The sequence below is a fragment of the Microbacterium sp. NPDC087589 genome (genome assembly GCF_044743635.1).
Classification (GTDB): domain Bacteria; phylum Actinomycetota; class Actinomycetes; order Actinomycetales; family Microbacteriaceae; genus Microbacterium.
Genome location: NZ_JBIUWV010000001.1, coordinates 1,070,442 through 1,183,854 on the forward strand (window position 1 = coordinate 1,070,442; position 113,413 = coordinate 1,183,854).

A 113,413-nucleotide genomic window follows, 5' to 3' on the forward strand; every position below is an offset into this window, starting at 1 on the left:
CACGGCGGTGGTGATCTCCACCACATCCTGCTCGTAGACGCCGTGCGTCGACGGGTAGGTGATCATCAGCGCGGACAGCTCCTCGGCGTGCGCCGCGATCTTCGCCCGCAGGTCGTCGAGGTCGACGTTGCCCAGCTCATCGCAGGCGACGACGACGACCTTCATGCCCGCGAGCACCGCGGAGGCCGCGTTCGTGCCGTGCGCAGAAGACGGGATCAGGCACACGGTGCGCTGCGCGTCGCCGTTCGCGAGGTGATAGCCGCGGATCGCGAGCAGCCCGGCGAGCTCACCCTGCGAACCCGCATTCGGCTGCAGGGAGACGGCGTCGTATCCGGTGACCTCAGCGAGCCAGGCCTCGAGCTGCGTGATCATGTCGAGATACCCCTCGACATCGGAGGCCGGCGCGAACGGGTGGATGCCCGCGAACTCGGGCCACGTGATCGATGCCATCTCGGTTGCCGCGTTGAGCTTCATGGTGCACGACCCGAGCGGGATCATGCCACGGTCGAGCGCGTAGTCGCGGTCGGCCAGGCTCTTGAGATAGCGCATCATCGCCGTCTCGCTGCGGTGCGCGTGGAAGACGGGGTGCGTGAGGTAGTCGTCCTGACGCAGCAGGTCGCCGGGAAGGCCGCCCTGCGATCCGGAGCCGAAGAACCCGAACGCCCGTTCCCGGGCACCGCCGAACACCTGAGCCACCTGGTGGAGCTCGGCGACCGTCGTGGTCTCGTCGACCGAGATTCCGATCGTGTCGGCGTCGGCGGCGTGCAGCAGGATGCCGAAACCGTGGTGCGCCTGCTCCGCGTACTCCGCCGCACGCCCCGGAACCCGCGCCTGGATGGTGTCGAAGAACGAGTCGTGGACGATGCCAACGCCTGCGTCGGCGAGCCAGTCGCGCAGCATCGCTGTCTTCGCCGCGACCTCCCGAGCGATGACCTTCAGTCCGTCGGGTCCGTGATACACCGCATACATCGAGGCCATCACAGCGAGCAGCACCTGAGCGGTGCAGATGTTGCTGGTCGCCTTCTCGCGGCGGATGTGCTGCTCGCGGGTCTGCAGAGACAGTCGGTAGGCCGGCTTGCCGTCTGCATCCACGGAGACGCCGACGAGGCGCCCCGGCAGCTGTCGTTCGAGTCCTGCACGCACCGCCATGTAGCCCGCGTGCGGGCCACCGAAGCCGATCGGCACGCCGAAGCGCTGGGTCGTTCCGACCGCGACATCGGCGCCGAGCGAACCGGGCGACGCGATGAGCGTGAGGGCGAGCAGGTCGGCAGCGACGACGGCGAGCCCGCCGGCGAGGTGCGCAGCATCGATCACGGCACTCGGGTTCCAGACCCGCCCTGAGGCGCCGGGGTACTGGACGAACACACCGAACAGCTCGGAGGGAAGCTCCTCACCGGCGGCGAAATCGACCGACACCAGCTCGATGCCCACGGCCTCTGCACGGGTCTCGAGCAGCGCCTTCGTCTGCGGGAACGCATCTGCGTCGACGGCGAACACGTTCGACGCCTTCTTCGACGCACGGCGAGCCAGCAGCATCCCCTCGACGACAGCCGTCGATTCATCGAGCATCGACGCATTGGCCGTGGTGAGACCCGTCAGTTCGGCGACCATCGTCTGGAAGTTGATGAGCGCCTCGAGGCGACCCTGCGAGATCTCCGGCTGGTACGGCGTGTAGGCGGTGTACCACGACGGGTTCTCGAGCACGTTGCGCTGGATCACCTGAGGCGTGACCGTGCCGTAGTAGCCCAGGCCGATCATCGGACGGTTCACCGTGTTGCGGGACGCGAGCGACCGCAGCTCGGCGAGCGCCTCGGTCTCGCTCGCTGCGCGCGGGATGACCGAGTCGGTGGAGGCGGGCGTGAAGATGGAGGCGGGCACAGCCTGACGCATCAGCGCTTCGACAGGGCTCCAGTCCTCGAGCTCCGACTCGACGCCCAGGGCATCGAGCATCTGACGCTGGGCGGCGGCGGTGGTTCCGATGTGACGATCGGCGAAAGAGACCACAGGTCGATCAGCCCTCCGTGAGAGCGACGTACGCGTCGCGGTCCATCAGGCCGTCGAGCGCACCTGCGCCCACGGAGACCTTGATGAGCCAGCCTCCGGCGAACGGCTCGGCGTTCACGAGCGAGGGGTCGTCGACCACGGCGTCGTTGATCTCGACGACCGTGCCCGTGACGGGGGCGTAGAGCTCGCCGACCGACTTGGTCGACTCGATCTCACCCACGACCGAACCGGCCGAGATCTCGGTGCCGACGGCCGGGAGCTCGACGAAAACGACGTCGCCGAGCTTGTCAGCCGCGTAGTCGGTGATGCCGATGGTCACGACGGCCTCCTCAGAGGAGATCCATTCGTGCTCGTCGGTATAGCTGAGTGCGTTGAGATCGGTCATTTGGTCCTCCGGTAGAAAGGCAGGGCGGTCACGGTCGCGGGGATCCTGGTTCCCCGCACATCAAGGAATACTGCGGTTCCCGCCGCAGCGGAAGAAGGGGCGACGTAGGCCATCGCGATCGGATGGCCGAGTGTCGGGCTCAGGGCGCCACTCGTGATCTCTCCGAGGACGACACCGTCTGCGTCGACCACGGAGTAGCCCGCGCGTCCGGCGCGCTTCCCCTCGGCGACGAGACCGACGAGCACGGGAGCATCGGATGCGGCATCCGCCGCCCCCTTGCCGACGAAGTCGTCTTTGTCGGAGACGACGACCCGTCCGAGGCCCGCCTGCGACGGCTTCGTCTCGCGCGAGAGCTCGTGCCCGTAGAGGGGCATGCCCGCTTCGAGTCGCAGGGTGTCGCGCGCCGCGAGGCCCGCGGGGACGAGCCCGTGCTTCTGGCCGGCGTCGACGAGCGCGTCCCACAGGGCCGGAGCATCTGCGACTCGCACGAGCAGTTCGAAACCGTCTTCGCCGGTGTATCCGGTGCGGGCGAGGAGCAGCGGCGCACCCAGGAACATCGCGTCGGCCCATGCGTAGTACTTCTGTTCATCCCACGGGGTGCCGAGGTCGGTGATGCCCGTCGTAGACGAGACGATCGCCTCAGAAGCCGGGCCCTGCACAGCGAGCAGAGCGTATTCGTCGGAGACGTCCTCGACGTCGACTCCTCTGTCTCCGATGAATCCGGCGAAGCTGCGCTCCTCCCCCTCGGCACGTGCGGGCATCTCCCGCTCGATCCGCGACGGGAACGAACGCACTCGCGAGGCGAACGCCGAGTCGACGAATCCGCGGTTGCCTGCGTTCGCGATCACGAGGAATCGGTCCTCCGCGAGCCGATAGACGATGACGTCGTCGATGATCCCGCCGTCCTCGGCGAGCATCAGCGAGTACTTCGCCTTGCCCACCGCCATCGCCGAGAGCCGGCCTGCGAGCGAGTAGTCGAGGAAGTCCCCGGCGAAGTCGCCGGTGACGAGGAACTCCGCCATATGGGAGATGTCGAAGATGCCCGCGGCCTGCCGCACGGCATGGTGCTCGGCGAGGTCTGAGGTGTATCGCACCGGCATCTGCCATCCGCCGAAGTCGGTGAACGATGCGCCGAGTGCTTCGTGGCGATCACGCAGAGGGGTGTAGCGAGGGTCGGACATGGAGTTCTCCCGGGCTGGGTCGGGCGGAGCAGCGACGCTACTCCTGGGAACTCCCCCTCTGTCATGGGCCTGAGAGCTTCACCCAGAGACTGGGCTTTCACCGTCGGCGGATCACGTGCGAGCGGTGAGGGAGACTCGCGGAGTGCCGGTCGCCAGGGTTTCGGCTCGGGCGCCTGTGGCGTCCTCGCTCAACCCGATTTCTCGCTTCGCTGGAAATCGCTTTTCAGAGTGGCCGGAACCGCGCGGTACGCGTACCTGAGAGATTGGCGGGGAGGCTTGCTCCTTCGGTGCCCGGCTGCGTTCGCCGGGGCTCTCCCGCGTGGGTCATTCGGCCTGTCTTCAGTTGTGGCCTCAGTCTAGCGGGTCGACGTCATCGGCACAGGCTGCAGAAAGCCGGCGCTCCCCCGGCGGCCGTCGGGCGGACGACCACAGGGGAGCGCCTGAGGAGGATGCTGTCAGCGTGCCGCGAGTTCGGCTCTGACTTCGTCGCGCAGTCGTCCGAGGTTCTCGGGCTCGGGCGCGGCGCCCAGAAGCGTCTTCGTGTACTCATGCTGAGGGTTGAGGATGACGTCGTCGGCGGGGCCGCGCTCGACGACATCGCCCTTGTAGAGCACCATGATCTCGTCGCTGAAGTGGCGGGCCGTGGCGAGGTCGTGCGTGATGTAGAGCACCCCGAGGTTCTCCTCGCGCTGCAGATCGGCGAGCAGATTCAGCACCCCGAGGCGGATCGAGACGTCGAGCATCGAGACCGGCTCATCCGCGACGATGAACCGCGCGCCCGGCGCCAGCGCCCGCGCTATCGCCACGCGCTGCCGCTGACCACCCGACAGCTCATGCGGGCGGCGTTCGGCGAAGCTCTCGCCGGGTGACAGCCGCACGCGCTCGAGCAGCTCGATGGCGCGTGCACGCACCTGGGCGCCCAAGAGCTTCGGGTGGTGGAGCCTGATCGGGCGCTCGAGGTGATGGATGATCGTGTGGAACGGATTCAGCGAGGCGAACGGATCCTGGAAGACCATCTGCACCTGCGAGCGGTAGTCCTCGACTGCTCGGCCGCGCATCCCCGCATCCTTGCCGTCGAGCAGGATCTGGCCGCTCGTCGGAGTCTCGAGCTTCATCAGCATCCGAGCGATCGTCGACTTGCCCGATCCCGATTCGCCGACGAGGGCGACCGTCTTGCCCGCTTCGATGGTGAAGGACACGTCCTTGACCGCGTGCAGAACCGACGTCTTGAGCCCTGATCGCAGGGTGAAGTCCTTCACGAGGTGTCGGGCCTCGAGGGTGGGAGCGCTCATCGGATCTCCTCCTGGCTGGGCTGGTTGCCGGTGCGGACGAAGTCGCCACGCTCGCCGGTCAGGCTCGGGAAGCTCGACAGCAGCTTCTTGGTGTACTCGTGCTTCGGGGTGCGGTAGATCTCCTCCGCCGTGCCCTCTTCGACGATCTGCCCCTGCAGCATCACGGCGATGCGGTCGCTGATCTCGATCAGCATCGGGAGGTCGTGGGTGATGAAGATCACCGCGAAGCCGAGCCGCTCGCGCAGCCGCATGATCTCGCGGATGATGCCGCGCTGCACGACCACGTCGAGAGCCGTGGTCGGCTCGTCCATGATCATCACCTGCGGGTCCAGCGCGAGCGCCATGGCGATCATCATGCGCTGACGCATGCCGCCGGAGAGCTCATGCGGAAAGCTCGTGAGCCTCGACGGATCGACTCCGACGAGAGTCAGCAGCTCTTCGGCACGCGTCTGTTTGTCCTTCTTGGACATGCCTGGTCGATGGGTGTCGAAGATGTCGAAGATCTGCGCACGGACGCTAATCACCGGGTTGAGCGAGTTCATCGCCCCCTGGAACACCATCGAGATCTTGTCCCAGCGGAACGCGCGCAGCCCTTCTCCGTCGAGAGCCACCACGTCGATGTCGTGGCCGTCACGGTCGTGGAGCACGATCTCGCCGCTCGTCATGAGAGCCGGAGCCTTGAGCAGCCGGTTCATGCCGTACGCGAGCGTCGTCTTGCCACAGCCGGACTCACCCGCGAGACCAAGGATCTCGCCACGATTGAGGGTGAGGGAGACGTTTCGGACCGCCTTCACGGGCGGATCCACCTCGTACTCGATCGACACGTTGCGTGCGGTCAGCACGGCATCCGGAGCGCTCATACGGCGACCCCCTTCGTCTTGGCGGCCTTGCGCACGCGCCGAGCGGCGTCGGGCGCATTGCGGAGCTTCGGGTTGATGACCTCGTCGATCGCGAAGTTGATGAGCGAGAGCCCCGCGCCGAGCATGGCGATCATGATTCCCGGTGGGACGAACCACCACCACGCGCCTCGCCCGAGCGCCTGGCCCGACTGCGCATCGTTGAGGATCGTCCCCCAGGTGATGGAGGAGTTCGGGCCGAGGCCGAGGTACGACAGACCTGCCTCGCCGAGGATCGCGAAGATGATGGCGAACAGGAACTGCGCGGTGAGCAGCGGCAGCAGGTTCGGCATGATCTCGACCAGGATGACGCGGAAGGATCGCTCCCCCGCGACTTTGGACGCGTAGACGTAGTCGCGGGTGCGCAGCGATCGGGTCTGCAATCGGAGCACGTAGGCCGCACCGGCCCAGGAGGTGATGCCGAGCACGAACGCGACGAGCTGCCAGCTGCGCTGCGGGACGAAGGACGAGATCACCATGACCAGCGGCAGGCCGGGGATCACGATCATCACGTTCGTCAGCAGCGCGAGGGTGTCCTCGCGCCAGCCGCCGAGGTAGCCGGCGAGGACTCCGAAGACTAGCGACAGGATGATGGCGATGCCTCCCGCGACCACACCGACCAGCAGGGAGCCCTGGGCGCCGATGGCGAGCTGGGCGAACATGTCGTTGCCGAGCTTGGTCGTGCCCAGCCAGTGCTCCGGCGAGGGCGGGAGCAGCGCCGGGTTGTCGGTGCTCCGGGGATCCTGCGAGAACATCGGCGCGATGATGGCGAACAGCACGATCGCGATGACGATGCTCGCGCCGATGATGAACTTCGTCGACGAGGTGGGAAGGACGCGGCGGCGCTTGCGGGCCCGCTGAGTCGCCAGCGAGATGGTGCTCGCGGGCTGGGTCATGGGCTGATCCTTCGTGGTCAGCACTGTGTTCTCGGTGTCAGACATTCTGGCGAGCCCTCGGGTCGATGAAGCCATAGACGAGGTCCATGATGAAGTTGGCGGCGAGCACCGTGATCGTGATGACGAGGAAGAGTCCCTGCATCAGCGCGTAGTCGTTGTTCGTGACGGCCTGGAACATCAGTTTTCCGATGCCCGGATAGGTGAAGACCTGCTCCATCACGATGGAGCCGGCGACCACGAATCCCAGAGTGATCGAGAAGCCGGCGATCGACGGGATCGCGGCGTTGCGAGCGGCGTACGTCGTCATGATGCGACGCGGACGGAGCCCCTTGGCCTCAGCCGTGAGCACGTAGTCCTCGGCCATGGTCTGCACCATCATGTTGCGCATCCCGAACATCCAGCCTCCCACCGAGGAGATGACGATGGTCACCGCGGGAAGGAGCGCGTGCGAGAGTGCATCGATGAAGAACGCCCAGGTCGGCTCAGGACCGTCCGGGAAGTCGAACACGTCATAGCCGCCGAAGATCGGGAACCAGCCCAAGCCCACTGCGAAGACTGATACGAGAAGCAGCGCCATCCAGAAATAAGGAATGGACTGCAGCACGGTCGTCGCAGGGATGAGGTGGTCGACCCAGGTACCGCGCTTCCACCCCGCCCAGGCGCCGAGGGCTACGCCGAGGATGAACGAGATCACGGTCACCGTGCCGACGAGGATCAGCGTCCACGGCAGCGCCTGACCGATCAGCTCGCTCACCGGCGCCGGGAACTTGGTGACGGAGATGCCGAGGTCGCCCTGGAACATCCGCCCCCAATACGCGATGTACTGATCCCAGAGGGAGGAGTCATCACCACCGAGCAGCAGCTTGATGTTGCGGATCGTGGTCTCGGAGACCTCGCCACCCGCACGCTGCATCTTGGCGATCATGATGTCCGCCGGGTTCCCCGGCATGAGCCGGGGAAGCAGGAAGTTGAGTGAGATCGCGGCCCACAGCGTGAACGCGTAGAACCCGATTCTTCGTGCAAAGAACTTCATATCACTGACCGTGCTTCCTGCTCCCCCGAGCTCATTCGCTTAGTTCGCCGGCTCGAGCTGCGTCAGGATGTAGCCTGCCGCGATCGCGCCCCAGGACGGCGGGAAGGCGTAGAGGTCCTCCTCCGTCGGCCATCCCGTGAAGTCCTTCGTGTTGTAGAAGGTCTGCGTCGCGTTGATCACGAGCGGGATGTACGGCAGGTCACGGACGATCTCGGTCTGGATCGTGCCGTACAGCTCCTTCTTCTCTGCCTCGTCGTTCGTGCTGATCGCGGCCTGGACCGCCTCGTCGACGACGGGATTGCTGTAGCGGCTGAAGTTCCAGCGCCCGGCAGGAACCTCGGAGCCCACGGCTGCGGTGGACCCGACAGTCGTGCCGCCGAACCAGTCGCGGTAGATCTGGAACGGGTCGGCCACGGACGTGCCGATGACACCGCCGACGATCAACTGGAAGTCGCCGCCCTGGCGGGCGTCCGAGAACTCCTGCCACTGCACCGTGGATGCCGTCACCTTGATGCCGGCCGCTTCGGCCTGCTCGGCGATCAGCTTCGCGGCGTCGTTGTAGTCGGTCCACCCGTCGACCGAGATCAGGCTGAGCTCGAGCGGCACGCCGTCCTTCGCGTAATAGTCGCCGTCCTTCGCGTAACCTGCGGCCTCGAGGATCTCGCCCGCCTCCCCTGCGTCCGCCTCCTGGGGGCTGACCTCGTTGGCGGAATCCGCGACCCACTTCTCATCACGCGGGAGCAGAGCGAAGGTGGGTGAGATGTCGCCGGTCAGACCGACGAACGCCTTGTCCTTGATCGCCGCACGGTCGATGGCGGCGTTGAGCGCCTGGCGAACCGCGACATCGGTCTGCGGACCGGTGCAGCCGAGCTCGGCGTTCGAGCAGGTGTAGAGCACTGTCGGGTCCTGCGGGGTGTTGATCCAGTCGATCGCGCCGTTGCCCGTGACGTCGTCGGGGTTCGGGATGAACATGCCCGTCCAGTCGAGCTTGCCCGCCGCGAGCAGATCCTGAGCGGTCTGGTTGTTGTCGACCGCGATGTACTGGACCTTCTTGACTCCGAGATCGTCGGCGTCGCGGAAGTTCTCGTTGGCGACGAGCGTGTATGACTCGCTCGTCGTCTTGTCGACGACGTACGCGCCCGAACCCACCGGGTCCTCGTTGGCGAAGTTCGCGAAGTCCGTGACCTCCGACCACACGTGCTCCGGGAGGATGTAGGTCGAGCCGAGACGCTGGAACTCGGTCGTGTACTGCGCGGTCGCATAAGTGAGCACGACCGTGGTGTCGTCGGTCGCCTCAGCGGAGACCAGGCCGTTGCCCTCGGGGTTGTTGGCCTCGTACGTGAAGGAGAACGCGACGTCGGCCGCAGTGAGCGGCTCTCCGTCGCTCCACGTGAGGTCGGGCTTGATGGTGATCGTGATCGCCGTGCCGTCCTCGTTGTACTCGAACGAGTCTCCGATCAGGCCGACCGGTTCGGCATCCGCCGTCTTGTTGAAGAAGAACAGCGGCTCGTAGATCGGTCCGAGCGCGCCGTGAAGCACGGTCGGGGCGAACGGGTTGTAGTTCGCGGTGATGGGGGTCTGGCTGCCGGCCCACACGCGGAGAGCCCGGTCGCTGTCGCCACCGCTCCCCTCGTCGCCACCGCCTGCGCCACAGGCCGTCAAACCCAGGGCGAGGACGGATGCCCCCGCCACAGCGGTGAGCGCGATCTTGCGCCTTCCGTTACGGATCATTCTGTATTTCCTCTCGGTGCTGCACTGCAGGAGGGATCTCCGGATGGAGCCGAGCCCCGGGCGGGACTCGCGACAGATCCCCCGAAAGGGATTTGTTAGGACAGTAACCTAACAAATAGCCAACAGGGCAACAAGACTCCGGAACGCTGGTATATAACGTTTCGGCCTCCGTTGGATCACGGCGTCACATGCGCGCACTAATGGTCGAAATGACACTAAGATCGATCTCGGAGGTTAAGGTACTCATGACTCAAACCAGGGGCATCGATGTCGCCGTGTCGACCGTGATCCTCACGTTGCGTCGCACCGATGACGGCGCTGCGGTGCTCGCGTTGCCGCTGGTGCTGCGCACCCGAGAGCCCTTCGCCGATCAGTGGGCTCTGCCCGGCGGATGGTTGACTCCGGCCGAATCGCCGGTCGACGCCGCCGCCCGCACGCTCGCCGAGACCACGGGGCTCACGCCCAGCTACCTCGAGCAGCTCTATGCCTTCGGAGCCGTCGACCGCTCCCCGACTCGCGTGGTGTCGATCGTCTACTGGGCGCTGCTGCGTCAGGACGAGGTCGACGCGCAGAGCGCCGCGCATCGTGCGTCCGGTCGTGCTCCCGAGAACGTGCGCTGGTTCGATCTCGGCGACCTGCCGCAGCTCGCCTTCGACCACCGGAAGATCGTCGACTATGCGCTCTGGCGGCTGCGGAGCAAGGTCGGCTACAGCCGCGTCGCACACGGGTTCCTCCCTGCGGAGTTCACCCTCGCCGACCTCCGCGAGGCATACGAGGCGATCCTCGGCAAGCACCTGGATCCGGCCAACTTCCGCCGTCAGGTCGAGTCCGCCGGCAACCTCCTCCCCACCGACCGGTTCCGCACCGGCAGTCACCGCCCCGCCCGCCTGTACCGCTACAACACCGATGTCGAGCTGGCCGATCGCGGCCCTCTCGGCCCTGAGGAGACGAGCACCCGATGAGCATCACCTTCGTTCCGACGCCGGTCGTCCAGCCGATCGACGCCTCCGTCGACCACGCGATCCAGTCGATCGTGTCGGGCGCCTCGACCGACGCGACGTGCGCGACCGACCTCGCCGCCGGTCCCTGGGATTTCGATGCCCGCCCCGGCTACGGCCCTGGTTCGTCGATGGGTGACGTCATCCCGACCGGGGCACCGCGTCAGGGAGAGCTCCCTGCCGAGTACCGCGAGGCCAGCGAGGACGACCTCGACGAGCGCATCCGTGCCGCGAAGGCGACACTCGGCGACCGTGCCGTCGTCCTCGGGCACTTCTACCAGCGCGAAGAGGTGGTGCGACACGCCGACTACGTGGGCGACTCGTTCCAGCTCGCGACCGCAGCGAAGGAGCGCCCCGATGCCGAGGCCATCGTGTTCTGCGGCGTGCACTTCATGGCCGAGACGGCCGACCTGCTCTCCGGACCCGATCAGGCGGTGATCCTGCCGAACCTCGCAGCCGGGTGCTCGATGGCCGATATGGCAGACATCGATCAGGTCGAGGACTGCTGGGAGCAGCTCGCTGACGTGCTCGGCGATCTCGACGCGCAGGACGAGGACGGTCGAGTGCCGGTCATCCCCGTGACGTACATGAACTCCTCCGCCGCGATCAAGGGCTTCGTCGGCCGACACGGCGGGATCGTCTGCACCTCGTCGAACGCGCAGACCGTGCTCGAGTGGGCCTTCGAGCGCGGACGGCGAGTGCTGTTCTTCCCCGACCAGCACCTCGGACGCAACACTGCGAAGGCGATGGGCGTGCCTCTCGAGCAGATGCCGATGTGGAACCCCCGCAAGGCGCTCGGCGGCTCTTCCGCGTCCGCACTCGTCGACTCCCGGGTGATCCTGTGGCATGGGTTCTGCTCGGTGCACCGTCGGTTCACAGTCGACCAGATCGAGCAGGCGCGGGCCGAGCACCCCGGCGTGCGGGTGATCGTGCACCCGGAGTGCCCCATGGCCGTCGTCGACGCGGCTGACGAGGCGGGTTCGACCGACTACATCCGCCGAGCGATCGCTGCGGCGACCACACCGACGACCTTCGCGATCGGCACCGAGATCAACCTCGTCCGGCGCCTCGCCGCGCAGTTCCCACAGCACGAGATCTTCTGCCTCGACCCGGTGGTGTGCCCGTGCTCGACGATGTACCGCATCCACCCCGGATACCTCGCGTGGGTGCTGGAAGAGCTCGTCGCCGGCCGCACTCCGAACCGCATCACGGTGACGGCCGAGGTGGCCGACCCCGCCCGCATCGCTCTCGAGCGGATGCTGGCGGCGAAGCCGCCCGTGGTGGCGAGCGCACGATGAACGTCATCGTCGTCGGCTCGGGGATCGCCGGACTGACCGCAGCACTGCATGCGCGGGAGTCGGGGCACTCGGTCACCGTCGTGACGAAGGGCGCGATCGGCGACGGCTGCACGGGGTACGCGCAGGGTGGCGTCGCCGGGATCTACGGCGCAGGCGACTCGGCGGCGCAGCACGCGGCTGACACGATCGATGCGGGGGCAGGGCTCTCGGATGCGGCCGCCGTCGAGGTTCTCGTGCGAGACGGCGCGGCACGGATCGCCGAGCTGATCGCCCGAGGCGTCGCATTCGACCGGTCGCCGGACGGCGAGATCCTGCTCGGACGCGAGGCTGCTCACCGTCACGCCCGCATCGTGCATGCCGGCGGCGATGCCACCGGAGCGGCGATCGCCGAGGCGCTGGTGGCCGCTGTCCGCAGCGCCGAGATCACCGTCGTCGAAGGCGCCTTCCTCGCCGACGTGATCGTCGACGACGGCATCGCGCGTGGCATCCGCGTCGTAGTCGACGGCGTGACTTCCGACCTCTCAGCCGATGCGGTGATCCTCGCGACGGGCGGCGCCGGTCACCTCTACGCGCACACCACGAACCCCCTGGGCGCCACAGGAGACGGCATCGCCGCCGCACTGCGCATCGGCGCGGCGGTCGCGGACCTCGAGTTCGTGCAGTTCCATCCGACGATCCTGGCCGAGGGCCCCGCGTTCCTCGTCTCCGAAGCCGTGCGCGGCGAAGGTGCGACCCTGATCGACGCGGCCGGTCGGCGATTCGTCTTCGACACCCACCCCGACGGCGAACTCGCCCCGCGCGACGTCGTCGCCCGGGCGATCGCCCGACAGGCCGCCCGGCAAGGCTCCCCCGTGCATCTCGACGCGACGATGATCGGCGGACCCCGGCTCGCAGATCGGTTCCCGACCATCGATCGGGTCACGCGGGAACGGGGTTTCGACTGGGCGTCCGAGCCGATTCCCGTGACACCGGCCGCGCACTACCTCATGGGCGGCGTCGTCACCGACCTCGACGGCCGCACGTCCATCCATGGCCTGTTCGCGGTGGGCGAGGTCGCGCGCACGGGCGTGCACGGAGCGAATCGCCTCGCCTCGAACTCCCTGCTCGAAGGCGCCGTCTTCGGCGCTCGTGCAGCGGCTGCACTCGACACGCCCTGGCAGCATCCACCGGTGGTGGCGCATGGCGATCCTGCGAACGGCGCGACACACGATGAGCGCCCGGACTCGGACCATGCGGACGTCCGCGGCACAGCGTTCAGTCGCGCAGCACTTCAGCGCTTGATGTGGGACCACGTGGGCCTGCTGCGCTCGGAAGACGGTCTCCGGCATGCCGTTGCCACGGTGCGTCGCTGGCTCGTCGCCTCTCCCGATCCGACGACCGTGGCCGAGCGCGAGGACGCGAACCTGCTCCTGCTCGCCGAGGCGACGGCATCCGCAGCTCTCGCCCGCACCGAGTCGATCGGTGCGCACTTCCGCGACCCCGTCACCGCACCTCTCCTGGAGACCGTCTGATGCTCACCCCCGCCCACATCACTCGCGTCGTCGGCGCGGCCCTCGAGGAGGATGCCCCCTGGGGCGACCTCACCACCACGACCCTGCTTCCCTCGGATGCCACCGCCACCGCCGACCTGGTGGCTCGCGAAGCGGGGATCTTCAGCGGAGGCGAGGTGTTCTCGGCAGCGTTCCGCCTCACCGATCCCACCATCTCGATCGACGTGCATGTGGGTGACGGTGACGCCTTCGCGGCAGGCGACGTGCTCGCCTCGGTGTCGGGATCCGCCCGAGGGATCCTCACGGCCGAGCGCATCGCGCTGAATTTCACGCAGCGGATGAGCGGCATCGCGACCGTCACCGCCGCCTACGTGCGCGCGGTCGACGGAACGTCGGCGCGCATCGCGGACACGCGGAAGACGACCCCAGGACTCCGCGCCTTCGAGCGGCATGCCGTGCTCTCGGGGGGCGGGCACAACCACCGCCATTCGCTGTCCGACGTGGTGATGGCCAAGGACAACCATCTCGCGGTGCTGAAGCGCTCGGGCGTCGACCTCGCCACCGCCCTGCGCGACGCATTCTCGCGCCTGCCCCACACCACCCATGTGGTCGTCGAGGTCGACCGGCTCGAACAGATCCCGGCAGTGCTCGACGGCGGTGCGCACACCGTGCTGCTCGACAACTTCTCGCTCGACGAGCTGCGCGCGGGAGTGGCATCGATCGGCGCGCGCGCACAGGTCGAGGCCTCGGGCGGGGTGAGCCTCGACACGGTCGCTGATATCGCGGCGACCGGGGTCGATGTGATCTCGGTCGGTGCGTTGACGCACTCGGCGAGGGCGCTCGACCTCGGCCTGGACGTGCGGATCGACTGACGCGGATGCTGTATCTCGACCACGCCGCGACTGCCCCGGTCCGCCCGGAGGTGCTCGATGCGATGCGCCCCTTCCTCACCGGAGTCTTCGGCAACCCGTCGAGCCATCACACCTACGGTGAGGCTGCGGCGAGCGCGCTCGATGAGGCACGTTCACGGGTCGCTCGGATCCTCGGCATGCGCTCCGGCGATGTGATCTTCACCTCGGGCGGAACAGAGTCGAACAACCTCGCGGTGAAGGGGATCGTGCTCGCTGCCCTCGCCCGCGGCCGCCGGCACCTGGTCGTCTCGCCGATCGAGCACGAGTCGATCCTCGAGTCCGCCGACCACCTGCGCCGCTTCCACGGCGTCGAGGTCACGGCGGCTCCGGTCGACGCGCTCGGCAGGATCTCCGCTGCCGCCCTGAGTCATACGCTGCGCGAGGACACCGCGCTGTTCGCGATCGGGCACGCCAACAACGAGATCGGCACGATCCAGGACGTGCCCGCACTCGCGGCAGCGGCTCGCAGCGCAGGCGTACCGCTGCATCTCGACGCCGTGCAGTCCGCGGGATGGCTGCCGCTCACCGACCTCGGCGTCGATGCGATAGCGGTGGCCGGGCACAAGCTCGGGACGCCCAAGGGCATCGGAGCGCTCGCCGTGCGGGGGCGCGTCGCGCTCGAACCCCTCATGCACGGTGGCGGCCAGGAACGGGGCCGCCGCTCAGGCACCGAGAACGTCGCGGGCGCGGTGGCCCTCGCCACAGCGCTGGAGCTCGCCGACGCCGAGCGCGATGAAGTGAACACTCGGCTCAGGGCGTCGACCGGACGATTCATCGCGTCGGTGCAGGCGCTTGTGCCGCAGGCATCGCTCACCGGCGACCCGGTGGCGCGGCTCCCCGGCACAGCCAGCTTCACGTTCGCCGGCGTCAGCGGCGAGGCGGTTCTGCTCGAACTCGAGCGACGGGGAGTCGTGTCGTCGAGCGGCTCCGCGTGTGCTGCCGGGAGCGACGAGCCTTCGCACGTGCTCCTCGCGTGCGGGGTGTCCCCCGCGATCGCACAGACTTCCGTGCGCTTCACCTTCGGACGTGAGGCGCTGCCCCCGGATCTGCCTGAGCGGCTCGCCGCGCTGGTGGCAGAATCGGTGCGCGCAGTCGCCCAACCCTGAACGGCGAGAGCAGCGCGCGCCGCCATAGACTCGGCTGGTGACCGCCTCTGCCCCGATCGTGACCCTGATCGTCCCCGGCCGCGACATCGGCGCCTTCGCTCCGGCCGCGCTCGAGTCGCTGCATTCGCAGACCGAGACCCGCTGGCGCGCCCTTCTCATCGACGACGGCTCGGTCGACGACACCGGAGAGATCTTCGCCGCAGCGGCCTCGTCGGATCCGCGGTTCCGCAGCCTGCGGCATGAGGCCTCCCGAGGGCTCGGCGCCGCACGGAATGTGGGCCTCGACCTGGTCGACACCCCGTTCGTCGGGTTCCTCGACGGTGATGACGAGCTCACCTCGACGGCACTCGAGCGCCTCCTCGGCACCGTGACCGAGACCGGCAGTGATTTCGTCGCCGGTGCCTACGTGCGATCGCGCTTCGACGGCGAGCGCTACACGCCTGGGCGGGTGCAGCCGTGGGTGTCGGCGGCGACGTCGCCGGCACGCCTGGGCACCACAATCATGGAGCACCCCCGCGCGAGCGCCAATATCGTCGCGTGGTCGAAGATCAGTCGCACCGATTTCTGGAGCGGCCACACGTTTCCTGAAGGCGTTGCCTATGAGGACCAGGTGGTCGCGCAGCTGATGTACACCCGTGCCCGCAGCTTCGATGTGATTCCCGACACCGTCGTGAACTGGCGTCTGCGGGCTGACGGCACCTCGATCACGCAGGGCCGGGCGCAGCTCCCGGTGCTGCGCGACTACCTCGAGGCGCTGCGTGGCGGGATCCGAGTGCTGCACGAGGCGGGCGCTCGTGCCGCCGTCACGGCCAGGCTCGAGCTGATCCTCACCATGGATGTTCCTCCTCTGCTCGAGATCGCTCGCACGCACGCGGACCCCGCGTATTCGGCGGAGATCGACGCATTCGTCGCCGAGATCGAAGCACTCCCCGAGCACTCCGACGCCCGCCCCGACCCCGCCCTCACCGCCGCCCTGGCGTGGTGAGCCTCGCCACCAGGAGACCCATGAACCAGTACCTCGCCGACCTCTTCTCGCTCGAAGGCCGCACGGCGGTCGTCACCGGCGGAAGCTCGGGCATCGGACGAGGCATCGCGACCGCACTCGCGAGAGCAGGTGCCTCGACGGTGGTCGTCGCGCGCGGCGAAGCCCGGATCACCGAGACCGTCGCCGAGCTCACTCGCACCGGATGCCTCGCGGCCGGCGTCGTCGGCGATCTGAGCTCTCGGGAGGGGATCCGCGCCCTCGCCGAAGCTGCCGCCGAGCCGTTCGGCGAACCCGACATCCTCGTGAACTCCGCAGGGATCAACATCCGCCCGCCGTTCGCCGAGATCACCGAGGACGACTGGGATGCGACGATGACCGTCAATGCGCTCGCCCCGTTCCTGCTCGGGCAGCGCTATGCCACGGGCATGGCCGAGCGCGGCTTCGGGCGCCTGATCCACATCAGCTCGCAGCAGGCGCATCGTGCCTTCGTCGGCAGCGGCGTCTACGGCGCGTCGAAGGGAGCCGTGGAGTCGCTGATGCGCTCGGAGGCCGAGGCGTGGGGTGGCACCGGCATCACGAGCAACACCCTCGTTCCGGGGTTCGTGCTCACCCCGCTCAACGCGAGGTTGCAGGAGGATCCGGAGCAGATCGCTGCACTCGCCGCCCGGACGATGATCGGTCGAAACGGACTTCCCGAGGACTTCGCAGCGGCAGCCGTGTTCCTCGCCGGCGTCGGCTCGAGCTACGTCACGGGACAGTCGCTCTTCGTCGACGGCGGCCTGTCGGTGCACTGAGGCGTCTCACCCCTCGGCCGGGTACACCCGCTCGTCCGCGCGAGACACATCGAGCAACGGAACCGGCGCGGTGAGCGCATCGACCGCATCCTCTCCGGCCGAGTCCTCCGGCGCCCGGTCGGCTCGGCGTTCGACGAGTGCGGCACGCATGCCTCCCGAGACCGCCGTCTCGATGACCATCTCCGTGTCGAGCACGCGCGATGCGGCGACCTGCTGCGCGGCGAGCTCGGCGTAGAGACCTCCCAGGGCGAGGAGTTCGGCATGCGTGCCCGACTCCACGATCAGCCCGGCCTCGACGACGTGGATGATGTCCGCACCCATGATCGTCGAGAGCCGGTGTGCGATCGTGAGGGTCGTGCGCCCCTTCGCCGCTTCGTCCAACGCCTCCTGCACCACGCGCTCCGACACGGTGTCGAGGGCGGAGGTCGCCTCGTCGAGCAGAAGCACGGGTGGATCCTTCAGCAGCACGCGGGCGATCGCGATGCGCTGCTTCTCGCCCCCCGATAGGCGGTAGCCCCGCTCTCCGACCACTGTGTCGTAACCGTCTTCGAACCCGGCGATGATGTGGTGGATGTTCGCGGCGGTGCAGGCAGCGATCATCTCCTCGTCCGTCGCCTCCGGGCGGGCGTACAGCAGGTTCTCGCGGATCGTGGCGTGGAACAGGTAGGTCTCCTGAGACACGATGCCTACCTGATCGATGATCGACTCCTGAGTGAGGGTCTTCACATCCGCACCGGCGAAGAGCACGGCGCCGCCATGCGCCTCGTACAGCCGCGGAGCAAGGTACAGCACCGTCGTCTTGCCGGCGCCCGACGGACCGACGAACGCGACATGCTGCCCCGGTTCGGCGACGAACGACACGCCCTGCAGCGTGGGGCGAGCCTCGGGCGCCGCATCCGGGTACCGGAAGACCACATCCGCGAACTCGATCCGCCCGCGCGGCCCAGGGGCTTCGGCGACTGCGATCGCATCCGGAGCGTCCTGGATCTCGGGCACGAGGTCGAGGTACTCGAAGATGCGCGCGAACAGAGCGGATGAGGTCTGCAGGTCGAGCGACACCCGCATCAGGCCCATGAGCGGCTGCAGCAGACGCGCCTGGACGGTCGTGAACGCCACGACCGTGCCGGCGGTGATCGCGCCGGTGCCGCCGGCGATGAGATATCCCGAGACGAGGTAGATGACGGCGGGGACGCTCGCCATCAGCACCTGGACGACGGCGAAGAAGCCCTGGCCGCTCATCGCCCGCCGCACCTGCAGGACCACCTGGTTGCGGTTCTCGGCCTGGTAACGCTGGGATTCGGTGCGCTGGCGATTGAACGCCTTCGAGAGCAGCATCCCCGAGACGCTCAGCGTCTCCTGCGTGATCGAGGTGAGCTCCGAGAGGGACTCCTGCGTCTCTCCTGCGATGCGTGCACGCACCTGACCCACGCGGCGCTGCACGATGATCAGGAACGGCATCAGCACGACGGCGATCAGGGTGAGGCGCCAGTCGATGAGGATCATCGCGACAAGCGACGCGATGACCGTCACGACATTGCCCAGGATGCTGGTGACGGTGTTCGTCAGCACCCCCGAGACTCCGCCGACGTCGTTCTGCAGGCGGGACTGGATCACCCCCGTCTTCGTTCGCGTGAAGAACCCGAGCTCCATCGCCTGCAGGTGCTCGAAGAGCCGCACGCGCAGGTCGCCGGTGACGTTGTTGCCCACCGTCGACGTCAACCACGTCTGAGCGACGCCCAGGACGGCGGAGAGAAGGAACAGGGCTACCATCCCGCCGACGAGCCAGCCGAGGAGCTGCAGCTGTGGTCCCCCGCCGTCGACCGGGAAGAGCGCATCGTCGAAGATGCGCTGGACGATCAGCGGAGGGATCACCGCGATCGCGGCTCCGATGACGACCAGCACGCCGGTCCAGAAGATGCGCCAGCGGTAAGGACGGAAGAGGGCGATCACCCTGGCGCCCAGACCGCTGATCCGCGGCGCCTCGGCATTGAGTCGACGCTGTGCGCTCTCGTCCACGCCGCGGAATCCGCCGCGTCCGCCACCCATGCTCATCTCGCCAGCGTAGTCAGCACCGGCGACATCGGGATCGGATCACCGCCGTGATCATCCGCCGAGAGCGGATTCGCACGGATCCGGAATGGAATGTCCGAAGCTGTGGTTACGCTGAATGGTCCCCGCGCACTCGCGCGACTTCCCCTTTCTTCTTTCGTGCCCAGGAGGCCGTATGTCTGCCGTCGACACCGGTTCGATCACCACGCCCCCGGCTGCGGCGAGCGGCGAGATCGCCCGCAGTGACATGCGCGTGATCTGGCTGCTCCTCGTCGCCGCGTTCGTCGCGATCCTCAACGAGACCACGATGGGGATCGCGATCCCGCATCTGAACGCCGATCTGGGCATCCCGCCCGAGCTCGGCCAGTGGCTGACGAGCGCGTTCATGCTGACCATGGCCGTCGTGATCCCGACGACCGGGTTCATCCTGCAGCGCTTCACCACCCGCCAGGTCTTCATCGCCGCGATGACCTCGTTCTCGCTCGGCACCCTGGTCGCCCTCGTGGCTCCCGGTTTCGAGGTCCTGCTGCTCGGTCGCGTGATCCAGGCGGCCGGCACCGGCATCATGATGCCGCTGCTCATGACGACGATCATGAACGTCGTGCCGCCGCAGTCGCGCGGTCGCATGATGGGTCGCGTGGGCCTCGTCATCTCGCTCGCCCCCGCCATCGGGCCGACGCTCGCCGGCGCGGTGCTCGAGACGCTCCACTGGCGCGCGCTGTTCGCGATCATCCTGCCCATCGCCCTCATCTCGCTCTTCATCGGGGTCAGGTGGATGACGAACCTCGGCGAGACACGCAAGGTCCCCCTCGACGTGCTCTCCATCCCGCTCGCGGCACTCGGCTTCGGCGGCATCGTGTTCGGTCTCAGCCAGTTCGGCGGCGAGGGCGGTTCCGGTGAGGCTGCCGGCGTGACCGCACTCGTCGTGGGTGCCGTCGCTCTCGCGTTGTTCGTGTGGCGTCAGCTGGTGCTGCAGCGGATCGACGACGCGCTGCTGGATCTGCGGGTCTTCCGCTCCACCAACTTCACGTTCGCCGTCATCATCATGGCGATCCTCGCGCTGTCGATGTTCGGCACTCTGACGCTGCTCCCGCAGTACCTGCAGAACGTCGCAGGACTCAACGCCCTCGAGGCAGGTCTCATCCTGCTTCCGGGTTCTGTGCTGATGGGTCTGCTCGGCCCCGTCATGGGTCGTGTCTACGACGCTCGTGGAACACGCCCGCTGCTGATCCCCGGAACGATGCTCGTGTCGGCAGCGCTGTTCTACTACTCGACCGTCGGCGAGCACACCGTGTGGTGGGTGCTGATCATCGTGCAGGCCGCGATGTCGGTCGGGCTCGCGATGTCCTTCACTCCGCTGTTCTCGGCGTCGCTCGGGTCGCTGCCGCGTTCGCTGTACTCGCACGGCTCGGCGGTGCTGAACACCCTCCAGCAGGTCGGCGGGGCAGCCGGTGTCGCGGTGCTCACCGTGACCTACTCGGCGATCCTGCACGCCGGAGAGGCCGAGGGGCTCGACACAGCCACCGCCGGAGCGCCGGGGGCCCGGATGGCGTTCCTCATCGCCGCGATCATCTCGCTCGCCGCCGTCGCGCTCAGCGCGTTCGTCCGCAAGCCTGCGGACGATGTGGCCGACGCCATGCACGGCGGCCACTGACCGTCACCGCTGCGGCGGCGTCTGATCGCTACTGCGTCTTCGGCGCGGGGAAGTGGCAGACGCCGCCGCTGCAGTATCCGGCAGCGTCGTCATCGAGCAGGTTCGGAGTTCCGGTCAGCGGCTGAAGCACGGTCGGTGCGTCCTGCTCGGCGGAGTCCTGTGTCTTGGCCATCATTCGATCGTACGCCTGTGGCGACGGGATGGCGCGAAAAGCGCTGGCCTGACGACAGCGGCTCAGCCAGAGTTCTGCTCTACGGTTGACGAGTGCTCAAACGACTCATCGCCCGCCTCTTCTGGGCCGTCAGCCGCTGGACCCTCACCGCCGAGGCGACTCCTACGCGACCCACCATTTTGATCGGTGCGCCGCATACATCGAACTGGGACTTCGTCCTCATGCTGGCGATCGCATGGCGGCTCGACATCGAGGTGCATTGGCTAGGCAAGAACAGCCTGTTCCGGGGCTGGCGAGGGCCGATCATGCGCAGCATCGGCGGCATCGCGGTCGACCGAGCCGACCCGGCACGAGTCGTCAACGATGTCGTCGCGCAGGTGCACTCCGGAAGCGTCTTCGGTCTCGTGATCACGCCCGATGGCACTCGTGGGGGCAACGAGTACTGGAAGTCAGGCTTCTACCGGATCGCACGAGAGACCGGGATGCCGGTGACACTCGGATTCGTCGACCGCACCACGATGGCCACAGGCCTCGGCCCCACCCTCGAGCTGACGGGTGACGTCGCGGCCGATATGGACAGGATCCGCGCCTTCTACGCCGACAAGGCGGGCCTACGCCCGGAACGCCGGACGACACCCCGCCTGCGCGAGGAGCAGCCGACTCAGGACAGCTGACGCCTCACCGCACGCCGAAGCGTCAGCTCATCCCCGGACGGTGGTGTGATCGAGCCGATGCGCAAGCGGCTGGACAGGATCCGAGGCCTCCCGCGAGACTGACCGCATGGAATCGGATGACCGCCCCGCACAATCCCCGGAGGTCGACGACGTCCGCGACGGACGAGATGAGACGCGCAACGAACGAGCAGACCGCAACTGGGAGGAGCTGCTCCAAGAACTGCGCGTGATGCAGACCGGCACCCAGATCCTCACGGGATTCCTGCTCGCTGTGGCTTTCACCCCTCGGTTCGAGGATCTGGACGGGTTCCAGCGGGACGTGTACGTGGTGCTCGTAGTTCTCGCCGCGTTCGCCACGCTTCTGGCACTGGCACCGGTGACAATGCACCGGGCCCTGTTCGGTCGTCGCCGCAAGCCCGAACTCGTGCGGGTGGCCGCTCGCATCGTGAAGATCGATCTCGTGGCGATCGCCGCGCTCACGATCGGCGTCACGACCCTCATCATCGACTTCACCGTGAGTCGAACCGCGGGGCTCATCGCGCTCGTCTCCTCGTTGGTGGGCGTGCTCCTCCTCTGGCTGGTCCTCCCCCGCCTCGTGCGGCGCGAGGCCGAGCGAGGCGGGGCGGACGACGTGGCCTGAAGCGAAGCGCCCCTCCGAGGTCAGCGACCGGCCGGCGTGCGGTTCTCAGCGCTGACCATCCATGCGAACTGCTCGAGGCTCTCGAGCACCGCGTGCAGGATGTCGGCGGATGTGGGGTCCTCTTCGTCGACCTCATCGTGCACATCGCGGATCGTTCCCACGACGGCGTCCAGACGCGCAGTCACGAGATCGATCGTGTCGGTCGTCGAGACCTCGCCCATCGGGAACGCCGGAAGCGACGTCGACTCCGCGATCGTGTCGGTGCGCCCGTCTGGCACGGCGTGCAGCGCACGCATGCGCTCTGCGACCGTGTCGCTGAACGTGCGCGCCGCCTCGATGATCTCATCGAGCTGTCGGTGCGTGTCCCGGAAGTTGCGGCCGACGACGTTCCAGTGCGCCTGCTTGCCCTGCAGCGAGAGTTCGATCAGGTCGACGAGCACCAGCTGAAGATTGGCGGCGAGCGTCGCTGACGCCGTGAATCCCTTCTCGGCGTTCTGCCGTCTGGTGGTCTTCGCTCCGCGCTTGGATGCGTTGCCGGTCTTGGACGCGGTCTTCTCAGCCATGGAGTCCTCCTGGGGTTGGGAACTGCGAGGCTAACCGCGGCCGCCGCCCGGATCGAGGGGGTTGACAGTCTCCCCTGTCGCATCGGATCGTGGCGCAGTGACGAATTCAGAAAGACCCCGGACCGACATCGACGAGAGCGCACCAGACGTGGTGATCGGGCCCGTCTCAGAAGCGGATGCGGGCGAGGTGCTCACCCTTCAGCGAGCGGCGTTCGTCTCGGAGGCGCAGATCTACGGAAGCGCCGACATGCCTCCGCTGACTCAGACCCTGCCTGAGGTGGAGGCCGAGCTGCGGTCGAGCAAGGGACTGACAGCCCGTCAGAACGGCCGGCTGGTGGGGGTGATCCGATTCGTCGAAGACGACGGGGTGCTGCTGATCGGCAGGATCGCGATAGCTCCCGACACGCAGGGCGAAGGCATCGGACGCAGGCTGCTCTCCGCCGCGGAGCGATCGTCGACGGCCCACGAGGCCGAACTCTTCACGGGCAGCCTGAGCGAGGCGAACATCCGTCTCTACAAGGCATGCGGTTATGAGGAGGCGGAGCGGGTGCCACAGGGTGACGGAACCGAGCAGGTGTTCCTGAGAAAACCTCTGCATCAGGTGGGAGAGTCCTCCGAACCGGGCGCGTCGGGTTGAATCGCCCCCGGCGTGTGAGGAATCGTAGCCCGGACACGTCGCAGCCGCGGCGTGACAGCAACCGGAAGGAGAGTCTCGTGCTCACCCTCACCGATAACGCCACCGCAATCGTGAACACCCTCGTCAGCCGTCAGACAGACGCCACCGACGCAGGCCTTCGAATCCACTCCACGCCCGCTGCCGGACCGGACGGAGGCGCACGCCTCGCAGTCCTCGTGGCTGGTGACCCCGAGCCCGATGACCGGGTGGTCGAGGTCGCGGGTACCCGACTCTTCCTCGACGAGACCGCTGCCGCCGCGCTCGACGACAAGGTGCTCGACGCCGGCGTCGACGACGAAGGCTCGGTATCCTTCGCGGTTCTTCCGCAGGTCGCCTGAACGAGAATCACCGGATGCCGCGGCTCATCGAGCCGCGGCATCCGTGCGTCTGGGGCACGCGCCCGTCTGCCTCGCGTAGGTTAGACGGAGACCCGCGATCGTCGCGGATCGTGAAGGAACGTTCCCCCGCATGAAGCTGGCATTGCTCCGTCGCTACGTCGTCGCCGCCGAGACGCTGCACTTCCCCCGAGCCGCCCAGCAGCTGGGCATCCCCCTGGCATCGCTCTACACCTCTCTCGACAAACTCGAGGACGAGGTGGGGCACACCCTGATCAACCGCGAAGGAACACCGCGACTGACGAGCGTCGGAGAGTTGTTCCTCGTCGAAGCCCAGGCGACGGTGGCCGCTGCTCCCCCTCCTGCGCCGAAGACGGCGGGCCCTGCCGGCGGCAAGGCGAAGGCGTCCAAGGGCAAAGGCCGGGCGCCCGTCGTGAAGGGGCAGCCGAAGCCCTACAAGAAGCGTCAGGGGCGCTGAGCCTCAGAGCTCGCTCACCCGGCCGTTCTCGACGCTCCATCGGCGGTTCGTCTGCACCGCCTCCAGCATCCGCCGGTCATGCGTCACCAGCAGCAGCGTGCCGGTGTACGACTCGAGCGCCTGCTCGAGCTGCTCGATCGCCGGCAGATCGAGGTGGTTCGTGGGTTCGTCGAGCACCAGCAGGTTGACTCCGCGCGACTGCAGCAGCGCCAGCGCCGCCCGGGTGCGCTCGCCCGGAGACAGAGCGCCGACGGGGCGAGTGACGTGGTCGGCTCTCAGGCCGAACTTGGCCAGCAGGGTGCGCACCTCCGCCGAAGACAGTTCGGGAACGAGAGCCTCGAACGCGTCCGCAAGCGCCGCGTCGCCGGTGAGCAGCGAGCGGGCCTGATCGATCTCGCCGATCTGCACGCTGCTTCCGAGACTCGCAGTCCCGTCGACCGGCTTCTGCCGCCCGAGGAGAGCACGGAGCAGCGTCGACTTGCCAGCGCCGTTCGGACCGGTGATCCCGACGCGGTCACCGGCGTCGATCTGGAGCGAGAGCGGCCCCATGACGAATGTCCCCTGCTGGAACACCGCTCCGCTCAGTGTCGAGACCACGCTGCTCGATCGAGGCGCCGATCCGATCGTGAACTCCAGCTGCCACTCCTTGCGGGGCTCGTCCACCTCGTCGAGGCGCGCGATCCGGCTCTCCATCTGACGCACCTTCTGCGCCTGCTTCTCGCTCGACTCGGCTGACGCCTTGCGCTTGATCTTGTCGTTGTCCGGCGACTTCTTCATGGCGTTGCGCACACCCTGGCTCGACCACTCTCGCTGCGTGCGGGCACGAGAGACGAGGTCGGCCTTCTTGTCGGCGAACTCGTCGTACTTCTCGCGCAGGTGCCGCCGCACGACGGCTCGTTCTTCGATGTAGGCGTCGTATCCGCCGCCGTACAAGCGATTCGATCCCTGAGCGAGATCGAGCTCGAGCACGCGAGTCACACTGCGCGCCAGGAACTCGCGGTCGTGGCTCACGAGCACGACACCGCCGCGGAGTCCGCGGACGAACGACTCGAGTCGATCGAGTCCGTCGAGGTCGAGATCGTTGGTCGGCTCGTCGAGGAACACGATGTCGAAGCGCGACAGCAGCAGCGCCGCGAGGCCGACTCGAGCAGCCTGACCCCCGGACAGGCCGGTCATGAGCGCCTCGGCCGCGACGCCGCTCCCGCTCCGAAGCCCGAGGTCGGCGAGCACCGCAGGGATGCGTTCTTCGAGATCAGCCGCGCCGCTTGCGAGCCACCGGTCGAGTGCCTGGGAGTAGGTGTCGGCCGGGTCTGTGCCCGCAGGTGCGAGCGTCGGGTCTCCGAGCGCGGCCGCCGCTGCATCCATCTCGCGCGTGGCTGTCGCGCACCCGGTGCGGCGCGCGATGTATTCCGCGACCGTCTCACCGTCTATTCGCTCGTGCTCCTGAGGCAGCCAGCCGACGAACGCGTCAGTCGGTGCGAGCGAGATCGACCCTCCCATCGGCGCGTCCACGCCGGCAAGAAGTCGGAGCAGGGTCGACTTGCCCGCTCCGTTCGCACCGACCACGCCGATCACATCGCCGGGAGCGACCGTCAGATCGAGTCCCTCGAAGAGGATGCGGTGGCCGTAGCCGCCCGCCAGATTCTGGGCGACGAGAGTGGCGGTCATCAGACCATCATCTCAGGCGGGAAAGCCTCGCCCCGCCGCCGTCAGGCGGTGGCCCGGAGGAAGAGCGAGCACCAGAGGAGGAGGAAGGTCAGCTGGCCGAGCGTGCGGAGGATGCCGATCGCTATCGCCCGGCGGGCGAGAGTCAGTCCCAGTCCAGGTATTCCTCGATGATCACGCCGGTCTCGATCGGGTGATGCATCGGGAACAGGTGGTCGCCGGCGATCGTCTTGATGCTCGACCGGTCGGGGATCGTCGCCTGCAGCGCCTCCGCATTCGCCGCAGGGGTGTCCGTGTCTTCGGTTCCCTGCACGATGAGCACGGGGATCGCCGGTGCGACCGCGATGTCGACATTCTCGACGCCGAGCAGCAGCAGACCGTTGGCCCGGTCGCTGTGCGCCGCCACCAGCGCACGTGCGATCGTGCCGCCGAACCCGTGACCGCCGACCCAGGTGTCTTCGATGCCGACGTGATCGATCACCGCGACGACGTCGGCGACGCGATCGTCGAGCGTCGCCTCGGAGTCAGACCGGTGCCCGATCCGCAGCACGTGGAAGCCCGCCTCCTCCGCGAGGTAGTGCGCGGCGACTCCCAGCACATCGGCAGCGAGCCCCTGCTCCTGAATCAGAACCAGCTTGACCGGGCCGTCTCCCTCGTCCACGAAGGGGATGGCGCGGCCCTCTGGCTCGAAGATCTGGGTATCGGTCATGCGCGCGCGGCTCCTCGTTCGGCAGTCAGGGATCGAGGTCAAGCGTAGTCGAGCGCGTGTGCGGAGATCGGACTCGTGCGCCCTGTCGCGCGCTCAGGAGCGTAGAGTCAGGCCAGGAGCTGACTCTGGTTCCCCGAAGATGGGAACCCGTTGTCCGACACGACACGCTCGTCCACCGTCCGCACCTCCACCTCCGGACAGGAACTTCTGACCTTGGGCGTGCTGGCCAACTCGTCGATGGAGAATGAGCGACGGCTCCCCATCCATCCCCACCACCTCGACCGCATCGATGCGGACATCCGTGCTCGCATGATCGTCGAGCGCGGCTACGGCACCGACTTCCAGCTCGAGCCCGGGTTCATCGAATCCCGCGTCGGACGCGTCGCCGATCGTGCACAGGTGCTCGCCTCCGCCGACGTCCTGCTGCTGCCGAAGCCGCAGCTCGCGGATGTCGCCGAGATCGCCGAGGGTCGGATCCTCTGGGGCTGGCCGCACTGCGTGCAGGATGTGACGCTCACGCAGACCGCGATCGACAGCCGCCTGACGCTGATCGCCTTCGAGGCCATGAACCACTGGACCGCGCAGGGCGACATGAGTCTGCACGTCTTCCACAAGAACAACGAACTGGCCGGCTACTGCTCGGTGATCCATGCCATGAGCCTCGTCGGTTCGACCGGCGACTACGGACCCCGACTGCGCGCGGTCGTCATCGGCTTCGGCGCGACGGCACGAGGCGCGGTCACCGCACTCAACGCACACGGAGTGCATGACATCGAAGTCCTCACTCAGCGCGGGGCGGCGGCCGTGGGCTCCCCCATCCACAACTCCCATCTCACTCAGCTGAATACCGACGACGGGCCCACGCACCTCAGCACGGTCGACACCGACGACGGGCCCGTGCTCCTCCCCGATTTCCTGGCGACATACGACATCGTCGTCAACTGCACGCTGCAGGACGTCGCGGCGCCATTGACCTATCTGCGCACAGAGGACCTCGACCGATTCGCATCAGGCAGTCTGATCATCGATGTCTCCTGCGACGAGGGCATGGGCTTCGAATGGGCGACTCCGACGACGTTCGACGACCCGATGTTCACGGTGGGACAGGGCGTGAACTACTACGCGGTCGATCACAGCCCGTCGTACCTGTGGAACTCCGCCACGTGGGACATCAGCGAGGCTCTGCTGCCCTTCCTCCGCACGGTGCTCTCCGGTCCCGAGACATGGGCCGAGAACTCGACGCTCACGCGCGCGATCGAGATCCGGGGCGGACTGATCCAGAACCCCAGCATCTTGAGCTTCCAGGGTCGTGCAGCGGAATACCCGCACGCACTCGTCGCGTAGCGACAGTCCGAGGTAGCCGCTAGATCTGTCTTTTCAGCCCGACGTGCGCAGTCTGATATCCCAGTCGGGCATAGAAAGCGCGAGTCCGATCCCGTGCCTCGTCGGTGGTCACCTGCGCCAGTCGCGCGCCCCGCGCACGACCGAATTCGTGCGCCCACTCGAGCATCGCCGTGCCCAAGCCCCGTGACCGCTCCCCTGGCGCCACTCGCAGTCCCTCGATCTGCAATCGGGTCGAACCACCGCGGGAAAGACCCGGGATGACGGTCAGCTGCATCGTGGCGACCATGCGGTCGGCACTGTCGCGGACGACCCCCAGATAGTTGGAACTGTCGCGAGCGACCGCGCTGAAGGCCGCCTCGTATCGCTCGAGCTCGACGCTCTCACGGTCCGATCCGAACTGATCGTCGAACAGCAGCGCGGCGATGGCCTCGATATCGTCCCGGCTCGCACGCTCGAGCCGGAAGGTCTGGCCCGCGACCTGCAGCCGTCCGCGAACAGACGACCGCGCGTCCGCCTGCAGCCTGGCGACGAGCAGATCAAGCCACCCGCCGACGTTCGTGCGCGCCTCGACGGTGTCGGGATAACGGCAACGCAGATGCAGACCCGACTCATCCAGAATGAACCACAGCATGACGCCATCGGTGTCGGTCGCCGCGCTGACGTACTGGGCGTCGAGTCCGACGGAGTCGATGCGCACGGGCAGCCTGCGCAGGTCCAGCCACGAGATCGCGAACATTCCGGGCGCCACAGGCATGCCACCCCACGGAGCGAGCACGTCCGCGAGCGGCCACGCACCGAGTTGCACCGCCTCCTTCACGGCTGCCGCAGCCGCGTGCGGTTCGGCGAGGTCCGACTCGAGGACGGAGTTGGTGATGAACCACCCGACCGAGTCATGCCAGTGATCCTCGAAACGGCTGTGCACAGGGAACACGGCTCGTAGCGGAGCACCGGCCAACTCTCGAGTCACCGCCGTCATCGCGACCACTGCGCGTGCGAGTGTCGAGACGCCGTCGTCGCGTGCCTGCGCAGCGAACGCCGCCGCGTCGTCGACGTCGAACACATCGCGCACTTCCACGCGTTCGCGATGCGGCTCGGGCAGGCCCAGCGGCAACGGGAACTGCGGCATCACACCGCCGCTGTCCTCGATGATGCCCTCCCATCGCCGACGCACACGGTCTGGCGCAGCATCCCGATCCAGCAGTGCTTGTGTGTGCTCGACGAACGCCGGTGCCGGCCCCGACATCGGCTTCGCGCCTGCCCTCCCCGTGTCGAGCGCAGACAGCAGGTCGCGCGCGATCACCAGCATCGACCACATGTCGACGTGCGCGTGGTCCGCTGCGATCACGACCGTGAGCCCCGCCGCAGTCTCCAACACGCACAGTCGGTGCGAAGGACGTCGGTAGGGCGAACACGCCGCGTCGAGAACGTCCCGCAGCGCGTCGTTGATGGCCTGCCCAGGGGCCACCTGATGCTCGACCCAGCTTCCGGGGCCGATCTCGATCTCGTGAAGCATCGGATCGCCGTCAGCACCGGGCGCGAACGCCGATCGCAGCGTGCCATGGCGCTCGGTCACCGCGAGCCAGGCATCGGCGATCGACTCTCGCCGAGTCGGTGCGGGCAGGCGGAACGACAGCGCCATCCAGGAGCCGGATCGATCGCCGGCCCCGACGTGGAGCCGCTGATCGAACGACACGGGGAGGCGTCGTCCGAGGGCAGACGCGCTGACGTCGTAACCCCAGAGCCGTCCGAACGGGAGGCGGAGGTGCGTGACGTTGGTCAGTCGCATGGGCAGTACCTTATCGTCCCCAGATAACCTGACAATCACACGACTGCCCGAGCCGACGCGGTCAGTCACCGATCGAGGAGCCCGATGCCCACTTTCGAGGTAGCCGGAGCCGAGCTGGCTGTCGCCCTGAGCGATGAAGGTGGTCACCCGGTCGTTCAGCTGCACGGCCTCACCTCGAGCCGGGCCCGAGATCGAGTGCTCAATCTCGACCTCGGTCGAGGGCTCAGCGGAACTCGACTGCTGCGGTACGACGCACGCGGTCATGGCCGGTCGACCGGGCGGAAGGTCCCCGAGGACTATCGCTGGCCGAACCTCGCCGAAGATCTTCTGCGCTTGCTCGACCAGTGGTTCCCGGGCGAACGCGTCCACGGAGTCGGCCCCTCCATGGGTGCCGCGACTCTCTTGCACGCGGCGTCGCGCGAGCCCGACCGCTTCACCGGGCTCACACTCATGGTGCCGCCCACCGCGTGGGAGACCCGACCCGATCAAGCCGCGATCTACCGAACGGCGGCAGCGCTCATCGAGTCTGACGGGGTGGAAGCGTTCCACGCCGCGACGCGGGGATCGGCACCGCCCCCCGCCACCGTCGGAGCCCCGGAGACCTGGCCCGACGTCGCCGACGCGCTCCTGCCGTCGCTGCTTCGCGGCGCGGCAATCAGCGACCTGCCTGCCCCTGAGTCCGTCGCGCACATCGACGTGCCGATGACGATCCTGGCGTGGGTGGACGACCCTGGCCACCCACTGTCGACCGCGGATTCTCTCGCCGCACTGCTCCCGAACGCGACTCTGACGGTCGCGCGCACGCCGATGGATGTCGAAGCCTGGCCCGAGGTCTTGCGTCAGGACGTCGACCGTCGCGGCTAGACCGGCTGTTCGCGCCGAGTGATATCTTCATGCGGTGAGGCCAGAGTTCCGAGATACCGCAAACGCGGCTTTCGTCGTGACCATCGTCGTGGACATGCCGATCACCAAGCTCCACGCGCTGGACGTCATCGCTTTCGCGTCGGACAGTGCCATCGGAGACGCACGCACCGCGTCCCCTCGGGTACCGCTATCCCCCGACGCCTGGGCAGAGGTGCAGATTCCACGCTTCGCCGATCCGCCGCCGATCGCGGTCGACGTCTGCTCTGACGCAAGCTTCGACGTCGCCCGCGCCGCCGCCGACCGCCTCACGGAGGCATTGGCGCACGTCGGCTGGCCCGTGCGTGCTCGACGGAGCGACGAGATCTGATTCGCGACCCGACTCCCTCGCCATGGGGCATATCGGTGCGTCCCGCGACCGACGGTCTGCCCCACGCGCGTTGCCGTGTGTCGAGACGCGAGGACTACCATGGCCCGATGCGGATGCTCCTCACATCGAACGGGGTCTCGAATGCCCTCATCCGAGATACGCTCGTCGACCTTGTCGGCAAGCCAATCGCAGACTCCCGCGTCGTGGTGGTGCTCGACGCGATCCTCGGATTCCCCGGCGACAGCTCGGCGCTCGTCGGACATCTCGAGAGACTGCGCGCGTTGGGGTGGGCGGAGTTCGACATCGCCTCACTCTTCGCTGGGCCACGCTCGCTGGTCGAATCGCGGCTGCGCTCGGCGGACGTGATCCTCGGCTACGGCGGTAGCAATCTCTGGCTGGCGCACGCGTGGGCAGCGACCGGTCTCGCGCCCGTGCTCGCGGAACTGCTCCAAGAGAAGGTGTACGTGGGATGGAGCGCGGGCTCGATGATCTTCCCTCGCCTGTTGAGCCGCTGGCCGGAGGCGTTCGATGATCAGGAGGAGTTCGACATGTTCGAACTCGAAGCGGTCGCGCCCGCCGCACCGCTGTTCGACTGGTTCTTCATGGGGCATCTCGGCGCGGACTGGATGCCGGAGGACGCCGAAGCGCTGGCCGCACGCGGAGCAGCACGAACGCAGTCGCCGGTCTGGTTCGTCGATGACGAATCCGCACTCCTCGTGCGTGATCCGACAGCTGACCCGGTCATCATCTCCGAAGGCCACTGGCGCCGCTTCGGACCTGACGGCGAGCTGCTCGAGTCACGCTGACCGTCTCGTCTGGCGTCACCCCGAGAAATTGGAGCCCTGGGCCCACTCATCCGAGCTAGTTGTTGAAGCGGAACTCCACGACGTCGCCGTCCTGCATGACGTAGTCCTTGCCCTCGAGGCGAGCCTTGCCCTTGGAGCGGGCTTCGACGACGGAGCCTGTCTCGACGAGGTCGTCGAACGACACGATCTCCGCCTTGATGAAGCCCTTCTCGAAGTCGGTGTGGATGACGCCTGCGGCCTGCGGCGCCTTGGATCCCTTGGGGATCGTCCACGCGCGCGCCTCTTTCGGCCCGGCGGTGAGGTAGGTCTGCAGACCGAGGGTGTCGAAACCGATGCGGGCGAGCTGGTCGAGACCGGACTCGTCCTGACCCGTCGACGCGAGCAGCTCTGCGGCGTCCTCGGGGTCGAGGTCGATCAGCTCCGACTCGATCTTGGCGTCGAGGAAGATCGCCTTCGCAGGAGCGACCAGCGCAGCGAGCTCCGCCTTGCGGGCATCGTTCGTGAGCACCCCCTCGTCGACGTTGAAGACGAAGATGACGGGCTTGGCCGTGAGGAGCCCGAGCTCGCGGATAGGCGTCAGATCGATGCCGGCGACCGAGAGCAGTACGCCGCGCTCGAGAGCATCCTTGGCCGCGTTGGCGGTCTCGAGGACGACGGGCTCGATCTTCTTGCCGCGCACCTCCTTCTCATACCGCGCGATCGCCTTGTCGACGGTCTCGAGGTCGGCGAGCATGAGCTCGGCGTTGATGGTCTCCATGTCGGACGCCGGGTTGACGGCACCGTCGACGTGCACGACGTCGTCGTCGGCGAAACCACGCACGACCTGGGCGATCGCATCGGCCTCGCGGATGTTCGCGAGGAACTTGTTGCCGAGCCCCTCGCCCTCACTCGCGCCGCGCACGATTCCGGCGATGTCGACGAACGACACCGCAGCGGGCAGGATGCGCTCGCTGCCGAAGATCTCGGCGAGCTTGTCGAGACGGGGGTCTGGGAGATTCACCACCCCGACGTTCGGCTCGATCGTCGCGAACGGATAGTTCGCCGCGAGCACGTCGTTCTTGGTCAGAGCGTTGAAGAGGGTGGACTTGCCGACATTGGGCAGGCCGACGATTCCGATAGTGAGAGCCACAGAGGTCGAGTCTACCTGCCGTGGATGCGCGGTCCCTGCGGGACGCTGATTTCACGCGCGCACGGCGCGGAACGCATGCGTCACGTAGGGGAGGTCGATCGTCGTCTCGCCCTCGAGCCCCAGCTCGTCGAACAAGTCGTCCATCTGCCGCGTGATCTCCGCGCGCTCATCGGCGGGGGCGGTGATCAGGTAGCTGCGTGAGAGCGCCATCTGGTGCAGCTTCGCCCTGCTCATCGGGCGGGTCCACTCCCACTGCTGCTTCTCGACGTGCGTGAACGGCGACTCGATGCGCGGCCCGACGGAACCAGGGCCGTTGACCATGTTCTCGGCCGCGCTGCTGTGCATGATGTCGGTCAGGCGACGCACCCACTCGGCGCGCTCGTCGCGGATGTTCCAGATCAGCCCGAGCACACCCCCGGGGCGTACGACCCGTCCGAGCTCGGCAGACGCGGCTGACGGCTGCACCCAGTGCCACGCCTGACCGAGCACGACGGCGTCGACACTCGCGTCAGGCAGTGGCATCCGCTCGGCGGTCCCCTGGAACGTGGGAACGCCGGGAACGCTGAGCCGCAGGGTCTCGAGCATCGCGGCGTCCGGGTCGACCGCGACGACCTCGGCATCCGGCGCCTGAGCGAGCACGCGAGTGAGCTTGCCCGTGCCCGCGCCGACATCGGCGATGCGACGAGAGCCGTGCGGCATCGGCTCGAGCATCCAGGCGACCGCGTCGAAGGGGTACTCGGGTCTTCCGGCCTCGTAGTTCGCGGCTTCGGCGCCGAAGGATATCGCTCGGTCGGTACTCATCTCGCCAGCCTACGGCGAGTCATCCTGGGGCGTCTCGGATGCCGGGAGAGAGTGGGCATGTGCCACTCGACTTCACCGCCATCGACTTCGAGACGGCGAATTCCAGCCCCGCCTCAGCCTGCTCCGTCGGCCTCGTGCGGGTGCGCGACGGCCGGATCGTCGCGACGGCCGGATGGCTGATCCGCCCGCCGGCAGGACACGACGAGTTCCAGGAGTGGAACACGAAGATCCACGGCATCCGTGCGCACGACGTGCTGGACGCGGCCACCTGGTCGGATCAGTTCGACCGCCTCTGCGCCTTCGCGGGCGCCGACGTACTCGTGGCGCACAACGCCGGCTTCGACCTCAACGTGCTCCGCCGGGCGTCGGAGGCCACCGGTGGCGACTGCCCGCCGTATCGCTCGCTGTGCAGCCTGCAGGTGGCACGCAAGACCTATGAGCTCGAGTCGTACCGGCTGCCGAAGGCCGCCGAGGCTGCCGGTTTCACCGGTTTCTCGCACCACGACGCGCTCGCTGACGCGCTCGCCTGCGCGCACATCATCATCGATGCCGCCCGCAGGAGAGGCGCGTCCGACGTCTTCTCCCTGGCCGATGCGCTCAAGCTTCGTGTCACCGACCCGGTCGTCGTCGCTCCGGAGCGTGCGGTCGCCTGAGTCGCACCGGACGAATGTCCGTGGCCGAGCGCATCATGGAGCACATGGATGCTCTCACGCTCGTTCTCCTCCTGGCCGCTCTCGTGGCCGGCGCCGCAGTGGGGTGGTTTCTCCGCGGTTCGCGCGATGCGGCGGATATCGCTCGCGCCGAGGCAGAGCTAGCGGCCGCCCGAGACGATCGCGACCGACAGTACGACCTGTATAGGGATTCCGTCGAGCACGCACGAATCGAGCAGCGCGCCGAGGCGCAGCGCGTGCAGCAGCAGAACGCTGTGCTCACGGCTCTCGCCCCCGTTCGCGAGAGCCTGCAGCAGATGCAGCAGAAGGTCTCGGCCATCGAGCAGGAACGGCATGCACAGTTCGGATCCCTCGCGGAGCAGCTCAGGCGCGCGCAGGAGTCCGACGAGGCGCTGCGCTCGACGACCGAGTCGCTCGCCGGAGCGCTGCGGTCGACCGCCACGCGCGGAGTCTGGGGCGAAACCCAGCTGCGCCGTGTCGTCGAGGCCGCAGGGCTGATCCGTCACGTCGACTTCGACCTGCAGTCGACCATCTCGTCGGATCGCGGTCAGGGCCGCCCCGACATGGTCATCCGTCTCGCCGGCGGCACGTCGATCGCAGTCGACGCGAAGGTTCCGCTCGACGCCTATCTCGAGGCGTCGGCGCTGCCGATCGGAGACGCCCACGAGACTCAGCGGCGCCTTCACATGCAGAAGCATGTGAAGGCCGTGCGCTCACACATCGACGCACTCGCCAAGAAGGCCTACTGGTCGGGTCTCGACGCGAGCCCTGAGTTCGTCATCTGCTTCCTGCCGAGTGAGTCGCTCCTCGCAGCGGCCATCGACGAAGACCCGACCCTGCTGGACTACGCCTTCAGCAAGCGGGTGGCGCTCGCATCGCCCGTGAACCTGTGGGCGGTGCTCAAGACCGTCGCCTACAGCTGGACTCAGCAGGAGGTGTCGACCGAAGCACGAGCACTCCTGAACCTGGGAACCCAGCTGTACGATCGGCTCGGGGTGCTCGCCGGTCATGCCGATGATCTGCGCCGTGCGCTCGAGCGCACGGTCGACAGCTACAACAGGTTCGCCGGCTCCCTCGAGAGCCGGGTGCTCGTGACGGCTCGGCAGTTCCCCGGGATCAGCGCGACGACGCTGGACTCGGCTCCACCCGCGGTCACGGCACAGACCCGACGCTTCACTGCTTCCGAGCTCATGATCGACTCGGAGACGGAACTCGACTCGGACACGGAACTCGAGGCGGGGAAGGAATTCGACTCGAACGTCCGCGTCCGCCACGCCGGCGGCGAGGCATCCGAGGAGCCGGACTCTTCGATCCAGGCCGACGTCGGGGACGTCCGCTCTCGTCTCGGCAACGGAGAGTCGGCGCAGACGCGGTCAGCCTTCGGGACGATCGAATCCGAAGACACCCGGAACTGAGGTCAGGCGACGCCCGGCACGCCGCTGAGCAGAAGGATGACGAGGCCGCTGGTCACGACGAATGCGCCGATCATCCACCAGGAGCTGACCTCATGCCCCTCATCGAGGCGCTTTCGGAACAGCACGTCGGCGCGGCGAGCGGGGTCGGTGACAGCGGTCGTGACCACAGGCGGCGCCGGAGTCCCAGTCGCAAGTGGCACCCCGGCCTCATCGACGTTGATCCGCATGATTCGACCGGTGGGCGTCGTCACGATCTTGGTCGGCGCGGCCTTGGAGCCGTTCGTCTGCTGCGTTGTCATCGGTCTGCCCTCCTGTGCCTGCGGTGCCTGGCGGCTCCGTCGACGGCGACAAATCCAGTGTCAATTGTGACACGGACGCGCGAGAAACCTCGGCTCGACGCTGTGCACCGCGGTACCGGGTCGGTAACGATGACCGGCTCCGCGCAGTCTCAGAAGTCAGATCTCAGAGATCAGAGCCACTTCGAGACGAGGTGCTCGGAGGCGATCCTCCGCAGAGTTCCCGATGCACCGCGCAGCACGACGCTCTCGGTGTAGATGTACCCGGCCTCTCGCCGGACGCCGGCCACGAGCTGGCCATCCGTGACGCCGGTCGCGACGAAGATCGTGTTGTCTCCGCGCACGAGGTCGTCGGCCTCGTAGACCTTGTCCATGTCGAGGCCCGCATCGATGCCGCGCTGGCGCTCGTCGTCGTCGCGAGGCCAGAGCCTCCCCTGGATGTGCCCGCCGAGCGCCTTGATCGCACACGCCGTCACGATTCCCTCCGGGCTGCCGCCGACCCCCACGCACATGTCGGTGCGGGCGGCGTGACGGGCCGCGTTGATGCCACCGGCGACGTCGCCGTCGCTCATCAGTCGCGTTCCCGCGCCGGCATCCCGGATCTCCTGGATCAGCTGCTCGTGACGCGGGCGGTTCAGCACCGACACGACGATCTCATCCACCGGCTTTCCGAGAGCTCCCGCGAGCTTGCGGATGTTCTCACCGATCGGAAGGCGGATGTCGACCACTCCGACACCGGCGGGACCCGTCACGAGCTTGTCCATGTAGAAGACGCTCGACGCGTCGAGCATCGACCCGCGGTCGGACACCGCGATGACGGAGAGAGCGTTCTGGCGCCCCGCCGCAGTCAGAGACGTGCCATCGATCGGGTCGACCGCGATGTCACACTCCGGGCCGCTGCCGGTGCCGACCTCCTCGCCGTTGAAGAGCATCGGTGCGTTGTCCTTCTCGCCCTCGCCGATCACGACACGGCCCTGGAAGGCCACGGTTCCGAGAAACGCACGCATGGCATCGACGGCTGCACCATCCGCCGCTTCCTTCGCTCCGCGACCGATGAAGGGAACAGCACGGATGGCGGCTGCCTCAGTGGCCCGCACCAGCTCCATCGCGAGGTTTCGATCGGGACGAAGGGGGCTCAGATCCGCTGTAAGACTAACCATGCGGTCAGCCTAACGATCAGGCGCGCCTGAAGCGCCTGTTTTCCGCCCGACACTGACGAAGGAAGTTCAATTCTTAACGTGGGCGCAGGAGGAGGTGGTCGCACGGTCGGCTCCGACAGCATCCGGCAGTCAGCCCCGATAGAGTGACTGCTGTCCCGGCTTCCCAAATCGCAGGAGTTCTCATGCCCGTCGCCACCCCGGATCAGTACGCCGAAATGCTCGACCGCGCGAAGGCCGGCGGCTTCGCCTACCCGGCTTTCAACGTCTCGAGCTCGCAGACGATCAACTCGGTCCTCCAGGGCCTGACCGAGGCAGGTTCCGACGGAATCATCCAGGTCACGACCGGTGGAGCGGACTACTTCGCCGGCCACACCGTCAAGGCACGCGCGACCGGAGCGCTCGCCTTCGCCCGCTTCGCGACCGAGGTCGCGAAGAACTACCCGATCACCGTTGCGCTGCACACCGACCACTGCCCGAAGGACGCCCTCGCCGGCTTCGTCGAGCCGCTGATCTCCGCCTCCGAAGACGAGGTCAAGGCAGGGCGCAACCCGATCTTCCAGTCGCACATGTGGGATGGCTCGGCTGTGCCGCTCGCGGAGAACATCGAGATCGCCAAGGATCTCCTCCCCCGCATGAAGAACATCAACGCGATCCTCGAGGTCGAGATCGGCGTCGTCGGCGGCGAAGAAGACGGTGTCGCTCACGAGGGATCCAACGACGCGCTCTACACGACCTTCGCAGACGTCGACCAGGCCGTGCAGGCGCTCGGCCTCGGCGAGCAGGGTCGCTACATCGCCGCTCTCACGTTCGGCAACGTCCACGGTGTGTACAAGCCGGGCGGAGTGAAGCTGCGCCCCGAGCTCCTCGGCGAGATCCAGCAGCAGGTCGCGGCGAAGTACAACACCGGCGCGAAGCCTCTCGACCTGGTCTTCCACGGCGGTTCGGGCTCGACGGACGACGAGATCGCCCTCGCCGTGGCCAACGGGGTCATCAAGATGAACATCGACACCGACACGCAGTACGCGTACACCCGTGCGATCGCCGACTACATGTTCAAGAATTACGACGGCGTCCTGAAGGTCGACGGCGAGGTCGGCAACAAGAAGCAGTACGACCCGCGCGCCTGGGGCAAGATCGCCGAGACGGCCATGGCAGCTCGCGTCGTCGAGTCCACCCGTCAGCTCGGCTCCTACGGACAGTCCCAGAGCTGACGTCCGCCTGACAGCAGGATGCCCCCGGCCGATCGGCCGGGGGCATCTGTCGTTCAGACGGTCACTGCCCGGCTGTCTTCGCGACGAAGTCGATGAAGGCCGGATCGTTCATGAGCGGGATCGCCGCGCAGACGGACGCCACGAGCAGGGTGACGGCCGCACCGACGAGCGGCACCCACCAGGAGAGCTTGCCGCTGCGCAGACGACGGATCGAGAAATACGCGGTGAGCGACCAGCCGACTGCGAGGACGATCGCGGCGATCGTGCCCCAGGTCCTGCCCTCGGCGTAGTTGGTGAACTCCCCATCCACACCGAGCACGCTCATCATCTGATTCATCGCAGTGGAGAAGTCGAGGTACGACAGGCCCGTCATGACGACGTTCACCAGACCGTACGCGAGCAGGGCGATCGTCACGAAACGGTCGACCGGACGCGGACGCGCGGCGGCCGGACCGGCCCCTGCACCGTCGGCCGGAATGGCCTGGTCCGACGGCGCGCCCGCCTCGACGACCGGAACCTCGCCCAGCGGAGGCAGCCCTGCTGCCCTTCGCTGCTCGTCGAGGGTCGCGATTTCGCCGTACTGGGGCCGCTGGTCCGTCATCCCAGCATGCTAGTCCGATCGGCTAGGAGATCCTCACAGGCTGCGAGAGCCGAACATGATGGCGGCCCCGGAGGAGTGGGGACTCCTCGGGGCCGCGGACTCGGAACGCTGGGGACGTTCGTCATCCAAGTGGGTCGAGGAACGCTGGGGACGTTCCACCACCAGTAGCGCCGATTGCACAGACGACTACACCTCACATGTTAGGGAAAGCGCGTGCCCGAGCACCAGTGGCACTTCTTCAGATAGTGAAGAGCAGCGACCAGGTGCGGCGGCGAACGTCAGAGCGAGGTCGCGAGACGGGACGTGCCGCCGCTCAGCGCATCCGCGCCCAACTGCAGCGATAGCCGCCGCGCCACGGCCATGAGCTTCTCGACGAGGCCGTACTCGAGACGCCGATGGCCCACCGGAAGCGAGACCGCGAGTGACGCTCTGATGTTCGGAGCGACCACCGGCACGGCGACACAGGCATTGCCGATCGCGTACTCCTCACAATCCACCGCGAATCCGCGGGATTGCTCGAGCGCCGTCAGCAGAGCCCGCGGGTCCCTGATCGTGCGGGGCGTGAGCTGCTCCAGCGGGTGACGCGAGAGATAGTCCATCCGTTCCTCACGGCTCAGATCCGCGAGGATCTGCTTGCCCAGCGCAGTCGCATGAGCGCTCGAGTCGAGACTGACCGACAGATCGATCCGCGGGCTGCGAGCAGCATCCACGATGTCGACGAGGTGCAGCTCGCCATCCTCGTATCGCGAGAGGTAGGCGGTCGCGCCCACCTCCGTCGTGGCCCAGCGCAGCGCCGCGCGGACGTGGGCGAAGAATACGCCGCCCGCATCGGATTGCTTCCGGAAGGCGGGAAAGTTCTCGCCGAGCACCAGACCGTCGGGTTCGCTCACGAGGTACCCCTCGTGCACCAGCGTCCGTACGAGGTTGTACGTCGTACCCGGAGTCAGACCGGTTCGTGCCGCGAGAGTCTTGACCGGCACCGGCCGTGACGAGTTCGCGACCATGTCGACCAGTCGGAGAGCACGCTGCACTGAGCCGATCAGCGTCGGCGCCGCCTCCGTGGCGGCCACCGTCAGGCGTTCCCGCTGGAGGAACGGCCTCCCAGCGCACGCGCATCGCGCTGGCCTGCGGAATCCTGGCGAAGCTCCTTGGGCAGCGAGAACATCAGGTCCTCCTCCGCCGTCTTGACCTCTTCGACGTCGCGGTACCCCGCTCCGTCGAGCGCATCGAGGACCTCGCGGACGAGTACCTCGGGCACCGATGCTCCGCTGGTGACGCCGACCGTGGCTACGCCGTCGAGCCACTCCTGCTTGACCTCTTCGGCATAGTCCACGCGGTAGGCGGCCTTCGCGCCGTACTCGAGTGCGACCTCGACCAGACGCACCGAGTTCGACGAGTTCGACGAACCGACGACGATCACGAGATCGGAGTTCGCCGCCACCTTCTTGATGGCGACCTGACGGTTCTGCGTCGCGTAGCAGATGTCATCGGACGGTGGATTGTGCATCTCGGGGAACCGAGCCCGCAGCCGGTTCACCGTCTCCATGGTCTCGTCGACCGAGAGCGTGGTCTGCGAGAGCCAGACGACCTTCGACGGATCCTTCACCTGCACGGTGTCGGCCTCGTCCGGCGAGTTCACGATGGTCACGTGCTCGGGGGCTTCTCCGGCTGTGCCCTCGACCTCTTCGTGGCCCTCATGCCCGATGAGCAGGATCTCGAAGTCGTCGCGGGCGAACCGCACGGCCTCGCGGTGCACCTTCGTGACCAGCGGGCAGGTCGCGTCGATCGCGTGCAGCCCGCGGTCCGATGCCGCCTCGACGACGGCCGGCGAGACACCGTGCGCGCTGAAGACCACGTGAGCGCCCTCGGGCACCTCATCGACCTCTTCGACGAAGATCGCGCCCTTGTCTTCGAGCTCGGACACCACATGGATGTTGTGCACGATCTGCTTGCGCACGTAGACGGGAGCGCCGTAGCGCTCGAGTGCCTTCTCGACAGCGACCACAGCACGGTCGACGCCGGCGCAGTATCCGCGCGGAGCGGCGAGCAGAACGCGCTTGTTCCCGAGTACCGGGTTATCCTGAAGCCGCCCGGCCGCCCCACGTACTCGTGGAACGCGCGGAAGGGGCAGATGAACGGCAGTCGAGGTCACTCTTGAATTCTACCGTCGACAACCTGAGCAGGAGCGGGAAGGTGCACTGAGCGGATGACGGTCTTCGAAGCTTCGACGAGATCCGGCGAGACTCCACCGGCGGATGCGGTCGCTCCGCGCGACTCATCGTCCGATGCTCCGACGTCGGTCGCACGCCTGAACGGCACGATCCGCGACTTCGTGGCCCGCTGGAACACCGTGTGGGTCGAGGGCGAGATCACCTCCTGGAACGTGCGCGGCGGCAACATCTTCGCGCGCCTCAAGGACACCCGCTCCGACGCGCAGATCTCGATTCGGATCTGGTCGAGCGTGCGCCCGCGGATCCCCGGGGACCTGGCCGTGGGCGACCATGTCGTGGCCGCGGTCAAGGCCGACTACTTCGTGAAGGCCGGCGACTTCAGCTTCGCCGTCTCCGCGATGAAGCACGTCGGTCTCGGCGATCAGCTCGAGAAGCTCGAGAAGCTCAGACTGCAGCTGCGCCAGGAGGGCCTGTTCGATCCCTCGCGCAAGAAGCGACTGCCCTTCCTCCCGCACGTGATCGGTCTGATCACCGGTGAGAGGTCCGATGCCGAGAAGGACGTGCACCGCAACGCGGAGCTGCGCTGGCCCCAGGTGCGCTTCCGCACCGAGTACGCGGCCGTGCAGGGCGACCGGTGCGTGCCGGAGACTCTCGCAGCGCTGGCGCGTCTCGACGCCGACCCGGATGTCGACGTGATCGTCATCGCACGAGGCGGCGGCGACCCGCAGACGCTTCTCGGATTCAGCGATGAGCGTCTCGTGAGGGCCGTGGCGGCAGCATCCACTCCGATCGTCAGCGCGATCGGGCACGAGAACGATCACCCGCTGCTTGACGACGTCGCCGATCTGCGCGCCTCGACTCCGACGGATGCCGCGAAGCGCGTCGTCCCCGACGTCAGCGAGCAGAGGGCGTTGATCGCACAGCTGCGTTCGAGAGCGACGACCAGACTCACGCAGCGCCTCTCGCACGACATCGCGCAACTCGAGCAGCTGCGCTCGCGTCCCTCGCTGCGGTCCCCCGACCCGATCATCGACTCGCGTTCTCAGGATGTGTGGCTGCTGCTGTCTCGCGGACGCGACACGATCACCCGTCAGCACGATGCGGCCGGCCGAGCGACCAGCGAGCTGCGAGCCTCACTGCGGGCGCTCTCGCCCGCAGCCACACTGTCGCGCGGTTACGCCATCGCTCACCTCGACGGCGGAAAGATCCTTCGCGACGCAGCGGATGCTCCGGCGGGCAGCAGGCTGACGATCACCGTCGACCGCGGCTCTGTCGCGGCGCGTTCGGAGGGCGAGATCGAGGAAGCACCGGTGCCACGCTCCGGCTGAGCGGCCCCTGCGCACGGCGTAGGATGGAGGCGTGAGTGCGCTGAACGACACCCCCGTGGACACGCTGTCATTCGAGGCCGCTCGCGACGAGCTGGTGAAGGTCGTCTCGGAGCTCGAACAGGGCGCTCCGACCCTCGAGCAGTCGCTCGCTCTCTGGGAACGCGGCGAGGCGCTCGCCGCTCGCTGCGAGGAGTGGCTCCTCGGCGCGAAGCGTCGCCTCGAGGCTGCGCGCGCCACATCGACCGGCAGCGCCGACGGAGACGAATCGTGAACAAGCCGGCTCCCATCGTCGCTGAGCTCGGGCGTCCGGAAACGCCGGAGGAGACAGCGGCGCGCAAGGCCGCCTCGAGCAAGGCGTACCGCTCGAGCCAGACCGTTCGCAGCCTGGTGGCCGCGTTGATCGTCACACTGGCCATCGTCACGGTGATCGTGCTGGCCGTTCCCCGCGGGGAACCGGCGAACACGCGGGAGATCGACGTGGTCGGCATCGCCACCGACGTGGAATCCACCATGGATCGCCCCGTGATCGTGCCCGACCTGGCGGACTTCTGGCGGGTCAACACCGCCGAGCTCACGAGCGGTGCCACCGTGGTCTGGGACGTCACCCTGGCACCGTCAGCCGAAGACGAGCGCGGCTTCATCAAGCTCGCACAGGCCTTCGACGCCGACTCCTCGTGGGCCCCTCAGCGGCTCAACGGCACCGCGCCCACCGACACGACGTCGATCGGCGGCCTCGAGTGGGATGTCTACGCCCTCGGCGATGCCGGCGCGAAGCAGAATCTCACCTACGCCATCGGCACCCAGGCGGGTGACGACTACCTGCTCCTCTACGGTTCGCGGTCCGCAGACTCCACCGCGGAACTCGCCGAGTCTCTCGTCCCCCAGATCCGCGAACTCTCGGAGTGAACATGACCCACGCGCTCACGCCCGCTGCTGCCTGGAAGCAGATGCAGGACGGCAACCAGCGATTCGTCGACGATGAGCCTCAGCACCCGAACCAGGACGTGGCTCGCCGCCGGCACCTCGCTGAGGCACAGCATCCGGTCGCCACTCTGTTCGGCTGCTCTGACTCGCGCCTCGCTGCGGAGATCATCTTCGACCTCGGACTCGGCGACCTGTTCGTCGTCCGCAACGCCGGTCAGGTGATCGGCGAGTCGATCGTCGCGAGCCTCGAATACGCGGTCGCCGTGCTGAACGTGCCTCTGATCGTCGTCCTCGCGCACGACTCGTGCGGAGCCGTGCGCGCCGCCATCGACGGAACGGCCATCGACGCCGCTCCCCTGCCGCCGCACATCTGGAAGCTCATCGCCCCGATCGTCCCCGCGGCCCGCAAGGTGCTGGCTGAGCGCGGTGGCACCACAGTCGCCGAGATCGACGCAGATCTCGTCGGCGCAGAGCACCTGCGCAACACCGTCCGCGACCTGCTGCAGTCGTCGGAGGTGATCTCCAGCGCCGTCTCCGAGGGCCGTCTGGGCATCGTGGGAGCCAACTACCGTCTGGCCGAGGGCACCGCGGTGCCCGTCATCACGGTCGGAATCGACACCGACGGAATCGACACCGAGGGGCACGGCCCCGCAACCAAGGAGGGTTCGGAATGACCGACACACACCAGCGCAGCGGCGATGCAGCGGAGTACCGCATCGAGCACGACACCATGGGTGAGGTGCGGGTTCCCGTGAACGCTCTCTATGGCGCCCAGACGCAGCGCGCCGTAGAGAACTTCCCGATCTCGGGCAAGGGCCTCGAATCGACGCAGATCGCTGCGCTCGCGCGTATCAAGAAGGCTGCCGCGCTCGCGAACAAGGAGCTGGGAACCCTCGACGGAGCCATCGCCGACGCGATCGCCCAGGCCGCCGACCAGGTCGCCGCAGGTGCTCACGACGGCGAGTTCCCCGTCGACACGTACCAGACCGGCTCCGGCACGTCGTCGAACATGAACATGAACGAGGTGCTCGCCACTCTCGCGACCCGCATCCTCGGCGCGAACGTGCACCCGAACGACCACGTGAACGCCTCACAGTCGTCGAACGACGTGTTCCCGACCTCCGTGCACATCGCCGTCACGCAGGCGCTCATCGACACGCTCATCCCCGCGCTCGACCACCTCGCCGTCGCCTTCGAGGCGAAGGCCGAGCTGTGGAAGGACGCGGTGAAGTCCGGTCGCACGCACCTCATGGACGCCACCCCTGTCACCCTCGGCCAGGAGTTCGGCGGCTACGCCCGTCAGATGCGCCTCGGCATCGAGCGCGTGCAGTCCGCGCTCCCCCGCGTCGCCGAGGTCCCGCTGGGCGGCACTGCCACCGGCACCGGCATCAACACGCCGCTCGGGTTCCCGCAGAAGGTGATCGAGCTGCTCGCCGCCGAGACCGAGCTGCCGATCACCGAGGCGAAGGACCACTTCGAGGCGCAGGCCAACCGCGACGGACTCGTCGAGGCGTCGGGTGCGCTGCGCACGATCGCGGTCTCGCTGACCAAGATCAACAACGATCTGCGGTGGATGGGCTCGGGCCCCAACACGGGTCTCGGCGAGCTGCACATCCCCGACCTCCAGCCCGGGTCGTCGATCATGCCCGGCAAGGTCAACCCGGTCGTTCCCGAGGCTGTGCTCATGGTGTGCGCCCGTGTCATCGGCAACGACGCGACCGTCGCGTGGGCGGGCGCCTCCGGCTCCTTCGAACTGAACGTCGCCATCCCGGTCATGGGCACCGCAGTACTCGAGTCGATCCGTCTGCTGGCGAACGCGTCGCGCGTGCTCGCCGACAAGACCGTCGACGGGCTGCAGGCCAACCTCGACCGCGCCGCGGCATTCGCCGGTATGAGCCCGTCGATCGTCACCCCGCTCAACAAGCTCATCGGCTACGAGGCCGCGGCGAAGATCGCCAAGCACTCGGTCGCGAAGGGCATCACGGTGCGTGACGCGGTCATCGACCTCGGATACGTGGAGCGCGGCGACCTCACGCTGGAGCAGCTGGACGAGAAGCTCGATCTGCTGTCGATGACCCACCCCGGTTGATCGCGAGCCGGTCCGACCACTTCGGGGGCCGACACACCGGATGCCGAGCGCAGGAGGCTTTCCCGCTCGGCAGCTGGTGTGTCGGCCCCCGATGTGTGTGACAGAGCACTGTTCCTGCAACTGGTCGCACGCCAGCGGTTTCTGCACCGATGCCGGAAGGACGCCCACGCGTGACGTCATGGCGCAGAGAGAACTGCCACGATGCGGGGATGCTCGATCCACGACTCACCCTCGATCGCCTTGGCGGGCTCGCTCGCGGAACGCGCCTCCAGCACCACGGTCTCGACCGCCCCGCCCTCACGAGAGCTGTGCGGGCAGGGCACATCGACCGCATCCGGCCGGGACTGTTCGCCTCGCCGACAATCCCTGAATCGCTCCGACGAGCCGCTGCGCACGGCGGCGCCCTCACCTGCAGCGCGGCGCTGCGCCATCACGGCGTGTGGGTCCTCGCAGACGCGGACCGCGTGCACGTCTGGATCGGCCGGCGCGGCCGGACCTATGAGCACGACGGATGCCGATGCCGAAGCCACTTCTTCCGGGGCACTGTGCCACTCGGAGTCGTCGATGTCGAGACGGCTCTCATCCACCTGTTCCGCTGCGAAGGCGAGGAGTCGTTCTTCGCCTCATTCGAGTCCGCTCTGCAGCGTCGCGCCCTGACACGCGCGGCGCGCCTCCGGATCCGGGCGGCTCTCCCGGCATCCGCCCGGTGGCTCTTCGAGCTCGCACAAGACGGTTCGGAGAGCGGACTCGAATCGATCCTCCGCCTGAGACTTCACCTGCTCGACATCGTCCTCACTGCTCAGGTGACCATCGACGGCGTCGGTCGCGTCGACTTCGTCCTGGGCGGGCGGCTCATTCTCGAAGTCGACGGGCGCGAGAACCACGCCGGTCATGATCGTCGCCACAAGGATCTCGTCCGGGATGCCAGAGCCTCCGCGCAGGGGTACGAGACCTTGCGCTTCGACTACGCACAGGTCATCCATGACTGGCCCTCCGTGCAGGCTGCCGTCATGGCGGCTATCCGCCGCACGGAGGATCTCAGCTGACAGTATGACCGTTCTTTGGCGCCGATGCTCATTCCGGGGGCCGACACACCAGATGTCGACTGCATCGGTTCAAGAAGGGCGACGTATGGCGTGTCGGCCCCCGAGATGAACCGCAGACGGAAGCGAATCGACGACGCATCCTCGGAGCCACGACAGCGGATGCCGTGAGACCACGGCATCCGCTGTCGAGGAGTCAGCTCAGCTGAGCTCGCCTCCCTCCAGAAGCTCTGTCACGAGGGCGGCGATGGCGGAGCGCTCGGAACGCATCAGGGTCACGTGGGCGAAGAGGTCGTGCCCCTTGAGGGTCTCGATGACGCTGGCGATGCCGTCATGGCGGCCGACACGGAGGTTGTCACGCTGACCGACGTCGTGGGTGAGGATCACTCGAGAGTTCTGCCCCATTCGGCTGAGCACCGTCAGCAGCACGTTGCGCTCGAGCGACTGCGCCTCGTCGACGATCACGAACGCGTCGTGCAACGAGCGACCGCGGATGTGCGTGAGCGGAAGCACCTCGAGGATGCCCCGTTCGACGATCTCCTCCATGACGTTGCCGGAGACCACCGAGCCGAGTGTGTCGAAGACAGCCTGTCCCCACGGCCCCATCTTCTCGCCCTGGTCGCCGGGCAGATAGCCGAGCTCCTGGCCGCCCACGGCGAACAGCGGTCGGAACACGATGATCTTCTTCTGCTGCTGCCGCTCGAGGACCGCCTCGAGACCGGCGCAGAGCGCCAGCGCCGATTTTCCGGTGCCCGCACGTCCGCCGAGCGAGACGATGCCGATGTCGGGGTCGGTGAGCAGGTCGATCGCGATCCGCTGTTCGGCGGATCGGCCGTGCATGCCGAAGATGTCGCGATCGCCGCGCACGAGCTTGTACTCGCCGTCGCCGGTCACCCTGCCGAGAGCTGACCCGCGCTCGGAATGGATGATGAGTCCGGTGTTGACCGCCAGGCCCCTGGCGTCTTCACTGATGCCGACCTCGCTCTCGTAGAGATCGCTGATGTCATCGCCCGACAGGTCGAGCGTGGTGATGCCGGTCCACCCCGAGTCGATGGCCTGCTCGGCGAGGTACTCCTCGGCACGAAGGCCGAGGGACGCCGCCTTGACCCGCATCGGAAGGTCCTTCGAGACGATCGTGACGTCCTGTCCGTCCTGCGCGAGGTTCATCGCGACCGAGAGGATGCGGGTGTCGTTGTCGCTCAGCCGGATCCCGGCGGGGAGAACCGAGGCGTCGGTGTTGGCCAGCTCGACGCGGAGTGTGCCGCCGTCGCCGACCTCGACGGGAAAGTCCAGCCGCCCGTGTTCGACACGCAGGTCGTCGAGGTGACGCAGCGCCTGACGCGCGAAGTAGCCGATCTCGGGGTCGTGGCGCTTGCCCTCGAGTTCGGTGATGACCACGACCGGAAGGACCACCGAATGCTCGGCGAACCGGAAGAAGGCCTGAGGATCACTCAGCAGGACGGACGTGTCGAGCACGTAGGTCCGGAGATCCTGATCAGGATCAGCGGACGCTGCTCGCATCGTCGTCTTACGGGTGGACTGCTGCGCGGTGCCTGTGGACTGCTGCGCTGTACGTGAGGTCACGACCCACTCCCGACCCGGGGAATCCCGGTGTGTTCGAACGAGTCGACCAGGGGGTCACGAGTCGTCAACCTGAGGCCGACCCGACGGGCGCTTTGCCCGATGCCTAGAAGCTACGACCACGCGCCGACATTCGCTCGCCTCGACACGCCAAGAGCTCGTTACGCGTTGATTAACGAATCGTGTCCGACGGCGTCGTCCGAGATGTCAGCGACCGAAGCGCCGATCGCGATCCGCGAAGTCACGGATCGCTCGGAGGAAGTCGACCTGGCGCAGATCGGGCCCGAGCGCCTCGACGAAGTAGAACTCGCTGTGTGCACTCTGCCACAGCAGGAAGTCACTCAGCCGCTGCTCTCCGCTCGTGCGGATGACGAGATCGGGATCCGGCTGTCCACCGGTGTAGAGATGCTCGCCGATCATCTCGGGCGTCAGATGCGCGGCGAGGTCTTCGATGGTTCCCCCGGACGCCTGGTGCGCCGTGACGATGCTGCGCACGGCGTCGACGATCTCGTTGCGACCGCCGTAGCCGACCGCGAGGTTGACATGCAGCCCCGTGTGGTCACGCGTGCGCTCCTGCGCGTCGTCGAGCACTCTCGCGAGTTCGGCGGGAAGGATGTCGGAGCGGCCGACGTGCTTCACGCGCCAGTTGACCTCGCGCGACAGCGCCTCGGCAAGCTCGGCGATGATCTCGATCAGGTCGGCCAGCTCGGCCGAGTCGCGCTTGAGCAGGTTGTCACTCGACAGAAGATAGAGCGACACCACACGGATGCCGAGCTCGTCGCACCATCCGAGGAACTCCCGCATCTTGGCGGCACCCGCCCTGTGCCCCTCTGCAGGAGTCTCGTAGCCGAGCTGTCTGGCCCATCGTCGATTGCCATCGATCATCATGGCTACGTGATGCGGAACCGACTCCGGGTCGAGGTGTCGGCGAAGCCTGCTGGTGTAGAGCCGGTACAGCGGCCCCCGCCCCTGAACATCGCGTGACATCACCTCCCTACGCTATCGTGCCGGCGCCGGAGTGACAGGGGCTGACGCTCAGGTTATGTACGCTCGCCTGCATGGTCGCCCGCATAGAGTGAGGGCGTGAGCACACCCGACTCCTCGGTACCCGATGTCCCTCAGCTGCCCCTCATGGAGGATGCGGCGCACGACGCCGCCGTCGAGATCAAGCCCACCTGGCGGGGCTGGTTGCACGCGGCCACCTTCCCGATCGCGATCGTCGCCGGTGTGGTGCTGATCGCCGTCGCTCAGGGCGGGGCCGCGAAGTGGGCCGCCGCAGTGTTCATGGCGTCATCGCTGCTGCTGTTCGGCAACTCGGCGCTGTATCACCGGATCGACTGGAGTCCGAAGGTCAAGATCGTCCTCAAGCGGATCGACCACGCGAACATCCTTCTCCTGATCGCCGGCACGTACACCCCACTCGCCGTGCTCGCGCTCCCGCCCGGCAAGGGCGCGCTGCTCCTCGTCTTCGTCTGGTCGGGTGCGCTGGTCGGCATCCTGTTCCGGGTGTTCTGGATCAACGCACCTCGGTGGCTGTATGTCGCGCTCTACCTGCTGCTCGGATGGGCGGCGGTGATGTACCTCGCCGATCTCTTCGTCGCGAACGCGACCATGATGGCGCTCGTGATCATCGGCGGCCTGCTCTACACGGGCGGCGCGATCGTCTACGCACTGAAGAAGCCGAACCCGTGGCCCGGCCATTTCGGCTTCCACGAGATCTTCCACCTGTGCACGGTGCTCGCTTTCCTGTGCCACTGGGTCGCGTGCCTGCTCATCGCGCTGGAACCGCTGTCCCCGTCGCTCGGGGCCTGAGCAGCTCCGGGCCGGTCAGCGTTTCTCGGGGTCGTCGTCGCCCTCGCGGACGATCGGCAGATCGGCATCCGTCTCGGTCGCCTCGTCAGCCGCGAGCGCGGCCTCTTCGGCATCGAGCTCTTCCCTGACCTCTTCGCGGTAGCGGACCCGACGAATCCGACGATTCATGTCGAGGATCAGCAGGACCACCGCGATCAGGATGATCACCACAGCAGCGAAGCCTACGAAACCGGGCGTGACCAGTTCCGGTGCCACCGTCATCGAGGGCGTCGGCATCGGGGTCTCGGTCAGAGCGAGCATGGAGTCTGCCTTTCATGCGCAGGTCGCATAACCTGGAGTTACCAGCCTAACGACCGGAAGACCCACCCCGTGACGACCGCAGAACAGCTCGATGCCCGCTATGGCCGCACCCGCACCCGACGGGCGCCGTGGATCGTCGTCATCACCCTCGCCGCACTTCTCGTCGGCGCATTCGGCTGGATGATCGTGACGTCGCAGATGAACGCGGTCGACTCCGACGACCTCGGCTTCGACCTGGTCGACGAGCACAGCGTCACCGTGCGCTTTCAGATCACCGGAGTGCAGGGCAAGGACGTGGCGTGCGTCGTCGAGGCGCTCGACGAGGAGTTCGGAGTGGTCGGATGGAAGGTCGTCGAGATCCCTGCCGGAGACACGCATTCGCAGGCGCTCTCGGCGACGGTTCCCACCGTCTCAGCCGCGACGACAGGTTTGGTGAACAGCTGCTGGGTCGCCTAGACTCGTGCCAGACAGATGACGCCCTGGCACCGTGCCGGGGCGTCTTGGCATATCCCCCGCGGAACGTCGCCGGGTACCTACCGAAGGAGCTTCGTCATGTCTACTGACGCTCAGGTTCCCTTCCTCACGCAGGAAGCGTATGACCGGCTCGTCGCCGAGCTCGAGCACCTCTCCACCACCGGTCGCGAAGAGATCGCCAAGCGCATCGAAGCGGCACGCGAAGAGGGCGACCTCAAGGAGAACGGCGGATACCACGCCGCCAAGGACGAGCAGGGCAAGCAGGAGGCGCGGATCCGCACCCTCGAGAACCTTCTCAAGACGGCCAAGGTCGGTGAGGCGCCCGCGAGCCGCGGCGTCGTCGAACCCGGCACCGTCGTCACCGCGATCGTCGCCGGCGGCGAAGAGGTCTTCCTGCTCGGCAGCCGCGAGATCGCCGTGGGCAGCGACCTCGACGTGTACAGCGAGGCCAGCCCCCTCGGACAGGCGATCCTCGGCCTCAAGGTCGGCGAGAAGTCGTCGTACGAGGCTCCGAACGGCCGCGCGATCTCGGTCGAGATCGTGAAGGTCGAGACCTACACGGGCTGACACCGGTCAGCATCGGGCTCACGCCCTGACACGCAGATGCCCCGTTCCGAGCGGACGGGGCATCTGTGCGTGTCAGTCCGGCACGACGATCGGCTGGAAACCGGCGTGGCGGAGCGTGTCGAGGGTGTGCTCGGAGTGCTCGGCACCGCGGGTCTCGACGCTGAGCTCGAGGAACACCTCGCTGATCTGCAGGCCGTGTCCGTGCCGCGTATGCATGGCCTCGATCACGTTGGCGCCGGCCTCCGCGATCAGCTCGGACACCCGCGCCAGTTGACCGGGACGGTCGGGCAACGGGATGCGGATGGTCAGATACCGGCCGGATGCCGCCAGACCGTGGGAGACCACGCGCTGCAGCAGCAGTGGGTCGATGTTGCCACCGGAGACCACGGCCATGGTCTTGCCGCTGGCCTTCACCTTGCCAGCGAGGATCGCGGCGACTCCGACGGCACCCGCCGGCTCCGCGATCACCTTGGACTGCTCGAGCAGCACGAGGATGGCGCGTGCGAGGTCGTCGTCCGTCACCGTGACGACCTCGTCGACGAGGTCCTTGATGATCTCGAACGGGATGGCGCCAGGGCGTGCGACCAGGATGCCGTCGGCGATCGTGGGTTTCGTCTCGATGTCGACCGGGTATCCCGCTTCGAGTGAGGGAAGCATCGCCGCGGCGTTCTCGGCCTGGACGCCGATGATGCGGACTGTGCGGCCCAGCTCGGCAGCCTTGGCCTTCACCGCGGCGGCGACACCGGCGATCAGGCCTCCCCCGCCGATCCCGAGCACGATCGTGTCGACGTCCGGAGCATCCTCGAGCAGCTCGAGTCCGAGCGTGCCCTGGCCGATGACGACATCGCGGTGATCGAACGGATGGATGATCACCGCTCCCGTGCGCTCGGCGAACTCGGCGGCGAGCCGCAGCGACGTGGCGACGGTCTCTCCCTCGAGCACGACCTCGGCGCCGTAGCTCCTGGTCGCCAGCAGCTTGGGCACCGGAATGCCGATCGGCACGAAGATGGTCGCCGGGATTCCGAGGGTCTGTGCCGCGAGGGCGACGCCCTGCGCGTGATTTCCGGCGGACGCCGCGACCACGCCGCGCGCGCGTTCTTCGGCACTCAGCTGGGAGAGGCGATATGCGGATCCGCGGATCTTGAAGGACCCCGTGCGCTGAAGGTTCTCCATCTTGAGCACGACCGGCGCTCCGAGGACATCCGACAGAGCGCGCGAGGGCAGCGTCGGCGTTCGCGTGATCACCTCGGCCAGACTCTGAGCGGCATTCTCGAACTCGGTCAGGCTGGGGACTGCGCTCATCGGTTCCTCCGTGTGCGCTCGCGCGGCACTGTGCTCCAGATTAGGTCTGCGTCGGGTTGATCGCCGGTGCGCCAGGCACCGGTGCTGACTGTCACGGCGGCGACGTTGACGAAGGCCGCGAGAGGCACCGCGAACAGCGCCCCGGGAATACCGCCGACCATCGACCCCCCGGCGACCACCAGGACGACGGCGAGCGGATGCACCTTGACGGCCGAGCCCATCAGGATCGGCTGCAGGATGTGGCCCTCGAGCTGCTGCACTCCCAGCACGACGGCCAGCATCGCGAGCGCGATCCAGGGGCCGTTGTAGACCAGGGCGAGCAGCACGGCGATCGCGCCGGTCACGACGGCACCGACGATCGGGATGAACGAGCCGAGGAACACGAGGACTGCGACGGGGATGGCCAGCGGAACACCGAGCAGCGCGGCTCCGAGGCCGATGCCGACGGCGTCGATCGCGGCGACGAGCAACTGGGTGCGCGCGTAATTGACGATCGTCGCGAAGCCGTTGCTCGCTGCGGCGTCGGCGGCGGGGCGTGCTGCACGGGGGAAGAGGCGCAGCGTCCACTTCCAGATGCCGCGCCCGTCGGCCAGCAGGCAGATGAGGATGAACAGAGAGAGCACCGCTCCGGTCACGACATGCGCGGCGGTCGTGCCGACCGCGAGGGCGCCGTTCAGCAGAGCCTGCGTCTGCTCGTTGATGATCTCGAGCCCCTGGTCGATGTACCCCTGGATCTGCGACTCGCTGAGGTGCAGCGGGCCGTCGAGCAGGAACGTGCGGAACTCGTCTATCGCTTGGGAACTGCGCTCCTGCACGTCGGGGAGCTGCGCACGGATCTGCCAGATCACGAGCCACAGCAGCAGCGACACGATCGACAGCGTGCCGAGGATCGAGAGAGTGACGGCCAGCCAGCGGGGGAAGCGGTGGCGCAGCATCCACTGGAAACCCGGCCAGAGCAGCGCCGTGATCAGGATGCCGACCATCAGCGGGATGACGAGAAGCTTGAGCTCGATGACGAGCCAGATGAAGCCGGCGACGACGGCCGCGAGCAACAGCAGCCGCCACGCGTATGCCGCCGCGATGCGCAGCCCGACGGGCACTGTCGCATCGGCGTCGATGGTGGGATTCCGGTCTGGGGACACAGGGCGCGGTCGGAAGAGATCTCTCAGCCGCGGTCGCTGCTCTTCGCTCATCGCCCAAGTCTAAGGCGCTGTCACCACAGGTCCTGACGGGCGTGGGCCCGTATGTCGGAGACCGGCGATACCCTGACGTGGTGACCGACACCCTCAGCGCTGCCCAGGCCCGTCGCATCGCACTCGCCGCTCAGGGTTTCTCACGTGCGCGCCCCGTGTCGGTGTCGGCGCGGCACATCCACCGGGCGATGGACCGCCTCGGCGTGCTGCAGATCGACTCGGTCAACGTGTTCGCGCGTTCTCACTACATGCCGCTGTTCTCGCGTCTGGGTGCCTACGAGCCGGCGCTCTTCGATCGCGTCTTCCACTCGCGCACGACCCACTACGTCGAATACATGGCTCACGAGGCGACGTTCATCCCCATCGAGGACTGGCCGCTCTGGCGATTCCGCATGGATCATTTCCGCGCCAGATGGGCGGCTGCCGACTCCTGGATGAGCACCAACACGCGCACTCTCCGTTGGGTGCAGGATGAACTCCGCGCCAGGGGTCCGCTGCGACCGGCGGACCTCCGAGACGATGCTCCTCGCGAGCGAGGCACCTGGTGGGATTGGGACGACGTGAAGCTCGCCCTCGAGCATCTCTGGCGCACGGGCGACGTGGCGATCAGCGGCCGGAAGGGCTTCGAGCGCACCTACGCGCTCGCCGAGCAGGTGATCCCCGACGCCATACTGTCGCAGCAGGTGCCCCGGGAGGAGGCGATCCGCGAGCTCACCCGGCGAGCGGCGCGATCGTCGGGAGTCGCGACCCAATCGGACCTCGCGGACTACCACCGCATCCGCGATCGCGCGGCGGTGACGCAGGCGATCGCGGATCTGGTCGACGTGGGCGAGATCGTCCCGGTCTCCGTGCGCGGCTGGGACCGCGGTGGTCGCCCGCTGCCCAGTTGGCGACATCGCGATGCGGTGCTGCCACGCAGGATCGACGCCGCCGCACTTCTGACGCCGTTCGATCCGGTGGTCTGGTTCCGTGACAGGGCGCTGCGCGCCTTCGAGCTCGACTACCGGATCGAGATCTACGTTCCTGCCGAGAAGCGACGATACGGGTACTACTCGCTTCCTGTCCTCGTCGGTGACCGCATCGTGGCGCGCGTCGATCTGAAGGCCGACCGCGCGACGTCGACGCTTCAGGTGCAATCGGCCTGGTGGGAGCCTCAGTCCCAACCTGACGCGGATGCCGAGAAGATCGCCGCTGAGCTCGCGCTCGCGGCGGCGTGGCAGGGGCTCGAGCACATCTCCGTCTCGCGGTGGGGCACCGCAGCCGAAGATCTGCATGCAGCGTTGTCCGGCCGCGCAGACGCATCGGTGCGTCGCCACGTGCACGCCAGGGAGGCGATCGAGTGAATCGCCGCCTCGCATGGACTATCGGCGGCGGTATCGCCGCGCTTCTGGCCGTGGGGGCGGCCGTGTTGCTGTGGCAGGCGTCGAGCGGCATCCCGTCGCCACAGGCCACCGCGACGGTCATGAGCTCCACGACGCCCGACCCCGACATCGATCTGCAGGTCCTGGCGCAGCAGTCGCTCGACGAGCACCTCGAGGACTGCACGTCCGCCGGAGTTGCCGAGGGTGCCGTCCCCGACGAGTGCGGGATCAGGATCCCGTGGGGCACCGAGTTCGCCTCGGTCGATGACGTCCGCTTCCGGATCGAACAGCTGCCGGTGTTGACGCTGACGGAGGACGGATTCATCGCCGAGGGCGGCATCCTCGTCGCGACCGTGTCGGGCACCGGGCAAGACCGTGGCCCGAGAACCGAGACCTATCGCACGGAATCATGGACGCTTCGCGGCGACGTGACCGTCGAGGATGGCGACGTCGATCTCGACGTGTGGTGAGCACTGCTCCGGGTCAGCATCCGCAGACGCAGAAGGCCCGATGCGCCTGTGCGCATCGGGCCTTCCTGCAGATCAGAACTGCACGCGTGGAGGTTCTGAGATCGCGCCGCTGTCGGCGACCTCGAAGAACTCGCGCTCGGTGAATCCGAGCCCCTTCGCGAAGAGATTGTTCGGGAAGACCTTGATCTTGGTGTTCAGCTCTCGGACCCCGCCGTTGTAGAAGCGGCGCGCGGCCTGGATCTTGTCTTCGGTGTCGACGAGGGCCTGCTGCACCTGCAGGAAGTTCTGACTCGCCTGCAGCTGCGGATACGCCTCTGCGACCGCGAAGAGGCTGCGGAGCGCCTGCTGGAGGTGTCCCTCTGCAATCCCCGCCTCGCCGGGGCTGCCGGCCGAGAGCGTCTCCGCTCGGGCGCGAGTGACGTTCTCGAAGACCGCCTTCTCGTGCGAGGCGTAGCCCTTCACCGTCTCGATGAGGTTGGGTATGAGATCGGCCCTGCGCTTCAGTTGAACTGTGATGCCGCTCCACGCCTCGTCGACGCGGACGTTCAGCTGCACCAGCGAGTTGTAGGTCGCCCAGAGGTAGATTCCGATGAGCAGAATCACACCGACGACGATCAGTACCGGCACGAGCCATTCCATCAGAGGCCCACCCTTCCTCGTGTTTGTCTCATCCTATCGGCGCTGCCTGCGCGTCGACTGGGTGCGCGCGGTCAAGCGCAGAACCGGATCATGCGCCGAGAACCCGATCGAGGTACCGATTGGTGAACCGACGATCGGGGTCGAGCCTGTCGCGCAGCGCGGTGAAGTCGGCGAAACGGGGATAGCGCTCCTGCAGCTGCTCCGCCGTCTGCGTGTGCAGCTTGCCCCAGTGCGGGCGTCCCCCGTGCTCGAGCATGATCCGCTCCACGGCCTCGAAGTACGCGGAGGGGTCGGCGCGCCAGTAGCGGTGGACTGCGATGTACCCGCTCGCCCTGCCATACGCAGTCGACAGCCATCTGTCGTCCTCCGCCGCGAAGCGCACCTCGATCGGGAACTCGATGCGCCACCCGCGCCGCTCGATGAGGTCTCGAACAGCGCGGAATGCCGGCACGACGCTCTCGGCGGGCACCGCGTACTCCATCTCGCGGAACCTCACGGTGCGGGTCTGGGTCAGAACTCGGTGTGACAACTCGGTGTACCGTCGGTCACCCGTGAGCTTCACCGCGAGCCTGTTGAAGGGCGGCGTGATGGCAGGCACCGTCTGTGCGGTCGCACACACCGCCCGATACACGCCGTTCGAGAGCAACGTCTCGTCGATCCAACGTCCCAACACAGGAAGCGGCTGTCGCCTCGTCGACTCGGGCACCCTCGTCTGTCTCTTGGTGAGAGCGATGTCGGTGTGCGGGAACCAGTAGAACTCGAAGTGATCTGTTGCCGCGACCCGGTCGTGCAGGGTCTCGAGCACCTCGTCGAGCGGCGCAGGCTCATCGACCGCCTCCATGAGGTAGATCGGCACGCACTGCAGCGTCACCTCTACCAGGATGCCGAGCGCGCCGAGGCCCAGCGCGACCGCAGGAAGCAGATCGGCGTTCTGCCCCTCGTCCACCCGGAGGAACTCCCCTGCGGCGGTCACCAGGGTCGCACCGACGACCTGAGTCGCGAGACCGCCGAAGCCTGCTCCGGTGCCGTGCGTCCCCGTCGAGACCGCACCCGAGATCGACTGCCGGTCGATGTCGCCGAGGTTCTCCATCGCGAGGCCGAACGGTGCGAGGAGCGCAGGGATGCGATGCAGGCGTGTTCCCGCGAGCAGCGTAGCTCTCCCGGTAGTCGCGTCGGCGGATATCAGACCCTGCATGTCATCGAGTTCCAAGAGCACCCCGGGCGCCACGGCGATGCCCGTGAAGCTGTGCCCCGCACCGACAGCCTTCACGGTGAGTCCCTGCGAGGTCGCGGCACGGACGGCGCGCTGCACCCCTTCGGGGGTGCGCGGGCGCTCGACGCGAAGCGGTGTGACCTGCGCAGACCTCGCCCAGTTCTGCCAGGTGCCCCCGATCCGGGTCACAGGAACGCCTTCCCCTCGCCGCGATACGTCGGAAGCTCGTCGACGATCTCATCGCCTGAGACGAGCTGGTAGCTGTCGATGCGCTCGGCCGGCTCGCCGCTCTTCGCGTGGCGGAACCAGACGCGGTCGCCCACTCCGAGCCGCTCGGCCTCCCGACCCTGCAGCGGCGTCTGCACCTCGCCTGCGGCCTCACGAGACAGCGTGCGCAGCCCCTGGGGCCAGACGGGCAGCGGCTGTCGTGACGCGACGGCTGGGCCCGAGGCTATCCACCCGCCACCGAGCACCGTCGCGATGTCCGCGGCGGGCCGCCGCACCACGTCGAAGGCGAAGGCTGACGCCGGTGCCGGGCGGAACGCTCGATATCCGTCGAAGAGATGCCCGCCGAGCAGTCCGCTGCCCGCGCTCGCCTCGGTCAGCGATTCGTCGCTGCCGGTGAACTCGAGCGAGCCGGTTCCACCGCCGTTGAGGAACTCGAGCGAGGCGACCTCCGACAATGCGCTGACGATCGCCGCCCGACGCTCGCGCAACTCGGATCGCGAACGCGCCTGCATGAGACGGATCACCGGCGCGTCCGCTCCGGCATTGTCTCCCTGGCCCGCGATCTGAGCCTCGTACATCTGCAGCCCGACGAGCCGGAAGCCGGGGCGGCGCACGATGCTGCGTGCGAACGCGGCGACCTCACCCGCGGTGAACAGAGCGGACCTCCGCACTCCGATGTGGCCGAGCGCGACCGATCGCAACGACGCATCTGCGTCGATCGCGATCCGGATCTCCGGCCGGCTCCCGGCGGGCGCCACGCTGTCGATGATGTCGAGGTGCGCCGGATCGTCGACCATCAGGGTGATCCGTCGCGCCGCCTCCTCGGATTCGAAGAGCTGCGCGAGTCCCGCGCGGTCGACCGTCGGATAGCCGAGGACGATGTCGTCGTGCGTCTCGGCGAGCCACAGCGCCTCGGCCAGCGTGAAGGCGAGGATCCCTCTGAACCCGGGTATCTGCAGCACCGCGTCGAGCACCGAGCGAATCCGCACGGACTTCGACGCGACACGGATGGGCAGCCCTCCCGCACGGACCAGCAGATCGAGGGCGTTGTAGCGCAGCGCTTCCCGATCGATGACCGCCACGGGAGCGGGCAGATGGCCGGTCGCCGCAGACAGGCGCGGCCAGTATCGTGACGGGTCGCGCCACTCGGGAGACACGGAGTTCCGTCCCTCATCGGGGCTCAGATCGGCGGTGAGGTCGAGCACTCCCCCACCCTATGGGGTGGACGGACTCGGTTTCATCGTTTCGGAGATCGAGTTGCACGGCCGGTCGTGACTCGAATCTGGAAATCTCGATAGATCGGCGGCCGCCGTCGTAACGAACAGCATGGATCGCCGTCTTTATCACTGAGACCGACATCCGTGGCGGTCTCATCGGCCGTGCGCGGTCGGTTGCCGGGGGGTGGCGATGCTGTCTCAGCAGCATCACAGGGGGACGGGCGCTGGGACGCCCGTCCCCCTTCGCTCGGACGAGCGGTGGAAGCATGTCGCTGCCTTCCGCCGTCACCGAGGACTCCCCGTGTACTCTGAGCCAGTCACGGCATGGAGCCCCCGTAGCCCAATGGCAGAGGCAGGCGACTTAAAATCGCTTCAGTCTGGGTTCGAGTCCCAGCGGGGGCACTTCGTGCTCTGCTCAGTCCTCGACGCGTCGATCCTCGGCGTCGCGTGTGTGCACACTCCGCACGCCGGACGCTCTCGCCTCACGGATGCGTCGGAGGATCAGCACGGCGAGCGCGATGGCAAGCGCCGAATACACGACGTAGTCGAGGTACCCGAGCAGGTGCTCGAGCTGCTCGTGCTGGGTTCCGAGTAGAGCACCGACCCCGATGAGCAGCGTGTTCCACATGCCGCTGCCCACGATCGTGTATGCGCTGAATCGGACCAGATTCATGCGAGTCGCACCCGCAGGAATCGAGATGAGGCTCCGCACCCCGGGAACCATCCGCCCGACGAGCACCGTCCACGCGCCGCTCCGCCGGAACCAGTGCACTCCGCGATCGAGGTCGGCGTGGCTGACCAGCTTGGTGGCGGAGAGGAGCCGCACCGCTCGTTCGACGCCGATGGCGGCCCCGAGCCAATAGAGCAGGAGCGCACCGATCCACGACGCGAGGGTGCTCCAAAGGATCAGCCATCCGAGCGCGAGGTCGCCGCTCTGACTGAGGTACCCCGCGAACGGCAGGATCACCTCGCTGGGGATGGGCGGAACGAGCACCTCGAGGAACACCAGCACACCCACACCGATGTCGCCGAGCTGAGTGAGGACGTCTGCTGCGAATCCGGTGAGGCCGGAGAACCCGTGATCCGTCGCTGAGGAGTAGGTCGCGGTCATGCTGGCGGCGCTCATCGGCCGAACAGATCGCCGAGTCCCGGGATCCCGAGATCTCCGAGCCGTTGACCCCACTCGCTCGCGGTATCCCCGAGACCCGAGACAGTCTCACCGGCCGACCCGAGGACTCCTTCCGCAGCTCCCGCAAGCTCCTCGCCACCGAGGCCGCTCGTGATCGCCTCGACATCGACGCCCTGCGCGAGGGCATCGAAGTCGACGCCGAGTCCGGCCGCCTGCTCGAGGAGCGGAGCAGCGACGGCACTGCCGACCGCCCCCACCGCGACGATCCCCAGCGCGCCCACCGCAGCTCCGCCGACCGCACCGGCGGCGCCGAACCCGCGCACTCTCGAGAGGACGCCGCGCATGCGCCCCGGACTCGCCGCCTCGGAACGACCGGCCGCGCGGGCGAGATCGTCGGGAGACGACGATCTCGGACGCTCACCCGGAGCGAGCTCCGTGTTCATGCGCTCCTGCACTCGCGACCGCTGAGCCGGAGTCAGGCGCGCGAACGCCTCTCGGTGGATCTGCTCGACTCGGTGCGGATCAGCGGTCTCGAGAAGGTAGTCGTACCGCGCGATCGCCGCCCGATCGGCATCCGACACCGCACCGTGCGCGCCGGCTGCAGGGGGCGAGTAGGGATCCCGACCCGCAGGGCGCGCGGGCGGAGGCGCGTATCGATCGGTGCCGGTCTGAGGCCCGGCCGATGAAGGGGGCGTCGCGCCGCGCGAACCGCTGCGATCTGTGCGGGATCCGGTCTCGTCGAGATCGAGAGCGCGAGCGGCCATCCCGAGCAGTCGGTTGAGTTTTCCCATGGTGACGAGTCCTTCGTGGATGTGGACGGCCACAGGTCTCGACAGCGATGCGGTGAGGGGTCCATGGTCGTCCGCGGATACGGACGCCAGGTCTCCTCCACCCTCACGGGCCGGCGGGCCGGGACACGACCTCGTATCCGTAATGACGACACCACCGCAGACGGGAGTACTCCCCTTGCCCTGCCGACGGTAGCAAACGCGCCTATGAGACCGATGCGAGACACGCCCCTCCCCGAATACGCCGAACGCCCCGACTCCGAGAGGAGTCGAGGCGTTCGAGGAGGCTGTTGCTACTTGGCAGCAGCCGTCTCAGCGGTCTTCTTCGCGGCAGGCTTCTTGGCTGCCGTCTTCTGACCGGCGGGCTTCTCGTCGGCGGCCTTGTCGGACTCGGTCGCCTGAGCGGCCGGAGCCGTGACGGCGGGAGCCGGAGCGTCGGCGGCCGGGCGCGGGCGAGCGGCGAACTCCTCGAAGACGTAGCGCGGGTTCTGCACCGTCTCGAGGTTCACCAGGTCACGACCGAGCCACAGGTTGTTCCACCAGCCCCAGACCACGCGGAACTTGCGCTCCCACGTGGGCATGGCGAGACCGTGGTAACCGCGGTGCGCGACCCAGGCGACGAAGCCCTTGAGCGCGATCTTGCCCGACTGGAAGACACCGTTGTAGAGGCCGAGGCCCGCGACGGCGCCGAGGTTCTTGTGGAAGTACTCCTTCGGGTCCTCACCGCGCAGCACGGCGACGATGTTCTTCGCGAGGAGCTTCGCCTGACGCACCGCGTGCTGGGCGTTCGGCACGCAGAAGCCGCCGACGCCACCACCGGACAGGTCCGGAACCGCGGAGACGTCTCCGGCAGCCCAAGCGTCGGGAACGAACGCGTCGGGCGTGCCGACACGAAGGTCGGCACGGGTCTGGATGCGGCCGCGCTCTTCGATCGGGAGGTCGCCACCGCGCACGACGGTCGGGTTCGCCATGACGCCAGCGGTCCAGACGATGAGGTCGGTCGGGATGACCTCGCCGGTCGAGAGCTCGACGTTGCCGTCGACCGCGCTGGTGAGCTGCGTGTCGAGGTGCACGTTGGCACCGCGCTTCGCCAGGTCCTTGAGGACCCACTCGCTCGTCTGCAGCGACACCTCGGGCATGATGCGCCCCATCGCCTCGATGAGGTGGAAGTGCGTGTCGTCGAACGTCAGCTGCGGGTACTTGCCCACGAGCGACGAGGCCAGCGAGCGCAGCTCGGCGAAGACCTCGATGCCGGCGAAACCGCCGCCGACGACGACGACGGAGAGCAGCCGGTCGCGCTCAGGGCCCGCAGGCAGCGACGCGGCCTTGTCGAAGTTCGACATCAGGCGGTCACGGATCGCGACGGCCTCTTCGATCGTCTTCAGGCCGATCGCGTTGTCCGCGATGCCCGGGATCGGGAACGTGCGGGAGACCGCCCCTGCCGTCACGACGATCTGGTCGTACGAGAACTCGTACGGCTCGCCCACAGGAGGGGTGATCGTCGCGACCTTCTCAGCATGGTTGATGCCGGTCACCTTGGCGGTGAGCACATTCGTCCGCTTCAGGTGGCGACGGTGTGCGACCACCGAGTGCCGGGCTTCGATCGACCCGGCAGCCACCTCGGGAAGGAACGGCTGGTACGTCATGTACGGCAGCGGGTCGACCATGGTGACGTCTGCTTCACCCTTGCGAAGGTGCTTCTCCAGCTTCCACGCCGTGTAGAAGCCTGCATAGCCTCCGCCGACGATCAGAATCTTGGGCACAGTGCTGTTCTGAGGCACAGGGGGACAACTCCTCGGGAGTCAGGGGTTTGGCGTGCGAGCGCGCGCCGATCGGATGCGCCGGGCAGCTGCGGTGACGCCAAGCGCTACCAGGATACCAGGGACTGTGAGCGCGATGAGCGGCAGGGTACCGTAGCGCAGCGTTTCAGCGCTGGGAAGCAGCGGTGAACCGGGTTCCGTCGGCGCGTCCGCATCCGGCAGGGGCGGCACCTCGACCGGCGCGGCGGTGGGTTCGGGCTGCGGAAGGCTCTCTGCTCGTCGGAACAGTCGGACCCACTCAGCGAGGTCACCCATGGGATTCTCGGAGACCTTCGGAACGTCAGCACTGATCGCCGCATCGGCATCCACCAGACCGTAGCCGTAGAGAGGATCGGGGAGGTCTGCCATGCCCGGAACCTTGATCGCGGTCTTGATGATCCGATTGATGACGTTCGCCGCATCGAGATCCGGGTGCGCAGAGCGGACGAGGGCGGCGATGCCCGCGACGATGGGCGCCGCACCGCTCGTGCCACTCCAGGGCACGACCGTGCCGTCTGCCGAGACACCCCGAAGCCCCTCACTGGGCGCCGCGATACCGATGGTGATCCCCTGGGTCGATGCCTCGATGCTCGCCGTGCCAGTCTGGTCGACTCCGCCGACGGTCAACACGCCAGGGATCGTCGCGGGAGCGCCGATGATGTCGGTGCCACTCCCCCGGTTGCCCGCTGCGACCACCACCACGACGTCGTGCTCGAAGGCATAGAGGAACGCGTCGTCCCAGCTCCTGTCCCAGTCCAGCGTGTTCGTGGTGAACGAGAGATTGATGATGTCGGCTCCGTGATCGACCGCCCATCGCATGGCCTCCGCGACCTGCTCGGTGAACGGCACGGCGGCTGCGGCGCCGAAGCCCACGGAGATCGACAGCAGATCGGCCTCGGGAGCGACTCCGATCATCCCCTTGCCGTCGGCGGAGCCTCGTCCTGCGGCGAGCGACGCGACCCATGATCCGTGATTGCCGTCGATGGCACCCACCGGGGTGCGCCCGTCGGGGGTTCCCGTGCCTGACACGTCGGTGCCGTCGACCACCGCGCCATCGAAGACCCCGGGAACCTTGGCGATCCCGGTGTCGATGATGGCGATCGTCGCTCCGTCGCCGCGTGTGGTCTGCCACGCATCACGGATGCCGGCACCGTCGAGCCAGTACTCGGCGGCGCGATCCGGGTCTGCGGGGTCGTCAGGCACGGGCCCTGGCTGCGGGGTCGCTGCCGCGCCCAGGAGCAGGACGGATGCCACGATCGTCGCCATAGCGACGCCGTTGCGCAGCATCCGAGGCCGCCTCATGCGGTCGATGCCTCGGCGTCACGCAGGGCCGCACCGGGGTCATCGCACCGGCACTTCTCCGGCGACCAGCTCGAGCGCTCGAGAGCCGCGTCGCCGATCGGGTTGACCCCGGGACCTGCCGCGAGAGCGTGACCGGCCAGAGCATGCAGGCACTTGACGCGCGAGGGCATGCCGCCGGCGGAGATCCCCTCGATCTCGCTGACCTCGCCGAACTGCGCCCGGTCGGCCAGGTAGGCCTCGTGCGCCGCGAGATAGGCCGCTGAGACCCCCTCGTCCTCGGCGAGCAGCGCGGTGAGCTCGGGCATGACGTGCGTGGCCTCGAGGGTCGACATCGCTGCGGTCGCGGCCGGATGCGTCAGATAGTAGAACGTGGGGAACGGCGTTCCGTCCGGGAGCCTGGGGGTCGTGGCGACGACCGTGGGGTTGCCGCACATGCAGCGGGCGGCGATGCCCACGACGCCGCGGGCGGTCCTGCCCAACTGTGCCGACACCACGGCGAGCTCGGCGGTCGTGGGGGAAGGGAACGGGGGCGTGGTCACCCGTCCAGCGTACGGGAGCCGACCGGGAGGATGCTCGGAGCACACTCCGCGACCGGCGGCGCTGAGGTCAGCGGCTGACTGCCGCCGTGTCGCTCAGCCCCGCGGACGTGAGGGTGCGCAGCAGCTGCGGCATCCAGTCGGAGGGCGTCTCTTCGAGGGTGTCGCTGACCGGCCCCTGCTGCTGCGGAAGCGCCGCGGGGTCGAGGTCGTTGTCGATCAGGTACACGACCTCACCGGGCTTGACGTAGTACAGACGCTCCCGCGCTTGGGTCGTGATGTAGGCCGGGTCGTTCCAGCGCTCACGCTCTTTCTCGAGCGCGGCGATCTGGTCTTCGGAGACCTGGATCGACTGCTCCAGAGCCGAGATCTTCTGCCTCTGGTCGATGAAGGTGCCGAGCGTCGGCACCAGCACCCAGGCCCCGAGCACGACGAGCGACAGCATGATGACAGAGAATGCGGAGAGGCGGATGCCCGACGCCCACTCGCGCACGTCGACCCGACGCTCCTGGGAGCCCCGATCCGCCGCGGCGCGCGGCGGGCGAGCGGAAGACCGCTGAGTCGACTTCGCCGTCGGCGCCGTGCGGGACGCCCCCGAAGACGCCGAAGGAGGAGCCGGTCGTCGTGCCACGGCTCCTCCTCCGTACGTGCCGCTCAGGCGGCGAATGTCTGTTTCAGCTGTGCTCAGCCCTGGTAGCGCGGGAACGCGGAGCGGCCGGCGAAGACAGCGCCGTCGCCCAGCTCCTCCTCGATGCGCAGAAGCTGATTGTACTTCGCGACGCGCTCGCTGCGAGCAGGCGCACCCGCCTTGATCTGACCCGCGTTCGTCGCGACCACGAGGTCGGCGATCGTGGTGTCCTCGGTCTCACCCGAGCGGTGCGACAGCATGGCGGTGTAGCCCGAGCGCTGTGCGAGGCTGACCGCGTCGAACGTCTCGGTGAGCGTTCCGATCTGGTTGACCTTGACGAGCAGCGAGTTGGCGACGCCGCGCTTGATGCCGTCGGCGAGACGGGTCGGGTTCGTGACGAACAGGTCGTCGCCGACGAGCTGAACCTTGGAGCCGAGCGCGTCGGTGAGGAGCTTCCAGTTGTCCCAGTCGTCCTCGGCCAGCGCGTCCTCGATCGTGACGATCGGGAAGTCGTTGACGAGTCCCTCGTAGTACTCGATCAGCTCGGGGCCGGTCCAGTCCTTGTTGTCGAGGCGGTAGACGCCGTCCTTGAAGAACTCCGTGGCTGCGACGTCGAGACCCAGCGCGATGTCGGTGCCCGGCGTGAAACCGGCCTTCTCGATCGCCTTGACCAGGAAGTCGAGGCCCTCACGGTTGCTGGGCAGGTCGGGGGCGAAGCCGCCCTCGTCGCCCAGGCCCGTCGCGTAGCCGGCCGCCTTGAGCTCGCCGCGCAGCACGTGGTAGGTCTCGACACCCCAGCGCAGCGCCTCGGAGTACGTCTCCGCGCCGATCGGGGCGAGGAAGAACTCCTGCATGTCGATGCCGTTGTCGGCGTGCTCGCCGCCGTTGATGACGTTGAAGAGCGGAACGGGCAGGAGGTGCGCGTTCGGGCCGCCCAGGTAGCGGAACAGCGGCAGGTCGGCGGAGTCGGCCGCGGCCTTCGCAACCGCGAGGCTCACGCCGAGGATGGCGTTGGCGCCCGTGCGCTGCTTGTTCTCGGTGCCGTCGGTCTCGATCAGGATCGCGTCGACGATGCGCTGCTCGCTCGCCTCGACGCCCTCGAGCGCCGGCCCGAGCTCATCGATGATGGCGTCGACCGCCTTGAGGACGCCCTTTCCGCCGTAGCGGCTCTTGTCGCCGTCGCGGAGCTCGTACGCCTCGAATGCGCCGGTGGATGCACCGGACGGGACGGCCGCCCGCTGGACCACACCGTCGTCGAGGAGCACCTCCACCTCAACGGTCGGGTTACCGCGCGAGTCGAGAATCTCGCGTGCGCCTACAGCCTCGATCAGTGCCACTGATGTGCTCCTTGCTCAGAGAAAAGGTTGTGTGGAGCGTCGTCGATCCGCGCCCAGTCTAGCCCGCCCGCGCGTGAGGCCCAGGGCCGACCTCGGGCGCTCACACCACGACGGCGAGGGCGAAGCCGTCCCAGCCCTTGGCGCCGACCGTCTGCAGAGCGGTCGCGTCGAAGCGCGCGTCGTCGCTCAGCATCCTCAACGCGTCTCTGGTGCCGACCACCTTGGGATCTGTCGAGTCCCCTCGGACGATCTCGCCCTCGCGTCCGATGTTGTCGAGCACGATCACGGTTCCCGGATGCCCCAGCTTCGCCGCCCAGTCGAGGTAGACGGTGTTGGACTCCTTGTCTGCGTCGATGAATACCAGGTCGAAGCCGCCGACCAGCGTCGGGAGCACGTCGGCGCCCCTGCCGATCCGGATGTCGACGCGGTCGCCGACCCCGGCGGCATCGATGCTCGCGCGGGCGACCGCAGCGTTGTCGGCTTCGGCCTCGACCGTGACGACACTGCCTTCCGGTCCCACCGCCCGCGCCAACCAGATCGTGGAGTACCCACCCAGCGTGCCGATCTCGAGCACGCGGCGAGCGCCGCTGATGCGCGCGAGGAGGTTGAGGAGCTTTCCTCCCACGGGTGCGACTTCGATCTCGGGAAGGCCGGCATCTCGTTGGGCCGACAGCGCCGCCTCGAGGTGCGGGTCGTGACCGACCAGCAGGTCTGCGAGGTAGGCATCGGCGTTCGACCAGGCGGCGGGAGTGGAATCCATGCCCTCAGCCAACCGTGACGCTTCGAGAGCGTCAAGGGCTTGCCGACGCTACCCGGCGCGCGGCGGGGACAGCAGCCGACCCGGAGCACCCGCGAGCTCGGGCTGTAGACGGAACTGACCGGTGAGGGCCAGAACGGCGATCACTACCGCGGTCACGATCCACGCGGCGACGCCCAAGGGTCCGGCGAGCGCGAGGTCGGGCTGCGATGCGGAGAAGAGCAGGACGACTCCGCCTGCCGCGTTCAGCGATCCGTGGGCGAGGACGGCGGGCCAGATCGAGGCTGAGCGCAGGCGCAGCCAGCCGAGCAGGATCCCCCACGCGACACAGCCACCGATCATGAAGAGCACGCCGGTGATATCCGTGCGCCCGAAGTTGTAGCCCAGCAGAATGACGGGGCTGTGCCAGAACCCCCAGATCACTCCGCTGATGATCAGCGTCGGCCAGGTGCCGAGGGGCCGCAGCGCAGGCACGAGCCATCCGCGCCACCCCAGCTCCTCACCGAACGCGAGCACGCTGTTGAGGAGCGCCCCCAACGGGATGATCGCGATCTGCGAGAGCACGAGGATCTCGACGGGCGGCATCGGAGTGCCTTCCGGAAGCATCCTCGCGAGTTCTTCCGAGAAACCCGCGAACGTCAGGTCGAGTCCGATGAAGCCGAGGCCCGCGGCGACCAGGATGCTGAGACCGACGAGAAGCGGCGGCACGAGCCAGCCGAGGGCCATGAACCAGATGACCCGCTTGGCCGGCCGCAGGGGCCACAGACCCAGGAAGCGCAGCCGCTCGCCGCTCGCCGGGACGCGCATCGTGAACGTGACGATCAGCGCGGCGAGCGCGGGCGTCAGCATCATCACAGGCAGGAGGACTCCCGTGGTCGGTTCTGCGAGACCGTCGCCCAGCCACAGCGGCAGGGCGACGAGCCAGGCCGCCCCGCAGGCGATGACCGTGAAGACGACGATGGCGGCGATGCGTACGCGAGTCATGAGGGTTCTCCTTGTATCTGTCGTGCGGGGGACGCGGTCATCGGCGGCCGGCGGCAGCGAGGACGGATGCGGCGGTCGTGGCGTCATCGACCGTGACGACGAACACCCGGCCGTCCGTGCGGGTGACCTCGAGGGCTTCACCGGCGCGGAGCACGAAGCCGCGACGGCCGTCCGTGCCGACACGGTAGCCCCAGCCGCCGAACTCGGCGAACGGGTCGATGCGGACCGCACGTGTGCTCGCGATCTCCGCTGCGGGGATCTCCAGTCGCGGCCAGCCCGCCGCAGAGCGCACACGCAGGCCCGCACTGCTCGCCCGGACGCGGAAGGTCAGACTGGTCGAGACCAGGATGACGAGAAGCAGCGTGACTGCAGCGGTGATCCAGCCCGCGGCGATTCCCTGAGCGAGGAGCAGCGCACTCATCGCCGTCGTGATGAGCACCCCGATGCCGAGCACGACCTGACCGGTCTTCGCGATCGTGACGGTCCTCATCCACACCGCGCGCTCGTGGTCGGCGAGCGGCAACGGCTGCGCAGTGGTGCCGGACGCCTCCGCAGGGCGCTCCACGGCCGGCTGCAGGAACCAGCCGGCCACCGCGAGGCCGACGCCGACCAGGAGGAAGAGCGGGCTCCAGGGCGCGATGTCGGTCGCATCCGAAGCGTCCGGCAGCCCGCGCTGCACACCGACGATGGCGACGGTGAGCGCGGACATCATGCCCGCGGTGCCGAGACTCACGGCGCCGAGCAGACGAGCCGTCGTCGACCACCGGGGCTGCGGGGTCGATGCGTCCGCACCCCTCTGAGGAGGTCTATGAGAGAAGAGGGCGATCGAGGCGAACAGCACGACGATCCCTCCGCCGAGCCCTGCGAGCATGACCGGCGGCATCCACTTCGGTCCATATCCGTCGACTCCCCCGCCGCCCCAGTGCGTCGCCACCGGGTCGGGAAGCTCGGGCAGCCATGCGAGCATGACTGCATTCGCGACCGCGATGAGGGCCAGCGGGACGATCACCCCCACCCACCAGAAGGCGGTGCGGGCTCTGCGGATCTCGGGGGTCATGCGTCGGTCTCCTTGATGAGGGCGGCCAGGGTCGTGGGCGAGAGTCCGAGCGACGCGGCGCGAGCGACGAGCGCGGCGATGTCCTGAGAGAGCTCAGCCAGCGGCGCGGCCGTCGCGGACACCACCGCTCCCCTGCCGCGTCGTAGATCGATCAGACCCTCGTCGCGCAGCTGCTGGTAGGCGCGGAGCACGGTGTGCAGGTTGATCTCGAGCGCCTCCGCCAGCTCACGCGCGGCAGGAAGACGATCGCCGGGCACGAGGCGTCCGGTCAGGACGTCGGCTCGGACGGATGCCGCCACCTGATCGAAGAGCGGCCGCGCACTGTCGGCATCGATTCGAATCAGCATCGGACCCTCAATTTCTACTAGTTCTATGTGAACTATAACAACTTTGTGAACCCGTCGGAGCGTCACCGGACGTTCACCCTCACATGACACGATGAGAGGATGCCCCTCGCACGCCGCCTGAGACTCGGCGACGCCGTCGCCATCGGACTCGGCTCCATGATCGGCGCGGGCGTGTTCTCGGTGTGGGCTCCGGCGATCGGTGTGGCCGGCAGCGGCATCCTGATCGCCCTGGCGATCGCCGCGGTCGTCGCGTACTGCAACGCCACCGCCTCGGCGCAGCTCGCCGCGGCGCACCCCGTCGCCGGCGGCACCTACGCGTACGCCAGAGCCGAGATCGGTCCGTGGTGGGGCTTCGTCGCCGGCTGGAGCTTCGTGATCGGCAAGATCGCGAGCTGTGCCGCGATGGCCATGACCTTCGCCGCCTACGCCGCGCCCGAGGGCTGGCAGATGCCGGTGGCCGTGGCGGCGGTCGTCGCACTCGCCGCCGTGAACTGTTTCGGAGTGACCCGCACGGCTCTCGTCACTCGGATTCTCGTGGTGTTCTCGCTGCTCGGGCTCGCCCTCGTCGTCGCGACCGGACTCGGCGGATCGCCCTCAGTCGACCCCGCTCCCCTCCCTGACGCCAGCGCCTACGGCGTGCTTCAGGGTGCCGGACTGCTCTTCTTCGCATTCGCAGGGTACGCACGCATCGCGACCATGGGCGAAGAGGTCGTCGACCCCGCCCGGACGATACCCCGGGCCATCGCCCTCGCGCTGGGCGGAGCGGTCGTCGTCTACACGGTCGTCGCGATCACGGTCATCCTCGTGCTCGGTGGCGATGCGGCGACGACCACGACACCGCTGGCCGATGTCGCCGCTGCCACCGGGTGGCAGGCGCTCACCCCGATCATCCGCGTCGCTGCGGCGGCGGCCTCACTGGGCGCTCTGCTCGCGCTGCTCACGGGCATCGGTCGCACGGCGCTGGCCATGGCCCGGGAGCAGGACCTGCCCCGGTTCCTCGCGAAGATCGACGAGCGCTGGCAGGTGCCGCGTCGTGCTGAGATCGCGATCGCACTGATCGTCGTCGGGATCGTGGTCGTCGCCGATCTGCGCGACGCGATCGGGTTCTCGTCGTTCGGCGTGCTGTTGTACTACCTCATCGCGAACGCCGCCGCGTTCCGACAGCAGGAATCGGCACGGCGCTATCCCCGCGCGTTGCAGGTCATCGGAGCGCTGGGCTGCCTGCTGCTCGTGAACACGCTGCCGGTCGTGGCCTCGGCGATCGGAACCGTGGTCGTGCTCATCGGAGTGCTCTATCGGATGACCCGCCTCAGACTGTCGCGGTGAACCGGTCTGCAGATCGGCGAGAGCACGCGTCGCGTCGCCGAGTGGGCCGCGTCGTTCACCGCGGCTCCGACTGACGACGCGAGCTGAGCGCCGTCTCCGCCGCGACGCACACGGCGGGAAGCAGCGCCTCGGCCGTGCGTCGATAGCCGAGCGGGCTCGGATGGAAGCGATCCAGGCTGAACATGGCATCCGGGTCGTCGAAGAACATCGGCCCCACGGCTCGGCGGAGATCGATCGGGGTCGCCCCGGCCGACCGCGCGGTCTCGGCCTGGGCTTCGGCCAGCCGTCGAGACACGCTCGAGATCAGCCTCCGCAGCGGCTGCGGCACGGGGCGGAGCGCGCCGAGGTCAGGGCATGTGCCGACGACGACCTCAGTGCCCTTAGCGCGCAGGTGCAGGATCGTGTCGCGCAGGTGCTGCGTGGAGACGGCGATCGGGAGCCGGTGCGTGACGTCGTTGCCGCCGACGACGATCACAGCCACGTGCGGCGCGTATCCGTCGGGCAGAGCCGCCAGCTGATCGACGAGGTCGGGCGACTCCGATCCGACGACTGCGGCGGTGCGCAGACCGACGGGCCGTAGCATACGACGCGCCATGCCCTTCGCGAGTCGGCCGCCGAGCGTCTCCTTGCGGCGCTCGGCGCCGAGACCTGCCGCCACCGAGTCACCGAGCACGAGGAGCTGCACAGGATCGCCGTCGAGCGCACGACGCCAGATGCGGTCTGCATCGATCGACTGCTCCCCGAGCGGCTTGCCGATGCGCCGACGTGCGATCGCCGCCTGACGCACGAGTACGAACCGGATGCCGACGGCGGCCGACACCGACGCGGCACCGACTGCGGCGACGGCGACGGCGACGAGATGCTGTCGACTCATGCCCTGATTCGATCCGACTGCCGTGAACGCCGAGTGAACGGCATCCGCCCTGTCCGGCTGCAGGACGCGGGCACGTATGCAGGACGGAACGAGCGGTCTGCCCCCGCATCCCGTGCGGTCGTCCTGCATACGGACTTCCAGAGCCCGTTTGACGGAGCCAGAGTCCGTCTGCCGGAGCCGGCGTCCTGCAGACGGCGCCGGATGCGCGGGCAGAACTCAGGAGAGCGGCTTGAGCTCCAGCTCGGCAGCGCCCGCTGACACGGTCGCGAACTCGGTGTAGCCGTCGGCGGCCGAGCGCTCGAGCAGGGCCTTGACGTTCTTCGTGCGCCGCTCGAGCCGCACCCTCGCACCGGATGCCATGAGTTCGGCCTTGTGGCCGACGAGCTCGGCCACCGGCACGTCGGTGTCATGGATGAGCACGACGGCACGCTCGCCGGCATCCGCACCCGACGTCACGAGGTCGACGAGCCTCTCGAAGCCGAGGGAGAAACCCACAGCCGGGACCTGCTGACCGAGGAACCGGCCGATCATGCCGTCGTAGCGTCCTCCGCCGCCGAGCGAGTACGACACCGACGGGTGCGCGAGCTCGAAGATCGTGCCGGTGTAGTAGCCCATGCCGCGCACGAGGAACGGATCGAAGACCAGCGGGATGTCGCCGGTCGAGGTTGCTGAGCCTGTCGGAGCACGCCCCGCGGCGACGGCCTCGCCGATGCCGACGAGGTGCCCGACGATCTCGTCCGGCACGTTGTCGGGGAGCGCCTTGCGGATCTGCCGCTCGCCGAACGGGTTGTACTCCATGGTCTGCGGACGAAGGAGGAACGCCTCGAATGCGTCGACGGCCGCTGCGGCCGAGCCGCGCTCGCGCAGTTCGGCCCCGACGCCGTCCGGCCCGATCTTGTCGAGCTTGTCGATCGTGATCAGCACGCCCGGCCGCTCGTCGACGGTGAAGCCGAAGCTGTCGAGCATCCAGTCGAGCGCCCGACGGTCGTTGATGCGGACGGTGGCTCCTTCGAGGCCCAGCGCATCGACCGCGTCGAGCGAGGCGACCATGAGCTCGGCCTCGGCGCGCGAGGAGTCGTCGGCGATGATGTCGATGTCGCACTGCACGAACTGGCGGTAGCGGCCCTTCTGGGGGCGCTCGGCGCGCCAGACCGGCCCGATCTGGATGGAACGGAACACGCCAGGAAGCTGCCCGCGATTGCTCGCGTAGAAGCGTGCGAGCGGAACTGTGAGGTCGTAGCGCAGGCCCAGGTCGGCCAACGCGCTCTGGTCACCGGCGGCATCGCGGATCGCCTCCGCGTCGAGGCCGCGTCGCAGCACGTTGTAGGCGAGCTTCTCGTTGTCGCCGCCGATGCCGGCATGCAGTCGCGAGTACTCCTCGAGCGCGGGGGTCTCGATCTCGTCGAAGCCATGCGAGCGGTAGCGCTCACGGATGACGGCGAGCACGCGCTCGCGGCGGGCCTTGTCGGCGGGGAGGATGTCGCGCATGCCGCGCGGCGGGTTCACAGTAGCCACTCGTCCATCTTTCCAGGTCGGCAGGGCGGGCCGTGGCCTCAAGACCCCGATTCCACCTCGCGGACTTCCGTCTCGAGCGCTCTGAGCCGCTCTCGCAGCGCTCGTTCGGCATCCCAGCCCTCGGCGCGGGCGACTGCGACGAGGCCGAGCAGCGCGTCGCCCAGCTCCGCCTCCGAGGTCGGCCCCGCAGCAGCCGTCGCCGCGTCCGTCACGGCGTCGACGACGCCGGCCCCCGCGGCTCGACCGACCATCTTCTGCGCCAGCGCCAGCGCAGGCATCCCGCGCGGGATCCCGTCGAGGACGCTGCGTCTCGTGCGCTTCTCCGCCGCCTTCGCGGCGTTCCAATGCACGAGAACCTCTTCGGGCGTCGTCGCGACCTCACCCGCGAAGACGTGCGGATGCCGCCGCATCATCTTCTCGGTCAGCGTGGCCGAGACATCGTCGATGTCGAACGGGTCGTCCGGGTCCTGGGCGGCGATCGCGGCGTGGAACAGCACCTGCCAGAGCAGGTCGCCGAGTTCTTCGCGCAGGTCGCCGCGCGTGCCGTTCTCGACGGCATCGATCACCTCGTGGGACTCCTCGATGAGATACGGCACGAGATCGCGGTGCGTGATCTGCTGAGACCAGACGCAGCGCTCTCGCACCTCGCGAATCGTCTCGGCCGCCGCACGCAGCGGATCGAGCGCCGGTCGGTCGGCCGGTGAAGCTTCTGCGGGCACGGTTTCCTCCTCGCCGACGGTCACACTGTCACGACACCCGAACGCCGATACGACCGCGCACGGAGCGACACGATCACACCCGACAGAATGAGCGCCAGGAGCGAGCCGACGAGCACACCCAGAATCGCCTGATCGCGGATGCCCGCGTCGGCCGCGAAGGCCAGATTCGCCAGCAGCAGCGAGACGGTGAAGCCGATGCCGCCCAGCGCACCGGCTGCGAGCACGTCACCGAACGGCAGCGCAGGCGCCGCGCCGCGGGGGCGGATGCGCATGGCGATCCATCCGAACAGCGAGATGCCGATGATCTTGCCCACCGGGAGGGCGACCACGATGCCCCAGAAGGCGGGCGAGAGCTCGGTGAGCCCGAGATCGGGGATCACCACGAACGCGGCGACGAACGCGAACACGGGCAGGATCCCGCCGTTGACCGTCGGTTCGAGCGCGTGGCGGGTGCGAGCAGCGGGTACCGGCGACATCACGAGACCCAGCAGCACGCCCGCGATCGTGGCATGGATGCCGGAGGAGGCCACGAGACCCCAGGCGACGATGCCGACCACGATCATCGCGACGGCGATCGCCGCGTGACCCTTCTCGTGCAGCAGCCTGCTGAGGAGCCAGAAGACCGCGACCGCGACGACCGCGAGACCCAATAGCAACCACTGCACGTCGCGAGCGAACAGCACCGCGATGAAGATGATGCCGATGATGTCGTCGAGGATCGCCAGAGCCAGCAGGAACACTCGCACATTCGACGGCAGACCGCGCCCGAACACGGCGAGCACTCCGAGCGCGAAGGCGATGTCCGTCGCCGTCGGAATGGGCCAGCCGGTGACGGTGGCCGAGTCGCCGGCGATGAAGAGGTAGACCGCGATGGGCACCAGCACACCGCCCGCGGCGGCTATCGCCGGCTGCATGGCCTTTCTCGGCGAGTCGAGCTCGCCGTGCGTCAGCTCGTGGCGCAGCTCGATCGCGACGACGAGGAAGAACACTGCGAGCAGACCATCGGAGACCCAGTGTTCGATCGAGAGATCGAGGGCCGTGCCGGGAACGGCGAGATGGTAGTCCAGCACGGCGGCGAGCACGTCATGCGTCGGAAGATTCGCCAGCAGCAGACCGAGTCCGGCCGCGACGAGAAGGAGCATGGCGGGAAACTGCTGCCCGCGGAGGGGGTTCGCTGAGATGCGCATCGCGTCCATGATAATTCGCCGGGCACCTCGGACGTCTCACATCGTCATGCGTTCAGACCACTGCCCCGACCCGGGATACTCTCGAACGGTGACCCCCGAACACGCCTTCCCCGAGCCCACTGACACCTCGGCCATCCGCATCATCGGCCGCTTCGAAGCGGGCCGCGGCATTCCGGATGCCATGCGCACCGATGTGCGAATGCTCGGCGCCCTTCTCGGCCAGGTTCTGCGCGAAGCAGGTGGAGACGACCTCTTCGAGGACGTCGAACGCTTGCGCCTCGCGACGATCCAGGCCTACGACGAGGAGACGTCCAACGCCTTCGAGCGCGCCGCAGCGATCGCCGAGTCGTTCAGCATCGCACGCGCTGACGAAGTGGCCAGGGCGTTCACCTGCTACTTCCACCTCGTCAATCTCGCCGAGGAGCACCAGCGAGTGCGGGTCCTGCGCGAACGCGCCGGCCAGCCGGGACGCGAGGATGCCGCAGACACCGTCGCCACCGCATACGCGCGTCTGAAGACCGAGGTCGGCGATGACGAGGCTCGTCGTCGCCTCGAGGGCCTGCGCTTCCACCCGGTGTTCACCGCCCACCCGACCGAGGCGCGCCGTCGAGCGGTGTCGACGAGCATTCGTCGCCTCTCCGAGCTGCTCACCCAGCACGACGCCGCGAGCGAAGGCGGAGCCGAGGAGCACCGCGCCCGACGTCGGATGCTGGAGGAGATCGACACTCTCTGGCGCACGGCTCCCCTGCGCGCCGAGAAGCCGTCGCCGACCGACGAGGTGCGCACGGTCATGGGCGTGTTCGACGAGACTCTGTTCACCACGGTGCCTCACGTGTACCGCCGTATCGACGACGCACTGCGCGGCGACGACTCCGGCTCGAGCGCACCTGTCGTCCCCGCCTTCGTGCGGATCGGCTCCTGGGTCGGCGGCGACCGCGACGGCAACCCGTTCGTGACGGCATCCGTGACGCGAGAGGCATCGCAGATCGCCTCCGATCATGTGCTCCGCGGTCTCGAGCGCGCACTCGAGCGCATCGGCCGCACGCTCACGCTCAGCGCCGAGGACACTCCCCCGAGTGACGCCGTCTCGGCGCTGTGGGAGTCGTTCACCGCCGCCGAGCCGCGGGTCGCCCACGAGCTGGCCGCCCGCTCTCCCGGCGAGCCCCACCGACGGGTGCTGCTGGCACTGGCCCATCGCGTCGCCGCCACCAGGAACGGCGACGAGCAACGTTACGCACGCCCGGAGGAGCTGCTCGAAGACCTCCGCACGGTGCAGTCGTCGTTGTCGGATGCAGGCGCGAAGCGCCACGCCTTCGGCGGTGTGCAGCACCTGATCTGGCAGGTGGAGACGTACGGCTTCCACCTCACCGAACTCGAAGTGCGTCAGCACTCGCAGGTGCACGCCAAGGCCCTCGCGGAGCTCGAGAGCGGCGAGCCGATCAGCGCGCAGACCGAAGAGGTGCTCGAGGTCTTCCGCGTGATCGCCGAGATCCAGCGCGATCGGGGCCTCCGAGCCGCCGGTCGCTACGTGGTGTCGTTCACGCAGGCGGCCTCCGACCTCGCGAACGTGCACCGGCTCGCGAGGCACGCGCTCGGCGACGACGCACCCGTGCTCGACGTCGTCCCTCTGTTCGAGACCTTCGCCGACCTGCAGGCAGCGCCCGGCATCCTCGCCGAGGCCGTGACCTTCCCGGAGTTCCAGGCGCGCCTCGCAGCGACGGGCAACCGGCTCGAGGTCATGCTCGGGTACTCGGACTCGTCGAAGGACGTCGGCCCGGTCGCCGCCAACCTCGCGCTGTACGAGGCACAGGAGAAGATCGCTCAGTGGGCGCAGGACTCGGAGATCGAGCTGACACTGTTCCACGGCCGCGGCGGCGCCCTCGGCCGTGGCGGCGGACCGGCGAACTCGGCGATCCTCGCGCAGCCGCCGCACTCGGTCGACGGTCGCTTCAAGCTCACCGAGCAGGGTGAGGTCATCTTCGCCCGCTACGGCGAGCCGGCCATCGCGATGCGCCACATCGACCAGGTCGCCGCGGCCACCCTGCTCGCGTCTTCGCCGTCGGTCGAGAAGCACACGAGCGACGCGGCGGCGCGTTTCGCCGACATCGCAGCCGTCATGGACACCTCGTCGCGCGAGCGGTTCTTCTCGCTCGTGAAAGCAGAGGGCTTCGCACCCTGGTTCGCCACGGTGACTCCCCTCGAGGAGATCGGTCTGCTGGCCCTGGGCTCGCGTCCTGCCAGGCGCGGACTGTCGGTCGAGTCGCTCGAAGATCTGCGTGCGATCCCGTGGGTGTTCGCCTGGACCCAGGCGCGCATCAACCTCGCGGGCTGGTTCGGCCTCGGCACGGCCCTCGCGGCAGTCGGCGACGAGGACCGACTCGTCGCGGCCTACCGCGACTGGCCGCTGCTGCGCACCATGATCGACAACGTAGCGATGAGCCTCGCGAAGACCGATGAGCGCATCGCCCGCCAGTACCTCGCACTCGGCGACCGCGACGATCTCGCACAGCTCGTGCTGGATGAGCTCGCGCTCACCCGCGAATGGGTCATCCGCCTCACCGGCGGCGTCGGACTGCTCGAGAACAAGCCGATCCTGCAGCGCGCGGTGCAGTTGCGCACGCCGTACGTCGACGCGCTGTCGCTGCTGCAGCTGCGTGCCCTGCGCGCTCTGCGCGACCCTGACGAGGCGACCGGATCCGGCGCCGACGACGAGCAGAAGCGCCTGCTGCTGCTCTCGGTCAGCGGCGTCGCGGCCGGCCTGCAGAACACCGGGTGATCGACGCTCATCGCGCCTGAGCGAGTGCATTCCGGTGTGAGAGTGCTCACGTCGGCGTGCCCGCTAGAGTGAAAACTCCGCCCGATCCGGCGCACCCTCACGCGACACGATCGCACGCAGCACCATCCCCCGATCAGAAAGCTCTTTCGCGTGACCTCTTCGCCATCAGCCGACTTCCACCCGCTCGCAGACTCCGTGCAGCCCGTGTTCGACACGGTGCTCGCCCGCAGCCCGCACGAGCCCGAGTTCCAGCAGGCCGTGCACGAGGTGCTGAACTCGATCGCGCCGGTGCTCGCGCGCAACCCCCAGTTCGTCGACGGCGGCATCCTCGACCGTCTGGTCGAGCCCGAGCGTCAGATCCTGTTCCGGGTGCCGTGGGTCGATGACGCCGGTCGCCTGCAGGTCAATCGCGGTTACCGCGTCCAGTTCTCCTCTGTTCTCGGCCCGTACAAGGGCGGTCTGCGCTTCCACCCCTCGGTCAACCTGTCGATCATCAAGTTCCTCGGGTTCGAGCAGATCTTCAAGAACGCGCTCACCGGACAGGGCATCGGCGGCGGCAAGGGCGGCTCCGACTTCGACCCGCACGGTCGGTCGGATGCCGAGATCATGCGCTTCTGCCAGTCGTTCATGAGCGAGCTCTACCGCCACCTGGGCGAGCACACCGACGTCCCCGCCGGAGACATCGGTGTCGGCGGCCGCGAGATCGGCTATCTCTTCGGCCAGTACCGCAAGATCACCAACCGCCACGAGTCGGGCATGTTCACGGGCAAGGGCACCGGCTGGGGCGGCGCCGAGGTGCGCACCGAGGCCACCGGATACGGGGCCGTGTTCTTCGCACAGGAGATGCTCGGCGTGCACAACGACTCGCTCGACGGCAAGCGCGTCGGAGTCTCGGGGTCGGGCAACGTCGCGATCTACGCGATCCAGAAGGCCTCGCAGCTCGGCGCGACCGCTGTGACCGCATCCGACTCGTCGGGCTACGTCGTCGACGACGCAGGCATCGACGTCGACCTGCTGCGTCAGATCAAAGAGGTCGAGCGCGCCCGCATCGTCGAGTACGCGAACCGGCGCCCCGGCGCGCGCTTCGTCGAGGGCGGCAGCGTCTGGGAGGTGCCCGTCGACATCGCCGTGCCCTCCGCCACGCAGAACGAGCTCGACCTCGATGCCGCCGAGGCCCTGATCGCGAACGGCGTGCGCGCCGTCTCCGAGGGAGCGAACATGCCCTGCCTGCCTGCCGCCGTCGATGCCTTCCAGAGCGCCGGCGTGCTCTTCGCCCCCGGCAAGGCGGCGAACGCCGGTGGCGTGGCGACCTCCGCACTCGAGATGAGCCAGAACGCCTCACGTCAGCGGTGGAGCTTCGACGCGAGCGAGAACAAGCTGCGCGAGATCATGGCCGACATCCACAGCGCCGCTTTCGACGCGGCGGAGCGCTACGACGTCGCGGGTGACTACGTCGCAGGTGCGAACATCGCCGGCTTCGAGCGCGTCGCCGGCGCGATGCTCGCACAGGGCGTGATCTGACCGGCTCGCGCCGCGTGCACGGATGAAGAGCCGCCCCCTCGCGGGTGGCGGCTCTTCTGCATCCCGTGTCAGCTCTCGTCGACCGGGACCTTGACGACCTTGTTGAACCCGGTCACCGCCTGATTCTCGTCGAACGCGACGACCTTCTTCCGGAAGCCCCTGGTGATGACGGCGAGATAGATCAGGCCGAGGGCCGTCCAGGTCAGGCCGCCCACGAGGGCGTCCGGGTGCAGGTTGACCCACAGCAGCCCGGTGAGCAGCATGCCGATTCCCGGCATCACGATGTACGAGAAGATGTCGCGCGGTGTGTGGCGCCGACCCTTGCGGATCGCGAACCATGCGATCACCGAGATGTTGACGAAGGTGAAGGCGATCAGCGCGCCGTAGTTGATCCACGCCGCGATCAGCTCGAGCGTGAACGGGATCGCCAGCAGCGAGATCGCGCCCACCAGCACGATGTTGAACGTCGGCGTGTGCGTGCGCGGGTTGATGTATCCGAATGCCTTCTGCGGCAGCACGTTGTTGCGACCCATCACCAGCAGCATGCGCGACACCGACGCGTGGGAGGCGAGACCCGATGCCAGGGTGGCGCAGAACCCTGCGGCCGTCAACACGGCCATGAGCACGTTGCCGCCGACGAGGTTTCCGATGATCGGCAGCGTCGAGTCCTCGACGTACTGCATGTCGCCGCCCGGGGCGAACTCGTTCCAGTCGGGGAAGCGCAGCTGCGTGACGTACCCCGCGATGAGGAAGATCGCACCACCGAGCAGCACCGTGAGCAGGATCGCCTTCGGCATCGTCTTCGGGTCCTTCGCCTCTTCGGCGTACATGGTGACAGCGTCGAATCCGATGAACGAGAAGCAGACGATCGTGGCGCCCATGAGCACCGCGCTGATGGTCGCCCCGTCGTGGATGAACGGGGCTGCCGAGGCGATCGTGGCCGCTCCTTCGCCGCGCATCAGCTGGGCGACGACCATGACGACGAACACGACCATCACGACGATCGAGAACACCAGCAGGATCATGTTCATGTTCGAGGTGCCGCGCATGGTCATGTAGATGATGCTCGTGACGAGGAGGCAGTAGAGCACCACCCAGATCCAGCCGGGGATGTCGGGGAACAGCGCCTCGAGGTAGCTGCGGATGATGAGGCAGTTGACCATGGGAAGCAGCACGTAGTCGATGAGCGAGGTCCAGCCCACCATGAATCCGAGGTTGGGATGGATCGATTCGCGCACGTAGGTGTAGGCGGAGCCGGCGCTCGGGATGGCCCGGGAGATCTTGCCGTAGCTGACGGCGGTGAACACCATCACCACCAGAGCGACGAGGTAGGCGGCAGGGACGACGTTGTCGGTGTCGCGGGCCACCATGCCGAACGTGTCGAACACGACGGTCGGCGTCATGTAGCCGAGACCGAGACCGACGATCGCCCAGAGACCGAGATTGCGTCGAAGTGTTCCGCCGCCCTGCGCGAGCGGTTTCGTCTTGAGGGGCGTGTCCATGAGTACTCCTTCGGGAACAGTGCATGGGCCGGACTTCGGGCTGTCCGACGCTGTCGCTCAGTATGGACCCGAGTTATTCCTCAGCGGAAGAGCAGATCTGATTCGAAATACGCATTTAACATGCCGAGAACCGACTCGATTCGAAGATCCTCCTCCGATCACCAGCCTTCACCCATAACGCGGTCGAGCATGGCGACGACGTGGTCGGCACTCTCGATCGTCAGGCAGAGCGGAGGTTTGATCTTCAGCACGTTCGAGCGCTCCGAGGTCGTGAGCACGATCACGCCGAGCTCCCGCATCCGCTCGCAGATCGCGGCGGCCTCGGCATCCGCCGGCTCCATCGTCTCGCGATCGCGCACCAGTTCGACGCCGAGATAGAGCCCCTCGCCGTGTACCGGACCGATCAGCCGATGCCGATGCGCCAGCGCACGAAGAGCGCCCGCCAGATGCCGGCCGACCTCGAGTGCGTTGCGCTGCAGGTCGTCCTCGACCATCGCATCGAGGACGGCGAGGCCGACGCTGCTGCTGAGCGTGCTGCCACCGGCCGAGGAGAAGAACTGCCCCTGGGTGGTGAGCGCGTCGGCTATCCGCTTCGATGTGATCACACCTCCGATGGGGAAGCCGTTGCCCATCGGCTTGGCGATCGTGACGATGTCGGGCATCACTCCGGACTGCTCGAATCCCCAGAAGCTCGACCCCATGCGACCGAAGCCCACCTGCACCTCGTCGGCGATGCAGAGACCACCACGCGCGCGCACGAGCTCGTAGGCGCCCGCCAGATAGCCGTCGGGCAAGAGCACTCCCCCGGCGTTTCCGAGCACGGACTCGCACAGGAACGCGGCGGGGTCTCCGCCGTCTGCGGCGAGACCGTCGAGGTCTGCGGCGAGGTCTGCGAGGTAGCGGCCAGCCGTGTCGCGGCCGCGATAGGTGCCGCGGAACGGGTTGGGCACGTCGGCGACGTGCACCCAGTCGGGACGCGTCGCGAGAGCATGCGGGTTGTCGTAGGCGCTGGTCGTGACCGCATCGCTCGCCATCGTCCACCCGTGGTAGGCCTCACGCAGCGCCACCACCGTGCGTCGCCCGGTGGCTGCCTGAGCCAGTCGGATGCCGAGATCGACCGCCTCCGAGCCGCTGTTCACGAGCAGCACGGTGTCGAGACCGCTCCCCTCGGGCATCAGCGCGATCAGCCTCTCGCTGTACTCGGCGAGACCGCGGAACAGGAACCTCGAGTTGGTGGCGAGCGTCTTCAGCTGGCGATTCGCCGCAGCCGCCACCGTGGGGTGACCGTGTCCGAGTCCCGCGACGTTGTTCACCATGTCGACGTAGCTGCGACCGGTCGTGTCGACCAGATGATGCCGCCAGCCGCGTTCGATCTGCGGCGGATGCTCGTAATAGCGCTCCTGCGCGGTCGCGAAGATGCGCTCCCTGCGCCTGAGCTCTTGGTCGGCGTGGTCGTGCTGCGCGTGGGAGGGAAGCCCGAGCAGCCCGGCGGGGTCTGCCGTGAAGCGGGACCACGCCGCGACGCGATCAGGTGTGACGAGATGCGCGACGGGTTCATCGGGCCGCGCAGCCGGAGTCGGCGGCGCATCGTCTCGCCTGAGGCCGACGACGATCGTCCTGTTCTCGAACGAAGCCGCGAGCCTGCCGATGCTCTCGCCCCGCTCGATGCGTCCGCTGCGATTGGGCTCGAGGTCGGCACCCCGGAGCTCGAGCACCCACCCGGTGTCGAGCGCGATGCGCACTCCGCCGTCGGTGATCTTCAGCTCGCCCTCTGCCGGCGCGATCATTCGCGACGAGGGTCCGGGTGCGACGTGCACCTCGGTCTCGACCGGCCAGGTGGCAGCGGCGCTCGCCGTGTCGACCGTCGTACGAGTGAGCCGGAACACACCGTAGGGCACGACGGCAGCTCGAGCGCCCCTCGCATGCGCCTCGGCGACGAGGAGCGCCTCCGCGTCGGGATGCGCCCACCGCCCCGCATCCAGCCCCTCGGCCTCGACACCCGGGTCGACCACGACGACGCGGCCGTCGAGCTCCGGAAGCAGAGTCGACAGCTCGGCGTGCGCATCGTCAGAGTCGTCGGGCACGGTGTTCTCGGGCGCGGTGCTCTCGGGCGCGGTGTTCTCGGGCGCGACGTCCTCGGACGCGGTGCTCTCGGGCACGACGTCCTCGGGCGCGGGCTCCACCGGGCGGGAGGCAGTGCCCGCGGGCACCTCGAACTCCGGCGATGCGAACCCGAGCCGAGCGAGCACCAGCTCGGTCGCCTCGGCGAGCGGAACGGCAGTCGCGGCATCGAAGATGGCCTGCTCGCCCGCGATCCGCTCGCGGGCGTAGTCGTTGTCGCCGTCGATCTCGAGCTGTCTCCAGCCGCTCGCGACGAGCAGAGCGGCACGCAGCACGACCAGCGGCCACACCGCGAGCGCCTCATCACGGATGAGCGGTGCGTCGGCATGGAACGCGGCCACGGTCTCGAGCACCCGAAGCGGGCGCTCGGGCTCGTGGTGCAGCATCGACGAGACGCATACCGCCAGTTCGGCGACCCGCCAGCCGAGCCCCAGGTCTCCCAGGTCGAGCACGGTGTGCGGGTGCAATCGGGAATCGGCACCTCGCATCCCGGTCACGTTGTCGTCGGTGAGATCGCCGTGGATCGGCTGCACCGGCAGCGCAGCGGCGACGATCGACAGCGCCTGCTGTGCATCCTCCGTGGCCGCGCGCACTCGGGAGCGCAGCTCGGCCTCTGTCACCGACGCGGCGAGCGCGCTGATCTGCTCATACGCGACGCGCATGTCCCACATCTGGTCGCGCTCGAGCCCCGGATGCGCGAGACCAGCAAGCGCATTCACGGATGCCGCTGCCAGAGTGCCGAACTCGGCGAGCACGACGGGGGCGAGGTAGCCCGCGTCGACCATCGACTCCCCCTCGGCGAACTCACTGCGTCGCACCGCGAATCCCCGCCAGCGCTGGGTGAGCTCGCCGTCGCGTCCTGCAAGCACGGCAGGAACCCGCACGCCGGCACGGCGGTACGCGTCGAGAGCCTCGTGCTGCGCGGCTCGCACGTCGTCGCCGAAGACGGGGTTGTCGACGCGCAGCACGCTGCGCGATCCGTCCGGCTCGACCAGCACGAAGTTGCGGTCCTGATTGCTGCCGAGTTCGCTCGCCGCCGCCTCGACTCCGTAGCATTCGCGGGCGATCAGCGCGGCGTCGTCCGTGCTGACGTCGGGTCGGACGAGCCCTGAGCCGTCACTCACCCTCGACCCGCCGCGCGGCCGTCGGTGTCGACACGCACGTCGTCGGCGTGCCGGGCCAGCGAGCTGCCGTAGCGCTCGGTCAGCTGCACCATGAGGTCGGGTGTGTCGCGATCCACGCCGAAGACGTGCCCCGGGAAGTCGAGTTCGGGTTGTGCGGCAGAGATCTCCGCCTCCCTGTCTGGAGAGAGGAGCTGCACGGGATCTCCGACCGCGACCCAGCCGATCGGCACGACCGTCCCGGCCGGCAGCACCGCCCGTCGGTGCACGATGGCGTTCACACGGACCTCGCATCGATCACCCACCAGCGCTCCGTTGAAGATCCGTGCGCCGGACGCGAAGAAGACCTCTTCTCCGACGGTCGCCCCGGCGATGCTCGCGAGCGTTCCCACGAGCGTGTGCGAACCGATGTGCACGGCATTCGCGGCCGTGGCCCTGATGAGCGCGTTCTCCATCACGATGACGTGCGCGCCGATCGTGATCGGTCCTCCCTCGGCGGTGATGACGGCGCCGTGCAGCACCTGGCAGTCAGGGCCGATGGTCACGTCTCCGGAGATCACGGCGGTGGGAGCGACGACAGCGGTGTCATGGATCCGGGGCCGAGCCCCGAGGTGCTCGTACAACATGACGCCAGCGTAGCGCTGACCTGACGGTGCCGAGAAGGCTGACCGAGCCCCTGCTACGCTGGCGCCCATGCAATGCAGATGACTCGATCCCTCCCCGCCTCCGGCCGCCATCGGGCCCGCCTGCGGCTTCATCGATCGAAAGGCTCATCGCCATGCGCTCCCACGACCTTCCCCTGTTCGGACGCACCGCTCTGGTGACCGGCGTCTCCCGCAGACGCGGCATCGGATTCGCGACCGCGACGACGCTCGCCTCTCTCGGCGCGAACGTGTTCTTCCACCACTTCCGCCCCCATGATCTCGACCATCCGTGGGGCGGGGACGACCTCGACGCGGTTCGCGCAGGCATCCGCGGCTCCCTCGCATCCGGCGCCGTGATGGGCGACGCCGAGGCGGATCTCCGCGACCCCGACAGCATCGAACCGCTGCTCGATGCGGCTTCATCGCTTTCGGGACGACTCGACATCGTCGTCTGCAACCAGGCGATGAGCGGCGGCGACGGCACGATCTTCGACATGACAGCCGACCGACTCGACGCGCACTGGCAGGCCAACACGCGCGCCTCGCTGCTGCTCACAGCCGGGCTGGCGAATCGAGTACGCCATGAACTCGGCGGTGCCGGCACTCCGGTCGGCCGTCCGGGCGACAGCATCCCGTCGCTCGGCCCCTTCGAGAAGCCGACGGCTCACGTCGTCTGGATGACGTCGGGTCAGGGGCACGGAGCGATGCGCGGTGAGATCTCGTATGCGACGAGCAAGGCCGCGCTCGCGGGAATCACGCGCTCGACGGCCGCGGAGCTGCTCGATGTCGGGATCGTGCTGAACACGGTCAATCCGGGCCCGGTGAACACGGGCTACCTCGATGCAGACACCACGGATCGCGATCTGTCCGGCGTCGAGGACTGGATCGCGGGCACCCCGTTCGGTCGCGTCGGCAGGCCCGACGACCCGGCTCGGCTGATCGGCTGGCTGTGCACGGACGCCGGCTCCTGGGTGGTCGGTCAGGTGCTGACCACCGACGGCGGATTCTCGCTGTAGCCGGCTCCCGTCACTCCACCGTGACCGGCTCGGGGAAGATCGCCGTGAACAGCTGGCCGACCCAGTCGAGCAGCTCGGCCGCCTGCAGCGGTTCGAGTCCGACTCCCACGGCGGCGGGCACCGTCGGCATCGGCACGACGAGCGCCTCGCCCCCGCCGACCAGCTTCGCCTTGGGGTACAGCCGCTGCAGGCGCACCTTGATCGAATCCTCGAGTCGGGCCGGCGCGATGCGCAGGTTCGACCCCATGACCACGACGTCGGAAAGCCCGGCTCTGGCCGCGCGACGACGAAGGCGGGAGACGGCGATCAGGCCTGTGACCTCGTCGGGAGGGGTGCCGTAGCGGTCGGTGAGCTCGTCGATGACGAGATCGATCGCGTCGTCCTTCGCCGTCGCCGTCGACGCCGCGGACAGCTTCTGGTACGCCTCGAGACGAAGTCGCTCACTGTCGATGTAGTACTCGGGGATGCGCGCGTCCAAGGGCAGCTCGAGGCGCAGCTCCTGACCCGACTCGACGTCTTCGCCGCGGAACGTGGCGACGGCCTCGCCGATCATCCGGAGGTAGAGGTCGAATCCGACGCCGGCGATGTGGCCGGCCTGCTCGCCGCCGAGCAGGTTGCCGGCACCGCGCAGTTCGAGGTCTTTCAGCGCGACCTGCATTCCGGATCCGAGGTCGTTGTTCACCGCGATCGTCTGCAGCCGGTCGGCCGCCGTCTCGCTGAGCGGCTTCATCTCGTCGTAGAGGAAGTACGCATAGGCGCGCTCGCGGCCGCGACCGACACGTCCGCGCAGCTGATGCAGCTGGCTCAGGCCGTACTTGTCGGCTCGGTCGATGATGATCGTGTTGGCGTTCGCGATGTCGAGACCGGTCTCGATGATCGTGGTCGAGACGAGCACATCGAACTTGCGCTCCCAGAAGTCGTCGACGACCTGCTCGAGTGCGTGCTCGCCCATCTGACCGTGCGCCACGGCGATGCGCGCCTCGGGCACGAGCTCGGCGAGCTGGGCCGCGACACGCTGGATCGACTGCACGCGGTTGTGCACGAAGAACACCTGGCCCTCGCGCAGGATCTCTCGGCGGATCGCCGCCGCCATCTGCTTGTCGCTGCGGGGGCCGACGAACGAGAGGATCGGATGCCGGTCCTCCGGCGGAGTCGCCAGGGTCGACATCTCACGGATGCCGGTGACGGCCATCTCGAGTGTTCGAGGGATCGGAGTGGCGCTCATCGCGAGGATGTCGACGTTCGTCTTCATCTTCTTGAGAGTGTCCTTGTGCTCGACGCCGAAGCGCTGCTCCTCGTCGATGATCATCAGGCCGAGGTCTTTGAACATGACCTGGTCGGTGAGGATGCGGTGCGTGCCGATCACCATGTCGACCGTGCCGTCGAGCAGGCCCTCGAGGGTGAGTCGGGCCTCCTTGTCGGTCTGGAAGCGCGACAGCGGACGCACCTTGACGGGGAATCCGGCGAAGCGCTCGGTGAACGTCTCGAGGTGCTGCTTGACGAGCAGCGTGGTCGGCACGAGCATCGCGACCTGCTTGCCGTCCTGGATCGCCTTGAACGCCGCGCGCACGGCCACCTCGGTCTTGCCGAAGCCGACATCGCCCGAGAGCAGCCTGTCCATCGGGATCGGTCGCTCCATGTCGGCCTTGATCTCGTCGATGGTCTGCAGCTGATCGAGGGTCTCGGCGAACGGGAACGCCTCTTCGAGCTCGCGCTGCCACGGCGTGTCGGGTCCGAACGCGTGGCCCTTCGCGCTCATCCGCGCCGAATACAGCTTGACCAGCTCGACGGCGATGTCGCGCACGGCCTTGCGAGCCTTGCCCTTCGCCTGCGACCAGTCGCTGCCGCCCATCTTCGAGAGGGTCGGCCCCTCACCGCCGACGTACTTCGAGAGCAGATCGAGCTGATCGGTGGGCACATAGAGCTTGTCGCCGGGATAACCCCGCTTCGACGGCGCGTACTCGAGCACGAGATAGTCACGCACCGACTTCGTCGCGTTGCGTCCGCCGGTCGAGACCTCGCGCTGCGTCATCTCGACGAAACGGCCGATGCCGTGCGTGTTGTGCACGACGAAGTCGCCCTGCTTGAGCTGCAGCGGATCGACGACGTTCTTGCGGCGCGACGCGAGCTTCTTGACGACCCGCTGGTCGCCGCCGATCGTCCGCCCGTAGAACTCGTTGTCGGTGAGGACCGCGAGCTTGGCCTCGGGGATCTGGAATCCGGACTCCACCGAGCCGGTGACGAGAGTCGCGACACCGGCGTCAGGGGCGTCGGTCAGCTCGGACACGATGCGAGCGGCGACTTCCCGGTCGGAGAGCACGTCGCGGGCACGGTCGACCAGGCCCGCTCCGGCGGCGATCACGACGACACGCCAGCCGTCTGCGACCTTCGCCTCGACGAACGAGATCGCACCGTCGACGTTGCCGTGGAACGACGGGATGACCGAGGCGTCGACGGTCTCGGCGTCTTCGCCGCCCATCGAGAACGGGCTCAGTCGCCACCAGACGCCGCCGCGATCGCGCACGACCTCGCGCAGCCGGGCGATGGTGAGGAAGTCGCCGGCACCGAGATCGATGGGAGCCGACGCACCCGAGGTCGCCGCGCTCCAGGCCGCATCGAGGAACTCGCGGTTCGTCTCGCCCAGCGTGATCGCACGGGCACTCGACCGCTCGGGGTCGACGACGGCGGTCGCGCTGCCCTCCGGCAGGTACTCCGCGAGCGACTTGAGCGGACCGGAGACAGCCGGAAGAAGAGATTCCATGCCCTCGACCGGGATGCCCTCGGCCATCTTCTCGAGCATGCCGGCGATCGCCGGAAACCCACCGATCAGCGCTCGCGCGCGATCGCGTACGTCAGGTGTCAGCAGCAGCTCGCGGCTCGGCGGCAGATCGACGCCGTCGACATCGCCCGGAAGCGAGCGCTGATCGGCGACGGAGAACGAGCGGATCTGGTCGATCTCGTCGCCGAAGAACTCGACGCGGAACGGATGCTCGGAGATCGCGGGGAAGACGTCGAGGATGCCGCCGCGGACGGCGAACTCGCCTCGGCGCGACACCATGTCGACGCGCGAATAGGCCCGTTCGACGAGCTGCTCGACGACGTGGTCGAGTTCGTGACCGCGGCTTGCGGTGCGCAGCTCGAGCGGTGCGATCTCGCCGAGGTTGCCGGCGATCGGCTGGAGGGCGGCGCGCACCGAGGCGACGACGACGAGGGGGTGATCACCCGACCACTCCGCGATGCGACGCAGGGTCTGCAGTCTCTGACCCACCGTGTCGGCGCTGGGGCTGAGGCGCTCGTGCGGCAGCGTCTCCCACGCGGGGAAGATCACGACCTCGGCATCGGGGATGTACGCGGCGAGCGCGGCCGCGAGACTCTCGGCTCGTCGGCCCGTCGGGACGACGGTCAGGAGCGCGGCCGGGTGCCCCGCTGCTCGGCGCTTCTCGAGCAGACCGGCGAGTGCCGGAGCGTCGAGGCCGTCGACGAGGCCGAGATCGGCGTCGGTCTGCGCCCACGTCAGAGCGTCACGAAAAAGAGATGCCTCTTCCAAGGCGCGCAGAATCCCCGGCACAGTCACCGCACAAGCCTAGTCGCGACCACCGACACCGGCATCGCCGCCGGCATCGGGATCGTCGTGGACACGCGCTGCGCGAGCCGTAGGATGCCGGGATGGAACCGGTCACTCTCACCACCGAGCGTCTCGTCCTGCACGTGCCGGACGAGTCCGACATCGACGCGATCACCGCGGCCTGTCAGGATCCGGAGATCCCTCGGTGGACCACCGTGCCGAGCCCGTACAGCCGCGCGGACGCTGCTGAGTATGTGCGCCTGATCGGTGAGTGGTGGGCAGACGGCAGCCAGGCGATCTGGTGCGCCTACCGCGACGGCGAGCTGGTCGCCTCGATCGGGCTGCATCACATCATCGAGCACCCGACGGGCGGAGACGCGGAGATCGGCTACTGGGTCACCGCGACGGCCCGCGGCAACGGCTACCTCGTCGAGGCCGCTCGCGCCGTCGTGGGCTGGGGGTTCGACGAGCTCGGCCTGGCCCGCCTCGGCTGGCGCGCGGTCGCCGGCAACATCCCCTCGGCGAGGGCTGCCCGTGCGCTGGGATTCCGTTACGAGGGATACGCCCGGCAGGCGCTCACCAACGATCGCGGCCGCGACGACGGATGGTTCGGCGGGCTTCTCGCGACCGACGATCGCGCTCCGGTGGACTGGCCCGTCCTCTAGCCGAGTGACAACACGCGGAGTGCGCTCTGCCTGCGAAGGAAGAGCCCCGTTCGGAGCGCCTCCGAGCGCTCTGAATGGAAGCGCGAATCGAGTCCGTCCAGAACCTTGTTGAGTTCCCCGACCATGCGATCAGCCGCATCGATGGCGTACGCGACCAGCGTGCCGCGAGGCAACCTGAGGGTGCTCTCCAACTGTCCCCAGTGCGTCGATGTGAAGTCGGCTATCCGCCGCGCTCCTCCGATCGAGAATGCGAGTTCGACCTCGTGAGCGAACGCGGGATCTCTGCCTCGTAGTCTCGCCGGGTCGATATAGGGCAGGTAGCTGTTGAGATCGTAGAGCGGCGCCAGTTCCGTGCGCCCGGGGAGGAGCCGCATCGAATAGTTCTTCGCGTGCCCGTCGTTGTGCGCAATGAGCCACGCGAACACCAGGCTCGCGCCAAAGACCCGCAGCGACGCCGTCAGCGAAGTCGGGTCGGCATTCCGCTTCAGCACCCCGGAGATGTCCTCGATCCCCGGTCCGCCGTCGACCTCGTACTTGCGCAGCGTGGAGACCCCCATCGCCTGCGCGAAGTCCTCCTGATGGATGCGCGTCACACCGTCAGCGCTCCGGATGCGGTCGAAGCGCTCGACCACGAGGATCCGCTCTCCGTCGAACTCCTGCATCTCGGTGTTGGCCACGGGAAGGTCGAGTGCCCTGGCGAGCTCCATGATGATGTGCTCGGTCACGTCCGACTCCGGGTATCTCTCGATTCCCGGCTTGAAGATGTGGGTCGACGGGGCGGCGTCGAACGGCTCATGCCATCCGTCGCGGTCGAAGGCGAGTGCGAACTTGCCCTGAGCGCCACCCAACGAGAACCGATGATCCGTCGAGCCCGCTGTCCAGGCAGAGGAATCAGCCCGAACACTGCGGATTCTCTCCGCGATCTCGGACCGTGAAAGTGGTTCGAGGCGATGACGTCGATTCGGCGCGCTCCCCGAGGGAAGGAAGACGGCTGCTCCGGCGACGTCCTCACCGAACGCCCTGAGAAGTCCGAATACCTCGATGTCCGGTAGGCCGGCGTCTCGCGCCCACCGCTCGAGCACCTCCGGCCGGTCTGGCAGGAACCCCTCGAGAACCCGCAGCACATCGTCGCCGGTATGCGGCGTGCTGGCCAAGGGCAGACGCGTCGAGAGCGGCACCGCATCGGGATCCGACAGATATTCCGGGTCGTATCGGATCCTGTAGTCCCGCCGCCCTCGCCGCTCGATGGTCGCGGCGCGCGTTCCATAGATGTGAACGTCGAGACTAGACATCTGAGTCACCCTCCGTCTTCGAGCCGTCGAGACCGGGCTGTTCGGGCACTCGCCTCAACAGCGCGGCGCTGGCTTCACGCAGCGCCGCGGCGAGGGCTTCGGGCGCGACCGCGCGCTGTGGGACGGGGTCAACGGAGCTGCGCAGCTCTTCCCTCGTGTCAGTATCCCGAGCAACGGAGGACTGGGCGACATCGGCGATACGCGTCCAGGCGCGGTCCATGCCCGACACATCGATTCTGGGGACGGCGATCGCGAGGGGGCGCGCGGGCGTCTCCACCGACTCGCTGCCCCGCACGCTCGTGTCGATATCGAGACCGAGCTCGGTGAGGATGCGAAGCACTGTGCTCAGCGCCGGATCTCCGACGCCGTTCTCGAAACGCGCGATGAGCTGCCGGGATACGCCCAAGCGGTCTGCCAGGCGTTGCTGGGTGTAACCGAGATCGACACGTCGCTGCTTTGCGACGCGCGCGAAATCTACGGGGCGGACGGTCCTCATGACACCTCCGAAGGTTGCGCGGATATAACATCGCATGAATGTCATGCAAGCATAACATCTGCGGCGTGTTACACAGCTGCAACATTGGGTGGTCTAGCCGCGTGTCCGACGTCGGTGGCAGGATGAGCGCATGCCTGAGATGCCGGAAGTCCAAGGCCTGACCGCATTCCTCGCCGGACGCACGGTGGGGCGCACGATCATCCGCACGAGCGTGGGCGCGATTGCGGCCCTGAAGACCTACGACCCGCCCAACACCGCTCTGCACGGATCAGAGATCACCGCGGCCTCGCGCCACGGCAAGTTCATCGTGCTCTCGTGCGGCGACGAGCTGCACCTCGTTTTTCATCTCGCCAAGGCGGGCTGGCTGCGATGGTATGAGACTCTGCCGACGACCCTCATCAAGCCCGGCAAGTCGCCCATCGCCGTGCGGGTGGGCCTCGACGACGAGAGTGGATTCGACCTGACAGAGGCGGGGACGAAGAAGTCGCTCGCCGTCTATGTCGTGCGCGACCCGCAGGAGGTGCCCGGCATCGCTCGCCTCGGGCCGGACCCACTCGAGGCGACATTCACCCGTGACGTGTTCGCCGGGCTGCTCGACGGACGCCGCACCCAGATCAAGGGGCTGCTGCGAGACCAGAGCGTGATCGCCGGGATCGGGAACGCCTACTCCGACGAGATCCTGCATGCGGCGCGCATGTCGCCCTACGCGATCGCCGACAAGCTCGACGATGACGAGATCGACCGCCTGTTCGCGGCGATGCAGACGACGCTGACGGATGCCGTGGCCGAGGCCTCGGGAAAACCTCCGGCCGACCTGAAAGACGCGAAGCGCCGAGGGATGCAGGTGCACGCCCGCCGCGGCGAGGCCTGCCCGGTGTGCGGAGACACCGTGCGCAGCGTCTTCTTCGCCGACCGCTCGATGGAGTATTGCCCCACCTGCCAGACCGGAGGCAAACCGCTCGCCGATCGTCGCCTGTCACGACTGCTCAAGTAGCACTTCGACGCGGAATGAAACGCAGTCAGATGTGTTGAGTACACTCAGAGCATCAACGTGCTCCGGGGTCGGTGAGAATCCGAACCGGCGGTGACAGTCCGCGAGCGTCTCGGTTCTCCGAGATGCCGATCCGGTGGAATTCCGGAACCGACGGTGGTGCGAGGCGCAGCCTCGCTAGTCCGGAAGGGAGGCAGCACGGTGCGCCGCCGCGCGCGCGTTCTGCCGACGTCTCCCCTCGAGGAGAATCCCCGGAGCCTCAGAGAGGACCACGGATGGCAGTGAACGAGGCGGAACGGCGGGCGATGACCCGTGCGCTCGAGCTCGCGACGCTCGGCCCTCGAGGCGTGAACCCGCAGGTCGGCGCCGTCATCCTCTCCCCCGAGGGCGAGATCATCGCCGAAGGCTGGCACCGCGGGGCCGGCACGCCGCATGCCGAGGTCGATGCGCTCGCGAAGCTCGCGCCCGGCGCCGCCGACGGTGCGACCGCCGTCGTGACCTTGGAACCCTGCAACCACACCGGACGAACCGGCCCGTGCGCCGTCGCGCTCATCGACGCGGGCGTCTCGCGCGTCGTGTACGCCCTCGACGACCCGGGCGAGGTCTCGGGCGGCGGCGGCGATCGCCTCCGCGCCGCGGGCGTGAGCGTCGATTCGGGCGAGCAGGCCGGTATCGCGCACGAGATCATCGACGGCTGGCTCACCGCTCAGCGCCTGGGGCGCCCGCACGTCACCGTGAAATGGGCACAGTCCCTCGACGGCCGCGCGGCGGCATGCGATGGCAGCAGCCAGTGGATCACCGGGCCGGAGGCCAGGGCCGACGTCCATCGACGTCGAGCCGCTGCGGACGCGATCGTCGTCGGCACCGGCACCGTGCTCTCCGACGACCCGTCGCTGACAGCGCGCGACGGCGATGCGCTCCACGAGCACCAGCCGATCCCCGTCGTGATCGGCTCTCGCCCGACCCCCGACGACGCGGCGGTCCGTCGGCACCCGAAGACGCCGCTCTTCTACGACACTCACGATCTGCACGCCGTGCTCGCCGAGCTGCACTCGCGCGGCATCCAGAGCGTGTTCGTCGAAGGGGGCCCGACGCTCGCGAGCGCTGTCATCGCAGCCGGACTCGCCGACAGCGTGCTCGCCTACATAGCGCCCGTGCTGCTCGGCGGCGACCGGCTCGCCCTCACCGACATCGGCGTCGGCACCATGCACGCCGCCCGACGCCTGACGATCGAGCAGTGGTTGCTCCTGGGCGCCGACCTGCTCGCCGTCGCACACCCCGTGCTCACCACGGAAGAAGGAGCCGCCTGATGTTCACCGGAATCATCGAGGAGATCGGTGAGATCACCGCGATCGCGCCCGCCGGAGACGGATGGCGCCTGACTGTTCGGGCGCCCAGAGCTGTCTCCGACGCCGTGCACGGCGAATCCATCGCGGTCTCGGGCGTCTGCCTCACGGTCGTCGAGTCGACGGCCGACACCTTCGACGCCGATGTGATGAAGCAGACCCTCGATGTCGCCGCCCTCGGCGGAGCGACCGTCGGCACCCGGGTGAACATCGAGAAGGCGATGCCGGTCGGTGCCCGACTCGGCGGTCACATCGTGCAGGGGCACGTCGACGGTGTCGGCACGGTGCTCGAGGTTCGCCCCGGTGAGCAGTGGAGCGTGCTGCGCATCTCGCTGCCGGGCGACCTCGCGCCGCTCGTGGTCGACAAGGGTTCCATCTCGGTCGACGGCACCTCGCTCACGGTGAGCGCCGTCAGCCCCGTCGAAATCGATGCGCACTGGTTCGAGATCTCGCTCATTCCCGAGACCCTCGCCGCCACCACCCTCGGCTCGCGTGCGGTCGGCGACCGCGTGAACCTCGAGACCGACATCCTCGCCCGCCACGTCGAACGTCTGCTGGCGTTCAGGGCAGCACCGGAAGGAGGCTCGCGATGAGCCTTTCCACCATCACCGAGGCCCTCGAGGCCCTCCGCGCCGGGCGACCGGTTCTCGTCGCAGACGATGAGAACCGCGAGAACGAGGGCGATGTCATCCTCTCGGCCGAGCTCGCCACACCCGAATGGGTCGCCTGGACGGTGCGCTGGTCATCCGGCTTCATCTGCGCGCCGATGCCCGCCGACCTCGCCGACAACCTCAACCTGCAGCCGATGGTCGCGGCGTCCGAGGACGCACGCTCGACCGCCTACACGGTGAGCGTCGACGCGGCCGAGGGCGTGACCACCGGCATCAGCGCGCACGACCGCGCGCATACCCTGAACGTCCTCGCGAGCCCCGAGTCGACGGCGACGAGCATCATCCGTCCCGGACATGTGCTCCCCCTCCGCGCAGTGGACGGCGGCGTGCGCGAGCGCAGCGGCCACACCGAGGCCGCGGTCGATCTGATGAAACTCGCCGGTCTCCGCCCGGTGGGCGCGATCGCCGAAGTCGTCGCCGAGGACGGCAGCATGATGCGGCTTCCCGGGCTCATCGAACTGGGCGCACGAGACGGGGTGCCGGTCATCACGATCGAGCAGCTCATCGGCCACCTCAACGAGGTCGACCCCACCGGCTGGTCCCCCGAACGCGCCAGCCGGCGCGTGAGCCTGCGCGCGGATGCCACCGTGCCCACCACGCACGGGACGTTCCGCTTCCTGGCCTACAAGGACAGGGTGACCGGCACCGACCACATCGCCGTCGTATCGGGTGAGCTCAGTGAGACGGCTCTCGTGCGCGTGCACTCGGAATGCCTGACCGGCGAGGCCTTCGGCTCGCTCAAGTGCGAGTGCGGCCCCCAGCTCGATGCCGCGCTCGACTCGATCGAACAGGACGGCGGCGTCGTCATCTACATGCGCGGGCACGAGGGACGCGGTATCGGCCTGATCAACAAGCTCCGCGCGTACAGCCTGCAGGAGGAGGGCCTCGACACCGTCGACGCCAACCTCGCCCTGGGCCTCCCCGCCGACGCCCGCGACTACGCGGCTGCGGCCGGGATCCTCGCCGACCTCGGAGTGTCGAAGGTGCGCCTGCTGACGAACAACACCGACAAGGTGAACCAGCTGCGCGGCCTCGGACTCGACGTCGTCGAGCAGGTGCCGCTGATCGTCGGCGTCGGACCGAACAACCACCAGTACCTCGAGACGAAGCGTGACCGGATGGGTCACATCATCGGAGAGGCGGAGCTCGCAGAGGCTCTCGCCGACGGACGGAAGGACGACGCATGAGCGGCGCAGGAGCACCCAAGACCGAGAAGATCGACGGACGCGGACTGAAGGTCGTGATCGTCGCAGGCACGTGGCACGACGTCATCACCGACGGACTGATCGCCGGTGCGCAGCGCGTCCTCGACGAGGCAGACGCCGCATACCGGCTCGTGCGCGTGCCCGGCTCGTTCGAACTCGCGCTCGCCGCTCAGGCCGCGTTCGCGGGCGGGGCGGATGCCGTGGTCGCGCTCGGCGTGATCATCCGCGGAGGAACCCCGCACTTCGAGTACGTGTCAGCCGCGACCACCGACGGGCTGACCCGCGTCTCGCTCGATGCCGGCAAGCCTGTGGGCTTCGGAGTGCTCACTCTCGACGACGAGAAGCAGGGCCTCGACCGTGCCGGTCTCGAGGGCTCGAAGGAGGACAAGGGCGCGGAGGCCGCGGATGCCGCGCTGCGCACCGCTCTCCTCGTGCGCGCGCTGCGCGGCTGAGAGGTCAGCCTGCCCTTGCTGGCGCGCGCACCCCGTGTGCTCCTAGCGTGAGGGCATGGAGACTCTGCGCCACGTCGTTCTGTTCGTCCACCTGATCGGCTTCGCCGTGCTGTTCGGCGCCTGGGCGGTGCAGGCCTTCGGCGGCAAGCGTGAGTTCACCCGTCTGATGAGCATCGGCATGACGATCGCCGCGATCGCCGGCCTCGCACTCGCGGCACCGTGGGGACTCCCCGAGGGCGTCGAGATGAACTACGCCAAGATCGGCACGAAGCTCGTCGTGCTCCTCGTGATCGGCGCACTCCTCGGCATCGGCACCGCGAAGCAGCGCAAGTCCGGGTCGGTCCCCGTCGCCATGTTCTGGCTCGTCGGCATCCTGACGGCGCTCAACGCAGGCATCGCAGCGATCTGGCGGTGATCCGCGGGCCACACGGTCACGGGCGCAGCGGCACTCGCACGTCTGCTCCGGCCTCCTCGGTCAGCCGCTCCCCCATCTGCGTGAACGTCGGCTGGGCGATGAACCCACCGGCGAACAGCGCCTGTCCCTGAGCGAATCCCTGGGCCCGACGGATGTCGTCCTCCCCGACGAAGCCGAACACCTCGGCCAGCTCGGCGATGTCCCGCGGGGCGTTCACGCGCATCAGACCGAGGTTGTCGCACTGCGACAGCACGTTGGGGTGGATCTTGGTCGGGCGCTGCGTCGACAGGAAGAGCCACAGCCCGAACTTGCGTCCCTCCGCCGCGATCTGCACGAGCCTCTCGGTGAGAGCTCTCTCGACGGTGGTGCGCGGCTCGGGCGAGCAGAGATTGTGCGCCTCGTCGATCACGATCAGAAGCGGTCGACGGCTCTCACGCTGCGTCCACAGCGATTCGAGCACTGCGAGGGCCGCGACCTTCGGTTCGGCTGGATGATCGAATCCGCCGAGATCCAGAACGGTCGCCCGCGGCCGCTCATCGATCACGTCGACGACGGAGCCCGCGCCTCGCGACCACAGATCCCACTCGAGCACCTGCAGGTTCTCCATCCGATTCGCGAGCCGGATGTACGCGGGGTCACCGGACGCCCGGAAGTCACGGAGCATCTCGTCGGTATCGAAGTCCGTGGTGCTCACCGACCAGTGCAGCAGCGCGTTGTACTCCTCGGCATCCGCGATCGGGTCGATCTGCAGCACCGCGGCCTTCGCGGCAGGAGATAGATCGACATACCGCGCGTGGACCTTGTCACCCTCACCGTGTCCCGACCGGAACACGCGGATGTCGGTCTGCGCGATGGTGGCCGCATGCTCGGTCGAAGCCCCCGCCCTCGTCTCCGCCAGCCTCACGAAGTCGGCGTTCGGATCGAGGATGAGCATCGGCAGCTCGGTGCGCAGCAGGAGCTGCTCGAGCACCACGCCGAGCGCGTATGTCTTGCCGCTGCCGCTCTGCCCGCACCAGAAGGTGTGCCGGTTGAAACGGCGTGCGTCCAGGTGCACGGGCTCTGCAGCGTCGGCGGTCAGGGATCCGATGGTCAGCTCCGTCATGCGGTCACCCTAGCGACGGGTGGCGCGTCCGACGAGCCGAGATCACCCGATGCGGATGATCTCGGCCTGGCCCGCACGAAGGAGCCGCATCCTCATCCTGTTCGGATGATCCCCCCTGGATACCCCGGCCGACCCCTGTGATACTTGCGTCCGACTCGGGTCACCGAGATCTCAGAACGGACAACCGCATGGACACGAGTCGTCGATCGGCGGATGCGAGCACGTTCCAGGAACGGCGCGACGCGGGCCGCAGACGGAGCGGGTACTGGCTGGTCCTCGCGCTCGTGGGTGCCTCGTATGCCTTCAGCGCCGCTCAGGCGACGACTGATCCCAGCCCATGGGCCCTGACCGTGCAGCTGCTGACCGTCGCCGTCGTGCTCTGGGTGACCGAGGTACGCCCGCGGGTGCAGCACATCGCATGGGCGATTCTCGCACTCGCCGCCGTCGCGACCGTCGTGGTCGCGGCGCTGGGCACCGGGGGCAGGGGCCTCGACATCCTGCTGTCTGCGGCATCCGCGATCGCCTTCCTCATCGCGCCCGTCGCGATCATCCGACATCAGGTGCGGCGGCGCGGCCTGGACATCGAGGCTCTGCTCGCCGCGATCACCGCGTATGTCCTGGTCGGGATGTTCTTCACGCTCGTCTACAACCTGGTCGCGCTGCTCACGGTCGCGCCGATCTTCGGCGCAGAGGTCGTCGATTCGCTGTCCACCCAGCTCTTCTTCTCCTTCACGACTCTCACGACCACCGGCTACGGCAACATCGTGCCGGTCTCGTCCGGGGTGCAGACGATCGCCGTCGCCGAGGCGATCACCGGGCAGCTGTTCCTGATCACCGCGGTCGCGCGCATCATGCGGGGCGCTCGCAGCCCGTCCGTCGGGGCGGACGCCCCGCGCGAGGAGTCGTCATGAAGAAGTGGGGCGTCGTCATCGTCCTCGGGGCCGCGCAGTTCGTGATGGTGCTCGACGGCACGGTCATGAACGTGTCGATCTCTACCGTCGTGAGTGATCTCGACACCTCCGTGACGGCGATGCAGGCGGCGATCACGTTCTACACCCTGACCATGGCGGCGTTCATGCTCCTCGGGGCCAAGCTCGGCGATGTGTGGGGACGGCGCCGCGCCTTCGTGATCGGGTCGTGCGTCTATGCCGCAGGCTCCCTCATCACCGCTCTGAGCCCGTCCGTCGGGTTCCTCTTCTTGGGCTGGTCGATCATCGAGGGGCTGGGCGCGGTGCTCGTGATCCCCGCGATCGCCGCCCTCGTCGCCGACAACTACCGCGGCGCTGAGCGCGTCACGGCCTTCGCCATCATCGGCGCCGTGTCCGGTGCGGCGGTCGCGGCGGGTCCGTTGATCGGCGGGGCGGTGACCACCTACTCCAGCTGGCGCTTCGTCTTCGTCGCCGAAGTCGTGATCATGGTGGGGGTCGTCGTGTGCGCTCGCATCATCACCGATTCCACCCCGCGACAGCGCATCCGCATCGACATCGGCAGTGTCCTGCTGTCGTCGGCCGGTCTCGTCCTGATCGTCTTCGGCATGCTGCAGAGCAAGACGTGGGGGTGGGTGATTCCTCTCCACACGCCCGAGATCGCGGGCGTCCCGGTCGCGCCCCTCGGCGTCTCTCTGACGACCTGGTGCATCGCGCTCGGAGCCGCTCTGATCGCGCTCTTCATCAGCTGGCAGCGATGGCTGATCCGCCGTGGCCTCTCTCCTCTGATGCAGCCGGATCTGTTCTCCATCACGACGCTGCGCAGCGGGCTCTCGGTGCTCGGCGCCCAGTATGCCGTGACGGCGGGGCTGTTCTTCATGGTTCCGGTCTACCTGCAGATGACGCTCGGATTCGACGCCCTCGAGACGGGCCTCACGATCTTCCCTCTCTCGGTCTCCCTGATCCTCTTCTCGATCGTCGGCACCGCGCTGTCGCGCAGGTGGTCCCCTCGCCGCATCGTGAGAGTCGGGCAGTCGACCCTCGTGCTCAGCGCCGTTCTGCTGCTCGGTTCGGTGACCGAGGACCTGCGCGGCGGCCTGTTCGCGGCCGGCATGTTCCTCGCCGGCAGCGCCCTGGGGCTCCTGGCCTCGCAGCTCGGCAACGTCAACATGTCGAGCGTGAACGAGAAGGACACGAGCGAAGCAGGCGGACTGCAGGGCGTCTTCCAGAATCTCGGCTCATCGCTCGGAACGGCCCTGATCGGATCGCTGCTGATCGGCGCACTGTCGACGTCGTTCGCGTCGGGAGTCGCCGTGAGCGGTCTGCCGAGCGACGTGCGCGAGACGGTGAGCGTCGCGACGGACCGCGGCGTCACCGTCGTGCCCGCGGCGGACGTCGTCGGAATCGGTGAGACAGCCGGCCTCGGCGAAGCGGACGCGAGCGAGCTCGCCGACATCTATCGCGAGTCGCAGCTCTCGTCGCTTCGCGTATCATTCGTCGGGCTGATCCTGATCAGCCTGCTGTCGATCCTGTTCTCGCGCGGCATCCCGGCACACGTGTCGATCCGGCGAAGAGACGACGCCGACGCGGTCGAGAAGCCCTGACCGCTCTACACACGCCTGACGGACTCAGCTCCGAGGGGATGCCGTGCTGTCGCGCACGACGAGCTCGGTGCCGACCAGCGGAGTCTGCGTGCGCTCTCCGCCGTCGAGCTCGGCGAGCAGTGCGTCGACTGCCAGTGCGCCGACCCGCTCGGGATGCTGCTGCACGGTGGTCAGCGGCGGCCACAGCTGCGCGGCATCCGGCAGGCCGTCGAAGCCGACGACGCTGACGTCGGCCGGAATGTCGCGTCCGGCTTCACGGAACGCACGCACGACACCGATAGCCATCTGGTCATTCGCGGCGAAGACCGCGGTGACCCGGTCGTCGTCGCGCAGCCGGACGCCCGCACGGTAACCGGATTCGGCCGACCAGTCGCCCTGCAGCGGCTCCGGAGCCGCGAGACCGCGGGCCTCGAGCGTCTCGCGCCACGACTCACGACGGCGCTCGGCGGAGTACGACTTCGCCGGACCTGCGATATGCCAGACGGTCTTGTGACCGAGGTCGAGCAGATGCTCGGTCGCGAGCCGAGCGCCCTGCGCCTGGTCGGTGTCGACGAACGGATGCGTGTCTCCGCGGTTGGAGTCGACCAGCACCACGGGCAGCCCTTCGGGGATCTCGACCTCGGCCTCATCGAGCTGGTGCGCCTCGATCACGATGATGATGCCGTCGACCGCGTGCTCCTCGAGGCGACGGAAGGCGCCTGCCACGGTGTCACGAGCACTGGACTCCACGGGGATCAAGGTCAGCGCGTACCCCATCTGCGAGGCGCGCACGGCGATCGCGTCGAGAGTGCGCTGGTTGCCGTAGGAGCTGAAGGAGAACATGATCACGCCGATCGCGCGGAATCGTCCTGACCGCAGTGCGCGGGCGGCACTGTTGGGCCGATAGCCGAGCCGCTGCATGGCATCCTCGACGCGCTCCCTCGTGGCGGCGCCGACGTAGCCGCGCGCGTTCACGACCCTCGAGACGGTCTGCCCGGAGACTCCGGCCTCTCGCGCCACGTCCTCCATGGAGGGGTCACGCCGCCGCTGCGGCGGCTCTGCCGACTGTTCCGAGGTCACGAGCACTCATCCATTCATGTGTTGACGTTGACACACTAGCAGCGCATCGAATATGTTGACGTTGACACACGGCGCAGTGAGCGCCCGATCTCTAAGAAGGTTCTCGTCAATGACGACTCAAGACTCCGCAGCCCTGGCGGACCACGGCATCCGCCGGCGTGAAAAGCGCGACTGGAAGGGATGGGCCTTCGTCGGCCCGTTCATGGTCGTGTTCGCCCTGGTGTTCCTCACACCGCTCGCCTACGCGCTGTACCTCAGCTTCTTCCAGGAGAAGCTGATCGGCGGCACCGCGTTCGTCGGGTTCGACAACTACGTGCGCGCTCTCACCGACCCCCAGTTCTGGGAGGCGTTCGGACGCGTCGTGCTGTTCCTCGTGGTGCAGGTGCCGATCATGCTGATCCTGGCCCTCGCAGCGGCCCTGGCACTCGACAGCGCACGACTGCGCGGAGCGTCCTTCTTCCGCATCCTGATCTTCCTGCCCTACGCCGTGCCCGCCGTCGTCGCGGTGCTCATGTGGGGCTACATCTACGGCGACCAGTTCGGTCTGACGTCCAACTTCAACGACCTGCTCGGCAGCGACCTCATCACCCCGTTCGCGCGGGAGTGGATCCTGGTCTCGATCGGCAACATCGTGACGTGGCAGTTCGTCGGCTACAACATGCTGATCTTCTACTCCTCGCTGAAGACGATCCCGACAGACATGTACGAGGCGGCTTCTCTCGACGGAGCGGGCGCGTGGCGCACGATCTTCTCCATCAAGATCCCCTCGGTGCGCGGCGCGCTCGTGATCGCGACGATCTTCTCGATCATCGGCAGCTTCCAGCTCTTCAACGAACCCAACATCCTGCGCCCCCTGGCACCGAACGTGATCACGACGTACTTCACACCCAACATGTACGCGTACAACCTCTCGTTCGCCGGACAGCAGTTCAACTACGCCGCGACGATCGCCATCATCATGGGCGTCATCACCGCAGTGATCGCCTACGTCGTGCAACTGCGCGGCTCGAAGTCGGAGGTGCGCTGACATGGCACTCCCCCTCGCCCGCCCCTCGCAGAAGCGCCACGATCTGCTGAATCCGCGCAAGTCGAAGATCCTCCTGATCGTCATGGTGATGTACGCGCTGTACACACTGGTGCCGCTCGTCTGGCTGCTGTTCAGCTCGACGAAGACCCAGTCGGGTCTGTTCAGCTCGTTCGGGCTGTGGTTCTCCGACGACTTCGCGTTCATCGACAACCTCGTCGCGACCTTCTCGTATCAGGACGGCATCTTCCTGCGCTGGCTCGGCAACACCCTGCTGTACGTGGTGGTCGGAGCCGGTGGCGCGACGCTGCTCGCCACCATGGCCGGCTACGGTCTCGCGAAGTACCGCTTCCCCGGCCGCCGCGCGGTGTTCGCCGTCGTACTCGGCGCGGTCGCCGTGCCCGGCACCGCGCTCGCCGTGCCGACCTTCCTGCTCTTCAGCGAGCTGGGCCTCACCAACACCCCGTGGGCCGTCATCATCCCCTCGCTCATCAGCCCGTTCGGCCTGTACCTGATCTGGGTCTTCGCCTCGGATTCGGTGCCGACCGAGCTGCTGGAGGCCGCGCGCATCGACGGCGCCGGCGAGTTCCGCACCTTCTTCACGATCTCGATGCGACTGCTCGCACCCGGAATCGTGACGGTCACCCTGTTCACCGTGGTCGCGACCTGGAACAACTACTTCCTGCCGCTCATCATGCTGTCGGACCCCGCCTGGTACCCGCTCACCGTCGGCCTCAACCAGTGGAGCTCGCAGGCGATCGGCGCGGGGTCGCAGCCGATCTACAACCTCGTGATCATGGGCTCGCTTCTCACCATCATCCCGATCGTCATCGCCTTCCTGCTGCTGCAGAGGTTCTGGCAGTCAGGTCTCACCGCCGGAAGCGTCAAGCAGTAGCTCTCGGCATCCCTCCGCACCGCACACGTCGGTCCGATGCTGGACCGCACCCCCGAAAGGACACAGCAATGAAGCACCTTCCCTCACCCGCCGCACGGCGCACCCTCGCGGTGCTCGCGGCCGGAACCGTGGCAGCGCTGGCGCTGGCCGGTTGCAGCACCGGCGACACCGGATCAGGCGGCGGCGCTGCCGGCGACGGCTCGTTCGACTCCGTCGAGGCCGCTCTCGAGAAGGGCGGCGAGATCACGTACTGGTCGTGGACGCCGTCTGCCGAAGCCCAGGTCGAGGCGTTCGAGAAGGAGTACCCGAACGTCACGGTGAACGTGGTGAACGCGGGCACCAACAACGAGGAGTACACCAAGCTGCAGAACGCCATCAAGGCCGGCTCGGGCGCCCCCGACGTCGTGCAGATCGAGTACTACGCCTTCCCCCAGTTCGCGCTCACCGACGCGTTCGTCGATCTCTCGCAGTACGGCTTCGCCGACTTCGAAGACGACTACACCGCCTCGACGTGGAACTCCGTCACCGACGGCGACGCGATCTACGGACTGCCGCAGGACTCCGGCCCCATGGCGCTGTTCTACAACAAGGCCGTGTTCGACGCCGCAGGCGTCGCCGTGCCCACCACGTGGGACGAGTACTACGAGGCGGCAAAGGCGATCCACGCCGCGAACCCCGACGCGTACATCACGAACGACACCGGCGACGCCGGCTTCGCGACCTCGATGATCTGGCAGGCCGGCGGCAAGCCGTTCGAGACGTCCGGCACCGATGTCACGATCGACCTGCAGGACGAGGGTTCTGCGAAGTGGACCGAGAACTGGAACCGCCTCGTCGAGGAGGATCTGCTCGCCCCCTACGGCAGCTGGAGCGACGAGTGGTTCCGCGCCCTCGGCGATGGCAGCCTCGCGACCCTCGTGATCGGCGCGTGGATGCCCGGCAACCTGATCACCGGCGCTCCCGACGGAGCCGGTGACTGGCGCGTCGCGCCGATGCCGACCTACGACGGCTCCCCGGCGACAGCCGAGAACGGCGGTGGCGGTCAGGCCGTCACCACGCAGAGCAAGAACCCGGAGCTCGCAGCCGGCTTCCTGTGGTGGCTGAACAACTCGGAGGACAGCATCTCGACCTTCCTCGAGTCGGGCGGCTTCCCGTCGACCACCGCCGAGCTCTCGAGCGAGGAGTTCCTCGCCGACGCGCCCGAGTACTTCGGCGGCCAGAAGATCAACGAGGTCCTCGCCGCTGCGGCCGACGAGGTCGTCGAAGGCTGGAGCTACCTGCCCTACCAGGTCTACGGCAACAGCATCTTCGGCGACACCGTGGGCCAGTCATACCAGAACGGCACCGATCTGAACGAGGGCCTCGTGACCTGGCAGGACGCACTGGTCGAGTACGGCAACTCGCAGGGCTTCGCCGTCAACAAGTAATCGCACGTCCGGGCCGGACGGAGATTCGATCTCCGTCCGGCCCTCCCATCGAAAGCACCTCATCGTGACCTCCTTCTCCATCGGCGACACCGACTTCCTCCGCGCCGGGCTCCCCCACCAGGTGATCGCCGGCGCCATCCACTACTTCCGGGTGCACCCCGACCAGTGGCAGGACCGCATCCGCAAGGCCCGCCTGATGGGGCTCAACACGATCGAGACGTATGTGGCCTGGAACGCGCACGAACCGCGCCGAGGCGAGTGGGATGCCACGGGATGGAACGATCTCGGACGCTTCCTCGACCTGATCCAGGCCGAGGGCATGGACGCGATCGTCCGTCCAGGACCCTACATCTGCGCCGAATGGCACAACGGCGGTCTGCCGAACTGGCTCACCGCCGGTGAGCGCGAACTGCGCTCCTCCGAACCCACCTACCTGGCCGATGTGAGCGAGTACCTCCGTCGGGTCTACGAGATCGTCGCTCCGCGGCAGATCGACCGCGGCGGCTCGGTCGTGCTCGTGCAGATCGAGAACGAGTATGGCGCCTACGGCTCCGACAAGGCCTACCTCGAGGCCCTCGTCGCGCTCACACGCGAGGCAGGCATCACGGTGCCGCTCACGACGGTCGACCAGCCCACCGATCGGATGCTGTCAGACGGCAGCCTGCCCGAACTGCACAAGACCGGTTCGTTCGGCTCGCGCAGCGCCGAGCGCCTCGCGACTCTGCGCAGCCATCAGCCCACGGGCCCGCTCATGTGCTCGGAGTTCTGGGACGGCTGGTTCGACTGGTGGGGCGGCGTGCATCACACGACCGACGTCTCAGCGGCCGCCGCCGACCTCGATGAACTGCTCGCTGCCGGTGCGTCGGTCAACATCTACATGTTCCACGGCGGCACGAACTTCGGCCTCACGAACGGTGCCAACCACAAGGGCCGTTATCTGCCGATCGTCACGTCGTACGACTATGACGCGCCCCTCGACGAGGCAGGGAACCCGACCGCGAAGTACTTCGCGTTCCGTGACGTCATCGCGAAGTACGCGCCCGTGCCCGAGGAGCTTCCGCTCGCTGCAGAGCCAGCGCCGGTCTTCTCCGTGCCTCTGAGTCCGGCGGGCGCATGGACGGATGCTGCAGCGAGCGCTCCCGCGTCATCAGAGCCCCTCACGTTCGACGAGCTGGAGCACCTGAGCGCCCTGGTCCGCTACGACGTCTCCCTGCCCGAGGGTCAGGGCGGCCAGCTGCTGCTCGACGAGGTGCGCGACATCGCCTGGGTCAGTGTCGACGGCCAGCCCATCGGCACGCTCTCACGCACACGGCACGACCGCGTGCTGCAGATTCCGGCGGGCCGGACCCTCAGCATTCTCGTGGAAGAACAGGGGCGTGTGAACTACGATCACCGGCTCGGCGAGCAGAAGGGGCTGATCGGCGCGCCAGTGCTGAACGGCGTGCCGCTGACGGGCTGGCAGTCGTCGCCGCTCGACGTCGCGGCCGTGGCTGCGGAGATCGGGTCCCGCGCCGCGGAGTCGTCGGTCGTGGGGACGACCGGTCCGTCTGCATGGGTCGCGGACTTTGACCTCGACTCCCCCGCAGACCTGTTCCTCGATACCGCAGCCTGGAGCAAGGGCTTCGCGTTCGTCAACGGCTTCTTCCTCGGTCGATACTGGCGAAACGGCCCGCAGCGCACCCTCTTCGTGCCCGCACCCGCCACGAACGCGGGAGAGAACCGGCTCGTCGTCCTCGAGCTCGAGCACCTGCTCGACGCGAGGGCCGGCTTCGTCTCGGCGCTCGCGCTCGGCGACACGGAGGAATAGAGCTCGGCGGCAGACGTGCGCCGAGTACCGTGAGTCTGTGCCGCGTCGAAGGTTCTCCACTCCCTCACCTGCCGCTCGCGCGCGCTATGCCCAGCGACGCCAGGGCCGCGTCGCGCGAGCGGACAACGACCTCACCACCGCGCAGTGGGCTTCGCTGCGAGAGGCCTGGGGCGGATGCGCGTATTGCGGAGCGGGCGACATCGCCCTGCAACGCGATTGCGTGATGCCGATCTCGCGAGGCGGGCGGTACACCGTCGAGAACGTGGTTCCTGCGTGTGGGTCGTGCAACGCGAGCAAGCGCAACGACGAGGTCACATCGTGGCTCCGTCGCAAGCGGCTCGACGAACGCGCCTTCCTCACCCGATACGACGCGATCCTCCGCGACCTGCGCCAGGCGGAGTGAGAGGCGCTCATACGACGGGAACCAGCGCGGCATCGATATGCCGGGCGTCGATCGTGACCGACATCATCGTGCACACCGGCTGGCGACGCCGATCGGTCGGCGAGCCCGGGTTCAGCAGACGCATCCCCGACGGTGCGGCGGTGTCCCACGGAATGTGCGAGTGGCCGAAGACGAGCAGATCCACGCCGGGGAAGGCCTCATCCATCCGCTCCTCGCGCTTCTGCCTCTGGCCGGTCTCGTGCACCACCGCGACCTCGACCTGCTCGACCGTGAACCGGGCGATCTCGGGCAGGCGCTCTCGCAGATCGGCACCGTCGTTGTTGCCGTAGACGCCGTGCAGCACCCGCGAGCGGGACTCGAGCAGATCCAGCGTCGCGAGGTCGACCCAGTCGCCCGCGTGGACGACGATGTCGGCGTCGTCGATCGCCCGCAGCACCGCGTCGGGAAGACGCTTCGCCCTCTTCGGCAGGTGGGTGTCTGCGATGAGCAGCAGTGTCGTCGTCACAGTTCTCCCCGTCTCGGGTGGGCTTCGGCCTCCGCTTCCGACTCTACGCACGCGTGGGCGACGGACGTCACGCGCACCCAGCAAACGTTCAGGAAGGCGTAGGATCTCTCGGTGCCTTGGTATACCGGGCCCTGGATCTGAAGGAGCAGCATGAGTACGACCACAGCGCCCGCGAATCCGCGCTCGCGCGTCATCACGGCGAGCCTCGTCGGCACCACGATCGAGTTCTACGACTTCTACGCCTACGCGACAGCGGCCGTGCTCGTCTTCCCGGTGCTGTTCTTCCCCACGGGAAACGACACCACCTCTCTGCTCTCGTCGTTCGCCGTGTTCGGTGCCGCGATGATCGCGCGCCCGATCGGCGCGGTCGTCTTCGGCCACTTCGGCGACAAGTTCGGGCGCAAGGCGACGCTCGTCGCCTCCCTGCTCACGATGGGCATCGCGACGTTCATCATCGGGCTGCTCCCCACGTTCCAGCAGATCGGCTGGTGGGCGGCACTGCTGCTCCTGATCCTGCGCCTGGCTCAAGGCTTCGCGCTCGGTGGTGAGTGGTCGGGCGCCGCGCTGGTGGCCACCGAGAACGCGCCCCGGGGCAAGCGCGCCTGGTACGGCACGTTCCCGCAGCTGGGCGCGCCTCTCGGGTTCATCATCGCCAACTTCCTCTTCCTCGCCATCAACTGGCTGCTGCCGCACTCCGAGAACCCGGCTCTGAAGTCCGAGGCCTTCCTGTCGTGGGGCTGGCGCATCCCGTTCCTGTTCTCGGCCGTCATGGTGATCATCGGCCTGTGGGTCCGGCTCAAGCTCGTCGAGTCCGACACCTTCAAGAAGGCCGAGAAGAAGGGCGCGATCCGCAAGCTGCCCCTCGCGACCGTGTTCCGCCACCACTGGAAGCAGCTGATCCTCGGCACGTTCATCATGCTGGCGACCTATGTGCTCTTCTACCTGATGACGAACTTCACCCTCGCGTACGGCACGAAGCCGGCCACGCTCGAGACGGCATCCGCCGCCGCGCAGGCCGCGGCGGAGGCGACGGGCAAGACCTTCGACGCCTCAGCCTTCGCCGCACAGTTCTATCCGGGCCTCGGCTTCGGCTACACCGACTTCGTGCTCATGCAGATCGTCGGCGTGGTGTTCTTCGGAATCTTCACGCTGCTCTCCGGCCCGATCGCGGATTCGATCGGACGCCGCAAGTTGCTGCTGTGGGTCACGGGACTCATCATCGTGTTCGGCCTCACCTTCAACGCCTTCCTGCTCCCTGCGATGGACCCGAAGTTCACGGGCGCACTCGCGCAGGCATTCCTCGTGTTCGGGTTCATGCTCATGGGCGCGACATTCGGCCCGATGGGAGCCCTGCTTCCCGAGCTGTTCCCGACGAACGTCCGGTACACGGGTTCCGCGATCTCGTACAACGTGTCGTCGATCCTCGGCGCGGCCGTGGCACCACTGATCGCACTGTGGCTCTGGGAGCTCGGCGACGGCGCCCCCTGGCTCGTGGGTCTCTATCTCTCGGCAATGGGAGTGCTGACCTTCATCGCGCTCCTGCTCTCGAAGGAGACGAAGGACAACGACTACGAATCCGACCTCGGAGTCGCGGCGGCCGTCGAACTCTGACGCGTCTTCTCAGGCGAAGGGCGGCACCTCCTCCGGAGGCGCCGCCCTTCGTCCTATGTGCTCAGTACGAGGCGTGGATCGTGCGCGACGAACCGTCGAGCACCATCGTCCCCCCGTAGGGGACGATCCACTGCGGCCGCGTGTGACCGAACGGCACCCCGACACAGACCACGGCGTCGGGGTTGTAGCGGGAGACCGTGTCGATCACGACATCCCGCTGCGCCGCCCGAAGATCGTCGGCCTCGTCGAGCGACGGCAGGAACTCGAAATCGCTCACCGGCGGACGCGCGACGACCACGCCCGCGACGGCGTCGAGGAGTCCCCGCTCGCCGAGCCCGCGCAGCCACCGTCCGACCCAGCTCGCGGACGGTCGCTCCTCGCTGGTCTCGAGCAACAGGATGCCGCCGCGCAGGTCGTATGCCGTGGGCAGCCGGTCGGCGAGCGCCAGTGCATCGATGCTCTCGAGACATCCGCCCCAGGTGCGTCCCTCGACCCGCGATACCGGCCCGGACCAGGTCCATTCCTCGGTCGGGGTGCGGACGCCGTACTCAGTGAGCGCGAGGGGGTCTGCCCACCGCCGCCCCATGTCTTCCGACTCGCCAGGCTCGGTGATCTCGACCGTGCCGCCGTCGAGCAACGCGGCGCGCAGCGAGCGCAGGTGCACATCGTCGACCGCCGGCCCCGGCCCGAGGTGCACCGCCGTGGATCCGCCGTAGTAGCCGCGGATGCCGAGGCCCCAGAGCCAGTTGAGGATGTTGGTGTTGTCGCTGTAGCCCAGGAACGGTTTGGGATCGGCCTGAGCGAGTGCGGCGTCGAGATGCGGCACCACCAGGATCTGGTCGTCGCCGCCGATCGTCGCGAGGATCGCGCGGATGCCGGGGTCGGCGAAGGCCGCATTGACGTCGGCAGCCCGGGCTTCAGGACTCGCGTCGAGCTGCCGAGTGGTCGGATACTCGACCGGGATCAGTCCGGTCAGCTGCTCGAGTCGCCGGAGCGCCTGATCGTGGATCTCCGGGGCGACCGCGGGAGCGGCGAACGCGGGCGACAGGATGGCGACGCGGTCGCCGGGAACAGGTTTCGATGCAGACAGCATCGGCCCAGTCTCGCATCGCGGGCACCGCAGTGCGCGTGGATAATGCATACAGCCCATCCACAGAATCCGTCGTCTCACGAAGTACGGTCGAACTACCCCTTTCAGAACGAGGTTCCCCATGTCCAGCACGGCGACATCACGCCGACGCGGACGCGGCGCGCAGCACGACGGTCCGCGCGCCACCTTCCGCCAGCTCCTCCCCTTCCTCTTCGAGCACAAGCGCACACTCATCGTCGTCGCGGTGCTCAGCGTGTTCGGGGCGGCCACGTCACTCGCCCAACCACTGCTGGTCGGGCAGCTCATCGAAGCCGTGCAGTCCGATCAGGGGCTCGGCATCCTGGTCTGGATCCTCGTCGGTCTCGTGATCGTGTCGTCGATCATCTCCGGCTACCAGCACTACCTGCTGCAGCGCACCGGCACCGCGGTCGTGTACTCGAGCCGACGCAAGCTGATCTCGCGCATCCTGCATCTGCCGATCAGCGAGTTCGACGCCCGCCGCACCGGCGACCTGGTCTCACGTGTCGGCACCGACACCACGCTGCTCTACGCCGTGCTCACGCAGGGACTGGCGGATGCCGTCGGCAGCGCGATCCTCTTCCTCGGTGCGCTCATCGCGATGCTCGTGATCGACCCCGTGCTGCTGCTGCTCATCGTCGTCGTGATCGGCGCCTCGGTCGTCGTCGTCACCGCGCTCAGCGGACGCATCCGCACCGCGTCCACCGCCCAGCAGGAGAAGGTCGGCGAGCTCGCCTCCGGTGTCGAGCGCGCCGTCGGGTCGATCCGCACCGTGCGCGCCTCCGGGGCGACCGAACGCGAGACCGAGACGGTGTCGGCGCTCGCCTCCGAGGCCTACGGCATCGGCGTGCGCATCGCCAAGATCTCGTCGCTCGTGGTTCCGATCGCCGGGGTCGCGCTGCAGGTCTCGCTGCTCGTCGTGCTCGGAGTCGGCGGTCTCAGGGTCGCCGCGGGCACGATCACGATCGCGTCGCTGATCACGTTCATCCTGTTCCTGTTCATGCTCGTGATGCCGCTCGCGACCACGTTCGGAGCGATCACCTCTGTGAACCAGGCGCTCGGCGCACTCGGTCGCATCCAGGAAGTGCTGAACCTTCCCATCGAGACGCAGCACGATGACGAGATCGCCGCGTCCTTTCCGCGCGATGCCGCCGACCCTCTCGCCCCCGCGATCGAGTTCCGCGACGTGCGCTTCCGCTACCCCGAGAATGTGGTCGCCGCGCGGCTGGCCGCCGCGAAGGAGGCGCAGACGCTGCTCGCCGACGCGCACCTCGAACCGACCGACGACTCGGCCGCGCCGGCCGAGCGCGAGGTTCTCCGCGGAGTCTCGTTCCGCGTGCCCCGCGGTGCACGCGTCGCGCTCGTCGGCCCCAGCGGTGCCGGCAAGAGCACGATCCTCTCCCTCGTCGAGCGCTTCTACGACCCGACGGGAGGATCGATCCGTCTCTACGGCAATGACTCGCGCACCTACCCCCGCGACGAGCTGCGCGCGCAGTTCGGCTACGTCGAGCAGGACGCGCCCACGCTCGCCGGCACCCTCGGCGACAACCTGCGTCTCGCCTCGCCGCACGCCTCGGACGAGGCCTGCGAGCAGGTGTTGCGCGCCGTGAACCTGGGCGACGTGCTCGAGCGCGATCCGCTGGGCCTCGAGGCACCCGTCGGCGAGGACGGCGTGATGCTGTCGGGCGGAGAGCGTCAGCGACTGGCGATCGCCCGCGCGCTGCTCACCGATGCGCCGATCCTGCTGCTCGACGAGTCGACGTCGTCTTTGGACGGCGTGAACGAGCAGCGCATGCGCGAAGCGATCGACGCGGTGTCGACCGATCGCACGCTCATCGTCATCGCCCATCGGCTGTCGACCGTCGTCGACAGCGACCTCATCGTGGTGCTGCAGGACGGCACCGTCGTCGGTCAGGGCACTCATGCCGAGCTGATCGAATCGACGCCGCTCTACCGCGATCTGGCGCGGCACCAGCTGCTCGCCTGACCAGGGTCGTCAGCCGCACGGACATGCGCGAAGGCGGGATGTCAGAGACCACTCAGCCATGGGTTCGTCTCAGCCATCCCGCCTTCGCGGTCTGGGGGTAGGGGGATCTGGGGGCATGGAGCGCCGGCTCCCCCGAACCGGCGCCCGGTCTGTCAGGCCTTGTCGAGGCGGTAGCGCAGCGACGCGAGTTCGGCGCGCAACGCGGCGGGCACCTTGTCTCCGAACGTGTCGTAGAACTCCTCGGTGAGGTCGGCCTCGGTCTTCCAGGCTTCGGCGTCGACCGAGAACAGCTCCTCGAGGTCGGCCTCCGGCAGATCGATGCCGTCGAGGTTGAGATCCTCGATCAGCGGCAGACGACCGATCGGGCTGTCGACGGTGGACACCTCACCGGAGACGCGACGGATGATCCAGTCGACGACACGCGAGTTGTCGCCGAATCCAGGCCACAGGAAGCGCCCGTCCGAGCCGCGCCGGAACCAGTTGACCTGGAAGATCCGCGGCGCGCGGTCGAACCGCAGACCTCGTCCGACCTTGAGCCAGTGGCCGAAGTAGTCGGCCATGTTGTAGCCGCAGAAGGGAAGCATCGCGAACGGGTCGCGGCGCAGCTCGCCGACCGTGCCTTCGGCTGCAGCCGTGCGCTCGGACGAGATGTTGGATCCGAGGAACACGCCATGCGTCCAGTCCGTGGCCTCGACCACGAGCGGCACATTGGTCGCACGGCGTCCGCCGAAGAGGATGACGTCGAGAGGCACCGCCTCTTCCCAGTCCTCCGAGATCTGCGGGCACTGGGCGGCCGAGACCGTGAAGCGCGAGTTGGGGTGCGCGGCAGGGCGCCCGGAATCGGGGGTCCATGCGTTCCCCTCCCAGTCGGTGAGATGAGCCGGAGCCTGATC

At 67.9% G+C, this 113,413-nt stretch carries 106 protein-coding genes, 1 tRNA gene and 2 riboswitches (2 of these 109 only partly in view); of the genes, 52 read left to right on the forward strand and 55 right to left on the reverse strand.

Annotated features, from left to right (window positions below):
• From gcvP to ACIOU8_RS05305, 8 genes are all read right to left on the reverse strand, one after another.
• Nucleotides 1-1,950, reverse strand: partial view of an aminomethyl-transferring glycine dehydrogenase gene (gcvP, locus tag ACIOU8_RS05270; protein ID WP_400786902.1) — the 5' portion only. Its footprint begins 882 nt before the window's first position; only the first 1,950 of its 2,832 coding nucleotides appear in the window; the start codon lies at nt 1,948-1,950; the stop codon falls past the left edge of the window.
• Between the two features lie 61 nt (nt 1,951-2,011).
• Complete coding sequence (gene gcvH / locus ACIOU8_RS05275) at nt 2,012-2,389, reverse strand: glycine cleavage system protein GcvH (RefSeq protein ID WP_400786559.1); 378 nt, start codon at nt 2,387-2,389, stop codon at nt 2,012-2,014.
• Nucleotides 2,386-3,570, reverse strand: coding sequence for a glycine cleavage system aminomethyltransferase GcvT (locus ACIOU8_RS05280; RefSeq protein ID WP_400786561.1), 1,185 nt, complete (start codon nt 3,568-3,570; stop codon nt 2,386-2,388). Before ACIOU8_RS05280 ends, gcvH begins: the two co-directional genes overlap by 4 nt.
• 233 nt (nt 3,571-3,803) lie before the next feature.
• Nucleotides 3,804-3,898: riboswitch (glycine riboswitch) on the reverse strand.
• 127 nt (nt 3,899-4,025) lie between these two features.
• Nucleotides 4,026-4,862, reverse strand: a complete 837-nt coding sequence (locus ACIOU8_RS05285) for an ATP-binding cassette domain-containing protein (RefSeq protein ID WP_400786563.1) — start codon at nt 4,860-4,862, stop codon at nt 4,026-4,028.
• Complete coding sequence (locus ACIOU8_RS05290; protein ID WP_400786566.1) at nt 4,859-5,722, reverse strand: ABC transporter ATP-binding protein; 864 nt, start codon at nt 5,720-5,722, stop codon at nt 4,859-4,861. Before ACIOU8_RS05290 ends, ACIOU8_RS05285 begins: the two co-directional genes overlap by 4 nt.
• Nucleotides 5,719-6,699, reverse strand: coding sequence for an ABC transporter permease (locus ACIOU8_RS05295; RefSeq protein ID WP_400786568.1), 981 nt, complete (start codon nt 6,697-6,699; stop codon nt 5,719-5,721). Before ACIOU8_RS05295 ends, ACIOU8_RS05290 begins: the two co-directional genes overlap by 4 nt.
• Nucleotides 6,692-7,687, reverse strand: coding sequence for an ABC transporter permease (locus tag ACIOU8_RS05300; RefSeq protein WP_400786570.1), 996 nt, complete (start codon nt 7,685-7,687; stop codon nt 6,692-6,694). The genes ACIOU8_RS05295 and ACIOU8_RS05300 overlap by 8 nt, the downstream gene beginning before the upstream one ends.
• A 39-nt stretch (nt 7,688-7,726) precedes the next feature.
• Nucleotides 7,727-9,418: an ABC transporter substrate-binding protein gene (locus tag ACIOU8_RS05305; protein ID WP_400786573.1), complete on the reverse strand. Its 1,692-nt coding sequence runs from the start codon at nt 9,416-9,418 to the stop codon at nt 7,727-7,729.
• 245 nt (nt 9,419-9,663) lie between these two features.
• On the opposite strand from ACIOU8_RS05305, the gene ACIOU8_RS05310 reads away from it, so the two are divergent.
• Genes ACIOU8_RS05310 through ACIOU8_RS05340 form a run of 7 tightly spaced genes read left to right on the forward strand, consistent with a single transcriptional unit; the run spans nt 9,664 to nt 17,000 of the window.
• Nucleotides 9,664-10,380, forward strand: coding sequence for an NUDIX hydrolase (locus tag ACIOU8_RS05310; RefSeq protein WP_400786575.1), 717 nt, complete (start codon nt 9,664-9,666; stop codon nt 10,378-10,380).
• On the forward strand, nt 10,377-11,714 hold the full coding sequence (gene nadA, locus ACIOU8_RS05315; protein ID WP_400786577.1) for a quinolinate synthase NadA: 1,338 nt from the start codon (nt 10,377-10,379) through the stop codon (nt 11,712-11,714). Before ACIOU8_RS05310 ends, nadA begins: the two co-directional genes overlap by 4 nt.
• Nucleotides 11,711-13,225: an L-aspartate oxidase gene (gene nadB, locus ACIOU8_RS05320; RefSeq protein WP_400786579.1), complete on the forward strand. Its 1,515-nt coding sequence runs from the start codon at nt 11,711-11,713 to the stop codon at nt 13,223-13,225. Before nadA ends, nadB begins: the two co-directional genes overlap by 4 nt.
• The gene (gene nadC, locus ACIOU8_RS05325; RefSeq protein ID WP_400786581.1) at nt 13,225-14,076 is read left to right on the forward strand and encodes a carboxylating nicotinate-nucleotide diphosphorylase; all 852 of its coding nucleotides are present in this window, start codon (nt 13,225-13,227) and stop codon (nt 14,074-14,076) included. Before nadB ends, nadC begins: the two co-directional genes overlap by 1 nt.
• Before the next feature lie 5 nt (nt 14,077-14,081).
• Nucleotides 14,082-15,221, forward strand: coding sequence for a cysteine desulfurase family protein (locus ACIOU8_RS05330; RefSeq protein WP_400786583.1), 1,140 nt, complete (start codon nt 14,082-14,084; stop codon nt 15,219-15,221).
• Nucleotides 15,222-15,258: 37 nt separating this feature from the next.
• A complete protein-coding gene (locus ACIOU8_RS05335; protein ID WP_400786586.1) occupies nt 15,259-16,206 on the forward strand; it encodes a glycosyltransferase family 2 protein in 948 nt (315 codons plus the stop codon).
• A gap of 20 nt (nt 16,207-16,226) precedes the next feature.
• A complete protein-coding gene (locus ACIOU8_RS05340; protein ID WP_400786588.1) occupies nt 16,227-17,000 on the forward strand; it encodes an SDR family NAD(P)-dependent oxidoreductase in 774 nt (257 codons plus the stop codon).
• A 6-nt stretch (nt 17,001-17,006) separates the two neighbouring features.
• On the opposite strand, the gene ACIOU8_RS05345 is transcribed toward ACIOU8_RS05340, so the two are convergent.
• On the reverse strand, nt 17,007-19,046 hold the full coding sequence (locus tag ACIOU8_RS05345) for an ABC transporter ATP-binding protein (RefSeq protein ID WP_400786905.1): 2,040 nt from the start codon (nt 19,044-19,046) through the stop codon (nt 17,007-17,009).
• Between the two features lie 178 nt (nt 19,047-19,224).
• Between ACIOU8_RS05345 and ACIOU8_RS05350 the strand changes: the two genes are divergently transcribed.
• Nucleotides 19,225-20,703 carry an MDR family MFS transporter gene (locus ACIOU8_RS05350; protein ID WP_400786590.1) on the forward strand — a complete coding sequence of 493 codons (1,479 nt, stop codon included), beginning with the start codon at nt 19,225-19,227 and terminating at the stop codon, nt 20,701-20,703.
• 28 nt (nt 20,704-20,731) lie between these two features.
• Here ACIOU8_RS05350 and ACIOU8_RS05355 read toward each other — a convergent pair whose 3' ends face one another.
• Complete coding sequence (locus ACIOU8_RS05355) at nt 20,732-20,875, reverse strand: hypothetical protein (RefSeq protein ID WP_164481686.1); 144 nt, start codon at nt 20,873-20,875, stop codon at nt 20,732-20,734.
• 92 nt (nt 20,876-20,967) lie between these two features.
• On the opposite strand from ACIOU8_RS05355, the gene ACIOU8_RS05360 reads away from it, so the two are divergent.
• Together ACIOU8_RS05360 and ACIOU8_RS05365 are read left to right on the forward strand one after the other, a co-directional pair.
• Complete coding sequence (locus ACIOU8_RS05360) at nt 20,968-21,549, forward strand: 1-acyl-sn-glycerol-3-phosphate acyltransferase (protein WP_400786593.1); 582 nt, start codon at nt 20,968-20,970, stop codon at nt 21,547-21,549.
• Nucleotides 21,550-21,655: 106 nt separating this feature from the next.
• Entirely contained in the window at nt 21,656-22,189 is a 534-nt protein-coding gene (locus ACIOU8_RS05365) for a DUF6328 family protein (RefSeq protein ID WP_400786596.1), read from the forward strand.
• Nucleotides 22,190-22,209: 20 nt separating this feature from the next.
• Here the strand turns inward: ACIOU8_RS05365 and ACIOU8_RS05370 are convergent, their stop codons facing one another.
• On the reverse strand, nt 22,210-22,752 hold the full coding sequence (locus ACIOU8_RS05370) for a Dps family protein (protein WP_400786598.1): 543 nt from the start codon (nt 22,750-22,752) through the stop codon (nt 22,210-22,212).
• Nucleotides 22,753-22,849: 97 nt separating this feature from the next.
• Here ACIOU8_RS05370 and ACIOU8_RS05375 point away from each other — a divergent pair, with 97 nt between their 5' ends.
• The 3 genes from ACIOU8_RS05375 (at nt 22,850) to ACIOU8_RS05385 (ending at nt 24,241) form a co-directional block, all read left to right on the forward strand.
• A complete protein-coding gene (locus ACIOU8_RS05375; RefSeq protein WP_400786600.1) occupies nt 22,850-23,389 on the forward strand; it encodes a GNAT family N-acetyltransferase in 540 nt (179 codons plus the stop codon).
• A 77-nt stretch (nt 23,390-23,466) separates the two neighbouring features.
• On the forward strand, nt 23,467-23,766 hold the full coding sequence (locus tag ACIOU8_RS05380) for a Fe-S cluster assembly protein HesB (RefSeq protein WP_400786603.1): 300 nt from the start codon (nt 23,467-23,469) through the stop codon (nt 23,764-23,766).
• A 130-nt stretch (nt 23,767-23,896) separates the two neighbouring features.
• Nucleotides 23,897-24,241 carry a LysR family transcriptional regulator gene (locus ACIOU8_RS05385; protein ID WP_400786604.1) on the forward strand — a complete coding sequence of 115 codons (345 nt, stop codon included), beginning with the start codon at nt 23,897-23,899 and terminating at the stop codon, nt 24,239-24,241.
• 3 nt (nt 24,242-24,244) lie between these two features.
• Here ACIOU8_RS05385 and ACIOU8_RS05390 read toward each other — a convergent pair whose 3' ends face one another.
• Nucleotides 24,245-25,909, reverse strand: coding sequence for an ABC-F family ATP-binding cassette domain-containing protein (locus ACIOU8_RS05390; protein WP_400786606.1), 1,665 nt, complete (start codon nt 25,907-25,909; stop codon nt 24,245-24,247).
• 142 nt (nt 25,910-26,051) lie between these two features.
• Nucleotides 26,052-26,615: an alpha/beta fold hydrolase gene (locus tag ACIOU8_RS05395; protein ID WP_400786608.1), complete on the reverse strand. Its 564-nt coding sequence runs from the start codon at nt 26,613-26,615 to the stop codon at nt 26,052-26,054.
• A 237-nt stretch (nt 26,616-26,852) separates the two neighbouring features.
• On the opposite strand from ACIOU8_RS05395, the gene ACIOU8_RS05400 reads away from it, so the two are divergent.
• Nucleotides 26,853-27,959, forward strand: coding sequence for a N(5)-(carboxyethyl)ornithine synthase (locus ACIOU8_RS05400; RefSeq protein WP_400786908.1), 1,107 nt, complete (start codon nt 26,853-26,855; stop codon nt 27,957-27,959).
• Between the two features lie 19 nt (nt 27,960-27,978).
• Here the strand turns inward: ACIOU8_RS05400 and ACIOU8_RS05405 are convergent, their stop codons facing one another.
• Entirely contained in the window at nt 27,979-29,745 is a 1,767-nt protein-coding gene (locus ACIOU8_RS05405; RefSeq protein WP_400786611.1) for a GNAT family N-acetyltransferase, read from the reverse strand.
• 84 nt (nt 29,746-29,829) lie between these two features.
• On the opposite strand from ACIOU8_RS05405, the gene ACIOU8_RS05410 reads away from it, so the two are divergent.
• The 3 genes from ACIOU8_RS05410 to ACIOU8_RS05420 all read left to right on the forward strand — a co-directional run bounded on the left by ACIOU8_RS05410 (nt 29,830) and on the right by ACIOU8_RS05420 (nt 31,782).
• Nucleotides 29,830-30,609: an alpha/beta fold hydrolase gene (locus tag ACIOU8_RS05410; protein WP_400786613.1), complete on the forward strand. Its 780-nt coding sequence runs from the start codon at nt 29,830-29,832 to the stop codon at nt 30,607-30,609.
• Nucleotides 30,610-30,685: 76 nt separating this feature from the next.
• A complete protein-coding gene (locus ACIOU8_RS05415) occupies nt 30,686-30,976 on the forward strand; it encodes a hypothetical protein (protein WP_400786615.1) in 291 nt (96 codons plus the stop codon).
• A gap of 107 nt (nt 30,977-31,083) precedes the next feature.
• Entirely contained in the window at nt 31,084-31,782 is a 699-nt protein-coding gene (locus ACIOU8_RS05420; protein WP_400786617.1) for a Type 1 glutamine amidotransferase-like domain-containing protein, read from the forward strand.
• 55 nt (nt 31,783-31,837) lie between these two features.
• On the opposite strand, the gene ychF is transcribed toward ACIOU8_RS05420, so the two are convergent.
• A complete protein-coding gene (gene ychF / locus ACIOU8_RS05425; protein WP_400786620.1) occupies nt 31,838-32,911 on the reverse strand; it encodes a redox-regulated ATPase YchF in 1,074 nt (357 codons plus the stop codon).
• Nucleotides 32,912-32,962: 51 nt separating this feature from the next.
• On the reverse strand, nt 32,963-33,712 hold the full coding sequence (locus ACIOU8_RS05430) for a class I SAM-dependent methyltransferase (protein ID WP_400786623.1): 750 nt from the start codon (nt 33,710-33,712) through the stop codon (nt 32,963-32,965).
• Between the two features lie 59 nt (nt 33,713-33,771).
• Here ACIOU8_RS05430 and ACIOU8_RS05435 point away from each other — a divergent pair, with 59 nt between their 5' ends.
• Both ACIOU8_RS05435 and ACIOU8_RS05440 read left to right on the forward strand, forming a co-directional pair.
• Nucleotides 33,772-34,365: an exonuclease domain-containing protein gene (locus tag ACIOU8_RS05435; protein ID WP_400786625.1), complete on the forward strand. Its 594-nt coding sequence runs from the start codon at nt 33,772-33,774 to the stop codon at nt 34,363-34,365.
• Nucleotides 34,366-34,409: 44 nt separating this feature from the next.
• Entirely contained in the window at nt 34,410-35,798 is a 1,389-nt protein-coding gene (locus ACIOU8_RS05440; RefSeq protein WP_400786910.1) for a DNA recombination protein RmuC, read from the forward strand.
• A 2-nt stretch (nt 35,799-35,800) separates the two neighbouring features.
• Here the strand turns inward: ACIOU8_RS05440 and ACIOU8_RS05445 are convergent, their stop codons facing one another.
• Both ACIOU8_RS05445 and glpX read right to left on the reverse strand, forming a co-directional pair.
• On the reverse strand, nt 35,801-36,097 hold the full coding sequence (locus ACIOU8_RS05445; RefSeq protein WP_400786627.1) for a hypothetical protein: 297 nt from the start codon (nt 36,095-36,097) through the stop codon (nt 35,801-35,803).
• Nucleotides 36,098-36,267: 170 nt separating this feature from the next.
• On the reverse strand, nt 36,268-37,254 hold the full coding sequence (gene glpX, locus ACIOU8_RS05450) for a class II fructose-bisphosphatase (RefSeq protein WP_400786629.1): 987 nt from the start codon (nt 37,252-37,254) through the stop codon (nt 36,268-36,270).
• Nucleotides 37,255-37,436: 182 nt separating this feature from the next.
• Here glpX and fbaA point away from each other — a divergent pair, with 182 nt between their 5' ends.
• Complete coding sequence (fbaA, locus tag ACIOU8_RS05455; protein WP_400786631.1) at nt 37,437-38,465, forward strand: class II fructose-bisphosphate aldolase; 1,029 nt, start codon at nt 37,437-37,439, stop codon at nt 38,463-38,465.
• Between the two features lie 61 nt (nt 38,466-38,526).
• Here the strand turns inward: fbaA and ACIOU8_RS05460 are convergent, their stop codons facing one another.
• From ACIOU8_RS05460 to ACIOU8_RS05470, 3 genes are all read right to left on the reverse strand, one after another.
• A complete protein-coding gene (locus tag ACIOU8_RS05460) occupies nt 38,527-39,066 on the reverse strand; it encodes a DUF6264 family protein (RefSeq protein ID WP_400786634.1) in 540 nt (179 codons plus the stop codon).
• A 278-nt stretch (nt 39,067-39,344) separates the two neighbouring features.
• A complete protein-coding gene (locus ACIOU8_RS05465) occupies nt 39,345-40,136 on the reverse strand; it encodes an IclR family transcriptional regulator (RefSeq protein ID WP_400786637.1) in 792 nt (263 codons plus the stop codon).
• Between the two features lie 2 nt (nt 40,137-40,138).
• On the reverse strand, nt 40,139-41,218 hold the full coding sequence (locus tag ACIOU8_RS05470) for a 4-hydroxy-3-methylbut-2-enyl diphosphate reductase (protein WP_400786639.1): 1,080 nt from the start codon (nt 41,216-41,218) through the stop codon (nt 40,139-40,141).
• Between the two features lie 54 nt (nt 41,219-41,272).
• On the opposite strand from ACIOU8_RS05470, the gene xseA reads away from it, so the two are divergent.
• The 6 genes from xseA to ACIOU8_RS05500 all read left to right on the forward strand — a co-directional run bounded on the left by xseA (nt 41,273) and on the right by ACIOU8_RS05500 (nt 46,624).
• Nucleotides 41,273-42,565 (forward strand): exodeoxyribonuclease VII large subunit, encoded by a 1,293-nt coding sequence (xseA, locus tag ACIOU8_RS05475; protein ID WP_400786641.1) that lies wholly within the window; start codon nt 41,273-41,275, stop codon nt 42,563-42,565.
• Between the two features lie 31 nt (nt 42,566-42,596).
• Entirely contained in the window at nt 42,597-42,836 is a 240-nt protein-coding gene (locus tag ACIOU8_RS05480; RefSeq protein ID WP_290161427.1) for an exodeoxyribonuclease VII small subunit, read from the forward strand.
• Entirely contained in the window at nt 42,833-43,471 is a 639-nt protein-coding gene (locus ACIOU8_RS05485) for a DUF4245 family protein (RefSeq protein ID WP_400786643.1), read from the forward strand. The genes ACIOU8_RS05480 and ACIOU8_RS05485 overlap by 4 nt, the downstream gene beginning before the upstream one ends.
• A gap of 2 nt (nt 43,472-43,473) precedes the next feature.
• Nucleotides 43,474-44,163 (forward strand): carbonic anhydrase, encoded by a 690-nt coding sequence (locus tag ACIOU8_RS05490; RefSeq protein WP_400786645.1) that lies wholly within the window; start codon nt 43,474-43,476, stop codon nt 44,161-44,163.
• On the forward strand, nt 44,160-45,578 hold the full coding sequence (locus tag ACIOU8_RS05495; RefSeq protein ID WP_400786648.1) for a class II fumarate hydratase: 1,419 nt from the start codon (nt 44,160-44,162) through the stop codon (nt 45,576-45,578). The genes ACIOU8_RS05490 and ACIOU8_RS05495 overlap by 4 nt, the downstream gene beginning before the upstream one ends.
• Before the next feature lie 209 nt (nt 45,579-45,787).
• On the forward strand, nt 45,788-46,624 hold the full coding sequence (locus ACIOU8_RS05500) for a DUF559 domain-containing protein (RefSeq protein ID WP_400786650.1): 837 nt from the start codon (nt 45,788-45,790) through the stop codon (nt 46,622-46,624).
• A gap of 198 nt (nt 46,625-46,822) precedes the next feature.
• Here the strand turns inward: ACIOU8_RS05500 and ACIOU8_RS05505 are convergent, their stop codons facing one another.
• Together ACIOU8_RS05505 and ACIOU8_RS05510 are read right to left on the reverse strand one after the other, a co-directional pair.
• Nucleotides 46,823-48,142 (reverse strand): PhoH family protein, encoded by a 1,320-nt coding sequence (locus ACIOU8_RS05505; RefSeq protein ID WP_400786913.1) that lies wholly within the window; start codon nt 48,140-48,142, stop codon nt 46,823-46,825.
• 267 nt (nt 48,143-48,409) lie between these two features.
• A complete protein-coding gene (locus tag ACIOU8_RS05510; RefSeq protein WP_400786916.1) occupies nt 48,410-49,189 on the reverse strand; it encodes an isoprenyl transferase in 780 nt (259 codons plus the stop codon).
• A gap of 144 nt (nt 49,190-49,333) precedes the next feature.
• Between ACIOU8_RS05510 and ACIOU8_RS05515 the strand changes: the two genes are divergently transcribed.
• Entirely contained in the window at nt 49,334-50,014 is a 681-nt protein-coding gene (locus tag ACIOU8_RS05515) for a hemolysin III family protein (protein WP_400786919.1), read from the forward strand.
• Between the two features lie 15 nt (nt 50,015-50,029).
• Here ACIOU8_RS05515 and ACIOU8_RS05520 read toward each other — a convergent pair whose 3' ends face one another.
• The gene (locus ACIOU8_RS05520) at nt 50,030-50,314 is read right to left on the reverse strand and encodes a hypothetical protein (RefSeq protein ID WP_400786652.1); all 285 of its coding nucleotides are present in this window, start codon (nt 50,312-50,314) and stop codon (nt 50,030-50,032) included.
• Nucleotides 50,315-50,383: 69 nt separating this feature from the next.
• Here ACIOU8_RS05520 and ACIOU8_RS05525 point away from each other — a divergent pair, with 69 nt between their 5' ends.
• Together ACIOU8_RS05525 and greA are read left to right on the forward strand one after the other, a co-directional pair.
• Nucleotides 50,384-50,770 carry a DUF4307 domain-containing protein gene (locus tag ACIOU8_RS05525; protein ID WP_400786654.1) on the forward strand — a complete coding sequence of 129 codons (387 nt, stop codon included), beginning with the start codon at nt 50,384-50,386 and terminating at the stop codon, nt 50,768-50,770.
• Between the two features lie 96 nt (nt 50,771-50,866).
• Nucleotides 50,867-51,355, forward strand: coding sequence for a transcription elongation factor GreA (greA, locus tag ACIOU8_RS05530; RefSeq protein WP_400786656.1), 489 nt, complete (start codon nt 50,867-50,869; stop codon nt 51,353-51,355).
• Between the two features lie 72 nt (nt 51,356-51,427).
• On the opposite strand, the gene ilvA is transcribed toward greA, so the two are convergent.
• Both ilvA and ACIOU8_RS05540 read right to left on the reverse strand, forming a co-directional pair.
• A complete protein-coding gene (gene ilvA, locus ACIOU8_RS05535) occupies nt 51,428-52,657 on the reverse strand; it encodes a threonine ammonia-lyase (RefSeq protein ID WP_400786658.1) in 1,230 nt (409 codons plus the stop codon).
• Nucleotides 52,654-53,850: an AI-2E family transporter gene (locus ACIOU8_RS05540; protein ID WP_400786660.1), complete on the reverse strand. Its 1,197-nt coding sequence runs from the start codon at nt 53,848-53,850 to the stop codon at nt 52,654-52,656. Before ACIOU8_RS05540 ends, ilvA begins: the two co-directional genes overlap by 4 nt.
• A gap of 80 nt (nt 53,851-53,930) precedes the next feature.
• On the opposite strand from ACIOU8_RS05540, the gene ACIOU8_RS05545 reads away from it, so the two are divergent.
• On the forward strand, nt 53,931-55,193 hold the full coding sequence (locus tag ACIOU8_RS05545; RefSeq protein WP_400786664.1) for a winged helix-turn-helix domain-containing protein: 1,263 nt from the start codon (nt 53,931-53,933) through the stop codon (nt 55,191-55,193).
• Nucleotides 55,190-55,681, forward strand: coding sequence for a hypothetical protein (locus tag ACIOU8_RS05550; RefSeq protein ID WP_400786666.1), 492 nt, complete (start codon nt 55,190-55,192; stop codon nt 55,679-55,681). The genes ACIOU8_RS05545 and ACIOU8_RS05550 overlap by 4 nt, the downstream gene beginning before the upstream one ends.
• Before the next feature lie 72 nt (nt 55,682-55,753).
• On the opposite strand, the gene ACIOU8_RS05555 is transcribed toward ACIOU8_RS05550, so the two are convergent.
• From ACIOU8_RS05555 to ACIOU8_RS05565, 3 genes are all read right to left on the reverse strand, one after another.
• Entirely contained in the window at nt 55,754-56,320 is a 567-nt protein-coding gene (locus ACIOU8_RS05555) for a LemA family protein (protein ID WP_042542063.1), read from the reverse strand.
• Nucleotides 56,321-56,408: 88 nt separating this feature from the next.
• Nucleotides 56,409-57,722, reverse strand: coding sequence for a D-arabinono-1,4-lactone oxidase (locus tag ACIOU8_RS05560; RefSeq protein ID WP_400786668.1), 1,314 nt, complete (start codon nt 57,720-57,722; stop codon nt 56,409-56,411).
• Nucleotides 57,719-58,966 carry an amino acid deaminase/aldolase gene (locus ACIOU8_RS05565; RefSeq protein ID WP_400786670.1) on the reverse strand — a complete coding sequence of 416 codons (1,248 nt, stop codon included), beginning with the start codon at nt 58,964-58,966 and terminating at the stop codon, nt 57,719-57,721. The genes ACIOU8_RS05560 and ACIOU8_RS05565 overlap by 4 nt, the downstream gene beginning before the upstream one ends.
• Nucleotides 58,967-59,307: 341 nt before the next feature.
• Between ACIOU8_RS05565 and ACIOU8_RS05570 the strand changes: the two genes are divergently transcribed.
• Nucleotides 59,308-59,380 (forward strand) — tRNA-Leu (locus ACIOU8_RS05570).
• 13 nt (nt 59,381-59,393) lie between these two features.
• On the opposite strand, the gene ACIOU8_RS05575 is transcribed toward ACIOU8_RS05570, so the two are convergent.
• From ACIOU8_RS05575 to ACIOU8_RS05625, 11 genes are all read right to left on the reverse strand, one after another.
• Entirely contained in the window at nt 59,394-60,104 is a 711-nt protein-coding gene (locus tag ACIOU8_RS05575) for a DedA family protein (protein WP_400786672.1), read from the reverse strand.
• A complete protein-coding gene (locus ACIOU8_RS05580) occupies nt 60,101-60,898 on the reverse strand; it encodes a cation-transporting ATPase (protein WP_400786674.1) in 798 nt (265 codons plus the stop codon). The genes ACIOU8_RS05575 and ACIOU8_RS05580 overlap by 4 nt, the downstream gene beginning before the upstream one ends.
• A 290-nt stretch (nt 60,899-61,188) precedes the next feature.
• Nucleotides 61,189-62,658, reverse strand: coding sequence for an NAD(P)/FAD-dependent oxidoreductase (locus tag ACIOU8_RS05585; RefSeq protein WP_400786677.1), 1,470 nt, complete (start codon nt 62,656-62,658; stop codon nt 61,189-61,191).
• Nucleotides 62,659-62,697: 39 nt separating this feature from the next.
• Nucleotides 62,698-63,981: a S8 family serine peptidase gene (locus tag ACIOU8_RS05590; RefSeq protein ID WP_400786679.1), complete on the reverse strand. Its 1,284-nt coding sequence runs from the start codon at nt 63,979-63,981 to the stop codon at nt 62,698-62,700.
• 11 nt (nt 63,982-63,992) lie between these two features.
• Complete coding sequence (locus tag ACIOU8_RS05595; protein WP_400786681.1) at nt 63,993-64,535, reverse strand: DUF501 domain-containing protein; 543 nt, start codon at nt 64,533-64,535, stop codon at nt 63,993-63,995.
• A gap of 67 nt (nt 64,536-64,602) precedes the next feature.
• Entirely contained in the window at nt 64,603-65,163 is a 561-nt protein-coding gene (locus tag ACIOU8_RS05600; protein ID WP_400786684.1) for a septum formation initiator family protein, read from the reverse strand.
• A 53-nt stretch (nt 65,164-65,216) separates the two neighbouring features.
• Nucleotides 65,217-66,497, reverse strand: a complete 1,281-nt coding sequence (gene eno / locus ACIOU8_RS05605) for a phosphopyruvate hydratase (protein WP_400786686.1) — start codon at nt 66,495-66,497, stop codon at nt 65,217-65,219.
• 100 nt (nt 66,498-66,597) lie between these two features.
• Nucleotides 66,598-67,257, reverse strand: coding sequence for an O-methyltransferase (locus ACIOU8_RS05610; RefSeq protein WP_400786688.1), 660 nt, complete (start codon nt 67,255-67,257; stop codon nt 66,598-66,600).
• Between the two features lie 48 nt (nt 67,258-67,305).
• Nucleotides 67,306-68,238: a lysostaphin resistance A-like protein gene (locus ACIOU8_RS05615; protein ID WP_400786691.1), complete on the reverse strand. Its 933-nt coding sequence runs from the start codon at nt 68,236-68,238 to the stop codon at nt 67,306-67,308.
• Nucleotides 68,239-68,275: 37 nt separating this feature from the next.
• Nucleotides 68,276-69,295: a DUF1648 domain-containing protein gene (locus tag ACIOU8_RS05620; protein ID WP_400786694.1), complete on the reverse strand. Its 1,020-nt coding sequence runs from the start codon at nt 69,293-69,295 to the stop codon at nt 68,276-68,278.
• The gene (locus tag ACIOU8_RS05625) at nt 69,292-69,642 is read right to left on the reverse strand and encodes a GntR family transcriptional regulator (protein ID WP_400786696.1); all 351 of its coding nucleotides are present in this window, start codon (nt 69,640-69,642) and stop codon (nt 69,292-69,294) included. The genes ACIOU8_RS05620 and ACIOU8_RS05625 overlap by 4 nt, the downstream gene beginning before the upstream one ends.
• Before the next feature lie 99 nt (nt 69,643-69,741).
• Here ACIOU8_RS05625 and ACIOU8_RS05630 point away from each other — a divergent pair, with 99 nt between their 5' ends.
• Complete coding sequence (locus ACIOU8_RS05630; protein WP_400786699.1) at nt 69,742-70,968, forward strand: APC family permease; 1,227 nt, start codon at nt 69,742-69,744, stop codon at nt 70,966-70,968.
• Between the two features lie 55 nt (nt 70,969-71,023).
• Here the strand turns inward: ACIOU8_RS05630 and ACIOU8_RS05635 are convergent, their stop codons facing one another.
• From ACIOU8_RS05635 to nhaA, 4 genes are all read right to left on the reverse strand, one after another.
• The gene (locus ACIOU8_RS05635; RefSeq protein WP_400786702.1) at nt 71,024-71,842 is read right to left on the reverse strand and encodes an SGNH/GDSL hydrolase family protein; all 819 of its coding nucleotides are present in this window, start codon (nt 71,840-71,842) and stop codon (nt 71,024-71,026) included.
• A gap of 216 nt (nt 71,843-72,058) precedes the next feature.
• A complete protein-coding gene (locus ACIOU8_RS05640; protein WP_400786921.1) occupies nt 72,059-73,330 on the reverse strand; it encodes a histidine--tRNA ligase in 1,272 nt (423 codons plus the stop codon).
• A 65-nt stretch (nt 73,331-73,395) separates the two neighbouring features.
• Complete coding sequence (locus ACIOU8_RS05645; RefSeq protein ID WP_400786704.1) at nt 73,396-74,076, reverse strand: MazG family protein; 681 nt, start codon at nt 74,074-74,076, stop codon at nt 73,396-73,398.
• 20 nt (nt 74,077-74,096) lie between these two features.
• Entirely contained in the window at nt 74,097-75,263 is a 1,167-nt protein-coding gene (nhaA, locus tag ACIOU8_RS05650; protein ID WP_400786707.1) for a Na+/H+ antiporter NhaA, read from the reverse strand.
• Between the two features lie 88 nt (nt 75,264-75,351).
• Here nhaA and ACIOU8_RS05655 point away from each other — a divergent pair, with 88 nt between their 5' ends.
• Together ACIOU8_RS05655 and gdhA are read left to right on the forward strand one after the other, a co-directional pair.
• Nucleotides 75,352-78,039 (forward strand): phosphoenolpyruvate carboxylase, encoded by a 2,688-nt coding sequence (locus ACIOU8_RS05655; protein ID WP_400786710.1) that lies wholly within the window; start codon nt 75,352-75,354, stop codon nt 78,037-78,039.
• Between the two features lie 150 nt (nt 78,040-78,189).
• Nucleotides 78,190-79,560 (forward strand): NADP-specific glutamate dehydrogenase, encoded by a 1,371-nt coding sequence (gene gdhA, locus ACIOU8_RS05660; RefSeq protein WP_400786712.1) that lies wholly within the window; start codon nt 78,190-78,192, stop codon nt 79,558-79,560.
• A gap of 68 nt (nt 79,561-79,628) precedes the next feature.
• Here gdhA and ACIOU8_RS05665 read toward each other — a convergent pair whose 3' ends face one another.
• From ACIOU8_RS05665 to ACIOU8_RS05675, 3 genes are all read right to left on the reverse strand, one after another.
• Nucleotides 79,629-81,062 carry an APC family permease gene (locus tag ACIOU8_RS05665; RefSeq protein WP_400786715.1) on the reverse strand — a complete coding sequence of 478 codons (1,434 nt, stop codon included), beginning with the start codon at nt 81,060-81,062 and terminating at the stop codon, nt 79,629-79,631.
• A gap of 158 nt (nt 81,063-81,220) precedes the next feature.
• On the reverse strand, nt 81,221-84,307 hold the full coding sequence (locus tag ACIOU8_RS05670; protein ID WP_400786717.1) for an aminotransferase: 3,087 nt from the start codon (nt 84,305-84,307) through the stop codon (nt 81,221-81,223).
• Entirely contained in the window at nt 84,304-84,930 is a 627-nt protein-coding gene (locus ACIOU8_RS05675; RefSeq protein WP_400786720.1) for a gamma carbonic anhydrase family protein, read from the reverse strand. The genes ACIOU8_RS05670 and ACIOU8_RS05675 overlap by 4 nt, the downstream gene beginning before the upstream one ends.
• 152 nt (nt 84,931-85,082) lie before the next feature.
• On the opposite strand from ACIOU8_RS05675, the gene ACIOU8_RS05680 reads away from it, so the two are divergent.
• The gene (locus ACIOU8_RS05680; RefSeq protein WP_400786722.1) at nt 85,083-85,964 is read left to right on the forward strand and encodes an SDR family oxidoreductase; all 882 of its coding nucleotides are present in this window, start codon (nt 85,083-85,085) and stop codon (nt 85,962-85,964) included.
• Between the two features lie 10 nt (nt 85,965-85,974).
• On the opposite strand, the gene mfd is transcribed toward ACIOU8_RS05680, so the two are convergent.
• Nucleotides 85,975-89,538, reverse strand: a complete 3,564-nt coding sequence (mfd, locus tag ACIOU8_RS05685; RefSeq protein ID WP_400786724.1) for a transcription-repair coupling factor — start codon at nt 89,536-89,538, stop codon at nt 85,975-85,977.
• A 92-nt stretch (nt 89,539-89,630) separates the two neighbouring features.
• On the opposite strand from mfd, the gene ACIOU8_RS05690 reads away from it, so the two are divergent.
• Nucleotides 89,631-90,194 (forward strand): GNAT family N-acetyltransferase, encoded by a 564-nt coding sequence (locus ACIOU8_RS05690; RefSeq protein ID WP_400786726.1) that lies wholly within the window; start codon nt 89,631-89,633, stop codon nt 90,192-90,194.
• Here ACIOU8_RS05690 and ACIOU8_RS05695 read toward each other — a convergent pair.
• Complete coding sequence (locus tag ACIOU8_RS05695; RefSeq protein WP_400786729.1) at nt 90,191-91,486, reverse strand: HipA domain-containing protein; 1,296 nt, start codon at nt 91,484-91,486, stop codon at nt 90,191-90,193. The genes ACIOU8_RS05690 and ACIOU8_RS05695 overlap by 4 nt on opposite strands.
• Nucleotides 91,479-91,982 (reverse strand): helix-turn-helix transcriptional regulator, encoded by a 504-nt coding sequence (locus ACIOU8_RS05700; protein WP_400786732.1) that lies wholly within the window; start codon nt 91,980-91,982, stop codon nt 91,479-91,481. Before ACIOU8_RS05700 ends, ACIOU8_RS05695 begins: the two co-directional genes overlap by 8 nt.
• 130 nt (nt 91,983-92,112) lie before the next feature.
• On the opposite strand from ACIOU8_RS05700, the gene ACIOU8_RS05705 reads away from it, so the two are divergent.
• The 6 genes from ACIOU8_RS05705 to ACIOU8_RS05730 all read left to right on the forward strand — a co-directional run bounded on the left by ACIOU8_RS05705 (nt 92,113) and on the right by ACIOU8_RS05730 (nt 97,062).
• Nucleotides 92,113-92,976: an Fpg/Nei family DNA glycosylase gene (locus ACIOU8_RS05705; RefSeq protein ID WP_400786735.1), complete on the forward strand. Its 864-nt coding sequence runs from the start codon at nt 92,113-92,115 to the stop codon at nt 92,974-92,976.
• Nucleotides 92,977-93,029: 53 nt separating this feature from the next.
• Nucleotides 93,030-93,177: riboswitch (FMN riboswitch) on the forward strand.
• Nucleotides 93,178-93,248: 71 nt separating this feature from the next.
• Nucleotides 93,249-94,283: a bifunctional diaminohydroxyphosphoribosylaminopyrimidine deaminase/5-amino-6-(5-phosphoribosylamino)uracil reductase RibD gene (gene ribD, locus ACIOU8_RS05710; protein ID WP_400786738.1), complete on the forward strand. Its 1,035-nt coding sequence runs from the start codon at nt 93,249-93,251 to the stop codon at nt 94,281-94,283.
• Nucleotides 94,283-94,912, forward strand: coding sequence for a riboflavin synthase (locus tag ACIOU8_RS05715; RefSeq protein ID WP_400786741.1), 630 nt, complete (start codon nt 94,283-94,285; stop codon nt 94,910-94,912). The genes ribD and ACIOU8_RS05715 overlap by 1 nt, the downstream gene beginning before the upstream one ends.
• Complete coding sequence (gene ribA, locus ACIOU8_RS05720) at nt 94,909-96,177, forward strand: GTP cyclohydrolase II (RefSeq protein WP_400786744.1); 1,269 nt, start codon at nt 94,909-94,911, stop codon at nt 96,175-96,177. Before ACIOU8_RS05715 ends, ribA begins: the two co-directional genes overlap by 4 nt.
• Nucleotides 96,174-96,647, forward strand: a complete 474-nt coding sequence (gene ribH / locus ACIOU8_RS05725) for a 6,7-dimethyl-8-ribityllumazine synthase (protein WP_056376023.1) — start codon at nt 96,174-96,176, stop codon at nt 96,645-96,647. The genes ribA and ribH overlap by 4 nt, the downstream gene beginning before the upstream one ends.
• A 55-nt stretch (nt 96,648-96,702) precedes the next feature.
• Nucleotides 96,703-97,062, forward strand: coding sequence for a Fe-S protein (locus ACIOU8_RS05730; RefSeq protein WP_400786748.1), 360 nt, complete (start codon nt 96,703-96,705; stop codon nt 97,060-97,062).
• Nucleotides 97,063-97,078: 16 nt separating this feature from the next.
• On the opposite strand, the gene ACIOU8_RS05735 is transcribed toward ACIOU8_RS05730, so the two are convergent.
• On the reverse strand, nt 97,079-98,164 hold the full coding sequence (locus tag ACIOU8_RS05735; RefSeq protein WP_400786751.1) for an ATP-binding protein: 1,086 nt from the start codon (nt 98,162-98,164) through the stop codon (nt 97,079-97,081).
• 188 nt (nt 98,165-98,352) lie between these two features.
• Here ACIOU8_RS05735 and ACIOU8_RS05740 point away from each other — a divergent pair, with 188 nt between their 5' ends.
• Entirely contained in the window at nt 98,353-99,075 is a 723-nt protein-coding gene (locus tag ACIOU8_RS05740) for an ion channel (protein ID WP_400786754.1), read from the forward strand.
• Nucleotides 99,072-100,694, forward strand: coding sequence for an MFS transporter (locus ACIOU8_RS05745; protein ID WP_400786756.1), 1,623 nt, complete (start codon nt 99,072-99,074; stop codon nt 100,692-100,694). Before ACIOU8_RS05740 ends, ACIOU8_RS05745 begins: the two co-directional genes overlap by 4 nt.
• A 24-nt stretch (nt 100,695-100,718) precedes the next feature.
• Here ACIOU8_RS05745 and ACIOU8_RS05750 read toward each other — a convergent pair whose 3' ends face one another.
• Nucleotides 100,719-101,702 (reverse strand): LacI family DNA-binding transcriptional regulator, encoded by a 984-nt coding sequence (locus tag ACIOU8_RS05750; protein ID WP_400786923.1) that lies wholly within the window; start codon nt 101,700-101,702, stop codon nt 100,719-100,721.
• A gap of 160 nt (nt 101,703-101,862) precedes the next feature.
• On the opposite strand from ACIOU8_RS05750, the gene ACIOU8_RS05755 reads away from it, so the two are divergent.
• The 5 genes from ACIOU8_RS05755 to ACIOU8_RS05775 all read left to right on the forward strand — a co-directional run bounded on the left by ACIOU8_RS05755 (nt 101,863) and on the right by ACIOU8_RS05775 (nt 107,309).
• Nucleotides 101,863-102,780: a carbohydrate ABC transporter permease gene (locus ACIOU8_RS05755; protein ID WP_140036535.1), complete on the forward strand. Its 918-nt coding sequence runs from the start codon at nt 101,863-101,865 to the stop codon at nt 102,778-102,780.
• Nucleotide 102,781: 1 nt separating this feature from the next.
• Complete coding sequence (locus ACIOU8_RS05760; protein ID WP_400786758.1) at nt 102,782-103,672, forward strand: carbohydrate ABC transporter permease; 891 nt, start codon at nt 102,782-102,784, stop codon at nt 103,670-103,672.
• 68 nt (nt 103,673-103,740) lie between these two features.
• Entirely contained in the window at nt 103,741-105,099 is a 1,359-nt protein-coding gene (locus ACIOU8_RS05765) for an ABC transporter substrate-binding protein (protein ID WP_400786761.1), read from the forward strand.
• A 64-nt stretch (nt 105,100-105,163) separates the two neighbouring features.
• Nucleotides 105,164-106,906, forward strand: a complete 1,743-nt coding sequence (locus ACIOU8_RS05770; protein ID WP_400786763.1) for a beta-galactosidase family protein — start codon at nt 105,164-105,166, stop codon at nt 106,904-106,906.
• A gap of 37 nt (nt 106,907-106,943) precedes the next feature.
• The gene (locus ACIOU8_RS05775) at nt 106,944-107,309 is read left to right on the forward strand and encodes an HNH endonuclease (protein ID WP_400786765.1); all 366 of its coding nucleotides are present in this window, start codon (nt 106,944-106,946) and stop codon (nt 107,307-107,309) included.
• A 7-nt stretch (nt 107,310-107,316) separates the two neighbouring features.
• Here ACIOU8_RS05775 and ACIOU8_RS05780 read toward each other — a convergent pair whose 3' ends face one another.
• The gene (locus ACIOU8_RS05780) at nt 107,317-107,814 is read right to left on the reverse strand and encodes a metallophosphoesterase family protein (RefSeq protein WP_400786767.1); all 498 of its coding nucleotides are present in this window, start codon (nt 107,812-107,814) and stop codon (nt 107,317-107,319) included.
• 150 nt (nt 107,815-107,964) lie between these two features.
• Between ACIOU8_RS05780 and ACIOU8_RS05785 the strand changes: the two genes are divergently transcribed.
• Complete coding sequence (locus ACIOU8_RS05785) at nt 107,965-109,425, forward strand: MFS transporter (protein WP_400786769.1); 1,461 nt, start codon at nt 107,965-107,967, stop codon at nt 109,423-109,425.
• 61 nt (nt 109,426-109,486) lie between these two features.
• On the opposite strand, the gene ACIOU8_RS05790 is transcribed toward ACIOU8_RS05785, so the two are convergent.
• Nucleotides 109,487-110,518, reverse strand: coding sequence for a S66 peptidase family protein (locus ACIOU8_RS05790; protein ID WP_400786770.1), 1,032 nt, complete (start codon nt 110,516-110,518; stop codon nt 109,487-109,489).
• A 118-nt stretch (nt 110,519-110,636) separates the two neighbouring features.
• On the opposite strand from ACIOU8_RS05790, the gene ACIOU8_RS05795 reads away from it, so the two are divergent.
• Nucleotides 110,637-112,520, forward strand: a complete 1,884-nt coding sequence (locus ACIOU8_RS05795) for an ABC transporter ATP-binding protein (protein WP_400786772.1) — start codon at nt 110,637-110,639, stop codon at nt 112,518-112,520.
• Between the two features lie 152 nt (nt 112,521-112,672).
• On the opposite strand, the gene ACIOU8_RS05800 is transcribed toward ACIOU8_RS05795, so the two are convergent.
• Nucleotides 112,673-113,413, reverse strand: the end of a protein-coding gene (locus ACIOU8_RS05800; protein WP_400786774.1) for a phosphoenolpyruvate carboxykinase (GTP). 1,122 nt of this gene lie beyond the right edge of the window; the window shows 741 of its 1,863 coding nt (coding positions 1,123-1,863); its start codon lies off the right edge, out of view; its stop codon occupies nt 112,673-112,675.

What these genes read in the sequence shown, in the direction of transcription:
- gcvH (WP_400786559.1), bottom strand. Translation starts at nt 2,389, where the DNA reads ATGACCGATCTCAACGCACTCAGCTATACCGACGAGCACGAATGGATC.
- ACIOU8_RS05280 (WP_400786561.1), bottom strand. Translation starts at nt 3,570, where the DNA reads ATGTCCGACCCTCGCTACACCCCTCTGCGTGATCGCCACGAAGCACTC.
- ACIOU8_RS05285 (WP_400786563.1), bottom strand. Translation starts at nt 4,862, where the DNA reads ATGAGCGCTCCCACCCTCGAGGCCCGACACCTCGTGAAGGACTTCACC.
- ACIOU8_RS05290 (WP_400786566.1), bottom strand. Translation starts at nt 5,722, where the DNA reads ATGAGCGCTCCGGATGCCGTGCTGACCGCACGCAACGTGTCGATCGAG.
- ACIOU8_RS05295 (WP_400786568.1), bottom strand. Translation starts at nt 6,699, where the DNA reads ATGTCTGACACCGAGAACACAGTGCTGACCACGAAGGATCAGCCCATG.
- ACIOU8_RS05300 (WP_400786570.1), bottom strand. Translation starts at nt 7,687, where the DNA reads ATGAAGTTCTTTGCACGAAGAATCGGGTTCTACGCGTTCACGCTGTGG.
- ACIOU8_RS05305 (WP_400786573.1), bottom strand. Translation starts at nt 9,418, where the DNA reads ATGATCCGTAACGGAAGGCGCAAGATCGCGCTCACCGCTGTGGCGGGG.
- ACIOU8_RS05310 (WP_400786575.1), top strand. Translation starts at nt 9,664, where the DNA reads ATGACTCAAACCAGGGGCATCGATGTCGCCGTGTCGACCGTGATCCTC.
- nadA (WP_400786577.1), top strand. Translation starts at nt 10,377, where the DNA reads ATGAGCATCACCTTCGTTCCGACGCCGGTCGTCCAGCCGATCGACGCC.
- nadB (WP_400786579.1), top strand. Translation starts at nt 11,711, where the DNA reads ATGAACGTCATCGTCGTCGGCTCGGGGATCGCCGGACTGACCGCAGCA.
- nadC (WP_400786581.1), top strand. Translation starts at nt 13,225, where the DNA reads ATGCTCACCCCCGCCCACATCACTCGCGTCGTCGGCGCGGCCCTCGAG.
- ACIOU8_RS05330 (WP_400786583.1), top strand. Translation starts at nt 14,082, where the DNA reads ATGCTGTATCTCGACCACGCCGCGACTGCCCCGGTCCGCCCGGAGGTG.
- ACIOU8_RS05340 (WP_400786588.1), top strand. Translation starts at nt 16,227, where the DNA reads ATGAACCAGTACCTCGCCGACCTCTTCTCGCTCGAAGGCCGCACGGCG.
- ACIOU8_RS05345 (WP_400786905.1), bottom strand. Translation starts at nt 19,046, where the DNA reads ATGGGTGGCGGACGCGGCGGATTCCGCGGCGTGGACGAGAGCGCACAG.
- ACIOU8_RS05350 (WP_400786590.1), top strand. Translation starts at nt 19,225, where the DNA reads ATGTCTGCCGTCGACACCGGTTCGATCACCACGCCCCCGGCTGCGGCG.
- ACIOU8_RS05355 (WP_164481686.1), bottom strand. Translation starts at nt 20,875, where the DNA reads ATGGCCAAGACACAGGACTCCGCCGAGCAGGACGCACCGACCGTGCTT.
- ACIOU8_RS05365 (WP_400786596.1), top strand. Translation starts at nt 21,656, where the DNA reads ATGGAATCGGATGACCGCCCCGCACAATCCCCGGAGGTCGACGACGTC.
- ACIOU8_RS05370 (WP_400786598.1), bottom strand. Translation starts at nt 22,752, where the DNA reads ATGGCTGAGAAGACCGCGTCCAAGACCGGCAACGCATCCAAGCGCGGA.
- ACIOU8_RS05385 (WP_400786604.1), top strand. Translation starts at nt 23,897, where the DNA reads ATGAAGCTGGCATTGCTCCGTCGCTACGTCGTCGCCGCCGAGACGCTG.
- ACIOU8_RS05390 (WP_400786606.1), bottom strand. Translation starts at nt 25,909, where the DNA reads ATGACCGCCACTCTCGTCGCCCAGAATCTGGCGGGCGGCTACGGCCAC.
- ACIOU8_RS05395 (WP_400786608.1), bottom strand. Translation starts at nt 26,615, where the DNA reads ATGACCGATACCCAGATCTTCGAGCCAGAGGGCCGCGCCATCCCCTTC.
- ACIOU8_RS05400 (WP_400786908.1), top strand. Translation starts at nt 26,853, where the DNA reads ATGGAGAATGAGCGACGGCTCCCCATCCATCCCCACCACCTCGACCGC.
- ACIOU8_RS05405 (WP_400786611.1), bottom strand. Translation starts at nt 29,745, where the DNA reads ATGCGACTGACCAACGTCACGCACCTCCGCCTCCCGTTCGGACGGCTC.
- ACIOU8_RS05410 (WP_400786613.1), top strand. Translation starts at nt 29,830, where the DNA reads ATGCCCACTTTCGAGGTAGCCGGAGCCGAGCTGGCTGTCGCCCTGAGC.
- ACIOU8_RS05420 (WP_400786617.1), top strand. Translation starts at nt 31,084, where the DNA reads ATGCGGATGCTCCTCACATCGAACGGGGTCTCGAATGCCCTCATCCGA.
- ACIOU8_RS05430 (WP_400786623.1), bottom strand. Translation starts at nt 33,712, where the DNA reads ATGAGTACCGACCGAGCGATATCCTTCGGCGCCGAAGCCGCGAACTAC.
- ACIOU8_RS05440 (WP_400786910.1), top strand. Translation starts at nt 34,410, where the DNA reads ATGGATGCTCTCACGCTCGTTCTCCTCCTGGCCGCTCTCGTGGCCGGC.
- ACIOU8_RS05445 (WP_400786627.1), bottom strand. Translation starts at nt 36,097, where the DNA reads ATGACAACGCAGCAGACGAACGGCTCCAAGGCCGCGCCGACCAAGATC.
- glpX (WP_400786629.1), bottom strand. Translation starts at nt 37,254, where the DNA reads ATGGTTAGTCTTACAGCGGATCTGAGCCCCCTTCGTCCCGATCGAAAC.
- fbaA (WP_400786631.1), top strand. Translation starts at nt 37,437, where the DNA reads ATGCCCGTCGCCACCCCGGATCAGTACGCCGAAATGCTCGACCGCGCG.
- ACIOU8_RS05460 (WP_400786634.1), bottom strand. Translation starts at nt 39,066, where the DNA reads ATGACGGACCAGCGGCCCCAGTACGGCGAAATCGCGACCCTCGACGAG.
- xseA (WP_400786641.1), top strand. Translation starts at nt 41,273, where the DNA reads ATGACGGTCTTCGAAGCTTCGACGAGATCCGGCGAGACTCCACCGGCG.
- ACIOU8_RS05490 (WP_400786645.1), top strand. Translation starts at nt 43,474, where the DNA reads ATGACCCACGCGCTCACGCCCGCTGCTGCCTGGAAGCAGATGCAGGAC.
- ACIOU8_RS05495 (WP_400786648.1), top strand. Translation starts at nt 44,160, where the DNA reads ATGACCGACACACACCAGCGCAGCGGCGATGCAGCGGAGTACCGCATC.
- ACIOU8_RS05500 (WP_400786650.1), top strand. Translation starts at nt 45,788, where the DNA reads ATGCTCGATCCACGACTCACCCTCGATCGCCTTGGCGGGCTCGCTCGC.
- ACIOU8_RS05505 (WP_400786913.1), bottom strand. Translation starts at nt 48,142, where the DNA reads ATGCGAGCAGCGTCCGCTGATCCTGATCAGGATCTCCGGACCTACGTG.
- ACIOU8_RS05510 (WP_400786916.1), bottom strand. Translation starts at nt 49,189, where the DNA reads ATGTCACGCGATGTTCAGGGGCGGGGGCCGCTGTACCGGCTCTACACC.
- ACIOU8_RS05515 (WP_400786919.1), top strand. Translation starts at nt 49,334, where the DNA reads ATGGAGGATGCGGCGCACGACGCCGCCGTCGAGATCAAGCCCACCTGG.
- ACIOU8_RS05520 (WP_400786652.1), bottom strand. Translation starts at nt 50,314, where the DNA reads ATGCTCGCTCTGACCGAGACCCCGATGCCGACGCCCTCGATGACGGTG.
- greA (WP_400786656.1), top strand. Translation starts at nt 50,867, where the DNA reads ATGTCTACTGACGCTCAGGTTCCCTTCCTCACGCAGGAAGCGTATGAC.
- ilvA (WP_400786658.1), bottom strand. Translation starts at nt 52,657, where the DNA reads ATGAGCGCAGTCCCCAGCCTGACCGAGTTCGAGAATGCCGCTCAGAGT.
- ACIOU8_RS05540 (WP_400786660.1), bottom strand. Translation starts at nt 53,850, where the DNA reads ATGAGCGAAGAGCAGCGACCGCGGCTGAGAGATCTCTTCCGACCGCGC.
- ACIOU8_RS05555 (WP_042542063.1), bottom strand. Translation starts at nt 56,320, where the DNA reads ATGGAATGGCTCGTGCCGGTACTGATCGTCGTCGGTGTGATTCTGCTC.
- ACIOU8_RS05575 (WP_400786672.1), bottom strand. Translation starts at nt 60,104, where the DNA reads ATGAGCGCCGCCAGCATGACCGCGACCTACTCCTCAGCGACGGATCAC.
- ACIOU8_RS05580 (WP_400786674.1), bottom strand. Translation starts at nt 60,898, where the DNA reads ATGGGAAAACTCAACCGACTGCTCGGGATGGCCGCTCGCGCTCTCGAT.
- ACIOU8_RS05590 (WP_400786679.1), bottom strand. Translation starts at nt 63,981, where the DNA reads ATGCTGCGCAACGGCGTCGCTATGGCGACGATCGTGGCATCCGTCCTG.
- ACIOU8_RS05610 (WP_400786688.1), bottom strand. Translation starts at nt 67,257, where the DNA reads ATGGATTCCACTCCCGCCGCCTGGTCGAACGCCGATGCCTACCTCGCA.
- ACIOU8_RS05615 (WP_400786691.1), bottom strand. Translation starts at nt 68,238, where the DNA reads ATGACTCGCGTACGCATCGCCGCCATCGTCGTCTTCACGGTCATCGCC.
- ACIOU8_RS05620 (WP_400786694.1), bottom strand. Translation starts at nt 69,295, where the DNA reads ATGACCCCCGAGATCCGCAGAGCCCGCACCGCCTTCTGGTGGGTGGGG.
- ACIOU8_RS05625 (WP_400786696.1), bottom strand. Translation starts at nt 69,642, where the DNA reads ATGCTGATTCGAATCGATGCCGACAGTGCGCGGCCGCTCTTCGATCAG.
- ACIOU8_RS05630 (WP_400786699.1), top strand. Translation starts at nt 69,742, where the DNA reads ATGCCCCTCGCACGCCGCCTGAGACTCGGCGACGCCGTCGCCATCGGA.
- ACIOU8_RS05635 (WP_400786702.1), bottom strand. Translation starts at nt 71,842, where the DNA reads ATGAGTCGACAGCATCTCGTCGCCGTCGCCGTCGCCGCAGTCGGTGCC.
- ACIOU8_RS05640 (WP_400786921.1), bottom strand. Translation starts at nt 73,330, where the DNA reads ATGCGCGACATCCTCCCCGCCGACAAGGCCCGCCGCGAGCGCGTGCTC.
- nhaA (WP_400786707.1), bottom strand. Translation starts at nt 75,263, where the DNA reads ATGCGCATCTCAGCGAACCCCCTCCGCGGGCAGCAGTTTCCCGCCATG.
- ACIOU8_RS05665 (WP_400786715.1), bottom strand. Translation starts at nt 81,062, where the DNA reads ATGGACACGCCCCTCAAGACGAAACCGCTCGCGCAGGGCGGCGGAACA.
- ACIOU8_RS05675 (WP_400786720.1), bottom strand. Translation starts at nt 84,930, where the DNA reads ATGTTGTACGAGCACCTCGGGGCTCGGCCCCGGATCCATGACACCGCT.
- ACIOU8_RS05680 (WP_400786722.1), top strand. Translation starts at nt 85,083, where the DNA reads ATGCGCTCCCACGACCTTCCCCTGTTCGGACGCACCGCTCTGGTGACC.
- ACIOU8_RS05690 (WP_400786726.1), top strand. Translation starts at nt 89,631, where the DNA reads ATGGAACCGGTCACTCTCACCACCGAGCGTCTCGTCCTGCACGTGCCG.
- ACIOU8_RS05695 (WP_400786729.1), bottom strand. Translation starts at nt 91,486, where the DNA reads ATGTCTAGTCTCGACGTTCACATCTATGGAACGCGCGCCGCGACCATC.
- ACIOU8_RS05700 (WP_400786732.1), bottom strand. Translation starts at nt 91,982, where the DNA reads ATGAGGACCGTCCGCCCCGTAGATTTCGCGCGCGTCGCAAAGCAGCGA.
- ACIOU8_RS05705 (WP_400786735.1), top strand. Translation starts at nt 92,113, where the DNA reads ATGCCTGAGATGCCGGAAGTCCAAGGCCTGACCGCATTCCTCGCCGGA.
- ribD (WP_400786738.1), top strand. Translation starts at nt 93,249, where the DNA reads ATGGCAGTGAACGAGGCGGAACGGCGGGCGATGACCCGTGCGCTCGAG.
- ACIOU8_RS05715 (WP_400786741.1), top strand. Translation starts at nt 94,283, where the DNA reads ATGTTCACCGGAATCATCGAGGAGATCGGTGAGATCACCGCGATCGCG.
- ribA (WP_400786744.1), top strand. Translation starts at nt 94,909, where the DNA reads ATGAGCCTTTCCACCATCACCGAGGCCCTCGAGGCCCTCCGCGCCGGG.
- ribH (WP_056376023.1), top strand. Translation starts at nt 96,174, where the DNA reads ATGAGCGGCGCAGGAGCACCCAAGACCGAGAAGATCGACGGACGCGGA.
- ACIOU8_RS05730 (WP_400786748.1), top strand. Translation starts at nt 96,703, where the DNA reads ATGGAGACTCTGCGCCACGTCGTTCTGTTCGTCCACCTGATCGGCTTC.
- ACIOU8_RS05735 (WP_400786751.1), bottom strand. Translation starts at nt 98,164, where the DNA reads ATGACGGAGCTGACCATCGGATCCCTGACCGCCGACGCTGCAGAGCCC.
- ACIOU8_RS05740 (WP_400786754.1), top strand. Translation starts at nt 98,353, where the DNA reads ATGGACACGAGTCGTCGATCGGCGGATGCGAGCACGTTCCAGGAACGG.
- ACIOU8_RS05745 (WP_400786756.1), top strand. Translation starts at nt 99,072, where the DNA reads ATGAAGAAGTGGGGCGTCGTCATCGTCCTCGGGGCCGCGCAGTTCGTG.
- ACIOU8_RS05750 (WP_400786923.1), bottom strand. Translation starts at nt 101,702, where the DNA reads ATGGAGGACGTGGCGCGAGAGGCCGGAGTCTCCGGGCAGACCGTCTCG.
- ACIOU8_RS05755 (WP_140036535.1), top strand. Translation starts at nt 101,863, where the DNA reads ATGACGACTCAAGACTCCGCAGCCCTGGCGGACCACGGCATCCGCCGG.
- ACIOU8_RS05760 (WP_400786758.1), top strand. Translation starts at nt 102,782, where the DNA reads ATGGCACTCCCCCTCGCCCGCCCCTCGCAGAAGCGCCACGATCTGCTG.
- ACIOU8_RS05765 (WP_400786761.1), top strand. Translation starts at nt 103,741, where the DNA reads ATGAAGCACCTTCCCTCACCCGCCGCACGGCGCACCCTCGCGGTGCTC.
- ACIOU8_RS05785 (WP_400786769.1), top strand. Translation starts at nt 107,965, where the DNA reads ATGAGTACGACCACAGCGCCCGCGAATCCGCGCTCGCGCGTCATCACG.
- ACIOU8_RS05790 (WP_400786770.1), bottom strand. Translation starts at nt 110,518, where the DNA reads ATGCTGTCTGCATCGAAACCTGTTCCCGGCGACCGCGTCGCCATCCTG.
- ACIOU8_RS05795 (WP_400786772.1), top strand. Translation starts at nt 110,637, where the DNA reads ATGTCCAGCACGGCGACATCACGCCGACGCGGACGCGGCGCGCAGCAC.